Source organism: Salipiger sp. IMCC34102, assembly GCF_004145405.1.
Taxonomy (GTDB): domain Bacteria; phylum Pseudomonadota; class Alphaproteobacteria; order Rhodobacterales; family Rhodobacteraceae; genus Loktanella.
This window is the reverse complement of the sequence record NZ_SELQ01000004.1, coordinates 169,226-278,655: the sequence shown is the minus strand read 5'-3', so window position 1 is coordinate 278,655 and position 109,430 is coordinate 169,226. Positions and strand designations below refer to the sequence as shown.

The window sequence follows — 109,430 nt, the reverse complement described above, 5'->3', positions numbered from 1 at the left end:
CACGGCCAGCAGCCGGACGGGGGCGTCGAAGGCCGGCAGCGGCATCTGGTAGTGCGAGGGTCCGGCCATCATCCAATCTCCGAGATCTTGCGGGTGCCCGTGATCTCAAGCCCGTAGGCGTCGAGGCCCACGATCCTGGGGCGGGGCGAATTGCTCAACAACTCGATCCGGTGCAGGCCGAGCGAGGACAGGATCTGCGCGCCAAGGCCATACTGCCGCAAGGTGCGCGGCGAAACCTCGTCGTCGGCGTGCAACTGCATCTCGAGATCGCGCAGAAGCACCAGGACGCCGCGCCCTTCGGCGGCGATCAGCTCCATCGCGTCGCCGAACTCGTTGCGCCGTCCCGCAGGCCCTGCGCCCACGACGTCCAGCATGGGATCGAGCGCGTGCATCCGCACCAGCACCGGCGCGTCGGTAGTGACGTCGCCCTTCACCAGCGCGATATGCTCGGCGCCATGGGTCTCGTCGGTGTAGATCTTCAGCTGCCACTCTCCGCCGAACTCGGATTCGAACGTGCTGTCGCGGCGCAGCCGCACCAGGTTGTCGTGGCGACGGCGATAGGCGATCAGGTCGCTGATCGTGCCGATCTTCAACCCGTGCAACTGCGCGAAGGCCACGAGGTCCGGCAGGCGCGCCATCTCGCCGTCGTCCTTCATGATCTCGCAGATCACGCCGGAGGGATTCAGCCCCGCCAGGCGGCTGATGTCCACCGCGGCCTCGGTATGGCCCGCGCGCACCAGCACGCCGCCGTCGCGGGCGCGCAAGGGAAAGACGTGGCCCGGGGTCGCGATATCCGCAGGCCCCTTGGACGCGTCGATCGCCACCGACACGGTCCGCGCGCGGTCGTGTGCACTGATGCCGGTGGAGACCCCCTCGCGCGCCTCGATCGAGGTGGTGAAGGCGGTCTCATGCCGGGAGGAATTGTTGGTGGACATCAGCTGCAGCCCCAGCGCGTCGATCCGGTCGCCGGTCATCGACAGGCAGATCAACCCGCGCCCGTGGGTCGCCATGAAATTGATCGCATCGGGCGTCGCCATCTGCGCGGGGATCACCAGATCGCCCTCGTTCTCGCGGTCCTCGTGGTCCACCAGCAGGAACATGCGCCCGTTGCGCGCGTCCTCGATGATCTCCTCGATCGAGCTGATGGCGTCGCGCCAATCCATCTCGACCGGGCCGGGCTGTTCGAAAGCTGTCATGGGCGTCTTCCCTCTCGCGTCCGCGCTCACGTAGCCCAAGTGGCGCGCAAGGGAAAGGGAGCGGTGGGTGCGACGCGGTGTCGGACGGAATGCGTCGTGCCGGACCGGCGCGCGGGGTGGAGCCTGCGGGACGCCTCGCCGGCGGGGCGGATATTTTTCGCCAGAAGAAGCAGGGGACCGCTGCGCGGAGGGGTGGGCGCTTGGGGTGGAGGCCCCGTTTCAACGCATCGGAGGTCCCGGCTCCGCGAAAAGGGCCGGTGTGTTGACACCGGCCCCGCGTATTTCAGATGCGGAAGGCGACCCTCAGGACAGCGCCTTCGCTTCCTCGCGCGCGGCGGCGACCTTGGCGCGCTGGGTTTCGAGGAAGGCCCAGTCGGGCTGGCCCTTCGTCGCCTCGATCGCCTTGTCGTAGGCGGATTCGAGGACGCCGTCGCCGCGGGCGCATTCGGCCAGAATGCCGCTGTCGCCCGAGGAGATCGCATCGCGGATCTTCAGACCCTCGCGGTGCAGGGCGGCGGCGGTGGAGCCTTCGGGATCCACCTCGGCGCCGGTCGCGGCGAGCTTGGCGTGGATCTCGGCGTGGAAGGCCTTGCGGTCCTCCAGGCAGCGGGTGACGAAGGCAGCATGTTCGCCCTCCATCGCCTCGGCGGCCTGGGTCCAGCCGTCGACGGCATCGACGAGGCGGGTGTGGAGGGTCTGCAGGGCGTCGGTCTGGTCGGTCATCTTGGAACTCCTTGCGGTGTGTGTGGATATCAACCGCGACCGCCCGACCCGGGTTCCTTCGGGCCCCTTTCGTTTCAGCCCGCGTAATCCTGCAGGCGGGCGACGTAGCGGGCCATGGTGTCGATCTCGAGGTTGATGGCATCGCCTTCGCGCACCTCGCCCCAGGTCGTGACCGCCTGAGTATGCGGGATCACGTTGACGCCGAAGGTCGCGCCATCGACCTCGTTCACGGTGAGCGAGGTGCCGTTGAGCGCGACCGACCCCTTGGGCGCGATGAAGCGGGCCAGGGTGTCGGGCGCGCGAAACGTCATGCGGGTGCTGTCGCCTTCCGTACGCAAAGACAGAAGTTCGGCCACCCCGTCCACGTGGCCGGAGACGATGTGACCGCCCAGCTCGTCACCGACCTTCAGCGCGCGTTCGAGGTTCAGGCGCTTGCCCTCGCCCCAGGCGTTGCGGCCGATCGAGGTGGCGTCCACCGTCTCGCGGCTGATCTCGACCTCGAACCACGGCTCCGGATCGGTGCCGGTGGCGATCACCGTCAGGCAGACGCCTTCGCAGGCGATCGAGGCGCCGATGTCGATGGTCTTCACATCGTAGGCGGTGCCGATCCGCGCCCGCAGATCGCCGCGCTGGTCGAGCGACAGGACTTTTCCGACGTCCGTGACAATACCGGTGAACATGATCTGGCCTCTCGCCTCGTGTCTGCGGCGCCACAAGACCAGAGCCTGCGCCGCCCCGCAAGGGTCGCAGCATCGCACCGTCACCGCCTCAATTCCGCCCTGTGCCGTTCCTAGGCGATACGCTAGATCAAGAGGATGCCCGCCAGCCCGATGACCGATCCCGCCACCCGCCGCTTCCTGTTTTTGCAAGGACCACACGGCCCCTTCCTGTGGCGGCTGGCCCGGATGCTGCGCAATGCGGGGGCGCAGGTCTGGCGGGTCGGCTTCAACGCGGGCGACCGGGCGTTCTGGTTCCGGGGCGAGAACTACATCCCCTACCGCGGCACGCCCGGGGACTGGGGCGTGGCCTTTCGCGCGCTGGTCGCGGCGCACGGGATCACGGACATCGTGCTCTACGGCGACACCCGGCCCGTGCACGCCGAGGCGGTCGAGATCGCGCGCGAGATCGGCTTGCGCATCCACGTCTTCGAGGAAGGCTACATGCGCCCCTACTGGATCACCTACGAGCGCGGCGGCACCAATGGCAACTCGCGCCTGATGAGCCTCGAGGTGCCCCAGATGCAACGGGCGCTCGCCCGCTCCGACCTCGAGGTGCGCACCCCGCCCACGCATTGGGGCGAGATGAGCCACCACGTCTTCTACGGTGCGCTCTACCATTGGTTCGTCATGTTCCGGAACCGCGACTACCGCAACTTCGCCCGGCATCGCGAACTGCCCGTCACCACCGAGGCGCGGCTTTACACCAAGCGTCTGCTGCTGATGCCGTTCATCGCGCTCGACCGGCGGATCGCCACGCTGCGGATCCGGTACGGCGGATTCCCCTATCACCTGGTGCTGCTGCAGCTGGAGCACGACGCGAGCTTCCAGAAACATTCGCCCTTCACACGGATGGAGGAATTCCTAACCGTCGTGATGGAGGGCTTCGCGGGGTCGGTGCCGAAGCATCATCACCTGGTCTTCAAGGCCCATCCGCTGGACAACGAGCGCAGCCCCACCAAGCGGATCATCCGCCGTCTCGCACGGGACCTGGGCGTCACCGAGCGGGTGCACTTCGTGCGCGGCGGCAAGCTTGCGCGGCTGCTGGATCACGCCCGCACCGCCGTCACCGTGAACTCGACCGCCGGACAGCAGGTGCTGTGGCGCAGCATCCCGCTGAAGGTCTTCGGCACGGCCGTCTACGCCAAGCCGGAGTTCGTCTCGGACCAGCCGCTGCCGGACTTCTTCGCCAGCCCCGACCGGCCCGACAGCCGGGCCTACAAGGACTACCGCCGCTTCCTGCTGGAGACGAGCCAGGTGCCCGGCGGCTTTTATTCCGCGCGCGGACGGCGGCAGTTGATGCGGCAGGTGGTGGACATGATCCTGGCTGAAACCGATCCCTACGACAGCCTGGCCGCGGGCAAGAACCCGCCGCGACAGCCGCATCGATTGCGGACCTGAGCGGCTTCGGGCGCGGGCCCGAGAAGCGGGTCGAAGCGCGGGATGTTTCGCATGCGAAACATATTATGTCAATTTTAACAGTATCTTAACCGGATCGCGCGGTCGGGGTCCGGCGGCGTGCGGGCGCGCGCTCGCGGCCATTGCGCAACACCCCGCCCGGGCGAATCACCGGTTCCACGGCTCCGCCCTTTCGCCGTGGGGCGTTCTGACCTAACCCTGAAAGGAAAAAGTCCGAGGCAGAACAATAACAGGTCGAGGAGACCGAGCTGTGACATCCCTATCCCTACGCCTGTCCAAGGGCGTGGCCCTGATCATCACGCTGGGCCTCATGGCGGCCTGCGCCCTGCCCCGCGTGGGCCCCAACAAGAACGAGATCTACGCGGGCTCCGTCCTGCGCGAGGGGGATGCCTTCGTGCTGGTCGTCGACGACCGCGTGAACGCCATCGCCGCCGTCGCGCCCGCGCTGGGCTTCTCGGCGGGATTCGTGAACGCGGGCGTGCTGGGGTCGGACACGATCCGGGCCGGCGACACGCTGGGGCTGACGATCTTCGAGAACGTGGACGACGGCCTTCTGGTGCCCGCGGGCGGCAATTCCACCCAGTTGGAGGAGATCCAGGTCGACGGACAGGGCTTCATCTTCGTGCCCTACGCGGGCCGCATCCGCGCCGCCGGCAACACGCCCGAGGCGATCCGCCGCATCATCGCAGAGCGCCTGTCCGACCAGACCCCAGACCCGCAGGTCACCGTACGCCGCCTGGCGGGCGACGGGGCGACGGTGTCGGTGGCGGGGGCCGTGAACGCGCAGGGCGTCTATCCCATCGAGCGGCCCACCCGGACGCTGATCGCGATGCTGGCGCAGGCCGGTGGCGTGTCGATCGAGCCCGAGATCGCCCGCGTGACGATCCAGCGCGGCGGGCACACGGCGGAGGTCTTCTACGACGAGCTCTACGAGGATCCGCGCAACGACGTGGCCCTGCGGGACGGCGACAACATCATCGTGGAATCCGACAGCCGCACCTTCACCGCATTGGGGGCGACCGGATCGCAGGACCGCGTCACCTTCGACGCCAAGTCCCTCTCGGCGATCGAGGCGATCGCGACGGTAGGCGGGCTGTCGTCGCTCACCGCCGATCCCACGGGCGTCTTCGTGCTGCGCAACGAACCCGAGGCCATCGCCGAGCAACTGGTGGGCCAGGACCTGATCGGCACGCAGCGGGTCGTCTACGTGCTGGACCTCACCAAGCCGAACGGCCTGTTCATGGCCCGCGACTTCGCGGTCCGCGACGGCGACACGATCTACGTGACCGAAGCGCCCTTCGTGCAGTTCGACAAGACCGTGGCCGCGATCACCGGGTCGCTCTCGGCGACGACGGCGGTGGGCTCGGCCACCGGGCTGTAAGCCTTGGACCGCACCGACGACGCCGCCGCGGACGGGACTCCGCGGCGGCTTTTCGTCTACAACGGCGGGTTTCTGACGCAGAGCCGGGTGCGGCGGATCCTGACGCTGGCCGGCTGGGACATCCGGCTGGGCCTGCCCGGACCGGGCGACACGGTGGGCGTCTGGGGGCAATCGCCCACCGCTCACCGGGGGGAGGCCGTGGCGGGACGCCGCGCGGCGCCGGTGCTGCGGGTCGAGGACGCCTTCCTGCGGTCGGTGCGGACCGGGCGTGACGGGGACGCGCCGCTGGGGCTGACGGTCGACGGGCGCGGGATGCACTACGATCCCGCGCAGCCCTCCGACCTGGAGGTTCTGCTGCGCGATCACCCGCTGGACGACACCGCGCTGCTGTCCCGCGCGCGCGACGGCATCGCGCGCGTCAGACGGGCCCGCCTGTCGAAATACAACATGCACGATCCGGCACTGCCCCCGCCCCCGCCCGGCTACGTGCTGGTGATCGACCAGACCGCGGGCGACGCCGCGGTGCGCGCGAGCGGGGCGGATGCCAACACGTTCCGGGAAATGCTGACCTATGCGCAGACCGATCATCCGGGCGCGCGCATCGTCGTCAAGACCCACCCCGAGACGGTACAGGGCCACCGGGAGGGGTATTACGGCCCCGGGGACGCGACCGCGCGGATCACGCTCCTCGATCAGCCCGTCTGCCCACATACGCTGCTGGAGGGGGCCATCGCGGTCTATACCGTCTCCTCCCAGATGGGGTTCGAGGCGATCCTGGCGGGCCATCGTCCGGTGGTCTTCGGACAGCCCTTCTACGTCGGCTGGGGCCTGACGGAGGACCGCGCGCCGCTCGACCGGAGGCAGCGGCGGCTGACCCGCGCGCAGCTCTTCGCGGGGGCCATGCTGCTTTATCCGCTGTGGTACGACCCCTGCCGCGACCGGTTGTGCCGGTTCGAGGACAGCGTCGATGCGCTGGCCGCCCAGGCGCGGGCCTGGCGCGAGGACCGCCTGGGCTGGCGCGCGCACGGCATGTCGTCGTGGAAGCGAAGGCCCCTGCAGAAGGTCTTCGGCGCGGTGCGGCCCGTCACCTTCTCCGGCCCCGCGGGGGACCGGCGGGAGATGATCTGGGCGTCGAAGGCACCGGCCGAAACCGCCATGGTGCGGGTGGAGGACGGGTTCCTGCGTTCGCGCGGGCTGGGCGCGGAACTGGTGCCGCCGCTGAGCCTGGTGCTGGACGAGGTGGGGATCTACTACGACCCCGCGCGGCCCAGCGGGCTGGAGGCGCTTATCGAACGCGCCCCCGACCTGCCGGGCTTCGCGGTGGCCCGGGCGGAGCGATTGGTGCAGACGCTCACGGCGGCGGGCCTGTCGAAATACAACCTGGGCGGCGCGGCACTGCCGGACCTGCCCGAGGGGCGGCGGATCCTCGTGCCCGGCCAGGTGGCGGACGATGCCTCCGTCCGGCTGGGCGCGGCGGAGGTCGCGACGAACCGCGACCTGTTGCAGGCGGTGCACGCGGCGAACCCGGCGGCGGTGATCCTGTGGAAGCCGCATCCGGACGTGGTGGCGGGGCTGCGGGACGGGGCGGTGGCGGATTGGCAGAACTGGGCCGACGCGATGACGCTGGCCTCGGCGGATGCGGCGCTGGGTGCGGTGGACGAGGTCTGGACCATGACCTCGGGCATCGGGTTCGAGGCGCTCTTGCGGGGCAAGCGTGTCGTTTGCCTGGGCCAGCCGTTCTACGCGGGCTGGGGCCTGACGGAGGACCGTGCCATGCCGCTGGTGCGGCGCACGGCCCGCCCGTCGCTTTCGCAGATGGTGCATGCGACGCTGATCGACTATCCCCGCTACTTCGATCCCGTGAGCGGGCTCGCGTGCCCGGTCGAGGTGGTGGTCGAGCGTCTGCGGGACGGTCCCCTGCCCCGCCCCGGCTGGGGCAACCGGGCGCTGGCCAAGCTGCAGGGACGGTTTGCGAGCCACGCCTGGCTTTGGCGGGGAAAGAGGGGCCGGTAAGCCCGCCGCGCTCGGGCGGGCCCGTGCTTCAAGAAAACTCGGGGATCTCGCCGCGCCCGGCGGACCCGTGCGTCAGGCCGGAACCGCGCGCCGCGGGTGCCAGCGGGTCAGGGTGTCCTGGCCCAGGGTGCGGCTTTCGATCAGATCGAAGCGGGGGGCCGTCGACAGGTCGCGCACGCCCATGCCCGCAAGCGACGGCAGCCCGTCCGAGCCGATGGCGCAACCGGCCTGCATCAGGATGATCTCGTCCACCAGGTCGAAATGCAGGAGGGAGGCCGCGAGGTGCCCGCCGCCTTCGCAGAGGACGCGGGTCAGCCCGCGGGCGCCCATCTGCGCGAGGGCTGCGTGAAGGTCGACCTGGTGATCCTTCTGGGCGACCTCGATCAGGTCCACCTCGGTCCCCGACCAAGGCCGCGTCTGCGCGCCCGCGCAGTGAAACAGCCAGACCGGCTGCTGGGCCGCGGTCTTGGTCAGGCGGCTGTTGACCGGCAGGTTCAGATCGCGCGACAGGACGATGCGGACCGGCTGGCGCATCTCTCCCAGGTCGCGGACGTCGAGCGAGGGATCGTCGGCGCGCGCCGTGCCGCCGCCGATCATCACCGCGTCATGGCGCGCGCGCAGCCCGTGCACGACGCGGCGGGACTGCGGCCCGGTGATCCAGCGCGACTCCCCCGTGGTGGTGGCGATGCGCCCGTCGAGCGTGCTGGCCAGTTTCAGCGTGACCCAGGGCCGGCCCGTCGTGACCCGCTTGAGAAAGCCCGCGTGAAGGGCGCGCGCCTCGGCCTCCAGCGGGCCGGTGTCGACGGTGATCCCCGCATCGCGCAGGATCTGGATGCCAGCCCCCGCGACACGGGGGTCGGGATCGCCGGTGCCGATGACGACGCGGGCCACGCCCGCCTCGACCAGCGCCCGCGCGCAGGGCGGGGTCTGCCCGGTGTGGGCGCAAGGCTCCAGGGTGACGTAGGCGGTGGCCCCACGCGCCGCCTCCCCCGCCTGGTCGAGCGCCACCCGCTCGGCATGCGGGCGCCCGCCGCGCGCGGTGGTCCCGCGCCCGACGATGATCCCGTCCTTCACGAGCACGCAGCCCACCGACGGATTGGGCCAGGTCCGGCCAAGCCCGCGCGCCCCGAGCGAGATCGCAAGCGCCATGAAACGGGTGTCGGTCATGTATCGGGCACCGGGGCCGGGCGCAGGTCTTCCATGAATTTCTCGAAATCGTCGGCGGCCTGGAAGTTCTTGTAGACGGAGGCGAAGCGCACGTAGGCCACGGTGTCGATCCGGGCGAGGCTTTCCATCACGATCTCTCCGATGGTGCCGGAGGGGATGTCGGTCTCTCCCATCGATTCCAGCCGCCGGACGATGCCCGAGATCATCTGGTCCATGCGTTCGGGCTCCACAGGGCGCTTCTGCAGCGCGATGCGGATCGAGCGTTCGAGCTTCGGGCGGTCGAAATCCTCGCGGCGGCCGTTCGACTTGATGACGACGAGATCGCGCAACTGGACCCGTTCGTAGGTGGTGAAGCGGCCCCCGCAGGCCGGGCAGAAGCGGCGGCGGCGGATGGCGACGTGATCCTCGGCCGGGCGGCTGTCCTTGACCTGCGTGTCGACATTTCCGCAAAAGGGGCAACGCATGGGGCCTGTCCTTCCTGTCCGTTGGGGTGGACCCCCGGTTATCCACACCCCTTATAGGGAGGCCGCCAGAGCTCGGGTAGACCCTGTGGATAACCCGCTGCATGTTGGTGCATCGCTGCAACCCGTTGGCCGTCACGCCAGATGGGCGACGATCCGGCGGCTGTGCGGGGCGGTGCGATGCTCGAAGAGGTAGATCCCCTGCCAGGTGCCCAAGCCGAGCGCTCCCTCTGTCACCGGGATCGACAGGTGGGTCGGCAACAGGGCCGCCTTGATATGTCCCGGCATGTCGTCGGGGCCTTCGTAGGTATGCGTCAGATACGACATCGACGGATCGGTCGTGGGCGGCACCAGCCGCTGCAGCCAGGCAAGCAGGTCCGATTGCACCTCCGGATCGGCGTTTTCCTGGATCAGCAGGCTGGCCGAGGTGTGCTGCAGGAACAGCGTCAGCAGGCCCGTCGTGGCCTGGGCCTGCACCCAGTCGCGGACCGTGTCGGTGATCTCCGTCAGGCCTGGGCCTTTGGTCTGGAAGGTGAAGCGTGTCTGCATGGGGGACCTTTGCGGACGTCCGGGCGTTGAAGGGTGACCATAGGAGAGTGACGATGAGCGACAAGACACTATTCATCACCGGCGCATCGAGCGGCATCGGAGAGGCCACGGCCCGTGCTGCGGTGGCAAGCGGGTGGAACGTGGGCCTGTTTGCCCGCAGCGCGGACGAGCTCGACCGGATCGCGGGCGATCTGGGCGACAAGGCGCTGCCGTTGCCGGGCGATGCGACGGATTTCGCGGCCCAGGAAGACGCGGTGAAGAAACTCGCCGACGCCTTCGGCGGGGTCGACGCGGCCTTCGCCAACGCGGGCCGCGGCACGTCCCAGGGCGGCGCGGAAGGCGGCGATCTGGACGACTGGCAGGCGATGGTGGACCTCAACGTGATGGGGATGCTCAAGACGGTGAAGGCCGCCCTGCCCCACCTGAAACCGCGCAAGGGTCACATGGTGATGACCGGGTCCGCCGCGGGACGGCGCCATATCTCGGGCTCTGTCTACGGGGCGACGAAGTGGTTCGTGCACGGCTATGCCGGCAACCTGGCCGAGGAGATGAAGGAGTGGGGCGGGCGCTGCACGGTGATCGCGCCGGGCATGGTGAACACCGCCTTCTTCGACGAGGAGAAACCCGGCAAGCTGCAGCCGGACGACGTGGCCGAGGCCGTGATGCTGGCGCTGAACGCGGGCCCCCAGAACGACGTGCGCGAAGTATTCCTGATGCCGAGAGGGTGAGACCATGAGCAACATGCCAACCGACCGCCGCGGAACGACGCGCGACCCCGAGCAGGCCGACAAGGCCAAGCTGCCGGAAGATCCGAAGACGAAGGTGGACCTGGACGTGCCCGAGCCGAAGGAGGACGAACCCACCGGCCCCGGCACCATCCACGATCCGAACATGGCAGACCGGACGTGAAAAGGCCCCGGCGGTTTCCGCGATGAACCGTCGGGGCCGAGCGTTTCAGCGATAAGGGCCGGGGTCAGCCGTAGAGGCTGGCCCCCTGTTCGTCGATGACCTGACGGGCCTTCGCGATCGCGGCCTGTGACGCCTCTTGCGGATCGGTGAAGGTGTCGGCGCGGATCAGCGTATGGACCTTGCCGTCCCGCTCGATCCGGGCCGCCAGACGGTAGGTCTTTCCTTCTGCCTGCGGCGTGGGCGTGATGCGGTGACCCTTGTGCTCGACACTGGCCGCCTCTGCCGGGGCGCTGTCGCCGCGCTCGCTTTTGCCACCGCCGAAGAATTTGCCAAGCCAGGACATCGCTTACTGATCCAGGAAGCTGCGCAGCTTGCGCGAGCGGGAGGGGTGCTTGAGCTTGCGCAGGGCCTTCGCCTCGATCTGGCGGATGCGTTCGCGGGTGACGGAGAACTGCTGGCCGACCTCTTCGAGGGTGTGGTCGGTGTTCATGCCGATGCCGAAGCGCATGCGCAGCACGCGCTCTTCGCGCGGGGTGAGCGAGGCGAGGACGCGGGTCGTGGTTTCCTTCAGGTTTTCCTGAATGGCGGAATCGAGCGGCAGGATCGCGTTCTTGTCCTCGATGAAATCGCCGAGCTGGCTGTCTTCCTCGTCGCCGATGGGGGTTTCGAGAGAGATCGGCTCCTTGGCGATCTTCATCACCTTGCGGACTTTCTCGAGCGGCATCTGCAGCTTTTCGGCCAGCTCCTCGGGCGTCGGCTCGCGGCCGATCTCGTGCAGCATCTGGCGGCCGGTCCGCACCAGCTTGTTGATCGTCTCGATCATGTGGACGGGAATGCGGATCGTGCGGGCCTGATCGGCAATGGAACGGGTGATCGCCTGCCGGATCCACCAGGTCGCGTAGGTCGAGAACTTGTAGCCGCGGCGATACTCGAACTTGTCGACGGCCTTCATCAGGCCGATGTTGCCTTCCTGGATGAGGTCCAGGAACTGCAACCCGCGGTTGGTGTATTTCTTGGCGATGGAGATCACGAGGCGCAGGTTGGCCTCGACCATTTCCTTCTTGGCGGCGCGGGCCTCCTTCTCGCCCTTCTGGACCTGGGCCACGATGCGGCGGAATTCGGTGATATCGACGCCGACGTATTGGCCGACCTGGGCCATGTCGCCGCGCAGGTCCTCGATCTTGTCGGTGGAGCGTTCGATCAGCATCGACCAGCCGCGCCCGGGCTTCTGGGCGATGTCGTCGAGCCAGTTGGGGTCCAGCTCGCGGCCGCGGTAGGCGTCGATGAATTCGCGGCGGTTGATGCGGGCCTGGTCGGCCAGCTTCACCATCGCTGAATCAATCTGCATGATCCGGCGGTTGATGCCGTAAAGCTGGTCGATCAGCGCCTCGATCCGGTTGTTGTGCAGGTGCAGCGAGTTCACCATCTCGACGATCTCGGCGCGCAGGGCCTGGTAGGTTGTCTCCTGGCTTTCGGAGAAGCTGCTGTCCTCGTTGAGCGTCGCGTCCATCCGGGCGTCCTGCATGTCGGACAGCCGGGCGAAGTCGTTCGCGATCACGTCGAGCGTTTCCAGCACGCGCGGCTTCAGCGCGGCCTCCATCGCGGCGAGCGACATGTTGGCCTGGTCGTCGTCGTCCTCGTCGTCGTCCTTGGCGATGGGATTGCCGTCGGCGTCCAGTTCGGGCTTGTCCTCTTCCCTGCTGGTGTCGCCTTCGGTGCCGACGACGGGCGTGCCGCCCTCTTCTTCGTCGAGCTGGTTGCCGAAGGTGGTCTCCAGGTCGATGACGTCGCGCAACAGGATGTCTTCGCTGAGAAGTTCGTCGCGCCAGATCGTGATGGCCTGAAAGGTCAGCGGGCTTTCGCACAGCCCCAGGATCATCGTGTTGCGACCGGCCTCGATCCGCTTGGCGATGGCGATCTCGCCCTCGCGAGAGAGCAGCTCCACGCTGCCCATCTCGCGCAGGTACATGCGCACGGGATCGTCGGTGCGGTCGAGCTTCTCGGCCTCGGCCCCGCCCAGCGCCACGTCGCGGCTGCCCGCGACGGTGGCCACCTGGGTGCCGGCCTTGGTTTCCTCTGTCTCCTCGGATTCCTCTTCCTCGGTGACCTGGATGCCCATTTCCGAGAGCATCGACATCACGTCCTCGATCTGGTCGGAGGAGACCTGGTCGGGCGGCAGCACCGCGTTGAGCTGGTCGTAGGTGATGTAGCCACGCTCGCGCGCGTCCTGGATCATCTTCTTGACGGCGGCCTGCGACAGATCGAGAGAGAGGTCGTTGTCGGCGTCGTTCTTGCGATCGTCGTTGTCCTTGGCGGCCATCAAGCGGTCTCCCTCGTGCGTGCACCTGCGACCCAAGTGATTCGGGCGATTCGGTTTGAACGAATCAACGCGGTTCGCTGCCGATTCGCAACCGCGTCCCCGATCAATGCTGGGTGTTGTTGCATGAATTTCCTTAAATCAGGGGCGCATCGCCCGCCGGTTCAGGGGAGTCACTTAGGGTCTGATTTCGGCTTTGCAATCACAAGCCTGTCCCAAAGCGCCCGCGCGGCCCGCAACTCGTCGGAATCGAGCGCCGCCCCGTTGTCGGCCACGACCATCTCCGTCGCGGCGCCCTGCTTGATGATGCGCGCGCGTTCCGCGGCCGAGGTGGCCTGCGACAGCCGCCAGGTCAGGCTTTCGTCGCCCGCGTCGAGATCGGCCTCCGCCTCGGCGATCTCTCCGGGCAGGGCGCGGGCGGTGGTGAGCTTGGCGAAGGCCTCCGACAGGCAGGCGGTGGCGAAGTCCAGATCGCCCGGTTTGCGCAGGCCCGAGGACAGGCGGATGAGGGGCTGTGCTGCGATACGCTCCTGCGCGGGCGACAGGCCCGCCGCGGCGATCGCCGGGTTCGGATCGGCGCCCGGTTCGATCCGCAAGAGCACCGCGCGCAAGGCGGCGTGGTCGGAATCGGCGCAGTCCATCGCCTCGATCTGGGGCATGAAGGGGTCGATGGCGGCGGGGGTGGCGATGAGCGTGGCCAGGATCACCGCCTCGCGCAGGTGATCGTCGCGCGCGGCCCCCGTGGCCAGCGCGGAGCTGCGGTTGGAGGCGGAGGGCGCCATCTCCCGGTGCCAGGCATCCTGCGCGCGCTGGCCCTTCTGGAACGGACGGTTCTGGCGCCTGGGCTGGGGGCGCTTGCGAAAGAGCTGCCATTTCAGGTCCTTGAGCGCCTGGTCGTAATGACCGCGCAGGTCGGGGTCCTGGATCGGGGCGATCCGGTCGCGCAGGGCCTTGTCGAGCGCGGCACGGCGTTCGGGCGAATCGAAGGTCTTGCCCTCGGTCTCGCGCTGCCAGAGCAGCTGGACCATGGGCACGGCGGCATCGAGGATCCCCTGCATCGCCTCCTTGCCCTGCTGCTTGAGCACGTCGTCGGGGTCCTGGCCCGCGGGCATCAGGGCAAACCGCAGGGACTTGCCCGATTGCAGCAGCGGAAGGGCCACGTCCATGGTGCGCATCGCCGCGCGCAGGCCCGCGGTATCGCCGTCGAGCGCGATCACCGGCTCGTCCGAGATGCGCCACAAGAGCGCCAGGTGATGTTCGGTGACGGCCGTGCCCAGGGGGGCGACCGCCGCCTCGAACCCCGCCTGCGACAGGGCGATCACGTCCATGTAGCCTTCGGCCACCACCAGCGTCTGGCCCTTGCCCGCCGCGGTGCGCGCGGGCCCGATGTTATAGAGCGTGCGCGACTTGTCGAAGAGCGGGGTTTCGGGCGAGTTGAGGTATTTCGCCCGGGCATTCGGATCCATCGCCCGCCCGCCCAGCGCGATGGCGCGGCCCCGCGCGTTGCGGATCGGAAAGATGATGCGGCCCCGGAACCGGTCGTAAGGCGCTCCGCCCCGGTCCGATTCCGCGGCGAGCCCCGCCTCGATCACCTTGGCCTGCGGCACGCCCTTGTCGGTGAGCGCCTTCAGCGTGCCGCCGTGATCGGGGGCAAAGCCGATGTCCCAGTGTGCGCAGGCGGCCTCGTCCAGGCCCCGGCGGGCGAGGTAGGCGCGGGCCTCCGCCGCGGCGGCGGTGCGCAGGTTCAGCTTGAGGTGCTGGACGGCCTGTTCCATCACGTCGGCCAGTTCGGTGCGCGCGTCGGCCTTTTCCTGCGCGCGCCGATCGCGGGCGGGCATGGTCAGGCCCGCTTCGCCGGCGAGGATCTCCACCGCTTCCATGAAGCCCACGTTCTCGGTCTCGCGCACGAAGGAGATCGCGTCGCCCTTCGCGTGGCAGCCGAAGCAGTAGTAGAACCCCTTGCGGTCGTCGACGTGGAAGGAGGCGGACTTTTCCTGGTGGAACGGGCATGGCGCCCACATGTCGCCCTTGCCCGGGTTCGACTTGCGCGTGTCCCACATGACCTTGCGCCCGACCACGTCGGAGATCGACAGGCGCGTGCGCAGCTCATCAAGGAAACCGGGTGGCAGGGACATGGGGGCGAATATCGAATCTTGCGGCCCCGGAGTCGAGAGCCGTTCGAGCGCCCGGGCGGACCGGCGGGACGGCGGGCGGGGCGCCTTGCCTCGTCAGAGGCAACAGCGCCGCGCGGTGGTGCGCGCTTGCAAATATGCGCGATCCGGTCTTTTCTGCGCCGATGACCACGCCCGTTCTGGAAATCCGCGACCTGCACAAGGCCTACGGCACGCTCGAAGTGCTCAAGGGTGTCGATATCACCGCCCCCGCGGGGCATGTCGTATCGCTCATCGGCTCTTCGGGGTCGGGCAAGTCGACCCTGCTGCGCTGCGCCAACCTGCTGGAGGACAGCCAGCAGGGCGAGATCCTCTTCGCGGGCGAGCCGGTGGTCTGGAAGGGCGAGGGCCACGCCCGGCGCCCGGCGGATGCGAAACAGATCACCCGTATCCGCACGAACCTGTCGATGGTATTCCAATCCTTCAACCTGTGGGCGCACATGACGATCCTGCAGAACGTGATGGAAGCCCCCGTCACCGTGCTCAAGCGCGACCGGGCGGAGGTCGAGGCCGCGGCCCGCGGCTACCTCGCCAAGGTGGGCATCGGCGACAAGGCGGACGCCTACCCCGCACAGCTATCGGGCGGTCAGCAGCAGCGCGCCGCCATCGCCCGCGCGCTGTGCATGGAGCCGCGCGCGCTTCTCTTCGACGAGCCGACCAGCGCGCTCGACCCCGAGCTGGAGCAGGAGGTGGTGCGCGTTATCAAGGCCCTGGCCGAGGAAGGGCGCACCATGATCATCGTGACCCACGACATGCGCATGGCCCACGACGTGAGCGATCACGTGGTCTTCCTGCACCAGGGCCGGATCGAGGAGCAGGGCCCGCCCGGCGCGCTTTTCAACGCGCCGAAGACCGAGCGGCTGCGCGGTTTCCTGTCCTCGACCGGTGCGATGGTCTGAGGGCCCTGCCCCGCTTTTTCGGGACCCGCGCAACTTCGGGCGGGGCCGCCGCCGGGCAGGTGAGACGCTGACGCGGCGTCCCCGGGCCCGGGGGTTTCGCGCGGCGCGCCCATCCCGGCTTGCGTTCGGCCCGGTTTCGCCGCACCTTTCGGCGCAGTGCAAACCGGGATCAACCCGGTCCAACCAACGGGAGACGACCCATGAAGACCACCCTGATCGCAGGCGCCCTGGCGCTGACCGCCACCGCGGCATTCGCCCAGTCCGAGGACGGCACCGTCCGTTTGGGCACCGAGGGCGCCTATCCTCCGTACAACTTCCTCAACGACGCGGGCGAGGTCGACGGCTTCGAGCGCGCGCTGGGCGACGAGCTTTGCGCCCGGGCCGAGCTGACCTGCGAGTGGGTCACGAACGACTGGGACAGCATCATCCCCAACCTGGTGTCCGGCAACTACGACGCGATCATCGCGGGCATGTCGATCACCGACGAGCGCGACGAGGTCATCGACTTCTCCGATCCCTACACGCAGCCCGACCCCTCAGCCTTCGCGGCGATGAGCGACGTCGACATGAGCACCGGCGTGATCGCGGCGCAGACCGGCACGATCCAGGCGGCGCATGTCGCCTCCGAGATGGCCGACGCGACGCTTCTTGAGTTCGCGACCCCGGAAGAAGCCGTCACCGCCGTCAGCAACGGCGAGGCCGACGCGGTCATCGCCGACAAGGCCTACCTCGAGCCCATCGTGGAGGAAGGCGATCTGTCCTTCATCGGCGAGGACGTCCTGATCGGCGGCGGCATTGGCCTTGGCATCCGCGAAAGCGACGGCGAGCTGCGCGAGACCTTCAACACGGCGATCCAGTCGATGAAGGACGACGGGTCGCTCAACGCGCTGATCGAGGAATGGCTGCCCGGTTCGGCGACCTTCTGATCCCGCGCACCCGCGTTGCGCGATCACGGCAAGGGGCCGTCCGAAAGGGCGGCCCCTTCTGCATGGGGACCCTGATGAACGGGGCCCCTTCTGCATGAGGCTCCTGCTGCATGGGGGTCAGCCCTGCTCCAGCGGCACCGTCAGGTGCACCGCGAGGCCCGCGTCGCGCCAGTCGAAGGCGATCTCGGCCCCGATGGAGCGCAGGACGCCCCGCACGATGCGCGAGCCGGAGCCTGCGTTGGTGTCATCCGGCGCGCGGCTGGCGGGCCCGCCCGTCTCGACCCAGTGAAGCGTCAGAACGCCCTTCTCGCGCGTCCAGGACACGGTGACGACCCCGCCGGCGCGGCTGAGGGCGCCGTATTTCAGCGCGTTCGTGGCCAGTTCGTGAAGGGTCAGTCCCAGCGGCGTCACGGCGTGGCGCGGCACGGCCGTCAACTCGCCGTCGATGCGCATGCGCCGGTCCTCGCCCAGTTGGTAGGGTCTGAGCACGGTGGTGACCATTTCATGCAGATCGGCCGCCTGCCCGTCCGCGCCATCCGACAACGACGCGTCATGCGCGATGTCGAGCGCGTGCAGCCGCGCGGTGACCTTCTCGACCAGGGTGTCCACGTCGGTCTCGCCGCGGGCCGACAGGCGCAGGATCGACGTCATGACGGAAAAGAGATTGCGGGTGCGGTGGCGCAGTTCCTCGGCGACGTCGGCCTGCAACTCGAGGCGGCGGCGCTTCTGGACGGTATCGGTGATGTCCCATTGCGAGCCGTAGAAATGCGTGACGCGGCCATCGGCATCGAAGATCGGCCCGATGTGCAGCCCGTTCCAGAAGGGCGTGCCGTCCTTGCGGTAGTTCAGGATCTCGATCACGCGGACGTCGCGCGATGCCAAGCAGTCGCGGATCTCCTGGATCGAGGCGGGGTCGGTGTCGGGGCCCTGCAGGAACCGGCAGTTGCGGCCCACCGCCTCCTTGGTGTCGAAGCCCGTCAAGACCGAGAACGCCTGGTTGGCGAAGATGATCGGGTTGTCGGGGCGCGTGACGTCGGTGATCGTGATCGCCATCCGGGTCTGTTCGAGCGCCTGTTCGAAAAGCTGGCTCAGATCCAGCGCCATATCCCTCGGCGCAACGTTCGCCGCGGCGTCGGCGGTGTGCGGATCGAGCGCCCAGTCCTGCTGGTCGCCGTCCTGCGCGCCGTCGATGTCAGGCCTGTCGTCGATCATGGATCCCCTCCGGTGCGGTCCCGGCGCATCGCCGGGCGGACCCTTTCTAATGACTTTCCGGGGCCGCGTCACGAAAGATGTGCGCTTGTGCGGCAGATCACTGGTGCCGCGGGATTTTTTCTGCAATCCTGCCCGGCAGTGCGGACAAGGGACACGCGGACAGGGGACGATCGATCGGGATGTGCAGCGATCCGGAAACGCTCGACGGTCTGGCCTGGCTTGCCTGCTACCTTACGACCGGCAAGCATCTGAGCCTCTACTGGTCCTTCGGCACCGTCCTGCTCTTGCTGGCGATCACGGCCCCCACGGCACTGTTGTTCGGGTTCGGGGGCGCCTCGGCGGCGCGCAGCCGGGTGGCGCCGCTGCGCTGGCTGGGCAAGGGCTACATCGCGATCGTGCGCGGGGTGCCGGACATCGCCTTCTTCCTGTTCTTCGTGATCGCGCTCGACCAGGGGATCGAGTACCTGCGCCACGTCACGCTGTGCCCCGACTGGGACCAGCCGGTGCGTCAGGGCAACGATTTCGTCGTCTGCTCGGCCGCCAAGATGCCTCTGGGCAACGCGCCGCAGTGGCTGCACGAGGTCTATGGCGCGGGGCTTGCGGTGCTGACCTTCGCCATCGTCTTCGGGGCCTTCGCGGCCAACGTCCTTTACGGGGCGATGCGCGCGGTGCCGCGCGCGCAGCTGGAAACGGCGGAGGCTTACGGCATGACCCGCGCGCAGGTGACCCGCCGCGTGCTGATCCCGCAGATGTGGGTCTATGCGCTGCCGGGCCTGTCGAACCTGTGGATGGTGCTGATCAAGGCCACGCCCCTGCTGTTCCTGCTGGGGGTGGAGGACATCGTCTACTGGGCGCGCGAGCTGGGCGGCACCAAGACCGCGCGCTTCACCGACTATCCTCACGGCGACTGGCGCGTCTGGTACTTCGGGGTGCTGCTGGTGTTCTACCTGTGCTTCACGAAGGTGTCGGAGATGGTGCTGTCGCGGCTGATGGCGCGGCTGACCTACGGGCAGGCGACCTCTGGCGGCGAAGCGCAGAGGAAGGCGGCGTGATGTTCGCAAACGAGACAGCAGGTCGGGCAGCGCCTGCCTGGGCGGGCGCAGCGGGACCGATATTTGGCGCGAGACAGCGCAATATGCGTGACTTTCGGGATAAGTGTGACGGGGTAAAAGCGCCTGTCGGGGGGCAGGGCGATAACCGTCCCGGACGGCGTCCTGTGGACGGCGTCAGGCCGGAGCGGGCGGAGCCCCGGACGAGCGTGGCCCGGCCGGGGGCCGGGCGGGACGGTTGCGACTGGCGCGCGTCGAGGAGACACCCGTGAGTTGCGCGCAGACCATCGCCGATTACGCGTTCCGTAGCCTGGGCTACGGCGAGCGGCTGTTGCCGCGTTCGGATTTCACGCTGTGCCAGCAGGTGACGCTGATCGGATCGGGCATGATCTGGAACGTCTATTTCGGCGTGCTGGCCCTGCTGGCCGGGTTCTGCCTGGCCACGGTGCTGGCGCTGGGCAAGGCGTCGCCCGCGGCCCTTCTGCGCAAGCCCGCCGAGTGGTTCATCTTCGTCTTCCGGGGCTCGCCGCTCTTCATCCAGTTCTTCTTCGCCTATTTCGCCTTCCAGGCGCTGGCCTCGGAGGCGGCGGCCTTCGGAGCGTTGACCTCGGCGGCCTACGGGGCGCTTCTGGTGCTGTTCTTCAACACCTCCGCCTATTCGGCAGAGATCTTCTACGGCGCGCTGCAGTCGATCCCCAAGGGCGACACGGAAGCCGCCGACGCCTATGGGCTGACGGGCTGGGCGCGGTTCCGGCGGGTCGTCTGGCCCACGATGCTGCGGCTGGCCTGGCCCGCCTACACGAACGAGGCGATCTTCCTGTTCCACGCGACGACGCTGGTGTTCTTCTCGGGCTTTCCGGCGATCCAGCAGCGGGGCGACGCGCTTTATTACGCCAGCTACTTCGCGGACAAGACCTTCAACCCCTTCGTGCCCTACCCGATCCTGGCGCTCTATTTCATCGGCGTGTCGCTTTCGATCATCGCAGTCTTCGGGTTCGTGAACGCGCGGTTGAACCGGCACCTCTCGCCCGGCGCGCGGCCGCGCCTGCGCTACCGCCCGCAGCTTCTGCGTTGAACCTTGCCGGGGGCGGAGCCGCGGCGTAAGTCTGAAAAAACCTTGGAGATCCCCGATGAGCTGGCTCGACGACCACCCCGAAGTGCGCAACGTCCGCTGCGGTGCCGCCGACCTGAACGGACAGGCCCGCGGCAAGCGGGTGCCGATCCGCTTCGCCAAGAAGCTGGAGGTCGAGGGCACCCGCTTTCCGCTGTCGGTCCTGAATCTCGACATCTGGGGCGAGGACGTCGAGGACAGCCCGCTGGTGTTCGAGACGGGCGATCCCGACGGCGTGCTTCTGCCGACCGAACGGGGCTACGTGCCGATGCCCTGGCTGAACACGCCCAGCGCGCTCTTGCCCTTGTGGATGAGCTACGAGGACGGCACCCCCTTCCCAGGCGATCCCCGCCACGCCCTGCGCGCGGTTCTGGACCGCTACGCCGCGCGCGGCATGACCCCGGTGGTCGCCACCGAGATGGAGTTCTACCTGGTCGACGATTCGGGCGACGGGATCCGGCAGCCGCGCTCGCCGCGCTCGGGCAAGCGCCGCCCGGGGGCCGAGATCCTGTCCTTGCGCGCGCTGGATGCCTTCGACAACTTCTTCAACGACCTCTACGACGCCTGCGACGCGATGGACATTCCCGCCGAGGCCGCGATTTCCGAGGTCGGGATGGGCCAGTTCGAGGTCAACATCGAGCACGTGCCCGACGCGCTCAAGGCCGCGGACAACGCGTGGTTCTTCAAGATGCTGGTGCGCGGGATCGCGCGCAAGCACGGCATGGCGGCCAGTTTCATGGCGCGTCCCTACGAGGAATACGCAGGCTCTGGTCTGCACACGCATTTCAGCGTGATCGACGCGCAAGGCAACAACCTGATGGCCGACGGCAGCTTCGAGGGCACCCCCCTGCTGAAAAGCGCCATCGCGGGCTGCATGAAGGGCATCCCGGACCTGGCGTTGATCTTCGCGCCGCACGGCAACAGCTACGACCGGCTGGTGCCCGACAGCCACGCGCCCACTGGCGTATGCTGGGCCTACGACAACCGCACCGCCTCGATCCGGGTGCCGGGGGGCTCGCCCATGGCGCGCCGGGTCGAACACCGCGTGGCGGGCGGCGACGTGAACCCCTACCTGTTCCTGGCCGCGGTGCTGGGATCGGCGCTCATCGGGATCGAGGACGATCTGGACCCCGGCCCGCCGATCAGCGGCAATGCCTACGACCTGGACCTGCCGCAGATTCCCGACACCTGGGCCGCCGCGATCGAGCGTTTCGACAACTCCGCGCTGGCGCGCCGGATCTTCCCGGACCTGCTGGTCGACAACCTGGTGCTGACCAAGCGGCAGGAGGCGCGCTACTTCGAGGAGCTGACGCCCGAGCAGCAATTGGAGCTTTACCTCGACACCGTTTGACGGCGCCGACAGCGCTGCTAGGGTCGGCCCATATTCCGAAAGGCACACAATGAAGATCGGCATTCTGCAAACCGGGCACGCGCCCGATGCGATGCGGCCCGCGACCGGCGACTACTCCGACCTGTTCAAGCAACTCCTGGACGGCCAGGGTCTGACCTTCGAGACCTTCGACGTCGTCGACATGGAGTTTCCCGAAGACATCCGCGCCTGCGACGGCTGGCTCGTCACCGGATCGAAGCATGGCGCCTACGAGGACCATCCCTTCATCCCCCCGCTGGAGACCTTCATCCGCGACGTCTATGCCGCGGGGATGCCGATGGTGGGGATCTGCTTCGGCCACCAGATCATCGCCCAGGCCCTGGGCGGCCGGGTCGAGAAATACGCGGGCGGCTGGGCCGTGGGTCGCCAAACCTACGACTGGCAGGGCCGGACCGTGGCGTTGAATGCCTGGCACCAGGACCAGGTGGTCAAAAAGCCCGAAGGGGCGACCGTCATCGCCAGCAACGATTTCTGCGCCAACGCGGCACTGGTCTACGGCGACCGGATCTTCACCGTTCAGGCGCACCCCGAGTTCGAGACGGATTTCACCCTGCAACTGGCCGACGTGCGCGGCGAGGGCGTGGTCCCCGACGAATTGATCGCGGGCGCCCGCACCGCCTCCGCCTACCCGATCGACAATGCCGCCGTCGCTGTGCAGATGGCCGATTTCCTGAAGGCGCGCGCGACATGAGCTGGATGGACCAGATCCCCGAGGCCGCGCGCCTCTACCTCGAAACGAACCGCCTCGACGAGGTCGAATGCGTCATCGCCGATTTGCCCGGCATCGCCCGCGGCAAGGCGGTGCCGGCGCTAAAATGGGAAAAGCAGGTGCATTTCCACCTGCCCAACAGCATCTTCTTCCAGACCATCACCGGTGAATGGGGCGAGGCCGCCGGGCCGGACGGGTTCCTCGAACCCGACATGATCCTCAAGCCCGACTACTCTACCGCGACCGCCGCCCCCTGGGCCGCCGACGGGACGCTGCAGGTGATCCACGATGCCTTCGACCAGAAGGGCCGCCCGGTGCCCTGCGCGCCGCGCAACGTGCTCAAGCGGGTCGTGGCGCTTTACGAGGCCGAAGGCTGGACGCCCGTCGTGGCACCCGAGATGGAATTCTACCTCGTCGGGCGCAACGTCGATCCGGCCAAGCCCATCGCGCCGATGATGGGCCGCACGGGGCGGCCCGCGGCGGGGCGTCAGGCCTATTCGATGACGGCCGTGGACGATTACGGCCCCGTGATCGACGACATCTACGAGTACGCCGAGATCCAGGGGATCGAGATCGACGGCATCACCCAGGAAGGCGGATCGGGCCAGCTGGAGATCAACCTGCGCCACGGCGATCCGGTGAAGCTGGCCGACGAGGTCTTCTACTTCAAGCGCCTGCTGCGCGAGGCGGCGCTGAAACACGATTGCTTCGCCACCTTCATGGCCAAGCCGATCGAGGGCGAGCCGGGCTCTGCGATGCATGTCCACCACTCGGTGCTCGACCGGGCGGGGCGCAACATCTTCACCGGCCCGCAAGGCGGCGAGACGGACGATTTCTTCCATTTCATCGGCGGCCTGCAGGAACACATGCCCAGCGTGATCGCCGTGATCGCGCCTTACGTGAACAGTTTCCGGCGCTACGTGCGCGACCACGCCGCACCGATCAACCTGGAATGGGGACGCGACAACCGCACCACGGGAATCCGGGTGCCGATCAGTCCCCCGGAGGCGCGGCGCGTGGAAAACCGCCTCGCCGGAATGGATTGCAACCCTTATCTGTGCATCGCGGCGAGCCTCGCCTGCGGCTATCTAGGCCTGAAGAACGAGATCTGGCCCGACAAGCGGTTCCGGGGGGATGCCTACACCTCCGAGGACGAGATCCCGCAGGGGATCTACGCCGCGCTGGAGCTGTTCGACAACGCGCCCGAGGTGCAGGCCGTGCTGGGCGAGGAATTCGCGCGGGTCTATTCGATCGTGAAACACGCCGAGTATTCGGAGTTCCTGCAGGTGATCTCTCCGTGGGAGCGGGAGCACCTGCTGCTGAACGTGTGAAACGGACGGTCTGGATGCTGCTCGGTTTTGCCTTCTGCCTCTTTGCCCTCGGCATGGCGGTAGCAACCACATTGGGGGTCCTATGAGTCCGCTTTACCGCAACGACGCGCCGGGGGAATTTCCCGACAGCTGGTACGCCGCGACCGTCGATCTGCCGCCGCAACGCGCCGAGCTGCGGGGCGAGGAACGTGCGGACGTGGCGATCGTGGGGGCAGGCTTCACCGGGCTGACCGCGGCGCTGCGGCTGGCGCAGGCGGGCCGGAAGGTCATCGTCCTGGAGGCGCACCGCGCGGGCTTCGGCGCCTCCGGGCGCAACGGGGGACAGGTGTCCTCGGGCTACAACTGGCAGCAGCAGGACCTCGCGGCGAAACTCGGCTTCGATGCCGCGCGCCTGTTGTGGGAGGCCTCCGAGCAGGCCAAGCAGGACCTGCGCGATACCGTGGCGGCCCATGCCCCCGAGGCGCGCTACACGCCGGGCGTGGCCTACGGGGTCTATTCCGACAAGGCCCGCGACAAGGTCCATGCCGAGGCCGACTACCTGGCGCGGACCTACGGCTACGAGACCGAGAAGCTGGACCGCCCCGCCTTCTACGACATCGTGCGCGCCAAGCACTACACCGGCGGCGTGCTGGACATGGGCGCCGGTCACGTGCATCCGCTGCGCTACGTGCTGGGCCTTGCGCGAGCGGCGGAAGCGGCGGGCGTGGTGATCCACGAAGGCACGGAGGTCCACAGGATCACCCATGGCACGCCCGTGAAGGTCCAGACCGGCCACGGGCATGTGCTGGCCGATCACGTGATCCTCGCGGGCAACGGCTACCTGCCGGGGATCGAGCCCAAGGTCGCGGCCAAGGTCATGCCCATCAATTCCTTCATCGGGGCGACGGAGCCTCTGGGCGACCGCGCGGACGAGGTGCTGCGGCGCGACATCGCGGTGGCGGACGAGAAGTTCGTGGTCAACTACTTCCGTCTGTCCGAAGATCGGCGGCTGCTCTTCGGCGGGCGCGAAAGCTATTCCATCGGCTATCCCAAGGACATCGAGACGGCGCTGAAGGCGCGGATGCTGTCGCTGTTCCCGCAGCTCGAGGGTGTGAAGATGGACCACGTCTGGGGCGGGACGCTGGGGATCACCATGAGCCGCCTGCCCGCGATCCAGCGGGTGGCGGACAACGTCTATTCGGCGGCCGGATACTCGGGCCACGGCGTGGCGCTGTCGGGCTTCGCGGGGCGCGTGATGGCGGAGGCCGTGATCGGCCAGACCGACCGGTTCGACGTGATGGAGACGCTGCCGGTGCCCAGCTTCCCCGGCGGGACGGCCTTCCGGGCACCGCTGCTGGCGCTGGCGATGACCTGGTACGGGCTACGCGACCGGCTTGGACTTTGAGGATTCGTGCCTAGATAAAGCCTTCAGACGGAGGATATCATGGCCGGTGGATGGACCCGCGACGGCGCGGTGAACGAACAGATCGAAGCCTCGATCAACGATGAGTTGGCGCGCCTGAAGGCGCGGCAGAAAGCGCGCGGCGAAAGCCGGACCCATTGCGTCGACTGCGACGAACCGATCCCCGAGCGCAGGCGAGAGGCGATCCCCGGGGTGACGCTTTGCGTCGAATGCCAGCAGGACCGCGACGGGCGCACGCGCTACACCAGCGCGGGCTTCAACCGGCGCGGCTCCAAGGACAGTCAGCTGAAGTAGCCCAAGGGCCGCGGTTTCGGCCTACTTATCCATCTTCGACAGCTTTTCCTGCATGGCGGCGAGCTGGGCCTTCATCTCGTCGAGGTCGTCGGCCTTCTGCTCTGTCCGGGGACCGGTGCTGCCGGGCGTCATCATGCCGCCGGTCATGGCCTTGAAGAAGGCCTCCTGCTGGGCGCGCATCGCTTCGAACCCCGGCATGCGGCCCATCGGGCTCATCGAGGTCATGTTCTCCATCGCCTTGCTTTGCCCGTCGCGCAGCATCTCGAAGCTGGCGGTCAGGAACTGCGGGACGACGCTGGCGGCCTGGCTGGTATAGCTACGCACGAGATCGGTCAGCAGGTCCACGCCCAGCACGGATTCGCCGCGGCTTTCATGCTCGGAGATGATTTGCAGCAGGTATTGCCGCGTCAGGTCGTCGCCCGATTTGAGATCGACGATCTGCACTTCACGCCCGTCGCGGATGAAACCCGCGATATCGTCGAGCGTCACGTAATCGCTGGTTTCGGTGTTGTAGAGCCTGCGGCTGGCGTAGCGCTTGATCAGGAGCGGCTTGTCTGTGCTGGCCATGAGCGAACCTCTCGAAGGGCTGATCATGGAATGCTATGCCGCATCTGCACAAAAAGAAAGCGTTTCGATGCCGCAACGCAAAAGGCGCGCCCCTTTCGGGAACGCGCCTTTCGTGGGGTGACAGGACCCGCTTACTTCGCGTTGGCGGACTTCTTGGCCGCGTCGGTCATCTGGTCGGTCGCCTTCTTGGCGTTCGCGGTCATGTCCTCGGAAGCCTTCTGCGCGACCTTCGTCATGTCCTCGGACATGTCCTTGCCGGCGGCCATCATCAGTTCCAGCGTCTGGGTCTGGACCTTCTTGGCGATCTCGGCGAAGGCGGCCATGTGCTCGGCAGCGGATTCAGCCGAGGACGTGGCGAAGTCGGACATCGACTTGGCGTAATCGGCGGGTTCGTCCTTGGCCTTGGTCATGTCCTGCATCTTCTTGAGCGTCTCGTCGGCCCACTTGGCGGAGAGCTGGGCGGATTCCTGGGCGGCGCTCAGCGACACGTTCGACAGCTTTTCGGCCAGCGAGGTCTGCGTCTTGTAGGCATCTTCCATCGCCTTGGTGTCGACGGGGAAGCTGTTCATCATGTCCTTGAAGACGGTCGAGAAGTCTTGGGTATTGGCAGCCATGATAGCGTCCTTTCAGATTGCGGGGCGCGGGAATGCGCCGTGTCTCGTTCTGACGCAAAGATACGTGCTGCAGTGCGGCATTTCAAGGTTTTTCTGCGGTGCAGCATCAAGTTTTTCTGCGACTGCGAAGTAGCGGATAAATCTCGACGTCTCAGTGCTTTAGCTTCACCTGTGCCGTCACGTAGCCGCCCGGTGCGGGGGCCAGCGGGGGATAATCGGCGGATCCCGGCTTACGTTGGGGCACCTTCTGTCCGGCGCGGGGCGACAGCCAGTCGGCCCAGAGCGGCCACCAGCTGCCCTCGCGCTTTTCGGCCGCCTCCAGCCAGTCCTCCGGCGGGGGGGCGAGGTCGGTGTTGGCCCAGTGACCGTATTTCTTCTTGTGCGGCGGGTTGACGATGCCCGCGATGTGACCCGAGCCCGACAGGATGAACGTCTTGTCGGAGGATCCCATCTTCTGCACGCCGCGGTAGCTGCTCTTCCAGGCGGCGATGTGATCGGTCTCGCAGGCGATGGCGCAAAGCGGCACCTCGACGTCCGAGATCCGCACGCGGTGGCCCGCCACGTCGAAGCCCTCGCCCGCGAAGCGGTCGTCCTGGCACAACCCGCGCAGGTAGTCGCAGGCCATCGGTCCGGGCAGGTTCGTGGCGTCGCCGTTCCAGTAGAGCAAATCGAAGGCGGGCGGTGCCTTGCCCATCATGTAGCTCTTGATCGCGGGGCCGTAGATCAGGTCGTTCGAGCGCAGGTAGCTGAACGTCCGGCTCATGTAGTAGCTGTCGAGCACGCCGTGGGCCTGCGCCTCCCGCGCGATGCCGTCGACGAAATCGTCCTCGAGGAAGACGCCCACCTCGCCCCGGTCGGAAAAATCCGTGAGCGTGGTGAAGAAGGTGGCGGAGTTCACGGGATCCAGCCCACGCTGTTTCAGGACCGCCAGGGTCAGCGCGAGGGTCGTCCCGCCGATGCAGTAGCCGATGGCGTTGACCTTCGGGACGGCGCAGATCTCCTGCACGGCCTGGATCGCGCGCAGATACCCCCGTTCGACATAGTCGGTCATGGTGGTGTCCGAATAGCCCGCGTCTGGATTGACCCAGGACACGACGAAGACCGTAAGCCCCTGCCCCACCGCCCACTTGATGAAGCTGTTCTCGGGCTTGAGGTCGAGGATGTAGAACTTGTTGATCCAGGGCGGGAAGATCAGCAGCGGCACCTCGTGCACTGTCTCGGTCGTGGGGGCGTACTGGATCAGCTCGAACATCTCGTTGCGAAAGACGACCTCGCCTTCGGTGGTGGCGATGTTGCCGCCCACCTCGAAGGCGTCCTTGTCGGCCAGCGTGACGACGAGATCGCCGTCGTTCGCCTCGAGGTCGCGGACGAGGTTCTCCAGGCCCTTCACGAGGCTTTCGCCTTCGGTTTCGACCGCGAGGCTCAGCGCCTCCGGATTGGTCGCGAGGAAGTTCGTCGGCGCGAAGAGGTTCACGATCTGATCGGAGAAATAGCGCAGCCGCTTCTTGTCCGAGGGGCTGAGGTCGGTGACGTCCTCGACCGCCTGGGCGATGGCCTCGGCGTTGTGCTGGTACTGACGCTTGACGTAGTTGAAATAGGGATGCGTGCGCCACAGCTCGTGGCTGAAGCGGCGGTCGTCGGGGCCGGTGTCCTCCGGCGCTTCGAGCCGGCCGGTCGCCAGCGCCTGCTGGGCTTCGATGAAATGGGTGACCGACTTCGACCAGTAGGACATCTGGTGCTCGATCAGCTTGGCGGGGTTGTTGATCATCTCCGACCAATAGGCACCGGCGGCCTTGAGGTAGAGGTCCTGGCTTGGACCTTCGAGGGCCGGGGTGGGCGCGCGGCCACGGTTCAGCGCCGAGACGAGACGCTGGGTCAAATCGTCCACGCGGGACAGATTCTGCTGCAGGGTCTCCAAGTTTTTACGGGTTGTTACGTCGTCCGTCAGATCGTTGGTTGTCATAAGCAGTCCCCCCAACTACTTTGCAGGTGCAGCATTCGCTGACCGAAGGAGTTTCGCCGTGAAGTATATGATGACCTACGACTTGATGGAAAGCGTGCGGAACACCAACCAGTGGCTCGGCGCCACGGCGCGGGCCTTCGCGTCCTACCCGGCCATGGCGATGACGGCGAACCCGGCGATGGACTGGCTGCGCGCCTGGGGCGAGGTCACCGAACGCACCTTCGAGCGGATGGTCGCCAAGCCCGACTGGGATATCCCCGTGCAGACCGCGGAGGACGGCACCGACCTGATCGTCAGCGTCGAGAAAGTGCTCGAACGGCCCTTTGCCGACCTCATCCATTTCAACGTGGGCAACCGCGAACCCAAGCCGCGCCGCGTGCTGCTGATCGCGCCGATGTCGGGCCATTACGCGACGCTGGTGCGCAAGACCGTGGTCAGCCTGCTGCCCGACTGCGAGGTCTACGTGACCGACTGGCACAACGCGCGCGATATCCCGGTCAGCGCCGGCAAGTTCGATATCGAGGATTCGACGCTCTACCTCGTCGATTTCATGAAGGAGCTGGGGGCCGATCTGCACGTGATCGCGGTCTGCCAGCCCGCGCCGCTGACGCTGGCCGCCGTGGCCTACCTGGCCGAGGAGGACCCCAGCGCGCAGCCGCGGTCCATGACGCTGATCGGCGGGCCGATCGATCCCGACGCCAACCCGACCGAGGTCACGGATTTCGGCCATTCGGTCACCATGGGCCAGCTCGAACAGACGATGATCCAGCGGGTCGGCTTCAAGTACGCGGGCGTCGGACGCCGGGTCTATCCGGGGCTTTTGCAGCTGGCGTCCTTCATCTCGATGAACGGGCAGACCCATGCCAATGCCTTCCGCGACCAGATCATCGCCGTGGCCAAGGGCGAGGCGTCGGATCACGACAAGCACAACGAGTTCTACGACGAATACCTGGCCGTCATGGACATGCCGGCGGAATTCTACCTTTCGACGGTGGAGCGGATCTTCAAGAACCGCGACATCGCGCGCAACGATTTCCACGTCGCGGGCCGCAAGGTCGACATCGGCAAGATCACGACCGTGGCGGTGAAGATCGTCGAGGGGGAGAAGGACGACATCTCGGCGCCCGGCCAGTGCATCGCGGCGCTCGATCTGATGACCGGCCTGCCGGAGGACAAGAAGGCGGCCCACCTCGAACCGGGCGCGGGTCACTACGGGATCTTCGCGGGCGGCAAGTGGCGCAAGAACATCCGGCCCCTGGTGCTGGACTTCATCGACGCGAACTCTGACGCGCCCGACAAGAAACGGGCGGGGGCCGCGAAGGCGGGCGCGAAGCAGGCCGCGAACGACGACGCGCCCGTGGAGAAGGGCCCCCTTCCCGTCTGAGGGGCGGGGCGGCCTCAGCGGTGCGCGGGAAGCGCCCGTACCCGCGGGCGGTAGATTACCCAGACCGCAGCGATGCCGGCGGCGAAGATCGCGGCGGGCACCAGCGTCAGCGCGGTGCGCAGGGTGGACAGGGCCAGTTCCGTTTGCGGGATGACACCGCTGCTTGACGCGCGCCACCCCGCGGCGCCGAGGATCAGGCCGAGCGCCAGCGGCGCCAGCGCGTTGCCGACCTTCTGCCCGAAGAGCCAGACGGCGGAGAAGGCGCCCTCGATCGCGGCACCGGTCCGGTGCCGGGTCAGGTCCATGAGGTCGGGATACATCGCCCAGGGGATCTGCTGGTAGGCGCCGTTGGTCATGCCCGCCAGCAGGAACAGCCCGGCGAGCGGCCCCAGCGTCGGCGCGGGCAGCACCATGCGAATGCCCAGCAGCAAGGCGATGTAGAGGCCCATGCCCACCACGAGCGCGCTGGTCTTGCCGATCCGCGCCGACAGCCAGACCCAGAGCGGTTGCGAGACGATCGACCCCACCACGAAGAGCGCGAAGAGCGTCGAGAAGACGCCCAGCGCCCCCGCCAGCCCCGACACCGGGCTGCCGCCATCGTCGGCCACGAGGTAGAGGGCGGCCAGTTGCAGCCCCGCCGCGATCAGGGCGACGCCGAAGGTCAGCAGCCCGTAGAGCACCGTCAGCACGGCGAAGGCGCGGTTGGACAGGACCAGCCGAAGCACCGCGCGGAAGCTTTCGGTGGCGGGACGGGCGATGATCGGCGCGCGGCGGGTGGCCACGAGCATCCCCCAGATCGAAAGGATCACCACCGGCGCCACCAGCAGCGCCGCACGGGCGTAGCCTTCGCGCGTGCTGCCGGCGATCGCCGGGACCAGCGCCCCCGCCGTCAGCAACCCTGCGGAGGCGAAGGCCATGCGAAAGGCCGTCATGGTCGAGCGCTCGCGCGGATCCTGCGTCATCTCTCCGGCCATGGCGCCGTAGGGAATCGTAACACAGGTGAAGCCGAGGGAAGCCAGCGCGAAGAAGACGGTGACCCAGGCCGCGTTGGCCCGCCAGCCCCAGCCTTGCGGGACGGCGAACATCAGCGCGATCCCTGCCGCGAGGACGACCGCGCCGCAGGCGATCCAGGGCGCGCGCCTGCCCCAGCGGGAGGTGCTGCGATCCGACAGGTATCCCACGATCGGATCGGTCACCACGTCGAAGCCCAGCACCGCGAAGGTGACCCAGCCCGCGGCCCCGGGCGGCACGCCGAGGTAGGTCGTGAGGTAGGTGAAGACCAGCAGTTGCTTGACCACGACGAAGACGTTCACGCCCGCGTCGGCCAGCCCCCAGCCCGCCTTCTGTCCGAAGCTCAATGCCATGTGCGCCCCCCTGCCCCGAGGCTAGACCGACAGGCGCGGCCCGCCTAGCCCTGCCCGGCCTCGAGGACCTGCGCGATCGCGGTCTCGATCGTCGCGAGGCAGGTCGGATCGGAGAACCGGTGGTCCGCGCCCTTCACCAGCGTCAGGCGGATGTCGGGGCCGCTTGCGTGGTCAAGCAGGCGCAGGGCGACCGACATATCGACGTCGCGATCGGCGGTGCCCTGCAGGAACCGGGTCGGCATCGGCAGATCGAGCGGGGCGCGCAGGACGAGGTTCTCGCGTCCGTTCTCGATCAGGCGACGGGTGATGACGTAAGGCGCGCCGTAGTCCGATGGCAGCGCGATATGGCCCACCGTCTCGAGCGCATGGCGCTGGTCGGCGGTGGCGTTGGCCCACATGCTGTCCTCGGTGAAATCGGGGGCGGCCGCGATGGTCACGAGGCCCGCGACGCGGGCAGGGTCGGCGCGGGTCAGCAAAAGCGAGATCCAGCCCCCCATCGAGGAGCCGACGAGGACCACCGGTCCAGGCACCAGCGACAGGATCGACGCCGCATCCTCGGCCCAGTCACCGATGGCGCCCTCCTCGAAATCGCCGGAGCTTTCGCCGTGGCCCGAATAGTCGAACCGCAGGAAGGCGCGGCCCTGCGCGCGGGCCCAACCTTCGAGGTGGACCGCCTTGGTGCCCGCCATGTCGGACTTGAACCCGCCCAGGAAGACGATCGTCGGGCCGGTGCCTTCGTTCAGGTGATAGGCCAGGGTCCGGCCCTGGTCGGTGGTCATGGTCTGGTGGGTCATGGAAGGCTCCGTTTAAGGGACACGACACCACGCCCGCCCGGGACCTGCAAGGCCGCCTTGACACCCCTGCCCGCCCCGGCCATTCAGGCGCGACATTATCCCGCAACCGGGCGCACTCGTGGGCGCCAAACAGACGAGGAGCCGCATCATGGCCCAGATCACCCTTACCCTTCCCGACGGCAATCAGCGCAATTTCGAGGCCGGTGTCACCGGCCTGGAGGTCGCGCAGGACATCTCGACCTCGCTCGCCAAGAAGGCGATCAGCGCGACGGTGGACGGGCGGCACTATGACCTGGCCTGGCCGATCGAGGCGGATACCGACATCGCGATCCACACGATGAAGGACCCCGAGCAGGCGCTGGAACTGGTGCGCCACGACCTGGCCCATATCATGGCCCGCGCCGTGCAGGAAATCTGGCCCGAGACGCAGGTCACCATCGGGCCGGTGATCAAGGACGGCTGGTACTACGACTTCGACCGGGCGGAGCCCTTCACGCCGGACGATCTTGCCACCATCGAGGCGAAGATGAAGCAGATCATCAACGCCCGCGAGCCGGTCCGCACCGAGGTCTGGGACCGCGACCGCGCGATCCAGCACTACAAGGACCGCGGCGAGCCCTACAAGGTCGAGTTGATCGAAAGCATTCCGGGCGACGAGCCCTTGCGAATGTACTGGCACGGCGATTGGCAGGACCTCTGCCGGGGGCCGCATCTGCAGCACACCGGCCAGGTGCCGGGGGATTCCTGGCGGCTGATGTCCATCGCAGGCGCCTACTGGCGGGGCGACAGCAAGCGCGCGCAGTTGCAGCGCATCTACGGCGTGGCCTTCACCAACAAGGAGGACCTGCGCGCGCATCTCAACATGCTCGAAGAGGCCGCCAAGCGCGACCACCGCAAGCTGGGCCGCGAGATGGACCTGTTTCACATGCAGGAGGAAGCGCCGGGCCAGGTCTTCTGGCATCCCAACGGCTGGACGATCTACACCGAGTTGCAGGACTACATGCGCCGCAAGCAGCGCGCGGGCGGCTACCGCGAGATCAACACGCCGCAGGTGGTGGACCGCAAGCTGTGGGAGGCCTCCGGCCACTGGGACAAGTACCAGCACCACATGTTCATCGTCGAGGTGGACGAAAGCCGCGACGGCGAGGATGACGGCGCGGGCGTGCGCAACAAGGAACAGACTCGGATCAATGCGCTCAAACCCATGAACTGCCCCTGCCACGTGCAGGTCTACAACCAGGGGCTAAAGTCCTACCGCGACCTGCCCTTGCGACTGGCGGAGTTCGGGTCCTGCGCGCGGTTCGAGCCCTCGGGCGCGCTGCACGGGATCATGCGGGTGCGCGGCTTCACGCAGGACGACGCGCATATCTTCTGCACCGAAGCGCAGATCGAGGAGGAATGCGCGCGCTTCATCGAGTTCCTGGCGGATGTCTACACCGACCTCGGCTTTCCGACCTTCGAGATCAAGTTCGCCACGCGTCCCGAGAAGCGCGTCGGGACCGAGGAAAGCTGGGACTACGTGGAAAACGCCCTCGAAGAGGCGATCCGCAAGACCGGGCGCACCTACACGCTGGAGCCGGGCGACGGTGCCTTCTACGGGCCGAAGCTGGACTTCTACCTGACCGATGCGCTGGGCCGGGTCTGGCAATGCGGCACCTTCCAGGTGGACCCCAACCTGCCCGAGCGGCTGGACGCCAGCTACATCGGCCAGGACGGCGAGAAGCACCGGCCCTACATGCTGCACCGCGCGACGCTGGGCAGCTTCGAGCGGTTCATCGGCATCCTGATCGAGGATCACGCGGGCAAGCTGCCGTTCTGGCTGGCCCCGCGACAGGTGGTCGTCTCGACCATCGTTTCGGACGCGGACGATTACGCCCACGAGCTGGTCGCGGCCCTGCGCGCGGCGGGCGTGCGGGCGGAAGCGGACGTGCGCAACGAGAAGATCAACTACAAGGTCCGCGAGCACTCGGTCGGCAAGGTGCCGGTGATCCTGGCGCTGGGCGCGCGCGAGGTCGAGGAGCGGACCGCGACCGTGCGGCGGCTGGGCGAGAAGCAGACGGACGTGATGGGCTTCGACGAGATCGTCGAGAGCCTGCGCGCGGACGCCGTGCCGCCGGACCTGCGCAAGGGCTGAGACGTGGGAGGGGGGCTCTGCCCCCCGGCCTGCGGCCTCCCCCCGGGATATTTCCGGCCAGAAGAAGGCTGGATCAGTCGAGGTATTCGGACTGGGTCGCTGTCGACCAGCCGACGGTCCAGGTGCCGTCACGCTTGATGGCGGGGCGCTTGAGCAAGGTCGGATGGGCCGCGATGAGATCGGTCGTGCGGCCCGTGCGGGCGGTCTCGGGCAGTTGGCGCCAGGTGGTCGAGGCGCGGTTGAGGGCGGCCTCCCCCAGTTGGGACGAAAGTGCTTCAAGATCGTCCGGGGCAATGCCCTCCTGGCGGATATCGCGGACCTCGGGGTCGTGTCCGGCTGCGCGCAGCGCTTTCAGCGCCTTGCGGCAGGTGTCGCAATTTTTCAGGGCATAAACGCGCATGGCGACTCCATGAAATTGATCTAGCTTAGGATTGTGCGCATTTGCGGCGAAAGGTCGCTTGCAAAGCGGGTGGGGACGCTAGGCTTCATCGGGCAGCGCCCTCTTTGGGTCAAGATGCTTTGGAGACGACGATATGCCAACTGGCAAAGTGAAATGGTTCAACACGACCAAGGGGTTCGGTTTCATCGCCCCCGACGAGGGCGGCTCCGACGTCTTCGTGCACATCTCGGCGGTGGAACGGGCCGGGATGACGGGTCTCGCCGACGAGCAGCCCATCGGCTACGAGCTGATCGAAGGCCGTGACGGGCGCAAGATGGCGGGCGATCTCTACAAGCCCTGAGGCCGGGCGGAGAGGTATTCGCACAAGGTGCAGGCCGGCGCCGCCGACCGGATCGGTCGGCGCGAGACCTCGACCCAGTCGCGGTCGTCCAGGGCTGGGAAGAACGTGTCGGCGTCCGGCACCTGCAGGACCACCTGGGTGATGAGCAGGCGGTGGGCCAACGGCACGAGCGCGCGGTAGATACCGGCACCGCCGATGCCGTAGATCCGGGTGTAGCCGGCCGCCGTGGCCGCCGCGATGGCCGCGACGGGATCGGGATGGACGTGCTCCGCAAGCGACGTGTCGCGCGAGACGACGATGTTCAGCCGGTTCTTCAGCGGCTTGACCGGCAGGCTCTCCCAGGTGTGGCGTCCCATGACGAGCGCGCCGCCGGTGGTTTCGCGCTGGAACATGGCCAGATCCTCTGGCGCGTGCCAGGGGATATCCCCGTCCCGCCCGATGGCGCCATCCGCCGCGCGGGCGACGATCAGCGTCAGCATCAGACCGCCACCGGCGCGCGGATGCCCGGCGCGGGATCGTAGCCGTCGAAGGCGAAATCCTCGTAGCGGAAGTCGAAGATCGAGGAGACATCCCGCGTGATCCGCAGGCGCGGCAACGGCCGGGGGTCGCGGGCAAGCTGGGTGTCGACCTGCTCGAGATGGTTCAGGTAGATATGCGCATCCCCCATCGTGTGGATGAAATCGCCCGGCGCGTAGCCCGTCACATGCGCCAGCATATGTGCCAGCAGCGCGTAGGAGGCGATGTTGAACGGCACGCCCAAAAACATGTCGGCGGACCGCTGGTAGAGTTGCAGATGCAGTTTGCCGCCCGCGATGCGCACCTGCCAGAGCGTGTGGCAGGGCGGCAGGGCCATGGCGTCGACCTCCGCCGGGTTCCAGGCCGAGACGATGAGGCGCCGGCTGTCCGGGGTGGTCCGGATCGCCTCGACCAGCCGGGCGATCTGGTCGACCTCGCCCAGGAGGACGGTCCCGTCGTCGGCCCGCCGCGGATCGGGGAAGTGACGCCACTGGTGGCCGTAGACGGGGCCGAGGTCGCCGTTCTCGTCCGCCCATTCGTTCCAGATCGAGACGCCGTTGTCCTGCAGGTAGCGCACGTTGGTGTCGCCCGAGAGGAACCACAAAAGCTCGTGCACGATCGACTTGAGGTGCAGCTTCTTCGTCGTGACGAGCGGGAAGCCGTCGGTCAGGGGGTAGCGGCTTTGCAGACCGAAGTGGCTGATGGTGCCGGTACCGGTCCGGTCGGTCGACCGCAGACCGGTGTCGCGCACCAGGCGCAGGGCATCGAGATATTGGCGCACGGGGGACCTCCGGGTCGGGCGCGCGGGGCGCGGCGTTCGCGCCCAAGACGCCTCCGCGGGCGCGCGAAGTCAACCGTCGTTGTAAATAGGCACGCCCGGCACGGGATCTTTGCCGCCCGGCGCGCGGGAGAATTGACTTGGGCCCGGGCGGTTGCGGATACTGCGGGGCAACAAGAACCGGGCAGGCCCATGACGATGATCCGCATATTGACCACCGCCGCGCTATTGGCGAGCCTGACCGCCTGCGGCGACGGCCAGCCCATCATCGACGATCCCGAGGCACAGGGCCCGGACGCGGACCTGGACCTGCCGCCGGGCAGCGAGGCCGACGAGGTCAGCGCGAATTCGGACATCTTCCGGTTCGAGCCCCGTGACGATGAAGGCGGCGGGCTGGTCACCGACGTGTCCTACAACGCGGACAACGACACCTTCCGCGTCGACAACCTGGGCTTCGACGGGCCCAACGTCTATCGCCGCAAGGATGGCGACCTGGCCACCCTGGGCGGGGCACGGGTCTACCAGGCCCAGGCACGTACCCCCGATTTCCTGACGGGCGATCCGGTCGAACAGCTGACCCCCTACATCGCGCTCTATCGCGAAGGCGGGGGCCTGGTCGACGGCGAACCGCAGGTCAGCTTTGCCATCGTGCGCTCCGGCGGGTTTTCGAATTTCGGCGCCGGCGGCTATGTCTACGAACGCAACGGCGGTGTCGTCCTGCCCGATAGCGGACAGGCGACGTTCTCCGGTCCTTACGCCGGTTTGCGCATTTTCAGTCCGGGCCGGGCGGGGCTGGAATACGTCAGGGGCAACATGACCCTCGACATCGACTTCGAGGATTTCAACGCGAACGACGCGGTGAAGGGCCGTGTCACGGACCGTCGTTACTTCGACAAGAACGGCGACCGGGTTCGGGTCTTCGAGAACGGACCACCCGACCTGACCATCACCATCCAGGAAGGCATTCCATCGCTCAATGCCGACGGAGAGATCAACGTGCCGGTCGTCAACTACATCTTCCGGGAGGGGGAACGCGAGGTCTTCGAGGAAGGCACCTTCACGGGCATCATCGCGGGCGACACGACCCAGCGGCCCGGCGGCCGCGTCGTCGGCGTGGTCACGGTGACGGCGGAAGACCCGCGCGAGGAAGGGTCCACCATGAAGGAAACCGGCGGCGTGATCCTGACCCGATGAGCACCGCGTTACGTCGACTGACGCGCGCTATCGCCGTCGTGACCGCGCTTGGGACCTTTTCCACGGGACCTGCGCAGGCGCAGGACCTCACGCTGGAGGAGACCCGCGCGCTGGGCGCCGAGCTAATCGCCGCGGGCGCGCTGGAAGACGCCCGGCGGATCGTGGAGGCGCTGCTGATCCGCGACCCCGAGGACCCGGTGGCGTTGATCCTCGCCGCGCGGATCACCTTGGCCGAGGGCGACCTGCCCCAGACGGCGGAACTGGCCGGGCGGGCCTTTGCCGCGGCCGAGGATCCCGAAATCCGCTTCGTCGCGGCCCGGACCGCGGCGCGTGCCACCTTCGAGCTGGGCCGCTACACCCGGTCACAGGTCTGGCTGCGCCGCGCGCGCCAACTGGCCCCGGACGATGTCGAGGCCGAGGCTGTCGCCGAGGATTTCCGCGTGGTGCGGCAGTTGAACCCGCTTTCGCTGGATCTGCGGTTCGGGGTGCGGCCCTCGTCCAACATCAACAACGGATCGCAATCGGAGACCTCCTTCCTGCTGGGCCTGCCGTTCGAGCTGACGTTGTCGCGCGATGCGCAGGCGCTCTCGGGCCTCGCGTTCGAATTGGGCGGCACCGCCCGCTACCGCCTGTCGCAAAGCGAGGTCGCGACCACCTTCGCGGATGTCTCGCTGGATACCACGACCTATACCCTGTCGTCGGGCGCCCGCGACGACCTGGAGGAGGCCGCACGCGCGCAGGAGGCGAGAGGCGATTTCGACTCCGCCGCCGGTTTGCGCGATATTGACGGGTCGGATTACGCCTTCGTGCAACTGTCCTTCGGCCTGCGCCACCGCCGGATCCTGCGGGAGGGGCTTGCGCCGACCAGTTTCAACGCCCGGATCGGGCAGACTTGGTACGGCGGCAGTCCCTACACGCAGTTTCTTGATACCAGCGTCGGACAGTCGGTGCAGGTCGACGACCGGTCGCTGTTGCGCGTGTTCGCGGGTGCGCAGAAGACCTTTGCGGAGGATGATTTCGACGACGCGTTCAGTTTCCGCCTTGGCGGATCAGTCGACCGGGTCCTGCAGGGGGGCAATCTGCTCTCTTTGGGGTTGAGCGGACGGGTCAGCCGGTCGGACAGCCCCGAGCGGGAGTACGACTCCGTCACGGCCGGGGTCGACTACCTGCTGGACGCGCCGGTCTTGGGTCTGGGTCTGGCCTTCGGCGCATCGGTCGAGCGGCGCGACTTCACGTTCTCGTCGCTGACGGGAGGTCCCCGGACCGACGACACGCTGACCCTGACGGCGGAGGCCGAGATCGGGCAGGTCGAATACTACGGGTTCCGTCCCGTGGCCCAACTGGAAGCAAGCCGCACCCGGTCGGACATCGCGCTCTTCGATCGCGACTATATCAGCCTGGGCTTCGATCTGCGCTCCGCGTTCTGACCTTGGCCCCCGCCCGTCCCACGCTAGGTCGAGGGCGGACATATCAAGGAGGAACGGCGCATGCCCACCAAGTATCTGCACACGATGGTCCGCGTGAAGGATCTGGAGAAATCCATGGCCTTCTACGAACTGCTCGGCCTGCGCGAGATTCGCCGCAACGACGTCGAGGAAGGGCGGTTCTCGCTGATCTTCATGGCCGCCGAAGGCGACGAGGATTGCCCCGTCGAGCTGACGCACAACTGGGATGGCGACGACGCCCTGCCCGACGACAGCCGCCACTTCGGCCACCTGGCCTACAGCGTGCCCAACATCTACGAGATGTGCCAGCACCTGCAGGACAACGGCGTGACGATCAACCGCCCGCCCCGCGACGGTCGGATGGCCTTCGTGCGGTCGCCGGACAACATCTCGGTCGAGCTCTTGCAGGAAGGCGACGCGCTGCCCGCTCAGGAACCCTGGGCCAGCATGGAAAACACCGGAAGCTGGTGATGCGCTGGGGCTGGCTTGCAGGGCTGGCCCCCCTGGCCACCCCGGCGGAGGCCTGTCGCCTGGCGCTGGTCCTGGCCTTGGACGTGTCCTCTTCGGTGGATGCGCAGGAGGACGCGCTGCAGCGGCAGGGCCTTGCGGCGGCGCTGGTGGCAGAGGACGTGGCCGCGGCCTTCTTCGCCAGCCCCGACCCCGTCGCCGTGACGATCTTCGAATGGTCCGGGCGCTGGAACCAGGTGAGCCTGGCGCCCTGGACCGTCATCGAAGGGCCTGACGATCTGGCGGATCTGTCTGCCCGCGTGGCAGGCAGCCTGCGCAGCCGCGACGACTTGCCGACCGCCCTGGGCTATGCGCTGGGTCACGCGGCGGGCCTGTTGCAAAGCGGACCTTCCTGCCTGTTCTCGACCATCGACGTGGCGGGCGACGGGGTCAGCAACGAAGGCTTCGGCCCGGCGGAAGCCTATGCCGCCTTTCCCTTCGAGGGCGTGACGGTCAACGGCCTCGTGGTCAACGCCGCCGATTTCGAAGGAGAGGTCGACCTGATCCCCTTCTTCCGCGAGGAAGTGATCCGCGGTCCCGGGGCGTTCATCGAGGTTGCGAACAGCTTCGAGGATTACGAGGCGGCGATGCGGCGCAAGCTGATCCGCGAGCTGGGCACGCAGATGCTGGGCGGAGGGACGCGTGGGAACGCGGGCTGAGCGTCCATCCATCGCCCGGGGTGCCGGATTTACGCGGCGACGGTCTGACCGATGCGCGGGCCGCGCGGACCCTCCCCCCCGTCCGCGACACCCGAAGGAGTCTCTGCCCGGTCGCGGGGTTCGGTCGTCGACCGCTCGCCCAATTCATCGCGAAGCGTCTTCGCGACAAGCTCGAAGGCTTCCGCCAGGCCGGGGAAATTCAGCGCGCGGGCCTGTATCGCCGCGGCTTCCACGTAGCTTAATTCATCCTTGAGTTTCATGGTCGTTGCTCCGTTACCTGCTCGATCCGCCGCATTCGTTTGGGGGTCAGGTCCCCGCGATGCGGTTGATTTGACAATGCGGCGCGCTGGTAAACGAAGGGTAAATGGCGTCGAAGCAAGACCGCCGATTCAGTAGATGTAACGGATTTGTTCCGTCCAGTAGCGTTCCATCCGGCGCAGGGACGCATTGATGTCCTCGATCCCGGATTGGTCCATCACGCCGCGCGTCAGCAGACGATCGGAATGGGTGGAGAAGAGTTCCGCCACGATGTCGTGGATGTTGCGCCCTTTCGCGGTCAGGCGGACCCGGACCGACCGCCTGTCGATCTCGGATCGCTGGTGGTGCATGTAGCCGCTTTCGACCAGCTTCTTGAGATTGTAGCTGACGTTCGACCCCTGGTAGTAGCCGCGGGACTTCAACTCGCCGGCGGTCACTTCGTTGTCGCCCACGTTGAACAGAAGGAGCGCCTGGACGGCGTTGATCTCGAGGATGCCGATCCGTTCGAATTCATCCTTGATGACGTCGGCCAGAAGCCGGTGCAGACGTTCCACCAGGGTCAGGCTGTCGAGGAAACTGTCCATGAAGGCCGCCGAGGCCGGCGCCTTCAACGGCGCGGGCGTGGGCGCGCCGATCTTGCGGTGCAGGGTCATTGCGGTGCTCCATCCATGCGAACGGGTGCACATTGCGCGCAATTGTCAAAATTTCCGTTAAACCCCGCGCGGTGACGTAAGCCCCACCGCCAGCTTGGAAATCTGCCCGACGAGCGGCGCGAATTCGGCGGGCGGGACGTCCTGGCCCGACACCCACCGGTAGATGTCCAGATCGCTTTGGTCGAGCATCGCCTCGTAGGTGGCCAGTTCGGCGGCCGTCATCCGGGGCAGCTGCGCCTCGGCGAAGGCGGAGAGGATCAGGTCCATCTCCTTGATGCCGCGCCGCATGGAGCGCATGCGCAAGCGGCGGCGGGCCACCTCCACGGGATCGGCGGGATCGCTCACTCGGATTGTCCCAGCACAGAGCGCAGACGCCGTTCGATCCGTTCGAGCGTTTCGGTATCGCGGGCCATCGACAGGCGCAGGTCGCGCAGCTCTCGCACCAGGTCGGCGGCTTCGGGGGGCACGCCGGTGCTGTCGGTGGGGGCGGCGACGCCAACACCTTCGCCGGTCAGAAGCCACCGCAGGGACACGCCCAGCATGCCCGACATGGTGGCCAGGCGGTTGGCCCGCGGCTCCTTGAGGTCCTCTTCCCAGCTGCGCAGGGTGGCGGTCTTCACGCCGAGCCTGCGGGCGAGGTCGTCCTGGCTCAGCTCGGCGCCCTCGCGCGCGGCGGTCAGGCGATCACCGAAGGTCGCCGCTTCGTCGCTGTACCACTGGTCGTCGTCCATCAGCCTGTCTCCTTGGTGCTTGCAGTGCCTCGCGGGGTCATCCTATGTCATGAACACCCCTGAGATGCTACCGGAGCGGCCATGAAACTTCTGTCTGCGACGCTCGATCGCGTCAAACCCTCGCCCACTATCGCCGTCACGACCCGCGCGGCAGAGCTGCGCGCGCAGGGCCGCGACGTCATCGGCCTGGGCGCGGGGGAGCCCGATTTCGACACGCCCGCGCATATCGCCGAGGCGGGCATCGCGGCGATCCGGGCGGGCAAGACGAAATACACCGCCGTCGACGGCATCCCGGAGCTGAAGCAGGCGATCTGCGACAAGTTCCGCCGCGACAACGGGCTGGACTATACGCCCGCGCAGGTCAGCGTCGGCTCGGGCGGCAAGCAGGTGATCTACAACGCCTTCATGGCCACGCTGAACCCCGGCGACGAGGTGGTCATCCCCGCCCCCTACTGGGTCAGCTATCCCGACATGGTGAAGCTCGCGGGCGGTGAGCCTGTCTTCGTCGAGGGCGCGCTGGAGACCGGCTACAAGATCACCGCCGACCAGTTGGAGGCCGCGATCACCGAGCGGACCAAGTGGTTCCTGTTCAACTCGCCCAGCAATCCCACGGGCGCGGGATACAGCCACGACGAGTTGAAGGCGCTGACGGAGGTGCTGTTGCGCCACCCCCATGTCTGGGTGCTGACCGACGACATGTATGAACACCTTGCCTTCGACGACTACCGCTTCTGCACGCCCGCGCAGGTGGAACCGGCGCTTTACGACCGGACTCTGACGATGAACGGCGTCTCGAAGGCCTACGCGATGACCGGCTGGCGGATCGGCTACGCGGCGGGGCCGGTGGAGCTTATCGGGGCGATGCGCAAGGTGCAGTCGCAATCGACCTCCAACCCCTGCACGATCAGCCAATGGGCGGCGGTCGAGGCGCTGAACGGGCCCCATGATTTCATCGCGCCTAACAACGCGGTCTTCATGCGTCGCCGCAACCTCGTGGTCGAGGCGCTGAATGCCTGCCCCGGGATCGTCTGCCCGATGCCAGAGGGGGCGTTCTACGTCTACCCGTCGATCGCGAGCTGCATCGGCAAGGTCAGCGCGGGCGGCACCGTGATCGACAGCGACGAAGCCTTCGCCACGGCCCTTCTGGACGAGGCGGAGGTGGCCGTGGTCTTCGGCGCGGCCTTCGGGCTCAGCCCGCATTTCCGGGTCAGCTACGCGACCTCGGACGCCGCGCTGGAGGAAGCCTGCGCCCGGATCCGACGCTTCTGCGAAGGGTTGCAGGACGCCGGTTGATCGCGGCGTCCCGGCGGTTAGACTGACCCGGCAAGAGGTTACGGGTGCCATGAGTACGGATCTTCCAGACTATTACTTTCGCATCCGGGAGAACGGCGCGCTCGTGTTCCGCGTCGATACCGACAACCGCCAGCGCCGGATCGAGATGGACCAGCTGGCGACCGTCAACGTCCGCAACGGAGAGGTGAAACCCCAGGGCGACCGCCAGCTGTCGGACGACGACATCGCAGCGATCCAGGGCTGGCTGGACGAACGCGTGGCGCTTCTGGCCCGGCGCGACATCGACGACATCCACCGCGCGGTGGATCATCTGAACCTGACCACCCAATGGGCGCAGTCCAAGGCCAGCGATGCGCAGCTCGAGGAGGTCACCGACACGCTGCTGCTGGCGATGCACGACCTGCGCTCCACCCTGGTGCGCAAGAAGGCCGACCGGATGATGAAGGCCCGGGGCGCGGGCGAGGAGTGACTTCTCGCGCTACCGGCGCAGGAGCCGGGATCGCGCATGAGGCGAAACAATGGCCCTGGCAGGTCGATGACGCAGATCCCATACGTCCGGCAAAATCTTGCGCGATGATCCTCCGCGCCACGTACGTGCGAGGTTGGTCGGGCGGAACCAAGACAGGGCCTGCCGACATTCGAGGATCGAGTGATAGCCGAAGACTGGCGGTGCAGGATGAACGATAGACGGTCGACGAAGACGGACTACGGCACCTACCTCTGGCCCGTGGGACTGTGTCTGGCAGGCATATCGGCGGTGCTCGCCGGATCGTGGGGCGTGTTGTCCTATTGTGGGGCGACCTTCATCTCCGTCAGTCCGTATTGTTCCGAGGGCGTCGAATCCGCCTTCGTGGTGGTGATCCTCGCCGGCGTCGTGATCGCGCCGACGTCATTGTTCGTCCTGATCTGGCGACTTTTCCGCTCCTTACGCCGAAAGTGACGCGGCGCGCCCCGGAACAGCGCGTCGCGGGACCGTCGACAAGGATCAGGGGTCGCGGCGGCCCCGCAGAAGCTGGCGGGCGACGCGGAACAGGTACCAGCCGACGAGGGCCGCCAGCAGGATGTTGGTGACGGGATTGAGGAAGGCCGCGACCAGTTCGTAGTTGGCCGACAGGATGTAGCCCGCGCCGATCAGCGCGGCGTTCCAGATCGCGCTGCCGAGCGCCGTGTAGAGGAAGAACACCCCCTGCCCCATCCCGCTCAGCCCCGCAGGGACCGAGATCAGCGTCCGCACCCCCGGCACGAAGCGCCCGAAGAAGACCGCCGCCTTGTCGTGGCGGTCGAACCATTCGATGGCATTGGTGATGTCGTCGCGGGTCAGGGTCAGCCAGACGCCGTGGCGGTCGATGAACGCCTCGAGCCTGCGGCGCCCCAGCGTGCGGCCGACCAGGTACCACAGGTAGGCGCCCAAGACCGCGCCGATGGTGCCCATGACGAAGATGGCGATCAGCGACATCTCTCCGCGCGCGGCCTGGAAGCCTGCGAGCGGCATCACCAGTTCCGAGGGGATCGGCGGAAAGACGTTCTCGAGCAGCATCACGAGGCCGACGCCAAAGGCGCCGAAGCGGTCGATCAACTGGGTGATGAGATCAAACATGGGGGCCAACGGGCGCGGTTTCATTCGGTTCCAGCGGAAGCGCCGTCCGGGCGCGCATCAGGACGAAACGCCCGGTCATGCAGATCGCAGCGACGGCCAGCCCCAGGGTGAGGCCAAGCCACAGCCCCTGCGGGCCCAGCCCCAGCGGGAAGGCCATGACGTAGCTCAACGGGATCGCGAGCGCCCAGTAGCTGAGAACGGCGATGACCATCGGCACGGTCGTGTCCTGAACGCCGCGCAGCAGGCCCAGCGCCACGACCTGCGCCGCATCGACGACCTGGAACAGGGCCGCCAGCGCCAGCAACGACGCCCCGAGCGTCAGGATCTGCGGAAGGGCCGGATCGCCCGGCTCGACGAACAGCCCTACCAGCGTCTGCGGGATCAGCAGGAAGGCCAGGATGGTGACGCCGACGAAGGCGCCCGACAGGGCGAAGGCGGCGATGGCCCCGCGCCGCAGGCCGATCTCGTCCCGGCGGCCCAGCGCCCGCCCGGCCCGGACGGTGGCGGCCTGGCTGACGGCGATGTGGACCATGAACGCCAGCGAGGTGATCTGCATGGCGATCCCGTGGGAGGCCAGGGCGATCTCGGAAATCCAGCCCATCATGATGGAACTGACGGCGAAGAGCCCGCCTTCGGCCAGGGAGGTCAGCCCGATCGGCAGGCCAAGCCGGAACACGCGCGCCATGATCTGCGGATCGGGGCGCAGCGGATTGCGCAGCAGCTGATGTTCCGGCAGGCGGCGCAGGATGTAGACGATCAGCACCAGCACGGTGGCGCTCTGCATCGTGACGGAGGCGATGGCGGCCCCCCTGATGCCCAGTTCCGGCGCACCGAAATTGCCGAAGATCAGCACGTAGTTCAGGCCGATGTTCAGCACCGCCGCGATGATCGTGGACCACAGGATGAAGGCGGTCAGTTCGAGCGCGACCAGGAACGCCTTGAGCGTCATCACGATCAGCGCGGGCGCCATGCCCAGGACAGCGATGCGCAGGTAATCCGCCCCCAATGCGGCGACCGTGTCGGTCTGGCCGATGGCCAGCAGGATCCGCTCTGCCGCGAAGAAGGGAAGCGCCACGAGAACACCGAAGAGGATCGAGAGCCAGACGCCCATGCGGGTGACGCGGCGGATGGTGCGGGTGTCGCCGGCCTCGGAGGCTGCGGCGACGAGCGGCGTGACCGCCTGAGAGAAGCCCGCCCCCATCAGGAAGATGACGATGAAGATCGAGGTGGCGACCGTGGCCGCGGCCAGCGCCGTCACGTCGTACCACCCCAGCATCACGGTGTCGCTGATGTGGATCGCGAACTGCGCGAGGTTGCTCGCCACCAGCGGCGCGCCCAGCACCGAGAGCTTGCGCAGGTGGGTCAGGTAGGATTCGGCGTGGCGTCTCATGTATCTGCCTTATGCCCCCTGCCCTCCATCGTCCAGCGTGACGAACCAGGGCGCGCGCGGCATGCGCCCGGGTGCGGGATCGGGGACGGCACACTTGCTCGCGGCTGCGGGAAGGCAGGCGCAGGCGGTGCGGCGGCCCTTGTCCGACCGCGCGCCTTGGCGACCGCCAGCCGTGCTACGCCCGGCCCCGTGTCGCGCCAACCACGGGCCTGGTCCGGGCCTTCAGCCCCGGTCGGGAAAGATCTGCCGCATTTCGGCGTCGAACTGGGCCCAGGTGATGGTCGAGCGGTTGCCCGCGTGGCCATCGTAGTAGGACTTGCCGCTGGAGGTCGGCAGACCGGCCCAGATCCGCGCGAGGTTGTTCATGAAGCGGTGCCGCCCGATCTGGCCCGCGCGGATATCGTGCAGCCCGGCATCGGCTAGCAGGATATCGGCCAATTGATCCTGCACCGCCGGCGAGAAGATGTGATCGGTGCTCAGCCCCGCCTGCTGCACCAGCCGCCTCAGCGTGCTCGGGATGAACTGGTAGCGCCCGATGGCGTGGTTCTGGCCGGGCGTCTCGTCGATCCAGCGGAAGATCTCGCCGATGGTCAGGCGGGTCGGCAGGTCGGGCGGCGGTACGCGGGCCCCCCAGACCACCGCGTCGTAGCCGTCCTTGCGCGATTCCGCGTATGAGATGATCTGCCGGATGCGGTGGACGTCCGCCCCGCCGGTGGGGCCCGCCAGCATGATCCGCTGCGAAGGGGACACGAGCCCGCCCGCGCTTGCACGGCGGGTGGCGGGGGCGGCATCGGTGCGCGGCGCGACGGGCGCGAACAGGCTGCCCCCCGCCTGGCCCGCGAAAAGGCTCGCATGAGACATGGCCGCCTGCGGGCGCTGCGCGGGCGTGCGCGAAACGACGAGCGCGCCGCGCTTGGCCAGGAACGGCCGGGTTTCGGCCACCGGCGCGTCGGGCCAGAAGGTCGCGAGCGTGGCGATGGCCGCCAGACAGGCGGCGGCTGCATGTTTCAGGATCATGGCGTCCTCTTCCCCAACTGCTGTCGCGTGGGGAATGACGCCAAGATGTTGAGATTTCGTTCGGTTCAGGTTTCCAGATGGTTACGCCAGCTGTGCTTCGGATCGAAGCCGACCATGCGCTTGGCCTTGCCGTTGTCATAGAACGTCTCGTCCCGGCCCATCTCGCGGCGCTTGGGCACGCCCTGGTAGAAGCGGTCGATCACCTCGTCGGTGGTGATGTTCACGCTCATGTCGTCGTTGGAGACGTTGAAGACCTCGTGGCCGAGCCCGTCGGTCTTCAGGCAGCATTCGACCATGTGGGCGAGGTCGCGCACGTCGATATAGGCGAAGATATTGCGCCGCCGCAGGGCGGGGTCCTCCATGAAGGCGGGGAACAGCTCTTCGTATTCGTGGGGCTCGATCACGTTGTTGATCCGCAGGCCGTAGATGTCGGCCCCGGTGCGGGCCTGGAAGGACCGCGCGGTGGCCTCGTTCACGACCTTGGACATGGCGTAGCTGTCCTGCGGGATCGTGGGGTGTTCCTCGTCCACGGGGATGTACTCGGGCTTCTTCTCGCCGTCCCAGAAGCAGATGCCGTAGGTCGTCTCGGAGGAGGCATAGATGACCTTGGGGATACCCAGCTTGGCCGCGGCGTTCAGCACGTTGTAGGTGGCCATGACGTTGTTGTGGTAGGTCACGCCGTCGGGGACGATCATGATGCGCGGGACGGCGGCGAAATGGACCACCGCGTCATAGGCAGGCACGCCGGTGCCGGGGTCGAGTTCGTCGAAATCGGCGTAGTTGTGCATCGCGTCGATCACCTGGCCCGCGTCGGTCAGATCGACCTTGAGCGCCCGGCTTTCGGGATCGGCCGTGCTGTCGATGTTGGTGACCTGGTGGCCCGCGTCGCGCAGGTGCTGGACCGCGTATTTGCCGGCCTTGCCGCTGCCGCCGGTGAAGAAGATGCGCATGACGTGTCCTTTGCTGGTTCGGGCGTGATCTAGCCCGCGCGGCCTTCGCGCCAAGCCGCCGGCCTGCCCCGGCTTGTTGCCCCCGGCCCCCGCCCCGCTGTAGGATGGCCAAAACCAACAGCGAGCAGCCTTTCCATGACCGACCTTCTGTCCGACGCCGCCGGTGCACCTGCCTACGACGCCTCCTCGATCCAGGTGCTCGAGGACATGGAGCACGTCCGCCTGCGCCCCGGCATGTATATCGGCGGCAAGGACGAGCGCGCGCTGCACCATATGGTGGCGGAGATCGTCGACAACTCCATGGACGAGGCGGTCGCGGGCCACGCCACCTGGATCGAGATCGAGCTGCACGCCAACGGCCACGTCAGCGTGCGCGACAACGGGCGCGGCATCCCCACCGACCCGCACCCCAAGGATCCGTCGAAAAGCGCTTTGGAGATCATCTTCTGCACGCTGAACGCGGGCGGCAAGTTCTCGGGCGACAGCTACCAGACCAGCGGTGGCCTGCACGGCGTGGGGTCGTCCGTCGTGAACGCGCTGTCCGACCACCTGCGGGTGGAGGTCGCGCGCAACAAGGAGCTCTTTGCGATGGAGTTCGCCCGCGGCGTGCCGCAGGGCCAGCTTCAGAAGATCGGCGCCGCCCCCAACCGCCGCGGGACCGCCGTGACCTTCCACCCCGACGAGGAGATCTTCGGCACCCTCAAGCTCAAGCCCTCGCGCCTGTTCAAGATGGCGCGCTCCAAGGCCTACCTGTTCTCGGGCGTCGAGATTCGCTGGAAGACGGAGATCGACGACGGCGACACGCCGAAATCCGCCACCTTCAAGTTCCCTGGCGGCCTGGCCGATTACCTGGCCGAAACGCTGTCGGGTGCCACCACCTACGCCGAGCGCCCCTTCGCGGGCACCGTCGATTTCACCGAGAAGTTCGGCGTGCCGGGCAAGGTCGAATGGGCGATCAACTGGACGCCCGCGCGCGACGGCTTCATCCAGTCCTACTGCAACACCGTCCCCACCCCCGAGGGCGGAACGCACGAGGCAGGCTTCTGGGCCGCGATCCTCAAGGGCGTGAAGGCGTATGGAGAGCTGACCTCCAACCGCAAGGCCGCGACGATCACCCGCGAGGACCTGATCGCGGGCGGCTGCGCGCTGGTCAGCTGCTTCATCCGCGAGCCGGAATTCGTGGGCCAGACCAAGGACCGGCTGGCCACCGTGGACGCGCAGCGGATGGTGAACGCCGCCGTGTCCGACCACTTCGACAACTGGCTGGCGGCGGATACCAAATCGGCGGGGGCGATCCTGGATTTCCTGATCCTGCGGGCCGAGGAACGCCTGCGCCGCAAGCAGGAGAAGGAGACCTCGCGCAAGTCCGCCACCAAGAAGCTGCGCCTGCCCGGCAAGCTGACCGACTGCACCAGCAAGACCCGAGAGGGGACGGAGCTGTTCATCGTCGAGGGCGATTCGGCCGGCGGCTCCGGCAAGGGCGCGCGGTCACGCGAGACGCAGGCGCTGCTGCCGCTCAAGGGCAAGATCCTGAACGTGCTGGGCGCGGCCTCCGGCAAGCTGACGACCAATGCCGAGATCAACGACCTGTGCGAGGCGCTGGGCGTGGGCATGGGTTCGAAGTTCAAGCTGGACGACCTGCGCTACGACAAGGTCATCATCATGACCGACGCCGACGTGGACGGCGCGCATATCGCCTCGCTTCTGATGACCTTCTTCTTCACCCAGATGCGGCCCCTGATCGACAACGGGCACCTCTACCTCGCCTGCCCGCCGCTCTACCGCCTGACGCAGGGGGCAAAGCGGCTCTACGTCGCCTCCGACGCCGAGAAGGAGCGCGCGCTGGAGAAAGGCCTGGGCGGCAAGGGCAAGATCGACGTGCAGCGCTTCAAGGGTCTGGGCGAGATGGACGCCAAGGACCTGAAAGAGACCACCATGGACCCCGCCACCCGCAAGCTGATCCGCGTGGAAGTGGCCGACGACCTGCCCGGAGAAACCGGCGACCTGGTCGAGCGCCTGATGGGCAAGAAGCCGGAGTTGCGGTTCCAGTATATCCAGGAGAACGCGCGGTTCGTGGAGGAGTTGGATGTTTGAGTGAGTTTACGTCGAGATACAGACAGCTAATTTCCGAAGCAACTCAAGCAAATCTAGACTGTGTAATTTTAGACGGATTCTCTCGTCACCAGTTGATCGACAAGCAAATATCGGGAAACAGGCTCGGTTGGATATTGAACTCTCTCAGTGGGTCACTTCAAGCCGAGCTAGTCTCATTCTGCTTCCGACAATTGGAAACAAAACACTCCCCGAACGGTTTGCGACAACTGATGAAAGACTTTCGCGCAAAAAGAGCGGAAAAAATAACTCTTTTCGGAAATTCTGTTTTTTACCTTCGATTTGAGGATGAGCGACGTATCAAATTCGATGAACTATTATCCAAATTAGATAAGCTCTATAACGAAGATATTTACCAGCGCCTTTTTCTGCTCCGAAATGAGATCACCGGCCATTCCGCCTATCTTTTATCATCTGATCGAGAGAAGCGCTCAAAAGACGGCTGGATTGAACCAACCCAGAGCGAGATCATTCAAGCTGTAGGAGCCCTAACAAGCAGCGTTCGTGCGCTTCACCACATCCTCTTCCCCCTTTTAGGATTAGATCTGCTGCCCGATCGTGAAAAACGCTACTCAGAAGTAGAGAAATTCATTTCAGAATTTCCTTACCACCCAAAATAGTCTATTTCGGGCAATACACTTGGATTTGCAATTGATTGGTTCGTCCATATCTCGACACCTCCCCGTCGATGAGCCTCCCGGTGCCGTCGGTGTCGCCGGGCATGAACATTCATATGGATTTGCATGGTATCCGGTCTTCGGTGGCCAGAAAGTCTAGTCGGAAAAAATTCTGCTCCCCCAGCGCCCGACCCTGGGTGGGCGTGAAGCGCCCTCCCAGGGGGAGGGTCGGGCGCTGCCGTTGCCGGAGGCAACGGCGGGAGGGGCGCGACGGTCGGCACTCAGCCAACCCCGCCCCCGGCCTGACCCGGGGCCTCGCCGAAACCAAATGCAGCGCTCGCAAAAATAGGTCCCGGGTTACGCCCCGGGGGGGGGCCTTCCCTACTCCACCACCACCGCGCTCACTTCCGCTTCGATCAGGCTCTCGGTGCCGTCGCTGTCGCCGCTCACGGCCATGCCGATGAGCGATCCCGGCTCGCGGTCCCCGAAGGCGCGGGCGAAGTCGGCGATCAGGTCGACCGTGACGCTCTCGGACCCCGTATCGGCCTGCCGCAGGGGGATCGTCACGCCGGTTTCGGGGTTGCCGTAGGGCGAGGGGATCGGCTCTCCCACCGGGTTGTTGCCGCCCCAGACGTATTGCAGGATCCGCACGTCGTCGCGGCCGATCAGGCTGCGGATCTCGGCTTCTTCGAGTTCGGGCACCACGTCCTCGGGCACCCAGAGGAAATAGACCGCGATGTTGCGGTCGTCGCCGCCCTTCACGCTGAGGTCCGTGGGCGGCACGCTCTGGCGCACGGCCCAGTCCCAAGAGGCGGTGGTGGCGTCCGACAGGCTTTCCGGCAGGCGGGTCCACAGAAGGCTGATCGTGTTGTCCGAGACGAAGGTCAGCGTATCCTCGCCTTGGGTGTAATCGTTGGACGACAGAAGCTTGATGCGCTGCTCGGTCCAGTCGGTGAAGCCGATCTGTTCGGCCCCCGCCGTGGTCGCGGCGGTGGTGGCGGACAGGGTGGCGGCAATGGTCAAGGTACGAAACATGGATACTCCTCCGGGTTGGGAGGAGGTTAGCGCAGGCTGACGGTGGGTCACCCCTGCTCTGCGCGCCTCACGGGTTTGTCATGGCGTGCTGCGGCATCCGGGGGCTAAGTTGTGGTCATGCGTGTCCTTGCCCTTTGCCTCACCCTCTTGGCCCCTGCCGCCCAGGCGCAGGTCGAAACCTCGCTGGAGTTGGTGCTGCTGGCCGATGCCTCCGGCTCGATCGACACGGACGAACTGGCGTTCCAGCGGCAGGGCTATGCGGACGCACTGATGTCCGACGCGGTGCAGAACGCGATCGAGGCGACGTTGCACGGGTCCATCGCTGTCACCTACGTGGAATGGGCCACCAACCAGGTGCAGGTCGTGGACTGGATGCTGATCGACGGACCGGAGGCCGCGCGCGCCTTCGCCGACGCGCTGACCGTGGCGCCCCGCGCGGCCTACGGGCGCAACGCGATCGGCGCGGCCCTGCTGGAAGGCCAGCGGCTGATCGAGGACAACGACATCGACGGGTTCCGCCACGTGATCGACTTCTCGGGCGACAGCATGGGCAATTCCTCTGGCCCGCCGATCGTGCCCTCGCGCGACGCGGTGCTGGCGACGGGGACGACCATCAACGCCCTGCCGATCCTGCGCCCCGACAGCCCGCGACGGGCGGGCTACGATCTGGAACGGCTCTACGCCGAGAACATCATCGGCGGCCCCGGCGCCTTCATGGTGACGGCGGAGGGGCGCGAGAGTTTCGCGCAGGCCGTGCAGCGCAAACTGTTCCTGGAAATCGCGGGGCAGATGCCCGTGGATGTCGCCAGCCGCTAGCGCTGCAAGGTCTCGATGTAGTTCGACAGGGCCAGCAGCTCGGCGGGGATCGGCATCGGGTTGCCGTCCTCCTCGGTCATGATCATGGGGCCGAGGTCGCCGTCCCCGAAGCGCGGCATGGCGGCGCTGAAATGCGCGCCCCGGTTGTAGCCGTCGATGGCCGTCATGACGTGGTCCGCCGGGTAGGTCCCGCCGAAGCGCCGGGTCAGCGTGGTCAGGTCCGACGGCGCGGGCGACAGCCCCTCGGCCAGCGGTCCGTTGCCGCGCCCCAGCGCCCCGTGACAGCTTGCGCACTGCGCCTGGAAGGCTTGGGCGCCGTCGTAGGTCGGCGTCTCTGGCGCGCAGGCGGCGAGGCCGATGAGCGAGAGAAGGGCAAGGCGGGTCATGGGGGTCACTCCGGTAGCCGAGCCAAGGGGCGGCTCGCCTGCAGGGTGCGCCGGGGCGGCGGCCCCCGCAAGTGGTCGGGGGCGAGACGGGGCGCGGATGTGACGCAATCGCCGCGCTGCGGGGGTGGGGCTGCGGCGGCGGCGTCAGGTCCGCGCGATCAGCGTGCCGCCGTCGAGCCGCACCGCGCGGTCCATGCGCGCGGCGAGTTCGAGGTTGTGCGTCGCGATCACCGCCGCCAGCCCCGAGGTGCGGACCAGCGTCATCAGCGCATCGAAGACCCGATCGGACGTCTCGGGGTCGAGGTTGCCGGTCGGTTCGTCCGCCAGCAGAAGCTTGGGATCGTTGGCCAGCGCGCGGCAGAAGGCGACGCGCTGCTGTTCGCCCCCCGACAGGGCCGCGGGGCGGTGGTCCGCCCGGTGCGCGATGCCGACGCTGTCGAGAAGCCCCCGCGCGCGCTTACGGGCGGCGGTGTCGCCCACACCGTTGGCCAGCTGCGGCAGGACGATGTTCTCGAGCGCGGTGAACTCCGGCAGCAGGTGATGGAATTGGTAGATGAAACCCACGTCGCTGCGCCGGATCGCGGTGCGGCGGCGGTCGGAGAGGTTCGTCATGTCCTCGCCGCCGATATGCACGCGGCCCGCGTCGGGGGTATCGAGCAGCCCCGCGATATGCAGCAGGGTGGACTTGCCGGCGCCGGAGGGCGCGACGAGGGCCACGACCTCCCCCGGTTTGACGGCGAGGTCTGCGCCGTCGAGCACGCGGACCTCGGACGGCTGGCCGTGGTTGTAGCCCTTCTTCAGGCCGGTCAGGGTAAGGGCGTCATTCATAGCGCAGCGCCTCGACCGGGTTCATCCGGGCCGCGCGGCGGGCCGGGAAGATGGTGACGATCCAAGACAGCCCCAGGGACAGGACGACGGCGGACAGGACGTCGCCCAAATGCAGCTGGGCCGGCAGCGCGTAGATCCCCCGGATCTCGGGGTCCCAGACGCCGCCGCCGGCGACGTAGTTCACGAAGGCGAAGATCGGGTCGATCCAGAGCGCGAAGGCGCAGCCGAGGATGACGCCCAGTATCGTGCCCACCGTGCCGATCCCCGCCCCGCAGATGAAGAAGACCCGCAGGATGGAGCCTTCGGTCAGGCCCATCGTGCGCAGGATGCCGATGTCGCGGCCCTTGTTCTTCACCAGCATGATGAGGCCCGAGATGATGTTCATCGAGGAGATCAGCACGAGGATCGACAACAGGACGAACATCACGTTGTCCTCGACCGTGAGCGCGCGCAGGAAGGCGCCCGCGCTGTCGCGCCAGGTCCAGAGCAGCGCGTTCTCTCCGGCGGCGACGTAGACCGACGGCAGCAGTGCCTCGATGTTGTCGGGGTCGGCTGTCATAACCTCGATCTCGTCCACGACGCCGTCGCGGTTGAAGAAGGTCTGCGCCTCTTCGAGCGGCATGTAGACCCGCGTCCGGTCGATGTCGTAGCGCCCCGCGGTGAAGATGTAGGAGACGGGATAGACGCCGACGCGGGGGCTGGTGCCCATGGGCGTGCGCACCCCGTTGGGGGAAATGATCTTGAGCTGGTCGCCGATCCCCACCCCCAGCTCGCGCGCGACGCCAGAGCCGATGGCAAGGCCGGGGCCGAAATCGTCGAGGGAGCCCAGGCTCTCCTCGGGGTTCACGATGCGCGGGACGGTGCGCAGGTTCTCCTGGCTGATGCCGTAGACCTCCACGCCCGCGTTGGCGGCACCGCGGTTGGCCATGACCTGCTGGCGCACGATGGGTGCTGCGCGCAACACGCCTGGCACCGCGGCCAGGTCGGCCGCCAGCGTGTCGTAGTCCGAGATGATCCGCGTGACCTGGTCGGTGCCCGCGATCGGCGTCTGCTGGTAGACCGTCAGATGCGCGTTGGCGCCCAGGATGGTGTCCACGAACTCCGCCCGGAAGCCCGAGCGGATCGCCAGCGTGGCGATCAGCGCGAAGACCGCCAGGGTGATGCCGACGAGGCTGATCCAGGTCATGACGCTGACCCCGCCCTCGGCGCGCTTGGCGCGGATGTAGCGCCAGGCGATCATCCATTCGAAACGGGCGAAGGGGGCTGTGCTGGCCATGACGGCTCCGGTCGTTCGGGTCGGGCGGACCTTGATCGGGTTTCGGCGCAAAGGTCAATGCACCGGGTGGTGAGCTTCGGGTTGCGGGTGGTGGCGTGGGAGGGGGCCCTGCCCCCGCGCCTGGCGGCGCGCGCCCGGAGTATTTGTGAAAAAGCGAGGGGTAAGGCGGTGCGGGTCAGCGGGCCGCGGCGCGTTCGAGCGCCGGGTAGCGCAGGCCCAGGGTGACGCCCCGGGCGACGAAGCTAAGCAGGAGCGCCATCCACAGCCCGTGGTTGCCGAAGGCGGCGGTGAGCGGGATCACGGCGGCGAAGTAGACGAGCGTCGTGATGATCATCATGTTGCGCATGTCCCGGGTGCGGGTCGCGCCGATGAAGATCCCGTCGAGCATCCAGGCCGCGACGCCCAGCAGCGGGGCCGCCACCATGTAGGGCAGGAAGACCCGGGCCGCGGCACGGACCGGCTCCGCGGTGGTCATCACGTCGATGACCAAGGGCCCCGCCGCGAAGAAGCTGGAGGCCAGGCCCGCGCAGATGGCCGCCCCCCAGCCGCTCGTCAGCACCGCGGCACGGCGCAGGTGCGCGGGGTCGCGACGGCCCATAGCCTGGCCCACCAGCGTCTCGGCCGCGATGGCGAACCCGTCGAGCGCGAAGGCGGTGACCTCGAGGAACTGCAGCAGGATCTGGTTGGCGGCGAGCTGGACGTCGCCGAAATCGGCGCCCCAGAACAGGAAGCTGACGAAGACCGCCTGCAACAGGACCGAGCGGATCATGATGTCGGAATTGACGACCCCCATGTTGATCAGCCGGGCGCGGTCGAAGACGCGGGGCCAGTCTCTCCAGGCCGGGACCGCGAAGGCCGCCCGGCAGAGCCAGAGGCCGAACAGGAGACCGGACCATTCCGCGATGAAGGTGGCCCAGGCGACCCCGGGCACACCCCAGTCGAGACCCAGGACGAAGACGAGGTCGAGGAGGATGTTCGCCCCGTTCATCAGGACCTGCAGGCCGAGGACCGCCCCGGTGCGTTCCTGCGCGATCAGCCAGCCGGTGATGCCGTAAAGCGCGATGGCCGCGGGGGCGGACCAGACGCGGATGCCCATGTACTGGCGGGCGAGGGTCTCGACCTCCTGGCTGGCGGGGGAGATCCGGAAGGCACCGGCGAAGAGGAGCGGTTGCAGTAAGATGATCGCGACCCCGGCCATGAGGCCGATCATCAGCGCGCGCGACAGGAGGGCCGCGACCTCTGGCGTGTCCTCGGCCCCGATGGCCTGCGCGGTCAGGCCAGAGGTGCCCATGCGCAGGAAGCCGAAGACCCAGTAGATCGCCGTGAGGATGATCGCGCCGATGCCGACAGCGCCGATCGGGGCGGCCTCGCCCAGTTGGCCCACGACGCCGGTGTCGACGACGCCCAGGATCGGCACCGTAGCGTTCGACAGGACCACCGGCAGCGCGATATGCAGCACGCGCCGGTGGGTCAGTGGGTCAGCCATGCTGCGGCATCACGAAATGCCCGGTGGCCTGCGCGAAGGGGCGCTGGCGGTTGTCCTGCCAGCCCTCGACATGAACGCTGGCGTAGCGCCGCCCCGACCGGGTGATGCGCGCCCGCGCGTAGGCGTCCCGCGGCAAGCCCGAGCGCAGATAGTCGACCGTAAAGTCGATGGTCTTGGGCATCCGGTCGGTGGCCACGTCCTCGCCCGCCTCCACCGCGTCCCACTGGGTCGCCCAGCGCAGGGTGATGACCGAAGTCACCTCGAGGAACGCCGCCGTGACGCCGCCGTGCAGGGCGGGCAGCGTCGGGTTGCCGATCAGCATGTCATCGTAGGGCAGGATGCCGGTCAACTCGTCCCCGCGACGGTCGAAATGGATGCCGAGAAACCGGATGTAGGGCACGCCGTCGACCAACGCGCGCAGGGCCTCGTCGCGGCGCTGCTTGACGACCTGGACGGGATCGGGACGGCGGCTCATGACTTGGGCCTCGGACGTTCGAGGGTGAAGGCGCCGGTGGCGCAGGCCACCGGGTTGCCCGCGTCGTCGTCGTGGGCCGTGGCCCGCACGAAGGCCACCGACCGGGTGACGTGATAGCAGGTCGCCCGCGCGGTGATCCCCTGCCCCGGCGTCGCGGGGCGCATGTAGTCGATCCGCAAATCGATCGTCGCGGTCCCCAGCGCCTGCGTGGGATGGGCGATCACCGCCGCCCCGCAGCAGGTGTCCATCAGGGCCGAGACCGCCCCGCCCGCGATGACCCCCGTTTTCGGATCGCCGATCAGCCGGTCGTCGTAGGGCATGCTGACGGTCGCCGTGCCGGCGCCGACCTCGGTCACCGTCATGCCCAACGCGCGCGCGTGCGGGATCATGGCGATGAACTGCGCCGCGATTTTCTGCCGGCGCTCTGCGGTGCTGTCGTCCGGGGTGGTCGGGTCGGGGTCTGCGTCGATCATGGAACGGCCTTCGGCTTTGGCGGCAAACTTGTCACTTGATCGCCAATGCGCAACCCCCTATGTCCTTTATTGAGAATAATTCGCAACTAAGGGTCCTTCATGAGCACCGCGGAAATTTCCGTCCAAGACGAACCGACGCGGCTGGGCGGCCTGTTCCGGCCCAGGCGCCTGCTGGTGGCGCTGGTGTTCCTCGGCCTCGCGGTCGCGCCGGGCGAACTGGGCGCGCTGACCCGCAGCCTGATGACCGACGCCTTCGTCCAGGTCAGCGGCTTCGTCGCCGCGACCCTGTTGCTGTTCTACGGGGCCGAGCGGCTGTTCGACTTCAACATCGGGCAGGCGCTGAAGGGCGCGAAGCGGTGGCAGGTGCCGATGGCCGCACTTCTCGGGACCACCCCCGGATGCGGCGGGGCCGTGGTGGTCGTGGCCGCCTTCTCCTCGGGGAACGTCGGGTTCGGTGCGGTGGTGGCGACGCTCACCGCGACGATGGGCGACGCGGCCTTCCTGCTGATCGCCACCCGTCCCGACGCGGCCCTCGTGGTGCTGCCCCTGTCCTTCGTGGTGGGCATCCTGTCGGGCTGGATCGTGGACCGGCTGCCGGCGATCCGGATCACCCCGAACGCCACCAATGCCCACGACATGGTGCCTTTCATCGGCCACACCCGCTTCAAGGACTGGCTGTTCGCCGCCTTCGCCCTGCCCGGCCTGATCATCGGCATCACCCAGCTTTCAGTCGCGGACGTCGAGGCGATCTTCGGGCCGGTCCTGCCCATCGTGGGTGTGGGCGGCACCTTCGTGGGCCTGTTCATCTGGGCCACGTCGCGCCTGAAGGCGATGACCAACGTGGACGACACGCCGCTCACGCGCATGGCCGAGGAGACCTCGTTCATCTCCGTCTGGGTGATCGGGGCGTATCTGGCCTACGACTACCTCGTGGCCTTCGGCGGGTTCGACCTCGAGGCGCTCTTCAGTTCGGTCGCTCCGCTGCTGCCGTTGATGGGCGTGCTGGTGGGGCTCGTGCCGGGCTGCGGTCCGCAGGTGCTGGTCACGACGCTTTACGTCAACGGGCTTATCCCCTTCGCCGCCCTCATGGGCAACGCGATCAGCAACGACGGCGACGCGCTGTTTCCCGCCATCGCGCTCGACCCGAAGGCGGCGATCTGGGCCACGGTCTATTCCAGCGTGCCGGCGCTCGTGCTGGCCTACGGCTTTCACCTTCTTGCACCGGGCTTCATGAACTAGGCCCCGGGTTGCGGTCGGGCCGCGCCATGCTAGATTTTCGCGCGAGGAGACCGCAATGACCGACGACCGTTTATCCTTCAAGGAGATGTGCGCGAAGTTCGACGTGACCCCGCGCACGCTGCGCTACTACGAATACATCGAACTGCTCTCCCCCGACCGGGAGGGCCGGTCGCGGTTCTACACCGGGCGCGAACAGGCCCGGATGACGCTGATCATGCGCGGCCGCCGGTTCGGCTTCAGCCTCGAGGACATCCGCCAATGGCTGCAGATCTACGAACACGACGGCACGGAGGCACAGATGCGCACCTGGCTGGACCTGGCCGACCGCCAGATGGAGGAGTTGCGCGACCAGCGTCGGCACCTCGAGGAGACGATGCAGGAACTCCAGCGCCTGCGCGACGAGGTGGCCACTTCGCTGGAATGACGCGGCGCGCCGTGCCGGGCGATCCGCCCCTGGGGATCTGACGCGACGTTACCTTTACGTATACGTAAACCCCGGTGGAAATCGGCCGCCGCGTCCCGATATAGGAAGGGTACCACGCAAGAGGTTCCCATGTCCCAGACCCTGACGATCCGCCAGATGTGCGACACCTTCGGAGTGACGCCACGGACCCTGAGGTTCTACGAATCCAAGGAATTGCTGTTCCCGCAGCGCGAAGGCCAGAAGCGGCTTTTCACCCGCTCGGACCAGGCGCGGCTGAAACTGATCCTGCGCGGCAAGCGTTTCGGCTTCTCGCTGGAGGAGGTGCGCAAGCTCCTGGAACTCTACCAGATGAACGACGGACAGCAGACCCAGCTGAGTTGCACGCTCGAGGTCGCCCGCGGGCACCTGGCCGAAATGCAGGCCCAGCGCGCCGAGCTGGACGAGGCGATCGCCGAGCTCAAGGAGCAGATGAGCTGGGCCGAGACCACGCTGGCCGACATGGCTCGCAACGAGACCGACGCCGCCTGAACGGGCGGTACAGATTGACCGGAGGATCCCCATGACAAGCTACACCGCCCCGCACAAGGACCTGCAATTCGTCCTGCACGACCTGCTCAAGATCTCCGAGCAGGAGATGGAGGGCTTTGCCGACCTCGACCGCGATTTCACCGCCGCCGTGCTGGAGGAAGCCGGCAAGCTGTCTACGGACGTGCTGCACCCGCTCAACATGGTGGGGGACACGATGGGCTGCACGCTGGAGAACGGCGTCGTGCGCACGCCGGAGGGCTTCAAGGAGGCCTTCGACCAGGTGCGTGAAGGCGGCTGGACGGCGCTCGACGTGCCCGAGCAATACGGCGGCCAGGGCCTGCCTTACGTGCTGAACACGGCCGTGAACGAACCGATGGTCAGCGCCAACATGGCCTTCAACATGTACCAGGGCCTGACGCACGGTGCTCTTTCGGCGATCCTGGCCCACGGGTCGGAGGCGCAGAAGGACACCTTCGCGCCCAAGCTCGCGTCGTGCGAGTGGACCGGCACCATGAACCTGACCGAGCCGCATTGCGGCACCGATCTGGGCCTGATGCGCACCAAGGCGGTCCCGCAGGACGACGGCAGCTACAAGATCAGCGGTCAGAAGATCTTCATCTCGTCGGGCGATCACGACATGGCCGACAACATCATCCACCTCGTGCTGGCGAAGATCCCCGGCGGCCCCGAGGGCATCAAGGGCGTGTCGCTCTTCATCGTGCCGAAGTTCATCGTGAAGGACGACGGCAGCCTGGGCGAGCGCAACGGCGTCTCCGTCGGCAAGATCGAAGAGAAGATGGGGATCCACGGCAACTCCACCTGCGTCATGAACTACGACGAGGCGACGGGCTATTTGCTGGGGACCGAGCACAAGGGCATGCGCGCCATGTTCGTCATGATGAACGAGGCGCGGCTTGGCGTGGGCCTGCAGGGCTACGCCCAGGCCGAGGTCGCCTACCAGAACGCGGTGCTCTACGCCAACGACCGCCTGCAGGGGCGCGACGTGACCGGGGCGCAGAACCCCGACGGGCCCGCCGATCCGCTGATCGTGCACCCCGACATCCGTCGCAATCTGATGGATCAAAAAAGCTTCGTCGAAGGGGCGCGTGCCTTCACCTACTGGGGTGCGATGCTGATCGACCGGTCCCACCGGGCGGGCGACGACAAGGCCGAAGGGCTTGTGTCCCTGCTGACGCCGGTCATCAAGGGCTTCCTGACCGACAAGGGCTTCGAGTATGCTACCGCGGCGCAGCAGGTCTACGGCGGGCACGGCTACATCGAGGAATGGGGGATGTCCCAGTTTGCCCGCGACGCCCGGATCGCCATGATCTACGAAGGGGCCAACGGCGTGCAGGCGCTGGACCTCGTGGGCCGCAAGCTCGCGGTCGACGGCGGCAAGCACCTGATGGGCTTCTTCGACCAGATCAAGGCCTTCATCAAGGACAACGAAGGCAACGAGGCGCTGAAGGCCGACTTCCTCGATCCGCTGAAGGCGGCGAGCAAGGATATGCAGGCGGCGGCGATGTACTTCATGGGTGCCATGAAGAATCCCAACAACGCGCTGGCGGGATCCTACGACTTCATGCACCTGATGGGTCACGTCTGCCTGGGGTACATGTGGGCGCAGATGGCCAAGGCCGCGATGGAGGCGCTGGAGGGCGGCGCAAGCGACACCGCCTTCTACGAGACCAAGATCGCCACGGGGCGCTACTACATGGCGCGCCAGCTTCCGGCGACGGGCATGCACCTTGCGCGCATCAATTCGGGCGCGGAGCCCGTGATGGCGCTGGAGGCCGCGAACTTCTGAAGGTGGCGGCGGGAGCAATCCCGCCCTACCCTTCGCCCAAAGGAGCCGCTCGATGCCCAAACGCCTGCGCCTGACCCGCCGCTTTCCCGTCGCGATGACCGAGGACGGCTACCGCCGCCTGAAGAAGTTCGCGCGCGAGGCCGGTCTGGACGAAGGCGAGGCGCTGTCGTTCCTCTTCGAGAACTTCGACAGCGTGATCGACGACGACACCTTCGGGCACCGGCTGCGGCTGTTCAATTCGGAACTGGAGGCGCGCAAGAGGTGACGGGCACGCGGGCGAGCACCGTCGGAGCCTCCGGCGGGAGTTTATCTTGCCAGATGAAGGCGGATCGAGATCCACCCCGCCCCCCTTCCGGCTTGGCTGTCCGGTGCGGCGGGACGGGGCTTCACCTGGCGCTTGGCTCAGCTCTCCAGCCTGCCAAGTGTCATCAGCCGACACCAAAGAGGTTAACAGTCCGTAAAGCGCCACGATCCAGTTTCATCTGGCCAAATAAACTCAGACACGACGCCTGACACGGGCGCACCACCAAGGGGAGGCGAGACATGACGATCCAGCTGCACTGCTTCGGGGAAAGCGGGAACGCCTACAAGGCAGCTCTGACGATGACGCTCGCGGAGGTCGACTGGGCGCCTGTCTTCGTCGATTTCTTCAACGGGGCCACGCGGACGCCGGAGTTCCGCGCGCTCAACGTCATGGGCGAAGTTCCCGTCATGGTCGACGGCGACATGGTACTGACCCAGTCCGCCGTGATCCAGGATTACATCACCTCGAAGACCAGCAAGCTGGGCGGGCGCTCCGCCGACGAGCGGCGCGAGGTGCTGCGCTGGATGTTCTTCGACAACCACAAGGTCAGTGGGCTGGCCGGCCCCTTGCGGTTCAACGTCAACTTCCTGCCCGAGGAGAAGCGCAGTGCCGATGTGAACGCGTTCCTGCTGATGCGCCTGAAATCCGCGCTGAAGGTCATGGACGACCACCTCGACGGTCGCGACTGGCTGGCGACCGATCACCTGACCGTCGCGGATATCGCCTGCGCGGGATACCTCTACTACGAAGAGCCCTACGGGTTCGACCGAACCGACTTTCCGAAGGTGGACGCCTGGCTGACCAGGCTGGCGTCCACCGACGGCTGGAAACACCCTTACGATCTGATGCCGCGCGCCTTGCCCGCGGCCTGAAGGAGACCACGATGACAGATGCATATATCTACGACGCGATCCGCACGCCCCGCGGCAAGGGCCGCAAGGACGGCGCCCTGCACGAGGTGACCAGCGCGCGCCTTTCGGCCGGCGTGCTGAACGCGCTGAAGGAGCGCAACAATCTCGAAGGTCACGCCGTCGAGGACGTGATCTGGGGCAACGTCACGCAAGTGGGCGAGCAGGGCGGCTGCCTTGCGCGGACGGCCGTCCTGGCCTCGGACCTCGACCAGTCGATCCCGGGGCTTTCGATCAACCGCTTCTGCGCCTCCGGCATGGAGGCGGTGAACCTGGCTGCGAACCAGATCCAGGGCGGGGCCGGTCAGGCCTATATTGCAGGCGGGGTCGAGATGATGGGCCGCGTCGCCATGGGCTCCGACGGGGCCGCGATCGCGGTGGATCCCTCCATCGCGATGGAAACCTATTTCGTGCCGCAGGGCATCAGCGCCGACATCATCGCGACCGAGTACGGGTTCAGCCGGGACGACGCCGACGCGATGGCCGTCGAAAGCCAGAAGCGCGCCGCCGCCGCCTGGGAGGACGGGCGGTTCGACAAGTCGGTCGTGCCGGTGCGCGACGTCAACGGCCTGCCGATCCTGGAGCGCGACGAATACATGCGCCCCGGCACCGACATGCAGAGCCTCGGCGCGCTGAAGGCCTCCTTCAAGGAGATGGGCGAGGCGATGCCCGGCTTCGACAAGGTCGCGCTGATGAAGTACCCGCACCTCGAGCGGATCAACCACATCCATCACGCGGGCAATTCCTCGGGCATCGTCGACGGCTCCGCCGGCGTGCTGATCGGGTCGAAGGAATGGGGCGAGGCGATGGGCCTCAAGCCGCGCGCGCGCATCAAGGCGACCGCGAAGATCGGCACCGATCCCACGATCATGCTGACCGGCCCCGTGCCCGTGACCGAGAAGATCCTCGCGGACACCGGCATGGCGATCTCGGACCTCGACCTCTTCGAAGTTAACGAAGCATTTGCTTCTGTGGTCCTACGGTTCATGCAACGTTTCGACGTCGACCACGACCGCGTGAACGTCAACGGCGGAGCGATCGCCATGGGCCACCCCCTCGGGGCGACCGGCGCCATGATCATCGGCACGCTGCTCGACGAGCTGGAGCGGACCGGCAAGGGAACGGGGCTCGCGACCCTGTGCATCGCATCGGGAATGGGGGCCGCGACGATCATCGAACGAGTCTGACCCGAAGGAGGCGGCAGTGGAAGTAGGACTTTGCCAGAACTGGCTGGATCGGGTGGCGGATTGCGTGTTCGCCGATGACCTCGACACCTGGCTGGATCACTTTTCCCTGCCGCTTGCGATCTTGTCGGAATTCCAGGCCTCCCGGATCGAGACGGTCCAGGGGCTCACCGACAAGTTCGAGACCTGGAAACGGATGTTCGCCGCCAGCGGGGTGACCCAATTGGTCCGCACCGTGCGCCGCGTCATCCAGGCCGGGGACGACCGGATCGTGGCCCTCTACGACACCGACATGCTCTCGGACGGCAAGCGGACCAGGCCGCGCTTCGACTCGGTCCTGGTGCTGGAACTCCAGGGGAACCAATGGCGCTGCACCGAACTGGTGACCGGTCTCGGCGCGGCGGACAGCTATCTTGTACACGACAGGCAGACCCGGGGCATGTACGCGGCGGAGTGATCCGCGCGATCCCGGTCTTGGAAAGGACAACGACATGAGCGATTTCACGATGACCACGGACGCCGACGGCGTCGCATTGCTGACCTGGGACACCCAGGGTAAATCCATGAACGTGATGAACCAGCAGGGGTTCGCGGACCTCGACCGGCTGATCGACGAGGCCCTGGCCGACGACGCCGTGAAGGGGATCGTCATCACATCCGGCAAGGACGGCTCCTTCGCGGGCGGGATGGATCTGAACATCATCGCGCAGATGCGTGACGAAAGCGAGGATCCCGCCGCCGGCATCTTCGAAGGCATCCAGGAGATCCACCGCATCCTGCGCAAGATCGAGCGCGCGGGCATGGACGACAAGAACAAGGGCGGCAAGCCGATCGCCGCCGCCCTGCCCGGCACGGCGCTGGGCATCGGGCTGGAACTGCCGCTGTCCTGCCACCGGATCTTTGCCGCCGACAATCCCAAGGCCAAGATCGGCCTGCCGGAGATCATGGTCGGCATCTTCCCCGGCGCCGGCGGCACGACGCGCATCAGCCGCAAGCTGGGGGCCATGGCGGCCTCTCCGATCCTGCTGCAGGGCAAGCTGCAGGACCCCAAGGCCGCGATGAAGGCCGGGATCATCGACGAGGTCGTCCCCGCCGACGAGCTGGTCGCCAAGGCGAAGGAATGGGTGCTGTCCGGCCCCGCCATCGTGAAGCCCTGGGACGAAAAGGGCTGGAAGATGCCCGGGGGCGCACCCTATCACCCGGCGGGTTTCATGACCTTCGTGGGCGCCTCCGCCATGGTCAACGGCAACACGCAAGGCGTCTACCCGGCGGCCAAGGCGCTTTTGTCGGCGGTCTACGAAGGCGCGTTGGTGCCCTTCGACACGGCGCTGAAGATCGAGGCGCGGTGGTTCACCCACGTCCTGCTGAACCCTTCGTCCTCCGCCATGATCCGCTCTCTCTTCATCAACAAGGAAAAGCTCGAGAAAGGCGCCAACCGCCCCGACGTGGCCGACCAGAAGGTCGCCAAGGTCGGCGTGATCGGCGCGGGCATGATGGGCGCGGGGATCGCGCTGGTCTCGGCCCTGGCGGGGATCAAGGTCGTCCTCATCGATTCCGAGCAATCGGCGGCCGACAAGGGCAAGAGCTACACCGCCGACTACATGGACAAGGGCATCAGCCGCAAGAAGGCCACGCCCGAGAAGAAGGACCAGGTGCTGGGCCTGATCGACGCGACGACGGATTACGCCGCCCTCGAAGGCTGCGACCTGATCGTCGAGGCGGTCTTCGAGGACATGGGCGTGAAGGCCGACGTCACCCGCAAGGTGCAGGAGGTCGTGGGCCCCGATTGCATCTTCGCCACCAACACCTCCACCCTGCCGATCACCGAACTGGCCGAGGCGGCACAGGACGCCGAAAAGTTCATCGGCATCCACTTCTTCAGCCCGGTCGACAAGATGAACCTCGTCGAGATCATCAAGGGCAAGCAGACCGGTGACGTCGCCGTGGCCAAGGCGCTCGACTTCGTGCGCCAGATCCGCAAGACGCCGATCGTCGTCAACGACGCGCGTTTCTTCTACGCCAACCGCTGCATCATTCCCTACATCAACGAGGGGATCCGCATGGTGAAGGAAGGAGTGGAGCCCGCGCTGATCGAGAACGCGGCCAAGCTGGTGGGCATGCCTCTCGGACCGCTGCAACTGGTGGACGAGACCTCGATCGACCTCGGCGTCAAGATCGCCAAGGCGACCAAGGCCGCCATGGGCGAGGATTACCCCGACGAGGAGGTGGACGAGATCCTCTTCTCCATGGCCGACAAGGGCCGCCTGGGCCGCAAGTCGAAGGCCGGGTTCTACGCCTACGACGAGAAGGGCAAGCGGACCGGCCTGTGGGAGGAGCTCGCGACGGAATATCCCGTCTCGGACGAGCAGCCGGATCTGACCACCGTGCAGCACCGCCTGCTCTTCGCGCAGGTGCTGGAAGCGGTGCGCGCCCTGGAAGACGGCGTGCTGACGGACATTCGCGAAGGCGACGTGGGCGCCATCCTGGGCTGGGGCTTCGCCCCGTGGTCGGGCGGTCCGTTCAGCTGGCTCGACATCATCGGCGCGCCCTACGCGGCCGAACAATGCGACACCTTGACGGAACGCTTCGGGGACCGCTTCGCCTGCCCCGATCTGCTGCGCGAACTGGCCTCGTCGAACGGGACCTTCTACGGCCGCTTCGGCACCGGCGAGGACAGCAAGGCTGCCGCCTGACGGAAACGCCCCGCGCGGCGCGACGGATCACGCTATGCGAAAGGGGGGCCTCGGCCCCCCTTTTTGCATGTACGACCTTTGCCCGGAAGGCAGCGGTCGGTCGAGCCGCCTGCAGTGCAGGCGTCGGGCGCGCTGCCGGCACCTGCGCTGGCGAAATGTCAGGTCTCGCTGACCGGAAACGAAGGCGCGAAACTATATCCCGACCGCGCGATGTCGGCCGCGCAAAGCTCGCCCACCAGGGCGGCATCTGTATCCGAATAATAGCCCCGCCAATCGCGCGCACGCTTCGAGGTGTTTTCGCGCGGAAGCTCCAGCGAGAAGTCGAGGTGCCTCGCGACCGGTGCGAAGTCCTCCTCGAAGGCCTCGATCCGTACGAAGTGGGTGGGCGCCACCTCCCCCAGGCGGTCGCGCACATAGGCGGCATAGGGCTGGCGTCGCAGCCCCGCGACGGTTTGCGGATGGTTGAGAAAGTCCGTGAATTCAAGCCTCTGCGCCAGGCGGACGGCCGGGTGATCGAAGCGTTGAACCCCAAGCCAGTGGTAATAGCTGACCATGCGGTCCCAGGGATTGCGGACCAGGACCATCCGGCACAGGTCATCCGCCGGCACCAGCCCGTGAAGGTCCGCCAAGGTGCTGTGTTTCCAAAGCCGCCCCGCCACCGAAAGGTCCCTCTGCCGGCGCTGACGTTGCTGCGCCTTGGGCGTGTCGCCCACCAGGATGTCATCGGCCCGCGCGCGCGCCTCGTAGGCCCGCGCGAAGGACGTGCCGCCGGTCTTGGGGATATGGATGAACAGGAACCGGCGTCCGGGCGAATAGATCATGGCGGCAGTTTGCAGGGCCCTGCGGCGCACGCGCAAGGATTGTATTGCCCCGCGCGGGGTGCGAAGTTGCGGCCAGGCGATCGAAGAGGATTTCATGCCCTGCACGGTGGACGAAACGGATATGGACGGCGCGCGTCCGACCTGCGCCGCGCGGGCCCGGCCTGACCTATCCGCTGGCCTGACGTGGCGCTTCGACGCGGCGCACAGGGCGACGACGAACCGGCGTCGCGGTACCTCTACCCCGTTCCTGCGCACGGACACCGAATGAAGACGGCGCTGGACCGCTACGACCGGCTGGAAAGCCTCGGGCTCTGGCGCGAGACGGCGGACGCGCAGCGCCGCGAAGTGCTGGTCTCTTTCGGGTCGGCCACGCTGGTGGTCTCGGACACGGCGGAGCGGCCCCTGACCCATTGGTCGCTTCCCGCGGTGATGCGCCTCAATCCCGGCACGACGCCCGCGATCTTCTCGCCTGGGCCGGACAGCGTCGAACGGCTGGAGATCGACGATGCCGAGATGATCGAGGCCATCGAGGCGGTGCGCGGCGCCTTGGGACGCGCGCAGCCCCGCCCCGGTCGGCTGCGGACCCTCCTGACGCTCGCCCTGCTGGCGGCGGCGGGGATCGCCGCGGCGTCGCTCGGGCCTGACGCGCTGCGCTCGCAGGCGCGCGGGGCCACGCCCGCCGCACAGCGGGCGGAGTTGGGCGCGCGCATCCTGGGCCATATGCAGGCGCGAACGGGACCCGCGTGCCGCGAGGCGCGCGGCACGGCGGCGCTGGCGCGGCTGCGGTCTCGGCTGGGGACCACGGGGCAGGCCGTGGTGCTGCCCGCCGCCCTGCCCGGTCCCGTGGTCCTGCCGGGCGGCATCGCGGTGATCGGACAGGCCACGCTCGCGCGCTACGACGATCCCGCCGTGGCCGCCGGGGAACTTCTGTCGGCGCGTGCCTCGGTGGAGGATCCGCTCGATCCGCTTCTCAGGCAGGCCGGGCTTCGGGCCACGGTGACGCTTATGACGACCGGGGATCTGCCTGCGGAAAGCCTGCGCGACTACGCGGACAGGTTGCTCGACGGGCCGGTGCCGGTGCCGTCGGAGGCACGCCTGCTGGAGCGCTTCGCCCGCGCCCGCATCTCGCCCGCCGCCTATGCGCCGGTGCGGACCGAACGAGGTCAGGATGCGGCCCTGCTGCTCACGCAGACGCCGCCCGAAGGCGGCGCCGTGGTCTTGAGCGACGAGGATTGGATCCGGCTGCAGGGGATCTGCGACCTCTAGGTCAGCCGCGAGTGTAGGCGTCCGCAAAGCCCATCGACCGGACGATCCCCAGCGCGCGGTTCAGGTCCGCCGCACTGGCGAACGGCCCCGCCGCCACGACCTTGAGCCCGCCGGACCGGCCGGAGGCGACCGGAAGGCCCGCCGCCTGCAACCGCGCGATCAGGCGCGCTGCATTCTCGGGGACGCCGAAGCTGCCGACCTGCACGTAGCGATGGCCGCTGGCCGTGGCGCGCGGCACCGGGGTCGCGGCGGGCGCCACCGACCGGCTGGAGATCCGCGGCTGCGGGGCGACCGCATGCGCCGTCGCGGCAGGCAGCCCGCGCTGGCTGTTGATCCGGCCATCCTCCCAGACGCGGTCATAGCCTGCCAGGACCTGCGGGCGCGCCACTGCGGCCACCGCGTTCGAGGCGGGCACCGCCCTTGATGTAGGCACCTGCGCTCTTGCGGTAGGGGTCACGCTGCGCGTCGAGATGCTGGCCACAGCAGGGCCCGCGACACTGCGGGTGGTCAATCCCGACGGGGACAATGCCTGCGGTCCACAGCGCACGCCCGGAACCGATGCCAGGCGCGAGACCCCGCAGGCATTGGCGTTCGACGCCGGGATGTCGCGCGGCACCATGAGCGGGGCCTGCATGATCGGGGCCTGAGCGATCTGCACGGGCGCCTGGCTCGGGCAGGCGATGGGCGCGCCCGTCGTCGTCACAAGGTTCGCGCCGCCCGCGATCCGCGCGCAGGCTTGCTCCAGCGTCAGGCGCAGGGGCTGGGTGCCCTGATTTGTCACCTGCGGCGCGCTCACCACCGGTGCGGCACGCGCGGTGCGGACCGGGGCCGGGCCGCAATCGATCGGCCGGCCGGTGCTCTCGCTCACGAACCCGGGCTGCACTCCGAACCGTCCGCTGCAGGCCTCCGCCCGGGAGATCCGGCGCGGTGCGGGTGCCGTGGCCGGGGCCGCCGCGATCACGCGGGGGGTCGAGGCGCGCGGCGGTGCCGCAGCTGCGACGGTCGCAGCCGGGCGCGGTTCGCGGATCACCGGGGCCGCAGGCGGCGCGGGGGTGGGTGCGGGCGTCGCGGTGGCCGTGACGACCGGGGGGGTGGCCACCGGGGCTGTGGGTTCAGGCTCCGCCTCGGCGATCCGGGGAAGGCTCGGCTGGAAGTTGCACAACTGCCGGCGGGCGCGATCGACGCGCGGCACCCAGTTCACCCGCCCGTCCATTCCGGCACGGATGAAGGCGCAGCCTTCGCTGTCAACGTATTGCTGGCCTTCGTAGCTGCTGGGCGGAAATTCGGCCGGAATGTCCTGCGCCGCAACCGGCAGCGCGCCGAGAAGCCCGAACGTCAACGCAAGACCCGCCGTTTTGTCGAAATACCGCATGATGACACCCTCGTACCCGCAACTGGGTCCGAGAATCGCAAACAAAGCCCGTCAAGTAAAGCGAGGATGCGGCATTTGGGGGCTTATTTGGTGCCGAACATGCGGTCGCCCGCATCCCCTAGTCCGGGTACGATATACCCCTGATCGTTCAAACGGTCGTCCACGGCCGCCGTCACGATGGGCACATCCGGATGCGCCTCCTTCATACGGGCGATCCCTTCCGGGGCGGCCAGAAGGCACAGGAACCGCAGGTTCGTGGCCCCGGCCTGTTTCAGCAGGTCGATCGCCGCCGCCGAGGAATTGCCCGTCGCCAGCATCGGATCGACGGCGATCACCATGCGATCGTCGAGCGCCTGCGGCACCTTGAAGTAGTATTGCACCGGCTGCAGCGTCTCCTCGTCGCGGTAGAGCCCGACGAAGCCCACGCGGGCGGACGGTACCAGTTCGAGGATACCGTCGAGCAACCCGTTGCCCGCCCGAAGGATCGAGACCAGCGCCAGCTTCTTTCCGTCGAGCACGGGGGCGTCCATCGGCTGCAGCGGCGTGTCGATCCGGGCCGTGGTCATGGGCAGGCCGCGGGTGACCTCGTAGGCCAGAAGCTGGCTGATTTCGCGCAGAAGCTGGCGAAAGACGGCCGTCGAGGTATCGGTGCGGCGCATCAGCGTCAGCTTGTGCTGCACCAGCGGGTGCGTGACGTGGGTCAGGTGCCCGTCGGCGGTGGTATGGTCGATCATGCGGCGGGCTCCAGTTGCTTGAGGATCGCCTCCCGCGTGGCCTCGTCGCAGAAGGCGGCGCGGGCGGCGGTGACGTTGGTCGCGCGAAAATCGTCCTCGGTCCAGCCGAAGGTCCGGTCGAGGCCCTCGTATTCCGCCGTCATCGTGGTGTGGAAGAACGGCGGATCGTCGGTCGAGATCGTGACCGGCACGCCCGCGTCGCGCAGGCGGACGATGGGATGCGACTCCCAGCTTTCGACGGCGCGCAGCACCACGTTGGAGCCGGGGCAGACCTCCAGCGTGATGTTCTCGTCGGCGAGGCGCTGCGTCAGGGCCGCATCCTCGATCGCGCGGATGCCGTGGCCCAGGCGTTCGACCTTGAGCGCGTCCAGCGTCTCGCGGATGCGGCCGGGATCGCCCCATTCGCCCGCGTGGGCAGTGAGGCGCAGCCCCGCCTCGCGCGCCATGTCGAAGCTGTAGCTGAAATCGGCGGGGCGGCCTTCCAGCTCGGCCCCGGCAAGACCGAAGCCGGTCAGGAAGTCGCCGGCGGTCTCGGCCGCGCAATGGGCGGTCTTGCGGCAGGCGTCCTGCCCGTGGTGGCGCACGGCGGTCGCGATGCCCTTCAGGACGATGCCGTCCTCCTTCTGCGCATCCGCCGCCGCCTGCGCGATGGCGGCAAGGTAGTCCTTCCAGGCCGCGACATCGCCGCCGCCGCAGAAGTCGGGCGACAGGAACGTCTCGGTGTAGATGACGCCGTGAAAGGCGCTTTCGGCCAGCACCGCGCGGGTCAGGCGGTAGAACTCTTCCGGCCCGGTCAACACGGTGCAGGCCTCGTCGTAGACGGTCAGGAAATGTCCGAAGTCCTTGAACTTGTAGCCGCCGTCGGTATTGAAGATCGGCGACAGGTCCCGGCGCTTCTCGCCCGCGAGGGTGCGGATGAAATCGGGCGGTGCCATGCCTTCGAGGTGCGTGTGCAGTTCGACTTTGGGCTGGGTGCGATAGCTCATGTGACGGGCGTGCCTTTTCCGCTGTGGGGGATATCGAGGTGGGCCGCGATGGTGGCGGCGACGTCCTGGAACGCGATCTGGCCCAGCGCGCGCGCGCCGCGGCCGTGGATCAGCACCGGCACCCGTTCGCGGGTATGATCGGTGCCGACCCAGGTGGGGTCGTTGCCGTGATCGGCGGTTACGATCAGCAGATCGTCCGCCCGCAGGACCGGCAGCAACCTGGCCAGCTCCGCGTCGAACCATTCGAGGTGCGCGGCATAGCCCTCCGGGTCGCGGCGGTGGCCGTATTCGCTGTCGAATTCGACGAGGTTGGCGAAGACGAAGCTGCCCTCCTCCGCCTCGGTGGCCAGGTCATGGACGTGGTCCATCAGCCTGGCATCCGCGCCCTTGCGGACGTCCGTGATCCCGCGCATCGAGAAGATGTCGCCGATCTTGCCCACCGCGTGCACCGCGTGGCCCGCGGCGTGGACGTCGTCGCAGATCGTGGGGCTGGGCGGCGCGATGGCGAAGTCGCGGCGGTTCGGCGTGCGCTTGAAGCCTTCCTCCGCCGTGCCCAGGAAGGGCCGCGCGATGACCCGGCCGACCTTCATGGCGTGCACCCGGGGGGCCAGATCCTCGCAAAGCTTCAGAAGCCGATCGAGGCCGAAGTGGTCCTCGTGCGCCGCGATCTGCAGCACGCTGTCGGCGGAGGTATAGACGATGGGCCAGCCCGTCTCGATATGGCGGGGGCCTTCGTCTTCGATCACCTGCGTGCCCGAGGCGTGGCGGTTGCCGAGGATGCCGTCGGTGCCCGCCGCGTCGCAGATCGCGGCGGTCAGATCATCGGGAAGCGCGGGATCGGTGTCGGGGAAGTAGGTCCAGTCCCAGGGCACCGGCACGCCCGCGAGTTCCCAGTGACCCGAAGGCGTGTCCTTGCCGGGGCTGACTTCCGTCGCGGCGCCCCAGGCGCCGGTGGGCACGGCATCGAGGCCCGGCGCGTCCAGCCCGCTGGCCAGTTTCACCGCCCGCCCCAGGCCCAGCGCGTCCAGCGTCGGCACCCGCAGGGGGCCGCGCGGCAAACGCGCGCAGACTTCCGCGATATGACCCACAGTGTTTGCACCGGTGTCCGGGGTCGCGCCGTTGAAAAACCTGTCCGCATCCGGCGCACCGCCGATCCCGACGGAGTCGATGACGATCACGAAGGCTCGGCTCATGGGTCTATCCTGTCCAGTATCAAGGGCGTCGTATCGGCGGCCGTGCCCAGGGTGATCGCGGCGGACACCTGTGCCGCCGCGCGCTCTGCGGTGGCGGCGTCGCGGGCGTGCACCCAGGCCAGCGGATCGCCGGTCGCGACGCAATGCCCCAGGCCCGCCACCGCCGTCAAGCCGACGGCGGGGTCGATCCGGTCGCTTTCGCGCGCCCGTCCACCGCCCAGGCCAACGACGGCGAGGCCCAGCGCCTCACCGTCGATGGCCGCGACACGGCCGTCTGCCGGGGCCGGGACCGGCCGGCAGACCGGCGCCTTCGGCAAATGGGTGCGCCAATCCTCGGCCATGTCGGGCGGCCCGCCCAGGGCGTGGATCATCCGCGCGAAGCGCTCCAGCGCTGCACCCGAGGACAGCGCCGCCTCCAGCCGGGGGCGCGGATCGGACTGGCCCGCGAGGGTCAGAAGCCGTTCGCCCAGCGCCAGCGAAAGCTCGGTCAGGCGCGGGGCGGCGGGGGCGCCGGCCAGCACCTCCATGCAAAGCGCGACCTCCGTCGCGTTGCCCAGGCTGGGGGCGAGCGGCTGGTTCATGTCCGACAGAAGGGCCGCGGTCGGGCACCCGGCCCCGTTCGCCGTGTCCACCAGCGCGCGCGCCAGAACCCGCGCCTCGTCTTGTGTCTTCATGAAGGCGCCGGAGCCCACCTTCACGTCGAGCACCATCGCCCCCAATCCCGCCGAAAGCTTCTTGGACAGGATCGAGGCGGTGATCAGATCGACGCTCGCAACCGTGGCCGTCACGTCGCGCACCGCGTAAAGCCGTGCATCGGCGGGGGCGATGTTGCCCCCCGCGCCCACGATCGCGCAGCCCACGTCGCCCACGATGCGGCGGAACGCGGCGGCATCGGGTGTCACGTTCACGCCCGGGATCGCCTCCAGCTTGTCGAGCGTGCCGCCCGTGTGCCCCAGCCCCCGGCCAGAGATCATCGGCACGTAGACATCGCAGGCGGCAAGCAGGGGGGCCAGGATCAGCGAGACGCAATCCCCCACCCCGCCCGTCGAATGCTTGTCCACGACCGGGCCCGGCAAATCCCACTCCAGCGTGTCGCCGCTGTCGCGCATGCCCGTGGTCAGCGCCACGCGGCCTTCGTCCGACAGGCCCTTGAGGCAGACCGCCATGGCAAAGGCGCCGGCCTGCGCATCGCTGACCGATCCGTCCGCCAGCCCCGCGGCGAAGCCTTGCAGATCGGCGGCCTGCGGCACCTCGCCGTCGCGGATGCGGGCGATCAGGCTGCGGACATCCAAGGTCAGACCCGGCTCATCTGGTCTTGGTCGAAGGCCCCCGGCAGAAGCGCGCTGACGGTGGTGTCCAGCCGCGCGCCGTCGGTGGTGGTCAGCGTGACGGGCGTGTCGCCCTTGGCGAACTCGGCGATCTTCTGCCGGCAGCCACCGCAGGGGCTGACCGGATCGGGGCTGTCGGCGATCACCGCGATCTGGGCGATCTGCGTATCGCCGCCCGCGATCATCGCAGCGATGGCCCCCGCCTCGGCGCAGGTGCCTTCGGGGTAGGCCACGTTCTCGACGTTGCAGCCTGCGTAGACCGCGCCCGAGGCCGACCGTATGGCCGCGCCCACGTGAAAGCGGGAATAGGGAACGTAGGCGCGCAGGCGCACGGCGCGCGCCGCCTCGATCAGATCGTCTGTATCCGGCATGGGGGATCCTCGTTTTGGCGGGAAGTCTGCCGCCGGGGGGCCGCGGATGCAAGGCGGAACCCCGCCCCTGCCCGCGCGTTCATCCCCCAGCATAGGAGACCGCCATGATACCCCCCACCGCCAAACCCGTCGTCGCCGAAACAGAGGCGCAGACCGCGCAGAATCCCGATGATCCGATGACCTCCCAGCAGGCCGACATGTTGCGCGTGCTGTGCGAGGAAGCGGGCGAACCCTTCGACGCCAGCCTGACGCAGGCCCAGGCGATGGAGCGGATCGAGGTCCTGCGCGACCGGACCAACGACGAACAGAACCTCTGAAGGAGCCCAACCATGGCCACCATGTATGCCGACAACCACAAGATGAGCGGCGAACAGGCCGCGATCCTGCAGGACCTGTGCGAGAAGACCGGGCATCCGTTCGACGACCAGATGTCCGCGAACAAGGCCGACGAGCTGATCGAGGAACTCTCGACCAAGGTCGAAGGCACCGAACTGCCGGGCGAACGCTGAGCCTTTCGGCAAAGCGATGCTGCGGGCGGAACAGAATCGGGTTCTGGAACATTAACGGAACATCAACCCGTTGCAGGAGCATCAGATGACCGAAGACACGAGCCAACCCAAGACCGACGCCCCCGGCAACGCCGACAAGCCCGTGGACGATTGGGTCACCGGCGACGAGACGATGACCGGTGCGCAGGCCAGCTACCTCAAGACCCTGAGCGAGGAAGCGGGCGTGGAGTTCGACGAAAGCCTCTCCAAGGCCGAGGCCAGCAAGCGTATCGACGCCTTGCAGGACAAGACCGGGCGCGGCCAATAGGCCCCGGCGGGCGCTTTCCCCGGCGTCACGACCGCGTTAGGGTGCGGCAATCGAAGAAGAAGGCCGCACCCCCATGACCACCGAACCCAATGACACCGCCCGGCGCGCGGCGCTGGACTACCACCGCTTTCCGCGTCCCGGAAAATTGGAGGTGCGCGCCACCAAGCCGCTGGCCAACGGGCGCGACCTGGCCCGCGCCTATTCCCCGGGCGTGGCGGAGGCCTGCCTGGACATCAAGGCCGACCCCGACACCGCCCGCGACTATACCACCCGTGCCAACCTCGTGGGCGTGGTCACCAACGGGACGGCGGTGCTGGGCCTGGGCAACATCGGGGCGCTGGCCTCCAAGCCGGTGATGGAAGGCAAGGCGGTCCTGTTCAAGAAGTTCGCGGGCATCGACTGCTTCGACATCGAGCTGGACGAATCCGACCCGTACAAGCTGGCGGAACTTGTCTGCGCGCTGGAGCCGACCTTCGGCGCGATCAACCTCGAGGACATCAAGGCCCCCGACTGCTTCATCGTCGAGGAGATCTGCCGCGAACGGATGAACATCCCCGTCTTCCACGACGACCAGCACGGCACCGCCATCGTCGTGGCCGCCGGGATCAGCAACGCGCTGCGGATCGCGGGCAAGAGCTTTGCCGACATCAAGGTCGTCTCGACCGGCGGGGGTGCCGCCGGAATCGCCTGCCTGAACATGCTGCTGAAGCTGGGACTGAAGCGCGAGAACGTCTGGCTTTGCGACCTGCAGGGCCTGGTCCACGAGGGGCGCGAGACGGACATGACGCCGCAGAAGGCGGCTTACGCGCAGAACACGGATGCCCGCACCCTGGACGAGGTGATCGACGGCGCGGACGTGTTCCTCGGCCTGTCGGGCCCCGGCGTCCTCACGCCTCAGATGGTATCCCGCATGTCCTCCGCGCCGATCATCTTCGCGCTGGCCAATCCTCACCCCGAGATCGAGCCCGACGCCGCCCGCGCCGCGGCCCCCGACGCGATCATCGCCACCGGCCGCTCGGATTTTCCGAACCAGGTCAACAACGTGTTGTGCTTTCCCTTCATCTTCCGCGGTGCGCTGGATGCGGGTGCGACCACGATCAACGACGAGATGAAGATCGCCTGCATCGAAGGCATCGCCGCCATGGCGCGCGCCACCACCAGCGCCGAGGCCGCCGCCGCCTACCAGGGCGAGCAGCTGACCTTCGGGCGCGACTACCTGATCCCCAAGCCCTTCGATCCGCGCCTCATGGGGGTCGTCGCCACCGCCGTCGCCCGTGCCGCCGGCGAGACCGGCGTCGCCCGGCGCCCGATCGCGGATCTCGCCGCCTACAAGGCGGGGCTCGACGCCAGCGTCTTCAAGTCCGCCTTCATCATGCGCCCGGTATTCGAAGCCGCGCAGACCGCCACACGCCGGATCGTATTCGCGGAAGGAGAGGACGAGCGGGTCCTGCGCGCGGCCCAGGCAATCATGGAGGAAACCACCGAAGTCCCGATCCTGATCGGCCGCCCCGACGTGATCGCGGCCCGCTGCGAACGCGCCGGTCTCGACATCCGGCCCGAACGCGACTTCATGCTGGTCAACCCCGAGAACGATCCCCGCTACCGCGACTACTGGGGCACCTATCATCAGCTCATGGCCCGGCGCGGCGTGACGCCGGACCTGGCCAAGGCGATCATGCGGACCAACACCACCGCCATCGCCGCCGTCATGGTCCAGCGCAACGAGGCGGACAGCATGATCTGCGGCACCTTCGGCCAGTTCCTGTGGCACAAGAACTACATCGAGCAGGTGCTGGGAAGCGGCGGCCTGCACCCCGTGGCGGCGCTCAGCCTGATGATCCTGGAAAACGACAGCCTCTTCATCGCCGACACCCAGGTCCACGAGGAGCCGACACCGGCGCAGATCGCCGAGACGGTGACCTCCGCCGCGCGCCACATCCGGCGTTTCGGGATCGAGCCGCAGATCGCACTGTGCTCCCACAGCCAGTTCGGCAACCTCGACAGCGACTCGGGCCGCCGGATGCGCGCGGCGATGGAGATCCTGGATTCCGCCCCGCGCGACTTCGCCTACGACGGGGAGATGCACATCGACAGCGCGCTGGACCTCGAGACCCGCGAACGGATCTTCCCCGGAGGCCGCCTGCCGGGGGCCGCGAACTGCCTCGTCTTCGCCAACGCCGACGCGGCCAGCGCGGTGCGCAACATCCTCAAGACCCGCGCCGGCGGCCTCGAAGTCGGCCCGATCCTGATGGGCATGGGCAACCGGGCGCATATCGTGACGCCCTCGATCACCGCGCGGGGCCTTCTGAACATGTCCGCCATCGCCGGCACGCCGGTCGCGCATTACGGGTAAGGAACGGGGCTCAGCCCCCGCCGCGCCGGCGCGCGTCTTTGCGCGATACGTCCTCCGGGAGAAAGCCGCGCCCGGTCGGGAACGGCGCCCCCATTCTCTGTTCCCCAAATATCCCGGAGGTTTGGAGGCAGAGCCTCCAAGCCGCCTGCAGGGCGGACCCCTTGCCGTCAGCAAAGAAATTTACAGCCCCCTCCCCCTGACCCTTGGCCACGCTTGCCCGCTTCGCGTCCCCCGCCTATCCCTTTGCCCCGAGGGAGGACAGGACATGAGCTACGCAGAGGTTTACCAAAGCTGGAAGGACGACCCGGAGGCGTTCTGGATGGAGGCGGCAGGGGCCATCGACTGGGACACGCCCCCCAGCCGCGCGCTGGATGACGGCGCGGCCCCCTTCCACCGCTGGTTCACCGACGCGCGCGTCAACACCTGCTACAACGCCGTCGACCGGCATGTCGCCGCCGGTCATGGCGACCGCGTGGCGATCATCCACGACAGCCCGATGACCGGCTCGGTCTCGAAGATGACCTACGCCGAGTTGCAGAACCGCACCGCCCTTCTGGCCGCCGCCCTGACCGCGAAGGGCGTCGAGACGGGCGACCGGGTCATCATCTACATGCCCATGGTGCCCGAGGCGCTTGTCGCCATGCTGGCTTGCACGCGGATCGGCGCGATCCACTCGGTCGTCTTCGGCGGTTTCGCCGCGCATGAACTCGCCGTGCGGATCGACGACGCCAAGCCCCGTGCGATCCTCGCCGCGTCCTGCGGGTTGGAGCCGGGGCGCGTCGTGGCGTACAAGCCGCTGATCGACGGCGCGCTCGAACAGGCGGCCCACGCGGTCGACTTCACCATCATCCTTCAGCGCCCGCAGCACCCCTGCGCGTTGACCCCGGGCCGCGACTTGGACTGGAACGCCGTGCAGGAGGGCCTTGAACCCGCACCTTGCGTGCCGGTGCCCGGCGATCACCCTGCCTACATCCTCTATACCTCGGGCACGACCGGCGCGCCGAAGGGCGTCGTGCGCGATACCGCGGGGCACCTCGTGGCGCTGCACTGGACCATGCGGAACGTCTACAACGTCGCACCGGGGGAAGTCTTCTGGGCGGCCTCCGACGTGGGCTGGGTCGTGGGGCACAGCTACATCTGCTACGCGCCCCTGATCGCGGGCAACACCACGGTGGTCTTCGAAGGCAAGCCCGTGGGCACGCCCGACGCCGGCACCTTCTGGCGCGTGATCCAGGACCACGAGGTGCGCAGCTTCTTCACGGCACCCACCGCCTTCCGCGCGATCAAGCGCGAGGATCCCACCGGCGCGCTCATCAAGGACTACGACATCAGTTCCCTGCGCGCCCTCTACCTTGCCGGAGAGCGGGCCGACCCCGACACCGTCCACTGGGCGCAGCGCACCATGGGCGTGCCGGTCTATGACCACTGGTGGCAGACCGAAAGCGGCTGGCCCATGGTGGCCAATCCCGCGGGGATCGAGGCGCTGCCCGTCAAGGTCGGCAGCCCCACCAAGCCCATGCCCGGCTACGACATTCGCGTGCTGGGCGAGGATGGAACGGAATTGCCAGCCGGCACCCTCGGGGCCATCGCGGTCAAGCTTCCTTTGCCCCCCGGCACCCTGCCGACGCTCTGGCAAGCCGAGGAGCGGTTCCGCAAGAGCTACCTGTCCACCTTCCCCGGCTACTACGAGACCGGTGACGCGGGCCTGATCGACGAGGACGGCTATCTCTACATCATGGCGCGCACCGACGACGTCATCAACGTGGCGGGCCACAGGCTCTCCACCGGCGCGATGGAGGAAGTGCTGGCCAACCACCCCGACGTCGCCGAATGTGCCGTGATCGGCGTGACCGACCCGCTGAAGGGCCAGCTGCCCATGGGCTTCGTCTGCACCAACAAGGGCACCACCCGCCCGGAGGCGGAGATCGCCGCCGATTGCGTGAGGATGGTCCGCGACAGCATCGGCCCGGTGGCCGCCTTCAAGCTGGTCGCGGTGGTGAACCGATTGCCCAAGACGCGGTCGGGCAAGATCCTGCGCCGCACCATGGTCGCAATCGCCGACGGATCGGACTTCAGGATGCCCGCCACCATCGACGATCCCGCGATCCTGGACGAGATCCGCGACCGCATCCGACCCCTGGGCTACGGTGGAACGGCCTTGGAAGAGCCCGCCCCGCCCCGGACCTGATCCGGGGCCCCGGCCTTCTACATCTCGACGTCCTGCGGGCGCAGGTCGGGCATCTCCGCGTGGAAGGTCACTTCGGCGCGCCCATCCTCGATCACGGTACCGTCCTCCTGCCGGGTCAGCGACACGTAGGACCCGTCGCCCATGTCGTAGTAATAGGTGCACAGCGGCCCGAAGCTGTCGAAGACGCTTCGCATGGCCTCCGCAATCGCCTCGTCGGTCGCGGGGTCGATGCCGGACGAGGCCGTCAGGTTCTCGAAGCCGCAGATCGCGCCGTCGACCATGGTGCTCTCGTAAGTGACCTCGACCACGGCAGGCGATTCCGGCGCGAGCGAGAAGAAGCCTTTCGAGATCAGGCGATCACCGCTGAGCGCATAGGTCCCGATGGCGGTGCAGCTGTCGTTGATCTCAAGGTGATCGTTGCACTCGAAGGGCCTGTCCGCATTCGCGGCGAGAACGTCCTCGAACGCGACGAACTGGCTGTCGTCCTGCGCGAGGGCGGGCCCGGCGATCACGACTGCGGCAAGAGAGGCGGAAAGTCTGAGCATTGCGGACTCCTCTTGGGGTTTGGCGTTGCGTTTTGACCTAGCGCCCGTTGCAAGGTCGGAAAGCGAAGCTCTGGTCGCGCCCTGTACGTGGCCTAGATCGCCCGGGGCAGCAGACAGGAGCCCGCGATGCATCTGACCTTCGACGACACCACGACCTGGCGCTTCATCTCGGATCAGGTGATGGGCGGCGCGTCCGAAGGCGCCGCGGAGCTGCGCCACGAGGACGGACGCAGCTTTGCTGCCCTGCGGGGCGAGGTCAGCACCGACAACGGCGGCGGCTTCCTGCAGGTGCGCCGCGAGGTCGAGGGCCTGCCAAAGGAGACGCGCGCCCTCGCCTTCGACGTCCGCGGCAACGGCGAGATGTACGAGGTGCACCTGCGCACCGTGAACTCCGACCGGCCCTGGCATTATTACACCGCCCGGTTCACGGCGCCCGCGCACTGGGAGACGGTCACGCTGCCCCTGTCCGATTTCGAAAGCAACGGGCGCGGGCTGACGGCCGAGCTGCGCCCGCAGGACCTGCGCGGTATCGGCCTTGTGGCCTACGGGCGGGACTATACCGCAAGGCTCGACATGGCCCAGATAGAGACGGTGGACTGAACCATGGGAAAACTGCCCTCTCCCTGCATCGACGTGTGCAAGTACAAGCGCGCGGGCCACTGCATCGCCTGTTCGATGACCAAGCCCCAGAAGAAGGCCTTCAAGCAGATCAAGGTCGCCGAACAGCGCGCGGGCTTCGTGCAACTGGTCATGGCGCAACAGGCGGTGATGGGGAAATTCCCCGCCTGGCCAGAAGTCTATGCCAGAAAGTGCCGCAAGAAGGGCGTCGCGCCGCCTGACCTGCCGGAGGGCTGAGGCGCGGCAGCTTAGCCCTGACCCTAGACGAATTGCTCCTGCAGCAGGCGTTCCTCCAACCCGTGACCGGGATCGAAGAGGATACGGTGCCGGATGCTGGGCTCCGAACGGATCTCGACCGAGCGGACGTTGCGCACCGAATGGCCGTCGGCGTCGGCCATGACGGGGCGTTTCTGCGCGTCCAGCACGTCGATGCGCACCACGGCCTTTTCCGGCAGCAGGGCACCGCGCCAGCGCCGGGGGCGGAAGGCCGCCATCGCCGTCAGCGCCAACACGCCCGACCCGATGGGCAGGATCGGGCCGTGGGCCGAGTAATTGTAGGCGGTCGACCCCGCCGGTGTCGCCACCAGTGCCCCGTCGCAGACCAGTTCCGCCATCCGCACGCGTCCGTCGATGCTGATCTTCAGCTTGGCCGCCTGCGCCCCCGCGCGCAAAAGGCTCACCTCGTTGATCGCGAGTTCCCGGTGCATGGAGCCGTCGGCCGCAAGCGCCGTCATCTCCAGCGGATGGATGACTTCCTCCACCGCCGCATCGAGGCGCGCGATCAGATCGTCCTCGGCATATTCGTTCATCAAGAAGCCCACGGTGCCGCGGTTCATCCCGTAGACCGGGGCCGCGATCGCCTGGGTCTGGTGCAGGGTCTGCAGCATGAACCCGTCGCCGCCCAGCGCCACGATGACCTCCGCCTCCTCGACCGGAACCGCGTTGTAGCGGGCCGAGAGGATCCTTTCCGCCTCCTGTGCGCTGGGCGCGCGAGAGGCGAAGAAGGCGATGGGACGATCGGGCATGGCGGACCTGGGACACGGGGCAAGACGGGTTCGCGCGATCATGGGCATCCGCGCCGGGGCTTGGCAAGGCGCACAGCTGCCCGAAAGCGTCGATTTTGCGCCTTTTGAGCCCCCCCCGAATGGCGTATGAGGGCGGGGAACGCGCCCTTGCGCCCCCGCCCGAAGGATAGACCGATGAACGCATCCCACCGCGACGACGGCTTTTTCACCGAAACGCTGGAAACCCGCGACCCCGACTTGCACGCCGCGATGCGCGCCGAACTCGGCCGCCAGCGCAAGGAGATCGAGCTGATCGCCTCCGAGAACATCGTCAGCGCCGCCGTCATGGAAGCGCAGGGCAGCGTGATGACGAACAAGTATGCCGAAGGCTACCCCGGCAAACGCTACTACGGCGGCTGCGAGCATGTCGACGTGGCCGAGAACCTGGCCCGCGAACGCGCCAAGAAGCTCTTCAACTGCGGCTACGCCAACGTGCAGCCGAATTCCGGCAGCCAGGCGAACCAGGGGGTCTTCACCGCCCTGCTGCAGCCGGGCGACACGATCCTCGGCATGAGCCTCGACGCGGGCGGTCACCTGACCCACGGCGCACGGCCCAACCAGTCCGGCAAGTGGTTCAACGCCGTCCAGTACGGCGTGCGCCAGCAGGACCTGGAACTGGACTACGACCAGGTCGCCGAACTCGCCGCCGAGCACGAGCCGCGGATGATCATCGCCGGCGGCTCCGCCATTCCGCGGATCATCGACTTTAAGCGGATGCGCGACATCGCCGACAGCGTGGGCGCCTACCTGCTGGCGGACGTGGCGCATTTCGCGGGGCTCATCGCGGCGGGGATCTACCCTTCGCCCTTCCCCCATGCGCATGCGGCGACCACGACGACGCACAAGACCCTGCGCGGTCCGCGCGGCGGCATGATCCTGACCGACGACGCCGAGATCGCGAAGAAGGTGAACTCCGCCATCTTCCCCGGCATCCAGGGCGGGCCGCTGATGCACGTGATCGCAGGCAAGGCCGTGGCCTTCGGCGAGGCGCTGCGCCCCGGGTTCAAGGACTACCAGAAGCAGACCGTCGCCAACGCGCAGGCGCTGGCGGACGAGTTGATGAAGGGCGGCCTCGACATCGTCACGGGGGGCACCGACACGCACCTGATGCTGGTCGACCTGCGTCCCAAGGGCGTGAAGGGCAACGCCACCGAAGAGGCGCTGGGCCGCGCGCATATCACCTGCAACAAGAACGGCATTCCCTTCGATCCGGAAAAGCCCACGATCACCTCCGGCGTGCGCCTGGGCACCCCCGCGGGCACCACGCGCGGCTTCGCCGAGCCGGAGTTCCGCCAGATCGCCCAGTGGATCGTGCAGGTCGTCGACGGGCTGGCCGCCAACGGCGCCGACGGCAACGGCGAGGTCGAGGCCCGGGTCGCGAAGGAGGTCGAAGACCTTTGCGACCGCTTCCCGATCTACCCCAACCTGTAAGACGCGCGCGGGCCGACATGGCCCGCGTCCGCCCCGCCCTGTCGCCCGGTCGATGGTCTTTTCGTAATCGAACCGGTCGTCAGGTGCGCCCTGCCCTCTAGCCTGGCCGCCGAACTTCGCGCGACCGGCGCCTCCCTCAGGTGCGCCCCGTCGCCCACATCCACCAGACCAGAGCGATGAAGAGCGCGATCCCCAGCGCGGACCACTTCGCGAGGGTCCGCAACAGGCGGGTGATCCGCTCGGCCCCGGGATCGATCGTCTTGAGCGTCGCGCAGGCCAGCCGGGCGTGCCGGGCCAGCGCCGCCGCGTCCACCTGACGCGACAGCTTGGGATGGGTCAGGTGCAGTTCCGCCGTGCGCAGCGCCTCGAGGTCGCGGCGCAGATGCCCCGGCAGGGACCGGCGCGGGCCAAGCTTCGACAGTTGCGCATCCAGCGTCCGGCCCTTCAGGCCCAGCTGGCTTTCGACGAGGCGCGAAACCTCTTGGATGTGGCGTGTCGGCGTGCGCTGGGGCATAAGCCCTGATAGTGGGGCGGCAAACCGGGCTCAAGGGCCGCGCACCCCGGACAGGAGGCTTCATGCTCAATACGATCGTCCACGGCACGGCCACCGATGCGCCGCCCCTTCTGGTCGCTCACGGGCTTTACGGGTCGGCCCGCAACTGGGGCGTCATCGCCAAGCGGCTGGCCGACACGCGCCAGGTGATCGCGGTGGACATGCGCAACCACGGCGACAGCCCGCATACCGACACCCACCGCTACCCCGAGATGGCCGACGACCTGGCCGAGGTGATCGCGGCCTATGGCGGACAGATGGACGTGCTTGGCCACTCGATGGGCGGCAAGGCGGCGATGGCCCTGGCGTTGACCCACCCGGAGGCTGTCCGCCGGCTGATCGTCGCCGACATGGCGCCCATCGCCTATGACCGCGACCAGCACGGCCCACTGGAGGCGATGCGCGGCGTCGACCTTGCCTTAGTCGAGAGCCGCAAGGACGCCGGTGCCCAGATGGACGCCGACCCGGCACTCATCCCCTTCCTGCTGCAAAGCCTGGACCTGAAGGCGCGGCGCTGGCTCTTGAACCTCGACACCCTTTCGGCGGACATGGATTACATCATGGGCTGGCCGCAGATCGAGGGACGCTTCGATGGACCGACCCTGGTTCTGCGCGGCGAAACCTCCGACTACGTGCCCGACAGCGCCCTGCCCGTCATCGAGGGCTATTTTCCCGACGCGCGGGTCGAGACCGTGGCCGGGGCCGGTCACTGGGTCCACGCCGAGCAGCCCCGCGCGGTCGAAGCGGCCGTGCGCGCCTTCCTGGACTGAAAGCATCCGCGAAAGGGCGGCGTGGCAGGGATCGTCGGATCGCGAAATGCGCAAATCTCTGACCGCGGCAGATTGAAGCGGCGCCCGCGCGGGCTAGTGTCGCTGAATGATCACTTGCATACAGAAGGATATTCCGATGCGCCGTATCTCCATCATCGCCCTCTCCCTGCTGGCCCTGGCGGGCTGCAACACCGTCGCTGGCGCAGGCCAGGACCTGAGCAGCGCAGGCCAGACGATCACGCAGGAAACCCGCGAAGTGCAGTCCGACCTGTAACCGCTTTCCCGCCAGAGGACGTCTTATGATTCGCTGTTTTGTCGTCGCCATCCTCGCCGGGATCGTCGGAACGATCGCCAATTCGATCGCGATCAACATCATGGCCGGGGCCGAGGTGATGCCGCTGATCCTGTCCTTCGGGCGCAACGCGGTCGCGATCCTGATCGCCCTGCTGCTGATCCCGATCTTCGGGCGCAGGCCGGGCGTCGTCCCCTTCGTGCTGGGCGTGGCGGTGCTGACGCTGCTGCCGTCGCTGCTGGCCAAGTTCGTCTTCGGGGCAGAGGCCCCCTGGGGCTTCGTGCTCTGGGTGAACTTCATCTACGCGCTGGTCGCCACGATCATTTACGCCGCCTGCTATCGTAAAAAGCGTTAACCTTCGTTAAGACCTCTTCCGGACGGACCCGCGCGATCGCTCGCGCGGGTCCGGTCGCGTGAGAGGTTGGAGAGCAGATGACGAAGGCCACGGCAGAGCGCAGCGGGTTCGCCTCGATCGTGTCGCATCCCGCCTGGCGGTTCATCGTGCCGCTGGCCATCATGACCATCGCCCTGGGCGTGCTGCGCAACCTGAGCGCGGAAATCGATCCCGCGGAGCTGTCGGCTGCCATCAATCGCTATTCCCCGGGCGCGCTCGCCTTGTCGGCGGGGGCGATGCTGTTCAGCTATCTCGCCCTCGCGCTTTACGATCCGGTCATCCTCAAGGGCATGGCCACCCCGCAGATGCCGCGTTGGGTGCCGGTGCTGACGGGCGTGTCCTCTATGGCGGTCTCGAACATGCTGGGATTCTCCTGGCTGACGGGCGGCGCGATCCGCTACCGGATCTATGCCGCCTTCGGCGTCGACATCGCCGCCGTGGCCCGGCTGATCGCCACCTCCTGGATCGCCTTCGCACTGGGGCTGCTGACGCTGATCGGCGCGCTCTTCGCCTTCTATCCCGGCGGTCTGTCGGAGTTCGTGGCCTTGCCGCCGCCGGTGGAGACAGCCCTGGGCCTGCTGATCCTCTCGGGCGTTGCGGGCGTCTACGTCTGGACCTGGCCCGGTGGACGCGAGCTGCGGCTGGGCCGCCTCTCGACCCCGCTGCCCAAGGCGACCCGCGGGCTGACGCTGATGGGGATCGCCCTGCTGGACCTGGTGGCGACGGCACTGACGCTCTACGTGCTGATGCCCGCCGACCTTGCCGGGAACTTCGTCTATTTCTTCGTGATCTTCATCGGCGCGCTGGGACTGGGGTTCGTCAGCAACGCCCCCGGGGGCCTGGGCGTCTTCGAGGCCGCAATCGTCGCGGCGGTGGGCGGAACGGGTCGTCCGGATTTGCTGGCGGCTCTGCTGGCCTACCGGGTGATCTACACGCTCTTGCCGTTCACCGTGGCGGCCTTGGGTCTCGGCATCGCCTGGGCGCTGGCCAACCGCGCGACGGCGGGGGCCGCGGCCCAGGCGGTGCGCCGGGCGATGCGGCCCATCGTGCCGGTGCTCGCGGCCGTGGTGGCGCTGCTTTCGGGGTCCGCCCTGCTGCTGTCGGGCGATCTGCCGACGACCGCCGTGCGGATGGACACCTTGCGCGACGTGCTGCCGCTGGCGCTGGTCGAGACGTCGCACCTGATGTCCTCGGTGGCCGGGGTGCTTCTGCTGATCGTGGCACGCGGTCTCTACCGCCGGATGCGGCGGGCCTGGCTGATCGCCGTGGGTCTGCTTCTTGCGGGCCTGCTGGGATCGCTGCTGCGCGGGATCGAGTACGAGGCCATGATCGTCCTGGGTCTGGCCCTGCTGGTGCTGGGATCCTTCCGCGACGCGTTTCACCGCGTGGGGCTCGGCTCTGCCCTGCGGCTCAACCCGCGCTGGATGGCGACCGTGGTGTTGCTCTTCGCCGGGGTCACCTGGATCGGCTTCTTCGCCTATCGCAACGTGGCCTACAGCCAGGACCTGTGGTGGCAATTCGCCTGGTCCGCCGACGCGCCGCGATTCCTGCGGGCGACGCTGGTGGTGGCGGTGGTGCTGGCGGCGGTGTCGCTGAATTCGCTGATCAGCCGCGCCGCGACCCGCCTGCCCCCGCAGGAGATCCCGCAGGCCGTCCGGCGACTGGTGGCCGAGAGCACCAGCGCCGACGCGGGCATGGCGCTGACCGGCGACAAGCGGTTCCTGCTGGCCCCCGACGAAAGCGCGGTCCTTGCCTACGCCGACACGGGCCGCAGCCTGATCGCCAAGGGCGACCCGATCGGCTGCCGCGCCGCCGGCAAGGCGCTGATCTGGGACCTGCGCGACCAGGCGGACCGGATGGGGCGGACCTGCGCCTTCTACGCGGTGCAGACCGACTACCTGCCCGCTTACCTCGATCTGGGCCTGCACGTGGTCAAGATCGGCGAGATCGCGCGCGTGCCGCTTGAAGGCTTCTCGCTCGACGGGGCCAAGCGCAAGGACTGGCGGCACGCGAAGAGCCGGGCCGCGCGCGACGGCTACGTCTTCGAGGTCATCCCCGCGGGCGCGGCGGGCCCCCATATGGCGACGCTGCGGCAGGTCTCGGACGCCTGGCTTGCGCTGAAATCGGGGTCGGAGAAGAGCTTTGCGATGGGGGCCTTCGACGCGGACTTCCTGTCGCATTTCGACATCGCGGTGCTGCGCCATGCGCAGACGGGGCGGATCGCGTCCTTCGCCAACCTGCTGCGGACCGCCGATCGTTCGGAAATGGGGATCGACCTGATGCGCTACGATCCCGCGACCACGCCCGCGGCGATGGACGGGCTCTTTGCCGAGATGATGCTGCTGGCCCGCGACGAGGGCCATGCCTGGTTCAACCTCGGGGCCGCACCGCTGGCCGGCCTGGAAAGCCGGCGGCTCGCCCCGGCCTGGAACCGCGTGGGCGGCTTCATCTACACCCACGGCGCGCGGTTTTACCAGTTCGAGGGGCTGCGGGCCTTCAAGCAGAAGTTCGACCCGGTGTGGTCGCCGAACTACCTTGCCTCGCCGGGACAGTTGAGTGCGGCGCGGGTGCTTTACGAGGTGTCGCTGCTGATCTCGGGCGGATTGCGCGGGTTGCGACGGCGGTAGGGGGCTCTGCCCCCGGTCCGCTGACGCGGCCCTCCCCCGAAGTATTTCCGATCCAAAGAAGCCGGGGCGCGGGGCTTCTTTGGATTTGAAATACTTGCCCCGCCGGCGAGGCGTCCCGCAGGGGCCGCCGTCGCACCGGGCGGGGGGGGGCGCGGTCAGTCCCGCAGGCGCTTGAGCAGGCTGGAGGTGTCCCAGCGCCCGCCGCCCATCTTCTGCACGTCCTTGTAGAACTGGTCGACCAGCGCCGTGACGGGCAGGCTGGCGCCGATGTCGTTCGCGGTGGCGAGGCAGATACTCAGGTCCTTGCGCATCCAGTCGACCGCAAACCCGTGGTCGTAGTGGTCGTCCAGCATGGTTTTGGTGCGGTTGCTCATCTGCCACGACCCGGCGGCGCCTTGCGAGATCACCTCGACCACCGCCGCGCCGTCGAGGCCGGCCTTCTGGGCGAAGTGCAGCGCCTCGGACAGGCCCTGGACGAGCCCTGCGATGGCGATCTGGTTGCACATCTTGGTGGTCTGGCCCGCGCCGCTCTCGCCGATGCGGCGGCAGAGCTTGGCGTAGATCTGCATGACCGGCTCTGCCCGGTCGTAGGCGTCCTGGTCGCCGCCGCACATGATCGAGAGCTGCCCGTTCTCGGCCCCCGCCTGCCCGCCGCTGATCGGCGCGTCGACGAAGTTCAGCCCCTTGGCCTTGGCGGCGTCATAAAGCTCTCGCGTCACCCCCGCGCTGACGGTGGTGTGGTCAACGAAGAGCGCGCCGTCTGTCATGCCCGCGAAGGCCCCGTCCGGGCCGGTCGTCACGGCACGCAGGTCGTCGTCGTTGCCCACACAGGCGAGCACGATGTCAGCCCCCTCCGCGGCCTCGCGCGGGGTGGGCGCGTGGGCGCCGCCGTGCTCCTTCGCCCATCCTTCCGCCTTGGAGGCGGTGCGGTTGTAGACGGTGACGTCGTGGTGCTTGGCGAGATGGCCGGCCATGGGGTAGCCCATGACGCCGAGGCCGAGGAAGGTGAGGTTCATGGGCGGTCTCTCCTTTCTATTTAGATCAAATTTACTTGCAGCATCATCACACTGAGGTCAAAACACCGCAATTTTCAACTTATTTATCGCGTAAAGTATAGTTAAAAACGTAGGGGCGAACATTAGAACTATACCGATTGCCATGAGAATCATCACTACGTATCGAAGTAAAAATTTAGATCTATTCTTACATGCAAAGTGTATTGAATAGACATCATACCCCAAGTTGCTTACTCGCTGCACGATTAACGCGTTTCCCAATTCGTCGAATTTATCTAATGCAATTCGCACTGACTCCTCTTGAGTTCTATTCAGCCACCCTCGGCCAGGAGGGTTTAGCGTCGCCGCAAGATCAAAACCAAGTTTCGAAATTTCAGGTTGAGCGTCACCTTTAAATTCCGAAGATATCATTCCAACCCAAGACATCATTCGATGACAAAGACCGGTAGGAAAGTAAATAAAATTAGTTTCTCTTATTTCCCTTCGCGCCCTTATTCGCTTTTTCCCTCCGCCCATGAAATTCAGGTAGAACAGATAGACCTTTAAATTTCGATCTAGAACCTTCTCTAAATAATGGAGGCTTTGAATAATATCAAAACTGTTGCTGTTCTCAAGTCGAACGGAAGCAAATTCTTGCGCTGACCGATGTTTTTTTACAATGACCGGACAGGTAACATTGAATAGTATGATACATAGCCCGAACGTGATGACTCCTAAATACAGAATATCTAGCCTGCTATTCATGAAGTGGTCTAAACTCTCAAAGCCAGTCGATCCACCTTTCTGGAGTTGGAGAATCGGCTCGAGGTTCTGGTTGTACAAGACAAGAAAGCCTAAAATTGGAAGTAGAGTAGTGGCTTGGGCTACTCGTGAACCGCAGATAGAGCGAATCGTCGTCCACTTAAAAGATTCACTTAGCCAGAAGAGAGGGAGAGAAATCCATCTCATTGATTGGATATAGGTCAAAGCCAAATTTTGCCTAAACAAAAGCCACTTGCGCCTGATTTTCCGAGACTTCTCCATTTCCAATACTCCGGCAGCCAAAAAAGGTGCCTCTGACTTATTCACCCATCCATCTTCAGCGCCGAGATAAACGCCTCCTGCGGGATATCCACCTTACCGAACTGGCGCATCTTCTTTTTCCCCGCCTTCTGCTTGTCCAAGAGCTTGCGCTTGCGCGACGCGTCGCCGCCGTAGCACTTGGCGGTGACGTCCTTGCGCAGCGCGGACAGGGTTTCCCGCGCGATGACCTTGCCGCCGATGGCCGCCTGGATCGGGATCTTGAACATGTGGCGGGGGATCAGGTCCTTGAGCTTCTCGACCATGGCGCGGCCCCGCATCTCGGCCCGGTCGCGGTGGACCATCATCGACAGCGCGTCGACCGGCTCGTCGTTCACCAGCACCGACATCTTCACAAGGTTGTCCTCCTGATATCCCGTCAGCTGGTAGTCGAAGGACGCGTAGCCCTTGGTCACCGATTTCAGCCGGTCGTAGAAGTCGAAGACCACCTCGTTCAGCGGCAGGTCGTAGACCGTCATGGCGCGGGAGCCGGCGTAGGTCAGCTCCATCTGGTTGCCGCGGCGGTCCTGGCAGAGTTTCAGCACGTCGCCCAGGTATTCGTCGGGAACGAGGATCGTAGCCTTGATCCGCGGCTCCTCGATATGGTCGACGAGCGTCAGGTCGGGCATGTCGGCGGGGTTGTGCAGCTCGGTCATCTCTCCGTCCTTCATGTAGACGTGGTAGACGACGGAAGGCGCCGTGGTGATCAGCTCGATGTTGTACTCGCGCTCGATCCGGTCGCGGATGACCTCGAGGTGCAGCAGGCCAAGGAAGCCGCAGCGGAAGCCGAAGCCAAGCGCGGCGGAGGTCTCCATCTCGTAGCTGAAGCTGGCGTCGTTCAGGGCGAGCTTGTCGATGGCGCCGCGCAGGTCCTCGAATTCCGAGGAATCGACGGGGAAGAGGCCGCAGAAGACGACGGGCTGCGAGGGTTTGAAGCCCGGCAGCGGTTTGTCGGCGCCCTTCTTCTCGGTCGTGATGGTGTCGCCGACGCGGGTGTCGCGGACCTCCTTGATCTGTGCGGTGAAGAAGCCCAGCTCGCCGGGGCCCAGGCTGTCGACGGGCAGCATGCCGGGCTTGAAGACGCCCAGCCGGTCGATCAGGTGCAGGGTGCCGTTCTGCATGAAGCGCACCCGGTCCTTGACCTTCATCACCCCGTCGATGACCCGCACCAGCACGACCACGCCGAGGTAGGCGTCGTACCAGCTGTCGACCAGCATGGCCTTGAGCGGCGCGTCGCGGTCGCCGGTGGGGGCGGGCAGCCGGTGGACGATCGCCTCCAGCGTGTCCTCGATGCCGATGCCGGTCTTGGCGGAAACGCGGATCGCCTCGCTCGCGTCGATGCCGATCACGTCCTCGATCTGCTCGGCCACGCGGTCGCATTCGGCCGCCGGCAGGTCGATCTTGTTCAGGACCGGCACGATCTCGTGATCGGCGTCGATGGCGTGATAGACGTTGGCCAGCGTCTGCGCCTCGACGCCTTGCGTGCTGTCGACCACCAGCAGGGAGCCTTCGACGGCGCGCATCGACCGGCTGACCTCGTAGGAGAAATCGACGTGGCCGGGGGTGTCGATCAGGTTCAGCACGTAGGTCTCGCCGTTGCGCGCGGTGTAGTCGATGCGCACGGTCTGGGCCTTGATGGTGATGCCGCGCTCGCGCTCGATGTCCATGGAATCGAGCATCTGCGCCTTCATGTCCCGGTCGGCCACGGTGCCGGTGGACTGGATCAGCCGGTCGGCCAGCGTGGATTTCCCGTGGTCGATATGCGCGACGATCGAGAAGTTGCGGATATGCGAAAGATCGGTCATCGGGGCGGGTTCCGGCCTGCGAGAAAGGGTTGTGCGTCAATGCCGCGAGGGGGCCGCTTTTGCAAGGGTGCAAGGGGCCGGGCCCCGCGAATGAACGATTGCATCGCACCCCGGCGCGCGCCATAGTGGGTCTCAGGCAGTCGAACGTAGACACCGGGAAAATCCGGGCGCGTTCGGGGTAAACGACAGGCGACATCATGAAATACGCATTCCTTGCGCTCACGATTCTGGCTTTGAATTCCTGCGGCATCGGCGTCCGTGGCGAGGTCGGCAAGGCCTGCATGGCCTCCGGCCGGTCGGCGGCGAACCCGGCCTTGTGTTCCTGCGTGCAGCAGACCGCGAACCAGAACCTGTCACGCCGCGACCAGAAACTCGCCGCCTCCTTCTTCGAGGATCCGCAGAAGGCTCAGGACATCCGCCAGTCGGACAATCCCGGGAACGAGGCGTTCTGGCTGCGCTACAAGGAATTCTCCAACCGTGCGCAACGCGTTTGCCGGTAAACCGCCCCGCCCCGCTGGCGATCCTGCCTTCTTCTGGCTAGAAATATCCCGGAGGTCTGGAGGCAGAGCCTCCAGTCTGCGCGCGTCGCGCCGATCGGACAGGAGGGGCCATGACCGACATCGCCGCCATGGCAAAGGCTGTCCGCGCAGGCGACCGCCGCGCGCTGGCCCGCGCGATCACGCTTGTTGAGAGCGGCAAGCCCGCGCACCGCGACGCGGCGCTGGCGCTGCTGGACGCGCTGGGCGCCGACCGGCAAGCGCTGCGCATCGGCCTCTCCGGCACGCCGGGGGTGGGGAAATCGACCTTCATCGAAACCTTCGGGCTGATGCTGACGCAACGGGACCTCAAGGTCGCGGTTCTGGCGGTCGATCCCTCCTCGGCGCGGTCCGGGGGCTCCATCCTCGGCGACAAGACCCGGATGGAACGCCTCTCCCGCGACCCGCGCGCCTTCATCCGCCCCTCCCCCAGCCAGACGCATCTGGGCGGCGTGGCTCGCCGCACGCGCGAGGCGATCCGCCTGTGCGAGGCGGCGGGCTTCGACCTCGTACTGGTCGAGACCGTCGGCGTCGGCCAGTCAGAGACGGTCGTGGCCCGGATGACCGACCTCTTCGTCCTGCTGCTGGCCCCCGCGGGCGGGGACGAGCTGCAAGGCGTCAAGCGCGGGATCATGGAGATCGCGGACCTGATCCTTGTCAACAAGGCCGACGGCGACCTGCGGGCCCCCGCGATGCGGACCCGTTCGGACTACGCCGGCGCGCTGCGGCTCATGCGCAAGCGCGAGGGCGACGCCGAGGGCTTTCCCAAGGCGATCTGCGTCTCGGCCCTGGAAACCGAAGGCCTCGAGGCCGCCTGGGACGAGATGCGGACCCTCACCGCCTGGCGCCGCCGATCGGGTCATTTCGACGCCACCCGCGCCGCTCAGGCCCGCCACTGGTTCCGCGAGGAGCTGCGCGCCGAGATGATGGCCCTGCTCACCACCGATGCCGACCTGCGCGAACGGCTGACCGGGCTGGAAGACGACGTGAGTGCCGGGCGCATGACCCCGGCGGCGGCGGCCCGCGCGGCCCTCGCCCCCCTGGGCGGCGGATGACGCTCGCGATATAGCCCGGCCGCGCGCGCAGGGGTTGACGCGACGCGCGATTCCCCTTAGGCGCTGCGAACTGAATTCAGGCCTCCGCCTCCGGGGGCCGCTCCCCTCATCGCCGCACCGTCGGCCCCGGACCGGCCTGTCCCGCCTCGCGCGACCGGCCCTCGAAGAAGAAGGAAAACGCCCATGTCGCGTCGTTGCGATCTGACCGGAAAAGGCCCGATGTCGGGCAACAACGTCTCCCACGCGAACAACAAGACCCGTCGGCGCTTCCTGCCGAACCTGCAGGACGTCACGCTGATGTCCGACACGCTGGGTCGGTCGTTCAAGTTCCGCGTCTCCTCGGCCGCGCTGCGCACCGTGGACCACCGCGGCGGGCTGGACTCCTTCATGGCGAAAGCCAAGGACGCCGAGCTGTCGCCCGAGGCGCTGAAAGTGAAGAAAGAGATCGCCAAGGCCTCCGCATAAGCGCGGACCTTGCCGTGAGACCTGACCGCCCGGTTGCCAGCGCAGCCGGGCGTTTGCCTTTTCGCACCCCGGTCCGCGCGCCTGCGGGATGCGGCGTGGCAAGGGTCTGCGCCGGACCCCTCTCCGCCGAACGGTGCCTCTCGTGACCCCACTGCCCATCGACGCGGTGCTGCCGGATCTGACCCGGGCGCTGGCGCAGGCCGGCCGGGTCGTCCTGCAGGCCCCGCCCGGCGCGGGCAAGACCACCCGCGTCCCGCTGGCCCTGCTCGAAGCGGGGGCGATCCCCGGCACCATCGTGATGCTCGAACCGCGCCGCCTTGCGGTGCGGGCCGCCGCCGAACGGCTGGCCCAGCAGCTGGACGAGCCCGTGGGCGCGCGCGTGGGCTACCGGATGCGCGGCGAGGCCAAAGTCGGCCCGGACTGCCGCATCCTGATCGTGACCGAAGGCATCCTGACCCGGATGGTCCAGGACGACCCGGAGCTTGCGGGCATCGGCGCCGTGATCTTCGACGAGTTCCACGAACGTTCCCTCCAGGCCGACCTCGGCCTTGCCCTCGTCCAGGAGGTTCGGCAGGCCCTGCGTCCCGACCTGCAGCTGATCGTCATGTCCGCCACGCTCGATGCCGCTCCGGTTGCCGCCTTGCTGGACGATGCGCCGATCGTGACGGCGGAGGGGCGCAGCTACCCGGTGGAGGTCCGCTACCTCGACCGGCCCGTGCAGGGCCGCCTGCCGCAGGCCTGCGCCGATCTGCTGGCAGAAATCCTGCCGCGGACCACCGGCGGCGTGCTCGTCTTCCTGCCCGGCGCGGGAGAGATCCGCCAGGTCGCAGCGGCCCTTGAGGGCCGCGTGCCAGAGGACTGCGCGATCCGCCCGCTCTACGGCGCCCTGCCCTTCGCCGATCAGCGCGCGGCCATCGCGCCGGTGACCTCGGGCCGCAAGGTGGTGCTCTCGACCTCCATCGCCGAGACCTCGCTCACCATCGAGGACATCCGCGTGGTGGTGGACGCAGGCCTCGCGCGGCGGGCCCGCTTCGATCCCGGCTCGGGCATGGCGCGGCTGGTCTCCGAACGGGCCGCCCGCGCGGAATCCGAACAACGCGCGGGGCGCGCCGGTCGCGTGGCCGAAGGGCTGGCCTTCCGCATGTGGACCGCCGGAGAGCACGGCGCGCGCCCGTCGTACCCCCCGCCAGAGATCGCGGCGGCGGACCTGGCCGGTCTGGCGCTCGACCTTGCCCTCTGGGGCAGCGCCGATCTCGCCTTCCTGACACCCCCGCCGGAGGCCGCCCTGGCCGAAGCGCGGGCGCTCCTGCGCGATCTGGGCGCGCTCGATGCGGCGGATCGCATCACGCCGCACGGGCGCAGGCTGGCCGCGATGCCGCTGCACCCGCGTCTCGCGCATATGCTGGTCGTGGCGGGCGCGCAGGCGGCGGATCTTGCGGCCCTGCTGGACGCACGCGATCCACTGATCGGCGCGGGCGCGGATCTGGCCCCCCGCCTGGCCGCCCTGCGCGGCGGGCCGGTGCCCGCGCAGGTGAACCGCGCGGCGCTGTCGCAGATCAAGGCCGAGGCAAAGCGGCTGGGCAAGGGGGTGCCGCAGAAAGACCCGCTTGGCATCGCGCAGATGGCGGCCCTTGCCTATCCCGACCGGATCGCCCTGCACCGCGGCGGCGAGGCGCCGCGCTACCTGCTTTCGGGCGGCAAGGGCGCCGTGATGGAGGCAAGCGATCCCCTGGCGGGGCAACGGCTTCTCGTCGTCACCGACACCGACGGCCACCCGCGGGAGGCGAAGATCCGCACCGCGGCGGTGATCTCGGACGGCGATCTGCGGGACGTCCTCTCCGACCGGATCGGCTGGACCGAGGTCTGCGCCTGGTCGAAGCGCGAGGGCCGCGTGCTGGCTCGGCGGCAGGAACGCCTGGGCGCGCTGGTGCTGGACGACCGCCGCTGGAACGACGCCCCGCCCGAGGCCGTCTCCCGCGCCATGCTGGACGGCGTGCGTCAACTGGGACTGCGTCCCGGCAAGGGCGCCGCGCGCTTCCGGGCGCGGGTGGCGCTCGTCCGCGACGGCGGGGTGGACCTGCCGGACCTGTCGGACGACGCCCTGATGGAGACGCTGGAGGACTGGCTGCTGCCTTACCTCGATGGGGTGCGCAGCACGCAGGACTGGTCCGCCTTCGACCTGACGGTCCCCTGGCGCGCGATGCTGGACTGGGATCAGCTGCAGGCGCTCGACCGCGCGGCCCCGCCGGCCTTCACCACCCCGCTGGGACGCAAGATCCCCATCGACTACGACGGGGAGGTGCCCGCGATCGCGCTTCGGATACAGGAGATGTTCGGCCAGACGACCCATCCGATGGTCGGCCGCACGCCGCTGCGGGTGACCCTGCTCTCGCCCGGGCACAAGCCCGTTCAGGTGACGCAGGATCTGCCGGGCTTCTGGGACAGCTCCTACGCCGACGTGCGCCGCGACATGCGCGGGCGCTACCCGCGCCACCCCTGGCCCGAGGATCCGCGCGAGGCCGACCCGACGCTGCGCGCAAAACCGCGCAAGGGCTGATAACCCGTAAAAAGTTGCAAGACTGTGGATAAGCTTTAAGTATCGGGAAACATAATTACGCCACGCAGTATTCCGCAATGACAGTCAATCCAGATTTCGACGGTGCGATGCCGGTGACCGAAACCGTCTCCCAGGTTGCGGCCCTGTGCCATCGCAAGGGCAAGAAGGGGCGCGAGATCCTTCTCGTCACCTCGTCCCGGGGGCGCTGGATCCTGCCGAAAGGCTGGCCCATCGACGGGTTGACCGATGCCGAAGCCGCCTTGCAGGAAGCTTGGGAAGAAGCGGGCGTGCGCAAGGGCGCGGTGACGAAAAAGCCCATCACGACGTTCACGGGCGTGAAACGCTACGACGATGGCCGTCGTGCCCCGGCGCGGATCTCGGTCTACGGGATCAAGGTGGCCGAGATGCAGCGCAAGTTCCCGGAACACAAACGCCGCGACCGGCGCTGGGTCAGCCTGTCGAAGGCGGCCGACCTTCTCAAGGACAAGGGCTTTCGCAAGGCGCTGAAGGCCCTCTGAGGTTCCCCGGGGGTGCCCCTGCCCCCCGGGGTGATCGGGTTCAGCCTTGCAGACAATACTGCATGATCGCCTTCTGGGCGTGCAGACGGTTCTCTGCCTCGTCGAAGATCACCGAATGCGGACCGTCCATCACGCTCGATGTCGCCTCGTCGTCGCGGTGCGCGGGCAGGCAGTGCATGAAGAGCGCATCTGGCTTGGCGCGCGCCATCAGCGCATCGTTCACCTGGTAGCCGCGCAGCTGGTTGTGCCGCCGCTCGCGCGCGGATTGCGGGTCGTGCATCGACACCCAGGTGTCGGTCACCACCAGATCCGCGCCTTCCACCGCCTTGTCGGGGTCCCGCTCGGTCCGGTAGAGCCCGGCGAGCGCCGGTTCGGGGTCCAGCGGCTGCGGCCCGGTGAAGACCAGGTCGAAGTCGAACTGCCTGGCGGCATGGGCGAAGCTTGCGAAGACGTTGTTGCCGTCGCCCGACCAGACCACCTTGCGGCCCTTGATCGGGCCGCGGTGCTCTTCGAAGGTCATCACGTCGGCCATGATCTGGCAGGGATGCGTCCGGTTGGTCAGGCCGTTGATGACGGGTACGCTGGCGTGTTCGGCCATCTCCAGCAGGGTCGCCTCCTCGAAGGTGCGGATCATGATCAGGTCGACGTAGCGCGACAGGACGCGCGCGGTGTCGGCGATGGTCTCTCCATGCCCCAGCTGCATGTCGCTTCCCGACAGCACCAGCGTCGTCCCGCCCATCTGACGCACGCCCACGTCGAAACTGATGCGCGTGCGGGTCGAGGGTTTCTCGAAGATCAGCGCCACCACGTAGTCCTTCAGCGGCTGCGCGGCGTCCGGACGGCCCTTGGGGTGGCCGTTGCGCGCTTCCTTCATGGCGCGGGCATTGTCGATGATCGCCCGCAGGTCGCTGGCCGGCGTGGTGTGGAGATCGAGGAAATGGGGCATGTTCTGGTCTTTCGGTCAGGTCGGAGCCGGGGGATTTTGCATCCCCCGGACCCCCGGCAAAGTATTTTCAATCCAAAGAAGCCTGGATCCGCGTCGCGGCGACGTCGAGCCTGCGGGTGGCCTCGGCGATCTCCTCGTCGGTGATCGTGAGTGGCGGCAGCAGCCGGATCACGTTGTCGGCGGCGGGAACCGTGAGAAGATCCTGGTCGTAGCCTGCCTGAACGATGTCGGTGTTCACGGCCCGGCACTTGAGACCCAGCATGAGGCCCGCGCCGCGCACGCCATCGAAGACGTCCGGGTGTTCGGCCACGAGACCTTCGAGCTTCTGGCGCAGGAGCCCCGCCTTGCGGTTGACCTCTGCCAGGAACGCAGGGTCGGCCACGATCTTCATCACCGCGTTGCCCACGGCACAGCCCAGCGGGTTGCCGCCGTAGGTGGAGCCATGGGTGCCCGCGGTCATGGCGCGGGCGGCGCCTTCCGTGGCCAGCACGGCGCCCAGCGGAAAGCCTCCGCCGATGCCCTTGGCCACCATCATGATGTCGGGCGCGATCCCCGCCCATTCGTGGGCGAAGAGCTTGCCGGTCCGTCCCACGCCACATTGCACCTCGTCGAAGATCAGCAGCAGCCCGTGTTCGTCCGCCAGATCGCGCAGCCCCTTCAGGCACTGGTCCGGCACCGGGCGGATGCCGCCTTCGCCCTGCACCGGCTCGACCAGGATCGCGCAGGCGGTGGGGGAGGCCGCGGCCTCGGTCAGCGCTTCGTGATCCCCGAAGTCAAGGTGCACGAACCCGGGCAGAAGCGGGCCGAAGCCCTTGGTCATCTTCTCGGACCCCGCGGCGGCGATCCCGGCGGAGGAGCGTCCGTGGAAGCTGCCCGAGAAGGTGATGATGTCCACGCGCTCGGGCTGGCCTGCCTCGTGGAAGTGCTTGCGGGCCATCTTGACCGCCAGCTCGCAGGCCTCTGTCCCGGAGTTGGTGAAGAAGGCAGTGTCGGCGAAAGTCGCCTCGACCAGCCGGTCCGCCAGCTCTTTCTGGGCCGGGATCTGGTAAAGGTTGGAGGTATGCCAGACCGCGTTCGCCTGTGTGGTCAGCGCCTCGACCAGCGCGGGGTGGGCGTGGCCCAGCGCGTTGACCGCGATGCCCGCGCCCATGTCCAGGAACCTTCGCCCGTCCTCCGCGATCAGCCAGCTGCCCTCGCCTTTCGTGAAGGCCATGGGCGCGCGGTTGTAGGTCGGCAGGATGGACGGGATCATGGGATCGCTCCTGTAGGAAAGCCCGATTTGTGCCCAAGGGGCCGGGCGGGGTCAACAAATTTTGATGGAAAGACGGACGTGCGGACGCGGGCGAGGGGCTTAGCCTCGGCGTCGGATCTCGATGGGGGCACGTGTCGTCATGGCCCGATCTCTAGCCGGACCATGACGCAAGGGCAAGACCCTCAGGCCTTGAGGCGGTATCCGCGGTCCAGCCAGCGCCAGATCAGCGCCAGCACCAGGGTCACCGACACCAGCACGATCACCAGCCCCAGCCAGGGCGAGCTGTCCGACACGCCGATCATCCCGTAGCGCACGCCGTCGATGATGTAGAAGAACGGGTTCGCGTGGGAGGCGGCCTGAAGCGGGTCCGGCAGCGCCTCGATCGAGTAGAAGGTGCCCGACAGGAACGACAGCGGCGTGACCAGGAAGTTCGAGATCGCCGACAGCTGGTCGAACTTGTTGGCGTAGATCCCCGCGATCATGCCGAGGCCTCCCATGAAGATCGAGCCCAGCATGACGAAGGTCAGCACCCAGGCGACGTTCTGCACCGCGACGCCGAGGAAGATCCACGACCCCAGCGCGATCACGAAGGCCACGATCAGCCCGCGCGCCACCGCACCCGCAAGGTAGCCGATCAGAAGCTCCGCCGCGGAGAGGGGCGGCATCAGCGTGTCCACGATGTTGCCGCCCACCTTGGCCGAGGCGATGCTCGACGAGGTATTGGCGAAGGCGTTCTGGATCACCGTCATGATCAGGATGCCGGGGGCGAGGAAGGTCATGAAGGGCACGCCCATGACCTCTCCACGCTGGGGACCGATGGCGATGGTGAAGATCATCAGCAAAAGCCCCGCGTTGATCAGCGGCGCCATGACGGTCTGCGACCAGACGTTCATGAAACGGCGGATCTCGCGCTCGGCCAGGGTGCGGGTCCCCTCGACGTTCCAGCGCCCGAAGCGGCGGACGCCCATCCCTGCGTGTTGCTCTGCCATGTCGTCATCCTTCGATCTGTTGCGCGCAGACATACCAAGGCCTGCCGGAATGGCCAGAGCGCGGTTGTATCCGCCGCGCCCATGCTTAGTATAAGGGCCTTACCTGATGCAGGCGGGCGGATGCCCCCTGCCCCGACGAAGATAGGAACTGCCATGTCCTGGACGGATGATCGTGTCGAGACGCTCAAGCGGATGTGGGGCGAAGGCCAGTCCGCCAGCGTCATCGCCAAGGAATTGGGCGGCGTGACCCGCAACGCGGTGATCGGCAAGGTCCACCGGCTGGGCCTGTCGAACCGTGCCGGCGCGGCCCCCGCGCCGGAGAAGGAGGCCGAACCCGTCGCCGCACCCGAAGCGCCCGAGGCGGAAGTACCCGAAACCAAGATGCGCACCTTCTCCGCCTCGCCCATGAAGGCCGAGACCGCGGAAGAGGTCGAGGAGCTGGACGAGAACGGCATCCCGATCAGCGCCGCGCGCCGGGCGATCATCCCCGCGGGCCAGCCCTTGCCGCCGCAGCCCTCCGCCAACGAGATCAGCCCCGAGGCGCTGGCCAAGGTCAACGAGGTCGAGAAGACCGCGCGCAAGATCGGCCTGATGGACCTGACGGAGAAGACCTGCAAATGGCCCGTGGGCGATCCCGCGACCGACGACTTCTGGTTCTGCGGCCTGCCCTCCCAGCCGGGCAAACCCTATTGCGAGGCGCACGTGGGCGTGGCGTTCCAGCCCATGTCCTCGCGCCGCGACCGCCGCCGGTAGGCGTAGCGGACACGGTGCGTTCTCGTGTGAAGCCGTCCGCGACCGCCGGGCGGCTTCGCTGCTTTTGAAGGAGGTATCTTCATGTCCAACCTTGCCCTCGTGACCGGCGCGTCCTCCGGCATCGGCCGCGCCCTGGCGCAGCTTCACGCCGCGAAGAAAGGCGACCTGATCCTCGTGGCCCGCTCCGGCGACACGCTGGCGGCCCTGGCCGAAGAGCTGCGGCGCGACCACGGCGTGCGGGTCGAGGTCGTTGCGGCGGACCTCGGCGATACGGCGGGCGTCGAGAAGGTGATGGCGGCCGTGCGCGACGAACCCGTCGAGATCCTGATCAACAACGCGGGCTTCGGCGGCCACGGCGCGCACCTCGACCGGGCGCTGGAGGACGAGATCGCCATGGTCGATCTGAACGTGAAGGCGCTGATGACCCTGACCCACGCCGTGGGCGGCCAGATGGCCGCGTCGGGCCGCGGGCGGATCCTGAACGTGGGCTCGACCGCGGGCATGATGCCGGGACCGATGCAGGCGGTCTACTTCGCGACCAAGGCCTTCGTACGCAGCTACTCGCTCGCCCTGTCCGAAGAGTTGCGGCCCAGGGGCGTCACGGTCACGGTGCTGGCCCCCGGCTACGTCGGAACCGGGTTCGCCGACCGCGCCGATCTGCACGGCACGCAGCTGACGAAGGGCAGCGGCGCCACGCCCGAAAGCGTGGCAAAGGTGGGCTACGAGGCGATGATGGATGGCAAGCTGCACGTGGTCAACGAACGCGCGCTTGGCTTCGCGCTGAACTGGATCATCCCGCTTCTGCCGCACCGGCTTGCCCTCGGGTTGATCCGCCGCCTGCAGTCGAAGGGCTGACGCACGACCGGGTGGGCGCCCGGCCAAGCGCGGCTCAGGCGTCGTCTTCCCAGTGGCTGCCGATCGCCTCCCGCCCGCTGTTGCGCTCTCGGTCGATCATCTCCTCGACCTCCTCCAATTCTTCCGCGCAAGGCTCGTCGGGCAGCGAATCGGAGGCGTCGTGCGGCGTCAGCAGCAGCTTGAAATACATCGGGAAGTGGTCAGAGCCTATGTCCGCCAACCGCTTCATCTCGACCAGCCGGAAGACCGGGTCGTGGAACAAATGGTCCAGCGGCCAGCGCATCAGTGGCATCCGTGCCGAGAAGGTGTTGTAGAACCCACGCCCCACGCGCGGGTCCAGCAGGCCCGAAACGTTCTGGAATCGCTTCGTCGTCACCGACCAGGCGACGTCGTTCAGATCGCCCGTCACGATCGCAGGCAACGGATCGTCATGGGCCTCTATCCCGATGGCGCCCAGCTCGGCGTCCCGGCCCTCGGTGCTGAGGTAGGGCACCGGTGGCTCCGGATGCACGACGTATAGACGGAACTGCCGTCCCCCGGGCAAGGTGACGCGGGCGCGCAACGAGGGCACCTTCTCCACCACCACGTCGCGGAAGGCGGCGGCTTCGAGCGGATAGCGGCTGTAGACCGCCATGCCGTAGCCGTTGTCGTGTGGCCGGGTCATGACGTGCGGATAGATCTCGTGCAGCGGTTTCAGTCCGTCCAGCCACGCCTGGTCGGTCTCCAGCGCGGTCACGATGTCGGCATCTACCGCGCGAGCGACCTCGACCAGCTTGCCGAAATCACGGTTCGACTTCTTCACGTTGGCCGCGATGATACTGACGGTATGGGCAGGCTCGACCGCCTCGTCCGCGCCGGGCCTGACCGATTGGCTGTGCCAGATCGGCAGGTAACGCCCGATGTAGAACGCATGGAGCACGACGCAGGCCGCCAGCACCCCGACCATCCACCCCCATCCCTCGGGCCGCAGCCAGAGCGCCCCGCAGATCAAGGCGATGGCCAGCGCCAGAAGTTGCTGCCGCGGAAAATCGGCGGACCGCACGAAGCCGTGGGACAGCCGCGACTGCGGCAGGACGGTGGCGAAGGCGGTCAGGCCGGTCACGACCCACAGGCCGATGTCGTAGATAGTCATGGTCGCCCTTGCATTGTTTCGTGACACCATCGCCGCCAGCGCGGGAAAGCACCAGCCGAACCGGGCTTTCGCGGGTCTTTCCGCCGGGCCCTGTGAAGGGTATAGCGCGCGAATGACACAAAACCCGCCCGACCTGCGTCCAGACCTCGCCCCCCGTGCCCGGATGACCGACGTGGCCCGCCCCGGCCAGCCGGTGATCGGCATGGTCTCCCTCGGCTGTCCCAAGGCGCTCGTCGACTCAGAGCGGATCCTGACCCGCCTGCGCGCGGAAGGCTACGCGATCTCGCCCGATTACGCGGGCGCGCAGGCGGTGATCGTGAACACCTGCGGCTTCCTCGACAGTGCCAAGGCCGAAAGCCTGGATGCCATCGGCGAGGCGCTGACCCAGAACGGCCGGGTCATCGTCACCGGCTGCCTCGGCGCGGAACCCGACTACATCCGCGAACATCACCCCAAGATCCTCGCCGTGACCGGCCCGCACCAGTACGAACAGGTGCTCGACGCCGTGCACGGCGCCGTGCCGCCCGACCCCGATCCCTTCATCGACCTTCTGCCCGCCCGCGGCGTGTCGCTGACGCCCCGGCATTTCAGCTACCTGAAGATCTCGGAAGGCTGCAATCACAAGTGCAAGTTCTGCATCATCCCCGACATGCGCGGGCGGCTGGCGTCCCGCCCGGCCAACGCCGTGCTGCGCGAAGCGGAGCGGCTGGTGGACGCGGGCGTGAAGGAACTGCTGGTCATCAGCCAGGACACCAGCGCCTACGGGCTCGACCGGCGCTACGACGCGCACCCTTGGCGCGACCGCGAGGTCCGCAGCCACATCACCGACCTCGCGCGCGAACTGGGCACGCTGGGCGCCTGGGTCCGGCTGCACTACGTCTACCCCTACCCCCATGTGCGCGAGCTCATTCCGCTGATGGCGGACCAAGGGTCCGGCGTGCTGCCCTATCTCGACATCCCCTTCCAGCATTCCCACCCGGACGTGCTGCGCCGCATGGCCCGCCCCGCCGCGGGCTCCAAGACGCTGGAAGAGATCGCCGCCTGGCGCGACATCTGCCCCGACATCACCCTGCGCTCGACCTTCATCGTGGGCTATCCCGGAGAGACGGAAGCCGAGTTCCAACACCTGCTGGACTGGCTGGACGAGGCGCAACTCGACCGGGTCGGCTGCTTTCAGTACGAAAACGTCGCCGGTGCCCGCTCGAACGCGCTCCCGGATCACGTCGCGCCGGAACTCAAGCAGGAGCGCTGGGACCGTTTCATGGAGAAGGCGCAGGCGATCTCCGCAGCCAAGCTGCAGGCCAAGGTCGGAACCGTCCAGGAGGTGCTGGTGGACGACATCGACGCCGAGGGCATCGCCACCTGCCGCACCAGAGCCGACGCGCCCGAGATCGATGGCAACCTCTTCATCGACGAAGGCACGGAGGGCCTGTCGGTCGGCGACATGGTCCGGGTCGAGGTCGACGAGGCCAGCGAATACGACCTTTGGGGCCGCCGCCTGCCTTGACTTACGGGATTAACCGTCTGTTAACAAACAGAAACCTTATCCGCGGATAAGGTCGCCCCACCTCAAGCCGCGATGAAATCCAGCGCGATGCCGTTCAGGCAGTGCCGCTTGCCTGTAGGCTCCGGCCCGTCGTCGAAGATATGGCCCAGGTGGCCACCGCAGCGGGCGCAATGCACCTCGGTGCGCGGCAGGACGAGCTTGTAGTCCGTCTTGGTGCCCACGGCGCCGTCGATGTTGTCGGTGAAGCTGGGCCAGCCGGTGCCGGACATGAATTTCGTCTCGGAGCGGTAGACCTCGTTCTCGCAGCCGGCGCAGACGAAGGTGCCGTCGCGCTTCTCCTCGTTCAGCGGGCTGGAGAAGGCGGGCTCCGTCGCCTCGTTGCGCAGCACGTCGAATTCTTCCGCCGTGAGACGCGCGCGCCATTCCTCCTCGGTGAGGGAAATCGGATAGTCCTGCGCCTCTGCGGTATTGCCGCCCAAGGTAAGAGCGGCGGCGCCGCCTGCCACGACGACGGCGGTGCCGCCCAGAAGAAACTTGCGTCGATTGGTCATGTGACCTCCCGGTACTGATTGAATGCGCGGAAAAACGCGCAGCTCATGGGCCAAGTTCCGGTTTCGCCCTACACGGCCCCGCGAGCGGTCCGGTGCCGACAGCGCTCCACGACTGGCCCGGCGCCCTTCCGCGCCCGCACCACCGACCGCGCGGCAGACGGGGTCCGGCTGGAACAGACACACTCCCCCCGTCCTGCATCGCGACGATCGCGCCGTCACCCGCGACCAGGTTTGCCCAGGTCGTCGAGGTAGAGCCGCACCGCGTCCTGTACCCTTCGGAACCGGTCGCCGCCCAGCTTGGTGCCGCCGAACCAGCGGGTGACGACGACGATGTGCCCGGTGAGGTCCTCGCGTTCGAGCATCCGCAGGATGACCATGCCGGCCCCCGCCTCCCCGTCGTCGTTCTTCAGCGGGCCGTCGGGCAGCAGAACCGCCCAGGTGTTATGCGTGGCCTTGGCGAATTTCTTGGCGCGGCACAGGACCTTGACGAAGGCCTTGGCCTCCTCCGCCGAGCCCACCGGCCCGCCCGAGACGGCATAGGTCGAGCCGCGATCGCTCAAGGCCTTGTCGATGATCTTCATGAGGGCCATCATAGCCCGTCGTGACGCTGCGTGACACCGGGTAATTTTCCGCCGCCCAAAGCACGGCGGGACTGAAATCGGACCGGATCAGGGCTATCTTCGCGGCATGGAGTTCATCGACGTCTATCCCGCCTACGCCAGGTCCGAACGTATCGCCGACGGGGTGATGCACGCGCTGGGGATCGCCTTCGCCCTGGCGGGGTCTGCCGGCCTGCTGGTCTGGGCCGCGATGCACGCGGGCCCGGGCCAGATGACGGCACTGGCAGTCTATGCCTTCGGGCTGATGGCGACTTTCCTGGCCTCCGGTCTTTATCACATGACGCCCTGGGTGCGGATCAGGCCGGTGCTGCGCCGCATCGACCACGCGGCGATCTACGTGATGATCGCGGGCACCCTGACGCCGCTCGCGGTCCTGGCGGACACCGGTCTGGCCTACGGCGTGCTTGCCTGCGTCTGGGCGCTGGCGGCCCTGGGGGTGGCGCGCAAGCTCTTCTTCTGGGCGGTGCCGGGCCGGCTGGGACCGCTCACCTACCTTGCCATGGGCCTGACGGGCCTGGTCCTGTTGCGCGACCTCTGGGGCGTCCTGCCCGCGGGAGCGATCTGGCTGATGGGTGCTGGCGGCGCGCTCTACGTCACGGGGATCGCCTTCTACAGCGCCGAGCGGCTGAAGTTCTCCACCGCGATCTGGCACGGCTTCGTGGTCGCGGCCTCGGTCTGCTTTTACGCAGCGATTGCCCTGGGCGCCGCCACCACAGCCTGAGACGGGCCGCGGAGGGGGCCTCAGCCCTTGCGGATGACCTTCGAGAAGCCCGCGAAGATATCGCTGTTGGCCACCAGTACGGCCCCCGTGTCCAGCGGATCGCTGTCGGCCTTGATTCCCTCGACGATCGCACCCGCCTCGCGGCAGATGACGAGGCCCGCGGCGATGTCCCAAGGCTGCACGCCGCGCTCCCAGTAGCCTTCGTAGCGGCCCGCCGCCACGTAGGCGAGGTCGAGCGCGGCCGCGCCGAACCGCCGCACGCCCGCGCAGGCCGGCATGATCCGCGCAAGGTCCTGCAAGGTCGCGGGCAGGTCCGGACGACCGCCGAAGGGCACGCCGGTGGCGAAGATCGATTCGATCATCCGGTGCCGGGCCGATACGCGGATCCGCGCTTCGTTGACGAAGGCGCCGCCCCCCTTCTCGGCGTAGAACATCTCGTCCTTGACGGGGTCGTAGATCACGCCGGCGACGATCTGGCCCTTGTGCTCGAGTGCGATGGACACCGCCCAATGCGGCAGCCCGTGCAGGAAGTTCGTCGTCCCGTCGAGCGGGTCCACGATCCAACGGCGTGTCGGGTCGGCACCTTCGATTTCCTTGCCCTCTTCGCCCAGGAACCCGTAGGAGGGGCGCGCGTGCATCAGGTCCTCGCGGATGGTCTCCTCGGCCTGCCGGTCGGCGCGGGTCACGAAGTCGCCCGGCCCCTTGGTCGAGACCTGAAGTTGCTCGACCTCGCCGAAGTCCTTGAGCAATCCGCGCCCCGCCTTGCGGGCGGTCTTCATCATCACGTTGAGGTTCGCGCTGCCAGCCATGGTCCATCTCCGTCCGGGGTCAGGGGCGGCGTATAGGCGCGGCGTGCCGCGCGCACAAGGTCAGGCGCGCTGCAAGCGCACCGCCTCGCGCCCTGCAAGCCGGATCACGTGGGACATGAAGGGCAGATCGCCGTCCGCGTCCCGGGTCGCGGCGTAAAGCCGCTTGGTGATCCCATCGGCGGTCAGCGGGCGGGTGATGTAATCGGCATTGTAGCGCACCTGCCGCACCACCCAGTCGGGCAGCACCGCCACCCCGCGCCCCGACGCCACGAGCAGCAGGATCATCGCCGTCAACTCCACCTGCCGGACCGCGGCGGGTTCCACCCGCGCGGGCGTCAGCAGCGCGTTGAAGACGTCCAGCCGGTGGCGGTCCACCGGGTAGGTGATGAGCGTCTGATCGGCCAGATCCGCGGCCTCGACATGAGGCTTGCCCGCCAGCGGATGGCCCGCGGGGGCGACGAAGATCGGCTCGTAATCGAAGATCGGGGTAAAGCTGACGCCCGGCAGATCCTCGGGGTCGGACGAGATCACGAGGTCCACCTCTTCCCGCACGAGGGCGGGCAGCGCGTCGAAGGCCAGGCCCGGACGGATGTCCACGTCGACCTCCGGCCAAGCCTTGCGGAACTGGTCGAGCACCGGCATCAGCCACTCGAAACAGGCGTGACACTCGATCGCGATATGCAGCCGCCCCGCCTTGCCGGAGACGAGGCCCTCGAACTCCGCCTCCAGCGCCGCCACCTGCGGCAGGATGCGCTCGGCGGCGGCCAGCAGCTTCAGGCCGGCCGCCGACAGGCGCAGCGGCTTGGTGCGCCGCACGAAGAGATCGACCCCCGCCTGATCCTCGATTCCCTTGATCTGATGGCTCAGCGCGCTTTGCGTGATCCCGAGGGTCTCCGCCGCGCGGCCAAGGCCCCCGGTGTCGTGGATCGCCTTGATCGTACGCAGGTGCCGAAATTCGATGTGCACAACGGACCTCATGATCTTCGTGAGAGTTATGAATTTGCTTCATATCGCGAAACGGCCCATCTAAGGCAAGACCCACACAGGATGATGACCATGACCCGCCCCGCCCTTTCCTTCGAATTCTTTCCGCCCAAGTCGCTCGCCGGGTCGTTCCGCCTGTGGGACAGCGTCCACGCGCTGGCCCCGCTCGGGCCCGAGTTCGTCTCGGTCACTTATGGCGCGGGCGGCACGACGCGCCAGCTCACGCACGAGGCGGTGACGACGATCGACAAGACGACCGGCCTGAAGGTCGCGGCGCATCTGACCTGCGTCGACGCCAGCCGCGCAGAGACGCTGGAGATCGCCGACAGCTACGCCCGCGCCGGGATCACCGACATCGTGGCCCTGCGCGGCGACGCCCCCAAGGGCGACGCGGCCTTCACGCCCCACACCGACGGGTTCGCGAACTCGGTCGAGCTGATCGAGGCGCTGGCCGAAACCGGCAACTTCACCCTGCGCGTCGGCGCCTACCCCGAAAAGCACCCCGAGGCGGCGGATGCCGACGCCGACGTGGCCTACCTCAAGCGCAAGATCGACGCAGGCGCTGCCGCCGCGATCACCCAGTTCTTCTTCGAGGCGGACACCTTCTTCCGCTTCCGCGACCGCTGCGTGGCCGCCGGTATCGACGCGCCGATCATCCCCGGCGTCCTGCCGGTCGAGAACTGGAAAGGCGCGTCCAAGTTCGCCAAGGCCACCGGCACCTCGATCCCCGCCGAGATCTCCCAGGGCTTCGAGAACGCGCAGACCGAGGCGGATCACGATCTGCTCGCCACGGCGCTCGCCAGCGAGCTGTGCGACGACCTGCTGCGCGGCGGGGTGGAGCATCTGCACTTCTACACGCTCAACAAGCCGGACCTGACCCAGAACGTCTGCCGCGCGCTGGGGATCGCCCCGCGTCCGCGCCTGCAAGAGGTGGCCTGAAAGCAAGGGTCGACACCTCCGACGCGCGACACCTGGCCAACGGGCTTACCGTGACCGATCCTTTCGCGCGTTCGGTTCTGGCAGGCTGTTGCGTCGGTCCTCCACGCTGGAATGCAGCGCCTCGCTTGGGCCCGTCAGGATCTCGCGGTCCGCGC

The 109,430-nt window shown here is 67.5% G+C and carries 115 protein-coding genes (2 of these 115 running past the window's edge); 59 read left to right on the top strand and 56 right to left on the bottom strand.

Features of this window, described 5'->3' with window-relative positions; translation table 11 throughout:
- From EU805_RS10920 to EU805_RS10905, 4 genes are all read right to left on the bottom strand, one after another.
- Nucleotides 1–72: the beginning of a 6,7-dimethyl-8-ribityllumazine synthase gene (locus EU805_RS10920; protein WP_370318196.1), read on the bottom strand. It extends 453 nt beyond the left edge of the window; 72 of the gene's 525 nt are visible here — the first part of the coding sequence; it begins with the start codon at nucleotides 70–72; the stop codon falls past the left edge of the window.
- Nucleotides 69–1,196: a 3,4-dihydroxy-2-butanone-4-phosphate synthase gene (gene ribB, locus EU805_RS10915; protein ID WP_129764008.1), complete on the bottom strand. Its 1,128-nt coding sequence runs from the start codon at nucleotides 1,194–1,196 to the stop codon at nucleotides 69–71. Before ribB ends, EU805_RS10920 begins: the two co-directional genes overlap by 4 nt.
- A gap of 303 nt (nucleotides 1,197–1,499) precedes the next feature.
- A complete protein-coding gene (locus EU805_RS10910; RefSeq protein ID WP_129764007.1) occupies nucleotides 1,500–1,919 on the bottom strand; it encodes a PA2169 family four-helix-bundle protein in 420 nt (139 codons plus the stop codon).
- A 74-nt stretch (nucleotides 1,920–1,993) separates the two neighbouring features.
- A complete protein-coding gene (locus tag EU805_RS10905; RefSeq protein WP_129764006.1) occupies nucleotides 1,994–2,599 on the bottom strand; it encodes a riboflavin synthase in 606 nt (201 codons plus the stop codon).
- Between the two features lie 150 nt (nucleotides 2,600–2,749).
- On the opposite strand from EU805_RS10905, the gene EU805_RS10900 reads away from it, so the two are divergent.
- The 3 genes from EU805_RS10900 (at nucleotide 2,750) to EU805_RS10890 (ending at nucleotide 7,448) form a co-directional block, all read left to right on the top strand.
- Nucleotides 2,750–4,036, top strand: coding sequence for a capsule biosynthesis protein (locus EU805_RS10900; protein WP_129764005.1), 1,287 nt, complete (start codon nucleotides 2,750–2,752; stop codon nucleotides 4,034–4,036).
- 268 nt (nucleotides 4,037–4,304) lie between these two features.
- A complete protein-coding gene (locus EU805_RS10895) occupies nucleotides 4,305–5,435 on the top strand; it encodes a polysaccharide biosynthesis/export family protein (protein ID WP_242494125.1) in 1,131 nt (376 codons plus the stop codon).
- Between the two features lie 3 nt (nucleotides 5,436–5,438).
- On the top strand, nucleotides 5,439–7,448 hold the full coding sequence (locus EU805_RS10890; RefSeq protein ID WP_129764004.1) for a capsular polysaccharide biosynthesis protein: 2,010 nt from the start codon (nucleotides 5,439–5,441) through the stop codon (nucleotides 7,446–7,448).
- Between the two features lie 72 nt (nucleotides 7,449–7,520).
- On the opposite strand, the gene ribD is transcribed toward EU805_RS10890, so the two are convergent.
- The 3 genes from ribD to EU805_RS10875 all read right to left on the bottom strand — a co-directional run bounded on the left by ribD (nucleotide 7,521) and on the right by EU805_RS10875 (nucleotide 9,625).
- A complete protein-coding gene (ribD, locus tag EU805_RS10885) occupies nucleotides 7,521–8,615 on the bottom strand; it encodes a bifunctional diaminohydroxyphosphoribosylaminopyrimidine deaminase/5-amino-6-(5-phosphoribosylamino)uracil reductase RibD (RefSeq protein ID WP_129764003.1) in 1,095 nt (364 codons plus the stop codon).
- Complete coding sequence (gene nrdR, locus EU805_RS10880) at nucleotides 8,612–9,079, bottom strand: transcriptional regulator NrdR (protein WP_129764002.1); 468 nt, start codon at nucleotides 9,077–9,079, stop codon at nucleotides 8,612–8,614. The genes ribD and nrdR overlap by 4 nt, the downstream gene beginning before the upstream one ends.
- Before the next feature lie 132 nt (nucleotides 9,080–9,211).
- Nucleotides 9,212–9,625: a secondary thiamine-phosphate synthase enzyme YjbQ gene (locus EU805_RS10875; RefSeq protein ID WP_129764001.1), complete on the bottom strand. Its 414-nt coding sequence runs from the start codon at nucleotides 9,623–9,625 to the stop codon at nucleotides 9,212–9,214.
- Between the two features lie 53 nt (nucleotides 9,626–9,678).
- Here EU805_RS10875 and EU805_RS10870 point away from each other — a divergent pair, with 53 nt between their 5' ends.
- The gene (locus EU805_RS10870) at nucleotides 9,679–10,353 is read left to right on the top strand and encodes an SDR family oxidoreductase (protein WP_129764000.1); all 675 of its coding nucleotides are present in this window, start codon (nucleotides 9,679–9,681) and stop codon (nucleotides 10,351–10,353) included.
- A gap of 4 nt (nucleotides 10,354–10,357) precedes the next feature.
- On the top strand, nucleotides 10,358–10,534 hold the full coding sequence (locus tag EU805_RS17445) for a hypothetical protein (RefSeq protein ID WP_165351930.1): 177 nt from the start codon (nucleotides 10,358–10,360) through the stop codon (nucleotides 10,532–10,534).
- A 64-nt stretch (nucleotides 10,535–10,598) separates the two neighbouring features.
- Here EU805_RS17445 and EU805_RS10865 read toward each other — a convergent pair whose 3' ends face one another.
- The 3 genes from EU805_RS10865 to dnaG all read right to left on the bottom strand — a co-directional run bounded on the left by EU805_RS10865 (nucleotide 10,599) and on the right by dnaG (nucleotide 14,986).
- Entirely contained in the window at nucleotides 10,599–10,877 is a 279-nt protein-coding gene (locus EU805_RS10865; protein ID WP_129763999.1) for an HlyU family transcriptional regulator, read from the bottom strand.
- A 3-nt stretch (nucleotides 10,878–10,880) separates the two neighbouring features.
- The gene (rpoD, locus tag EU805_RS10860) at nucleotides 10,881–12,854 is read right to left on the bottom strand and encodes an RNA polymerase sigma factor RpoD (protein ID WP_129763998.1); all 1,974 of its coding nucleotides are present in this window, start codon (nucleotides 12,852–12,854) and stop codon (nucleotides 10,881–10,883) included.
- A 170-nt stretch (nucleotides 12,855–13,024) separates the two neighbouring features.
- Entirely contained in the window at nucleotides 13,025–14,986 is a 1,962-nt protein-coding gene (dnaG, locus tag EU805_RS10855; protein ID WP_129763997.1) for a DNA primase, read from the bottom strand.
- Between the two features lie 161 nt (nucleotides 14,987–15,147).
- Between dnaG and EU805_RS10850 the strand changes: the two genes are divergently transcribed.
- Complete coding sequence (locus EU805_RS10850) at nucleotides 15,148–15,921, top strand: ABC transporter ATP-binding protein (protein WP_165351929.1); 774 nt, start codon at nucleotides 15,148–15,150, stop codon at nucleotides 15,919–15,921.
- A gap of 200 nt (nucleotides 15,922–16,121) precedes the next feature.
- Nucleotides 16,122–16,847 carry a transporter substrate-binding domain-containing protein gene (locus EU805_RS10845; RefSeq protein WP_129763995.1) on the top strand — a complete coding sequence of 242 codons (726 nt, stop codon included), beginning with the start codon at nucleotides 16,122–16,124 and terminating at the stop codon, nucleotides 16,845–16,847.
- Nucleotides 16,848–16,964: 117 nt separating this feature from the next.
- Here the strand turns inward: EU805_RS10845 and EU805_RS10840 are convergent, their stop codons facing one another.
- Entirely contained in the window at nucleotides 16,965–18,059 is a 1,095-nt protein-coding gene (locus EU805_RS10840; protein ID WP_129763994.1) for a PAS domain-containing protein, read from the bottom strand.
- A gap of 179 nt (nucleotides 18,060–18,238) precedes the next feature.
- Between EU805_RS10840 and EU805_RS10835 the strand changes: the two genes are divergently transcribed.
- The 7 genes from EU805_RS10835 (at nucleotide 18,239) to EU805_RS10805 (ending at nucleotide 25,345) form a co-directional block, all read left to right on the top strand.
- Complete coding sequence (locus EU805_RS10835) at nucleotides 18,239–19,111, top strand: ABC transporter permease (protein WP_129763993.1); 873 nt, start codon at nucleotides 18,239–18,241, stop codon at nucleotides 19,109–19,111.
- 265 nt (nucleotides 19,112–19,376) lie between these two features.
- Nucleotides 19,377–20,183 (top strand): ABC transporter permease subunit, encoded by an 807-nt coding sequence (locus EU805_RS10830; RefSeq protein ID WP_129763992.1) that lies wholly within the window; start codon nucleotides 19,377–19,379, stop codon nucleotides 20,181–20,183.
- A gap of 55 nt (nucleotides 20,184–20,238) precedes the next feature.
- On the top strand, nucleotides 20,239–21,570 hold the full coding sequence (locus EU805_RS10825; protein WP_129763991.1) for a glutamine synthetase family protein: 1,332 nt from the start codon (nucleotides 20,239–20,241) through the stop codon (nucleotides 21,568–21,570).
- 49 nt (nucleotides 21,571–21,619) lie between these two features.
- A complete protein-coding gene (locus tag EU805_RS10820) occupies nucleotides 21,620–22,300 on the top strand; it encodes a type 1 glutamine amidotransferase (RefSeq protein WP_129763990.1) in 681 nt (226 codons plus the stop codon).
- Complete coding sequence (locus EU805_RS10815; RefSeq protein ID WP_129763989.1) at nucleotides 22,297–23,649, top strand: glutamine synthetase family protein; 1,353 nt, start codon at nucleotides 22,297–22,299, stop codon at nucleotides 23,647–23,649. The genes EU805_RS10820 and EU805_RS10815 overlap by 4 nt, the downstream gene beginning before the upstream one ends.
- Before the next feature lie 82 nt (nucleotides 23,650–23,731).
- Complete coding sequence (locus EU805_RS10810) at nucleotides 23,732–25,033, top strand: FAD-binding oxidoreductase (RefSeq protein ID WP_129763988.1); 1,302 nt, start codon at nucleotides 23,732–23,734, stop codon at nucleotides 25,031–25,033.
- 39 nt (nucleotides 25,034–25,072) lie between these two features.
- Nucleotides 25,073–25,345: a DksA/TraR family C4-type zinc finger protein gene (locus EU805_RS10805; RefSeq protein WP_129763987.1), complete on the top strand. Its 273-nt coding sequence runs from the start codon at nucleotides 25,073–25,075 to the stop codon at nucleotides 25,343–25,345.
- Between the two features lie 21 nt (nucleotides 25,346–25,366).
- Here EU805_RS10805 and phaR read toward each other — a convergent pair whose 3' ends face one another.
- From phaR to EU805_RS10790, 3 genes are all read right to left on the bottom strand, one after another.
- Nucleotides 25,367–25,912: a polyhydroxyalkanoate synthesis repressor PhaR gene (gene phaR, locus EU805_RS10800; RefSeq protein WP_129763986.1), complete on the bottom strand. Its 546-nt coding sequence runs from the start codon at nucleotides 25,910–25,912 to the stop codon at nucleotides 25,367–25,369.
- A 131-nt stretch (nucleotides 25,913–26,043) separates the two neighbouring features.
- Nucleotides 26,044–26,526, bottom strand: coding sequence for a phasin family protein (locus EU805_RS10795; protein ID WP_129763985.1), 483 nt, complete (start codon nucleotides 26,524–26,526; stop codon nucleotides 26,044–26,046).
- 151 nt (nucleotides 26,527–26,677) lie between these two features.
- The gene (locus EU805_RS10790; protein ID WP_129763984.1) at nucleotides 26,678–28,489 is read right to left on the bottom strand and encodes an alpha/beta hydrolase; all 1,812 of its coding nucleotides are present in this window, start codon (nucleotides 28,487–28,489) and stop codon (nucleotides 26,678–26,680) included.
- A gap of 58 nt (nucleotides 28,490–28,547) precedes the next feature.
- On the opposite strand from EU805_RS10790, the gene phaZ reads away from it, so the two are divergent.
- The gene (gene phaZ / locus EU805_RS10785) at nucleotides 28,548–29,873 is read left to right on the top strand and encodes a polyhydroxyalkanoate depolymerase (RefSeq protein ID WP_129763983.1); all 1,326 of its coding nucleotides are present in this window, start codon (nucleotides 28,548–28,550) and stop codon (nucleotides 29,871–29,873) included.
- A 14-nt stretch (nucleotides 29,874–29,887) separates the two neighbouring features.
- Here the strand turns inward: phaZ and EU805_RS10780 are convergent, their stop codons facing one another.
- Both EU805_RS10780 and EU805_RS10775 read right to left on the bottom strand, forming a co-directional pair.
- The gene (locus tag EU805_RS10780; protein WP_129763982.1) at nucleotides 29,888–31,237 is read right to left on the bottom strand and encodes an MFS transporter; all 1,350 of its coding nucleotides are present in this window, start codon (nucleotides 31,235–31,237) and stop codon (nucleotides 29,888–29,890) included.
- A gap of 44 nt (nucleotides 31,238–31,281) precedes the next feature.
- A complete protein-coding gene (locus tag EU805_RS10775; protein WP_129763981.1) occupies nucleotides 31,282–32,031 on the bottom strand; it encodes an alpha/beta fold hydrolase in 750 nt (249 codons plus the stop codon).
- Between the two features lie 148 nt (nucleotides 32,032–32,179).
- Between EU805_RS10775 and thrS the strand changes: the two genes are divergently transcribed.
- Nucleotides 32,180–34,165: a threonine--tRNA ligase gene (gene thrS, locus EU805_RS10770; protein WP_129763980.1), complete on the top strand. Its 1,986-nt coding sequence runs from the start codon at nucleotides 32,180–32,182 to the stop codon at nucleotides 34,163–34,165.
- A 73-nt stretch (nucleotides 34,166–34,238) separates the two neighbouring features.
- On the opposite strand, the gene EU805_RS10765 is transcribed toward thrS, so the two are convergent.
- Nucleotides 34,239–34,565 carry an arsenate reductase family protein gene (locus tag EU805_RS10765; RefSeq protein WP_129763979.1) on the bottom strand — a complete coding sequence of 109 codons (327 nt, stop codon included), beginning with the start codon at nucleotides 34,563–34,565 and terminating at the stop codon, nucleotides 34,239–34,241.
- 133 nt (nucleotides 34,566–34,698) lie between these two features.
- On the opposite strand from EU805_RS10765, the gene EU805_RS10760 reads away from it, so the two are divergent.
- On the top strand, nucleotides 34,699–34,905 hold the full coding sequence (locus tag EU805_RS10760) for a cold-shock protein (RefSeq protein ID WP_129763978.1): 207 nt from the start codon (nucleotides 34,699–34,701) through the stop codon (nucleotides 34,903–34,905).
- Here the strand turns inward: EU805_RS10760 and EU805_RS10755 are convergent.
- Together EU805_RS10755 and EU805_RS10750 are read right to left on the bottom strand one after the other, a co-directional pair.
- Nucleotides 34,893–35,384 carry a dihydrofolate reductase gene (locus EU805_RS10755; RefSeq protein WP_129763977.1) on the bottom strand — a complete coding sequence of 164 codons (492 nt, stop codon included), beginning with the start codon at nucleotides 35,382–35,384 and terminating at the stop codon, nucleotides 34,893–34,895. The genes EU805_RS10760 and EU805_RS10755 overlap by 13 nt on opposite strands.
- Complete coding sequence (locus EU805_RS10750) at nucleotides 35,384–36,202, bottom strand: thymidylate synthase (RefSeq protein WP_129763976.1); 819 nt, start codon at nucleotides 36,200–36,202, stop codon at nucleotides 35,384–35,386. The genes EU805_RS10755 and EU805_RS10750 overlap by 1 nt, the downstream gene beginning before the upstream one ends.
- 195 nt (nucleotides 36,203–36,397) lie before the next feature.
- On the opposite strand from EU805_RS10750, the gene EU805_RS10745 reads away from it, so the two are divergent.
- The 4 genes from EU805_RS10745 to EU805_RS10730 are packed head-to-tail and all read left to right on the top strand — an operon-like array spanning nucleotide 36,398 to nucleotide 40,004.
- A complete protein-coding gene (locus tag EU805_RS10745; protein ID WP_129763975.1) occupies nucleotides 36,398–37,393 on the top strand; it encodes a hypothetical protein in 996 nt (331 codons plus the stop codon).
- The gene (locus tag EU805_RS10740) at nucleotides 37,390–38,820 is read left to right on the top strand and encodes a M48 family metallopeptidase (RefSeq protein ID WP_129763974.1); all 1,431 of its coding nucleotides are present in this window, start codon (nucleotides 37,390–37,392) and stop codon (nucleotides 38,818–38,820) included. The genes EU805_RS10745 and EU805_RS10740 overlap by 4 nt, the downstream gene beginning before the upstream one ends.
- Before the next feature lie 60 nt (nucleotides 38,821–38,880).
- The gene (locus EU805_RS10735) at nucleotides 38,881–39,309 is read left to right on the top strand and encodes a VOC family protein (RefSeq protein ID WP_129763973.1); all 429 of its coding nucleotides are present in this window, start codon (nucleotides 38,881–38,883) and stop codon (nucleotides 39,307–39,309) included.
- Nucleotides 39,309–40,004, top strand: a complete 696-nt coding sequence (locus EU805_RS10730; protein ID WP_207208099.1) for a DUF1194 domain-containing protein — start codon at nucleotides 39,309–39,311, stop codon at nucleotides 40,002–40,004. The genes EU805_RS10735 and EU805_RS10730 overlap by 1 nt, the downstream gene beginning before the upstream one ends.
- 29 nt (nucleotides 40,005–40,033) lie before the next feature.
- Here EU805_RS10730 and EU805_RS10725 read toward each other — a convergent pair whose 3' ends face one another.
- From EU805_RS10725 to EU805_RS10710, 4 genes are all read right to left on the bottom strand, one after another.
- Nucleotides 40,034–40,264 (bottom strand): hypothetical protein, encoded by a 231-nt coding sequence (locus tag EU805_RS10725; protein WP_129763971.1) that lies wholly within the window; start codon nucleotides 40,262–40,264, stop codon nucleotides 40,034–40,036.
- A 129-nt stretch (nucleotides 40,265–40,393) separates the two neighbouring features.
- Nucleotides 40,394–40,915, bottom strand: coding sequence for a MarR family winged helix-turn-helix transcriptional regulator (locus tag EU805_RS10720; protein ID WP_129763970.1), 522 nt, complete (start codon nucleotides 40,913–40,915; stop codon nucleotides 40,394–40,396).
- Nucleotides 40,916–40,972: 57 nt separating this feature from the next.
- Nucleotides 40,973–41,260: a succinate dehydrogenase assembly factor 2 gene (locus tag EU805_RS10715; protein ID WP_242494124.1), complete on the bottom strand. Its 288-nt coding sequence runs from the start codon at nucleotides 41,258–41,260 to the stop codon at nucleotides 40,973–40,975.
- Entirely contained in the window at nucleotides 41,257–41,646 is a 390-nt protein-coding gene (locus EU805_RS10710; protein WP_129763969.1) for a helix-turn-helix domain-containing protein, read from the bottom strand. The genes EU805_RS10715 and EU805_RS10710 overlap by 4 nt, the downstream gene beginning before the upstream one ends.
- 81 nt (nucleotides 41,647–41,727) lie before the next feature.
- On the opposite strand from EU805_RS10710, the gene EU805_RS10705 reads away from it, so the two are divergent.
- From EU805_RS10705 to EU805_RS10695, 3 genes are all read left to right on the top strand, one after another.
- Nucleotides 41,728–42,939, top strand: coding sequence for a pyridoxal phosphate-dependent aminotransferase (locus EU805_RS10705; RefSeq protein WP_129763968.1), 1,212 nt, complete (start codon nucleotides 41,728–41,730; stop codon nucleotides 42,937–42,939).
- Between the two features lie 49 nt (nucleotides 42,940–42,988).
- Entirely contained in the window at nucleotides 42,989–43,408 is a 420-nt protein-coding gene (locus EU805_RS10700) for a hypothetical protein (RefSeq protein ID WP_129763967.1), read from the top strand.
- Nucleotides 43,409–43,615: 207 nt separating this feature from the next.
- Nucleotides 43,616–43,879 carry a hypothetical protein gene (locus EU805_RS10695; RefSeq protein ID WP_129763966.1) on the top strand — a complete coding sequence of 88 codons (264 nt, stop codon included), beginning with the start codon at nucleotides 43,616–43,618 and terminating at the stop codon, nucleotides 43,877–43,879.
- Nucleotides 43,880–43,924: 45 nt separating this feature from the next.
- On the opposite strand, the gene EU805_RS10690 is transcribed toward EU805_RS10695, so the two are convergent.
- From EU805_RS10690 to EU805_RS10675, 4 genes are all read right to left on the bottom strand, one after another.
- A complete protein-coding gene (locus tag EU805_RS10690) occupies nucleotides 43,925–44,536 on the bottom strand; it encodes a DedA family protein (RefSeq protein WP_129763965.1) in 612 nt (203 codons plus the stop codon).
- Nucleotides 44,529–45,926, bottom strand: a complete 1,398-nt coding sequence (locus tag EU805_RS10685; RefSeq protein ID WP_129763964.1) for an MATE family efflux transporter — start codon at nucleotides 45,924–45,926, stop codon at nucleotides 44,529–44,531. Before EU805_RS10685 ends, EU805_RS10690 begins: the two co-directional genes overlap by 8 nt.
- Nucleotides 45,927–46,148: 222 nt before the next feature.
- Entirely contained in the window at nucleotides 46,149–46,943 is a 795-nt protein-coding gene (locus EU805_RS10680) for a hypothetical protein (protein WP_242494123.1), read from the bottom strand.
- Between the two features lie 65 nt (nucleotides 46,944–47,008).
- Nucleotides 47,009–47,893, bottom strand: coding sequence for an NAD(P)-dependent oxidoreductase (locus EU805_RS10675; protein WP_129763963.1), 885 nt, complete (start codon nucleotides 47,891–47,893; stop codon nucleotides 47,009–47,011).
- A 135-nt stretch (nucleotides 47,894–48,028) separates the two neighbouring features.
- Between EU805_RS10675 and parE the strand changes: the two genes are divergently transcribed.
- Nucleotides 48,029–49,987 carry a DNA topoisomerase IV subunit B gene (parE, locus tag EU805_RS10670; protein WP_129763962.1) on the top strand — a complete coding sequence of 653 codons (1,959 nt, stop codon included), beginning with the start codon at nucleotides 48,029–48,031 and terminating at the stop codon, nucleotides 49,985–49,987.
- Between the two features lie 230 nt (nucleotides 49,988–50,217).
- A complete protein-coding gene (locus EU805_RS10665; protein ID WP_129763961.1) occupies nucleotides 50,218–50,625 on the top strand; it encodes a hypothetical protein in 408 nt (135 codons plus the stop codon).
- A 378-nt stretch (nucleotides 50,626–51,003) separates the two neighbouring features.
- Here EU805_RS10665 and EU805_RS10660 read toward each other — a convergent pair whose 3' ends face one another.
- The gene (locus EU805_RS10660) at nucleotides 51,004–51,657 is read right to left on the bottom strand and encodes a DUF3047 domain-containing protein (protein ID WP_129763960.1); all 654 of its coding nucleotides are present in this window, start codon (nucleotides 51,655–51,657) and stop codon (nucleotides 51,004–51,006) included.
- A gap of 117 nt (nucleotides 51,658–51,774) precedes the next feature.
- Here EU805_RS10660 and EU805_RS10655 point away from each other — a divergent pair, with 117 nt between their 5' ends.
- The gene (locus EU805_RS10655; RefSeq protein ID WP_129763959.1) at nucleotides 51,775–52,473 is read left to right on the top strand and encodes a DUF1194 domain-containing protein; all 699 of its coding nucleotides are present in this window, start codon (nucleotides 51,775–51,777) and stop codon (nucleotides 52,471–52,473) included.
- Here the strand turns inward: EU805_RS10655 and EU805_RS10650 are convergent.
- From EU805_RS10650 to EU805_RS10625, 6 genes are all read right to left on the bottom strand, one after another.
- A complete protein-coding gene (locus tag EU805_RS10650; RefSeq protein ID WP_129763958.1) occupies nucleotides 52,470–52,859 on the bottom strand; it encodes a cytochrome c in 390 nt (129 codons plus the stop codon). The two genes, EU805_RS10655 and EU805_RS10650, sit on opposite strands and share 4 nt — an antisense overlap.
- A 144-nt stretch (nucleotides 52,860–53,003) precedes the next feature.
- Complete coding sequence (locus tag EU805_RS10645) at nucleotides 53,004–53,687, bottom strand: ABC transporter ATP-binding protein (RefSeq protein WP_129763957.1); 684 nt, start codon at nucleotides 53,685–53,687, stop codon at nucleotides 53,004–53,006.
- Nucleotides 53,680–54,963, bottom strand: coding sequence for a lipoprotein-releasing ABC transporter permease subunit (locus tag EU805_RS10640; RefSeq protein ID WP_129763956.1), 1,284 nt, complete (start codon nucleotides 54,961–54,963; stop codon nucleotides 53,680–53,682). The genes EU805_RS10645 and EU805_RS10640 overlap by 8 nt, the downstream gene beginning before the upstream one ends.
- 175 nt (nucleotides 54,964–55,138) lie before the next feature.
- Nucleotides 55,139–56,449 (bottom strand): MATE family efflux transporter, encoded by a 1,311-nt coding sequence (locus EU805_RS10635; RefSeq protein ID WP_129763955.1) that lies wholly within the window; start codon nucleotides 56,447–56,449, stop codon nucleotides 55,139–55,141.
- Nucleotides 56,442–56,924 (bottom strand): PaaI family thioesterase, encoded by a 483-nt coding sequence (locus tag EU805_RS10630; RefSeq protein ID WP_129763954.1) that lies wholly within the window; start codon nucleotides 56,922–56,924, stop codon nucleotides 56,442–56,444. The genes EU805_RS10635 and EU805_RS10630 overlap by 8 nt, the downstream gene beginning before the upstream one ends.
- Nucleotides 56,921–57,397, bottom strand: a complete 477-nt coding sequence (locus tag EU805_RS10625; protein ID WP_129763953.1) for a PaaI family thioesterase — start codon at nucleotides 57,395–57,397, stop codon at nucleotides 56,921–56,923. Before EU805_RS10625 ends, EU805_RS10630 begins: the two co-directional genes overlap by 4 nt.
- A 99-nt stretch (nucleotides 57,398–57,496) precedes the next feature.
- Between EU805_RS10625 and EU805_RS10620 the strand changes: the two genes are divergently transcribed.
- The 9 genes from EU805_RS10620 (at nucleotide 57,497) to EU805_RS10580 (ending at nucleotide 66,484) form a co-directional block, all read left to right on the top strand.
- A complete protein-coding gene (locus EU805_RS10620) occupies nucleotides 57,497–58,636 on the top strand; it encodes a putative manganese transporter (RefSeq protein ID WP_129763952.1) in 1,140 nt (379 codons plus the stop codon).
- Nucleotides 58,637–58,691: 55 nt separating this feature from the next.
- Nucleotides 58,692–59,060, top strand: a complete 369-nt coding sequence (locus EU805_RS10615; RefSeq protein ID WP_129763951.1) for a MerR family DNA-binding transcriptional regulator — start codon at nucleotides 58,692–58,694, stop codon at nucleotides 59,058–59,060.
- Nucleotides 59,061–59,189: 129 nt separating this feature from the next.
- Nucleotides 59,190–59,588, top strand: coding sequence for a MerR family DNA-binding transcriptional regulator (locus tag EU805_RS10610; protein WP_129763950.1), 399 nt, complete (start codon nucleotides 59,190–59,192; stop codon nucleotides 59,586–59,588).
- 31 nt (nucleotides 59,589–59,619) lie between these two features.
- Complete coding sequence (locus EU805_RS10605) at nucleotides 59,620–61,395, top strand: acyl-CoA dehydrogenase C-terminal domain-containing protein (protein ID WP_129763949.1); 1,776 nt, start codon at nucleotides 59,620–59,622, stop codon at nucleotides 61,393–61,395.
- Nucleotides 61,396–61,447: 52 nt separating this feature from the next.
- Complete coding sequence (locus tag EU805_RS10600; protein ID WP_129763948.1) at nucleotides 61,448–61,660, top strand: hypothetical protein; 213 nt, start codon at nucleotides 61,448–61,450, stop codon at nucleotides 61,658–61,660.
- Between the two features lie 278 nt (nucleotides 61,661–61,938).
- A complete protein-coding gene (locus EU805_RS10595) occupies nucleotides 61,939–62,571 on the top strand; it encodes a glutathione S-transferase family protein (RefSeq protein ID WP_129763947.1) in 633 nt (210 codons plus the stop codon).
- Between the two features lie 11 nt (nucleotides 62,572–62,582).
- Nucleotides 62,583–63,794 carry an acetyl-CoA C-acetyltransferase gene (locus tag EU805_RS10590; RefSeq protein WP_129763946.1) on the top strand — a complete coding sequence of 404 codons (1,212 nt, stop codon included), beginning with the start codon at nucleotides 62,583–62,585 and terminating at the stop codon, nucleotides 63,792–63,794.
- A gap of 16 nt (nucleotides 63,795–63,810) precedes the next feature.
- The gene (locus EU805_RS10585; RefSeq protein WP_129763945.1) at nucleotides 63,811–64,248 is read left to right on the top strand and encodes a hypothetical protein; all 438 of its coding nucleotides are present in this window, start codon (nucleotides 63,811–63,813) and stop codon (nucleotides 64,246–64,248) included.
- Nucleotides 64,249–64,282: 34 nt separating this feature from the next.
- The gene (locus EU805_RS10580; protein WP_129763944.1) at nucleotides 64,283–66,484 is read left to right on the top strand and encodes a 3-hydroxyacyl-CoA dehydrogenase NAD-binding domain-containing protein; all 2,202 of its coding nucleotides are present in this window, start codon (nucleotides 64,283–64,285) and stop codon (nucleotides 66,482–66,484) included.
- Between the two features lie 158 nt (nucleotides 66,485–66,642).
- On the opposite strand, the gene EU805_RS10575 is transcribed toward EU805_RS10580, so the two are convergent.
- The gene (locus EU805_RS10575; RefSeq protein WP_129763943.1) at nucleotides 66,643–67,305 is read right to left on the bottom strand and encodes a sulfotransferase family 2 domain-containing protein; all 663 of its coding nucleotides are present in this window, start codon (nucleotides 67,303–67,305) and stop codon (nucleotides 66,643–66,645) included.
- A gap of 264 nt (nucleotides 67,306–67,569) precedes the next feature.
- Between EU805_RS10575 and EU805_RS10570 the strand changes: the two genes are divergently transcribed.
- The gene (locus EU805_RS10570) at nucleotides 67,570–68,571 is read left to right on the top strand and encodes a hypothetical protein (RefSeq protein WP_242494122.1); all 1,002 of its coding nucleotides are present in this window, start codon (nucleotides 67,570–67,572) and stop codon (nucleotides 68,569–68,571) included.
- A 1-nt stretch (nucleotide 68,572) separates the two neighbouring features.
- On the opposite strand, the gene EU805_RS10565 is transcribed toward EU805_RS10570, so the two are convergent.
- From EU805_RS10565 to EU805_RS10540, 6 genes are all read right to left on the bottom strand, one after another.
- Nucleotides 68,573–69,943, bottom strand: a complete 1,371-nt coding sequence (locus tag EU805_RS10565) for an SPOR domain-containing protein (RefSeq protein ID WP_129763942.1) — start codon at nucleotides 69,941–69,943, stop codon at nucleotides 68,573–68,575.
- 83 nt (nucleotides 69,944–70,026) lie between these two features.
- The gene (gene upp / locus EU805_RS10560; protein ID WP_129763941.1) at nucleotides 70,027–70,677 is read right to left on the bottom strand and encodes a uracil phosphoribosyltransferase; all 651 of its coding nucleotides are present in this window, start codon (nucleotides 70,675–70,677) and stop codon (nucleotides 70,027–70,029) included.
- On the bottom strand, nucleotides 70,674–71,663 hold the full coding sequence (locus tag EU805_RS10555; RefSeq protein WP_129763940.1) for an adenosine deaminase: 990 nt from the start codon (nucleotides 71,661–71,663) through the stop codon (nucleotides 70,674–70,676). The genes upp and EU805_RS10555 overlap by 4 nt, the downstream gene beginning before the upstream one ends.
- Nucleotides 71,660–72,856: a phosphopentomutase gene (locus EU805_RS10550; protein WP_129763939.1), complete on the bottom strand. Its 1,197-nt coding sequence runs from the start codon at nucleotides 72,854–72,856 to the stop codon at nucleotides 71,660–71,662. The genes EU805_RS10555 and EU805_RS10550 overlap by 4 nt, the downstream gene beginning before the upstream one ends.
- The gene (locus EU805_RS10545) at nucleotides 72,853–74,148 is read right to left on the bottom strand and encodes a thymidine phosphorylase (protein WP_129763938.1); all 1,296 of its coding nucleotides are present in this window, start codon (nucleotides 74,146–74,148) and stop codon (nucleotides 72,853–72,855) included. Before EU805_RS10545 ends, EU805_RS10550 begins: the two co-directional genes overlap by 4 nt.
- A 2-nt stretch (nucleotides 74,149–74,150) precedes the next feature.
- Entirely contained in the window at nucleotides 74,151–74,555 is a 405-nt protein-coding gene (locus EU805_RS10540; protein WP_129763937.1) for a cytidine deaminase, read from the bottom strand.
- A 104-nt stretch (nucleotides 74,556–74,659) separates the two neighbouring features.
- Here EU805_RS10540 and EU805_RS10535 point away from each other — a divergent pair, with 104 nt between their 5' ends.
- The 5 genes from EU805_RS10535 (at nucleotide 74,660) to EU805_RS10515 (ending at nucleotide 79,912) form a co-directional block, all read left to right on the top strand.
- Nucleotides 74,660–74,872 (top strand): DUF3072 domain-containing protein, encoded by a 213-nt coding sequence (locus EU805_RS10535; protein WP_129763936.1) that lies wholly within the window; start codon nucleotides 74,660–74,662, stop codon nucleotides 74,870–74,872.
- A gap of 12 nt (nucleotides 74,873–74,884) precedes the next feature.
- A complete protein-coding gene (locus tag EU805_RS10530) occupies nucleotides 74,885–75,064 on the top strand; it encodes a hypothetical protein (RefSeq protein WP_129763935.1) in 180 nt (59 codons plus the stop codon).
- 85 nt (nucleotides 75,065–75,149) lie between these two features.
- On the top strand, nucleotides 75,150–75,371 hold the full coding sequence (locus EU805_RS10525) for a DUF3072 domain-containing protein (protein WP_129763934.1): 222 nt from the start codon (nucleotides 75,150–75,152) through the stop codon (nucleotides 75,369–75,371).
- A 73-nt stretch (nucleotides 75,372–75,444) separates the two neighbouring features.
- Nucleotides 75,445–77,724 carry an NADP-dependent malic enzyme gene (locus EU805_RS10520; protein ID WP_129763933.1) on the top strand — a complete coding sequence of 760 codons (2,280 nt, stop codon included), beginning with the start codon at nucleotides 75,445–75,447 and terminating at the stop codon, nucleotides 77,722–77,724.
- 265 nt (nucleotides 77,725–77,989) lie between these two features.
- A complete protein-coding gene (locus tag EU805_RS10515) occupies nucleotides 77,990–79,912 on the top strand; it encodes a propionyl-CoA synthetase (protein WP_129763932.1) in 1,923 nt (640 codons plus the stop codon).
- A gap of 17 nt (nucleotides 79,913–79,929) precedes the next feature.
- On the opposite strand, the gene EU805_RS10510 is transcribed toward EU805_RS10515, so the two are convergent.
- Nucleotides 79,930–80,457, bottom strand: coding sequence for a hypothetical protein (locus EU805_RS10510; protein ID WP_129763931.1), 528 nt, complete (start codon nucleotides 80,455–80,457; stop codon nucleotides 79,930–79,932).
- A 126-nt stretch (nucleotides 80,458–80,583) separates the two neighbouring features.
- Here EU805_RS10510 and EU805_RS10505 point away from each other — a divergent pair, with 126 nt between their 5' ends.
- Nucleotides 80,584–81,057, top strand: a complete 474-nt coding sequence (locus EU805_RS10505; RefSeq protein WP_129763930.1) for a CIA30 family protein — start codon at nucleotides 80,584–80,586, stop codon at nucleotides 81,055–81,057.
- Between the two features lie 3 nt (nucleotides 81,058–81,060).
- Nucleotides 81,061–81,312: a DUF1289 domain-containing protein gene (locus EU805_RS10500; protein WP_129763929.1), complete on the top strand. Its 252-nt coding sequence runs from the start codon at nucleotides 81,061–81,063 to the stop codon at nucleotides 81,310–81,312.
- A gap of 23 nt (nucleotides 81,313–81,335) precedes the next feature.
- Here EU805_RS10500 and EU805_RS10495 read toward each other — a convergent pair whose 3' ends face one another.
- On the bottom strand, nucleotides 81,336–82,100 hold the full coding sequence (locus EU805_RS10495; protein ID WP_129763928.1) for an NAD kinase: 765 nt from the start codon (nucleotides 82,098–82,100) through the stop codon (nucleotides 81,336–81,338).
- Between the two features lie 174 nt (nucleotides 82,101–82,274).
- On the opposite strand from EU805_RS10495, the gene glyA reads away from it, so the two are divergent.
- Entirely contained in the window at nucleotides 82,275–83,570 is a 1,296-nt protein-coding gene (gene glyA, locus EU805_RS10490; protein ID WP_129763927.1) for a serine hydroxymethyltransferase, read from the top strand.
- 136 nt (nucleotides 83,571–83,706) lie between these two features.
- Here the strand turns inward: glyA and EU805_RS10485 are convergent, their stop codons facing one another.
- A complete protein-coding gene (locus EU805_RS10485) occupies nucleotides 83,707–84,084 on the bottom strand; it encodes a hypothetical protein (RefSeq protein ID WP_129763926.1) in 378 nt (125 codons plus the stop codon).
- 62 nt (nucleotides 84,085–84,146) lie between these two features.
- Between EU805_RS10485 and EU805_RS10480 the strand changes: the two genes are divergently transcribed.
- The 4 genes from EU805_RS10480 to mprF all read left to right on the top strand — a co-directional run bounded on the left by EU805_RS10480 (nucleotide 84,147) and on the right by mprF (nucleotide 88,206).
- On the top strand, nucleotides 84,147–84,893 hold the full coding sequence (locus tag EU805_RS10480) for an alpha/beta fold hydrolase (protein WP_129763925.1): 747 nt from the start codon (nucleotides 84,147–84,149) through the stop codon (nucleotides 84,891–84,893).
- A 136-nt stretch (nucleotides 84,894–85,029) separates the two neighbouring features.
- A complete protein-coding gene (locus EU805_RS10475; protein WP_129763924.1) occupies nucleotides 85,030–85,167 on the top strand; it encodes an entericidin A/B family lipoprotein in 138 nt (45 codons plus the stop codon).
- 25 nt (nucleotides 85,168–85,192) lie between these two features.
- Nucleotides 85,193–85,540 carry a hypothetical protein gene (locus EU805_RS10470; RefSeq protein ID WP_129763923.1) on the top strand — a complete coding sequence of 116 codons (348 nt, stop codon included), beginning with the start codon at nucleotides 85,193–85,195 and terminating at the stop codon, nucleotides 85,538–85,540.
- 77 nt (nucleotides 85,541–85,617) lie between these two features.
- The gene (mprF, locus tag EU805_RS10465) at nucleotides 85,618–88,206 is read left to right on the top strand and encodes a bifunctional lysylphosphatidylglycerol flippase/synthetase MprF (RefSeq protein ID WP_129763922.1); all 2,589 of its coding nucleotides are present in this window, start codon (nucleotides 85,618–85,620) and stop codon (nucleotides 88,204–88,206) included.
- Nucleotides 88,207–88,361: 155 nt separating this feature from the next.
- On the opposite strand, the gene EU805_RS10460 is transcribed toward mprF, so the two are convergent.
- From EU805_RS10460 to lepA, 3 genes are read right to left on the bottom strand one after another with little or no spacing between them, the layout of a single operon-like run.
- Nucleotides 88,362–89,222 carry an NAD(P)-dependent oxidoreductase gene (locus tag EU805_RS10460; protein WP_129763921.1) on the bottom strand — a complete coding sequence of 287 codons (861 nt, stop codon included), beginning with the start codon at nucleotides 89,220–89,222 and terminating at the stop codon, nucleotides 88,362–88,364.
- Nucleotides 89,223–89,279: 57 nt separating this feature from the next.
- On the bottom strand, nucleotides 89,280–90,290 hold the full coding sequence (locus EU805_RS10455; RefSeq protein ID WP_129763920.1) for a hypothetical protein: 1,011 nt from the start codon (nucleotides 90,288–90,290) through the stop codon (nucleotides 89,280–89,282).
- Nucleotides 90,287–92,086, bottom strand: a complete 1,800-nt coding sequence (lepA, locus tag EU805_RS10450; RefSeq protein WP_129763919.1) for a translation elongation factor 4 — start codon at nucleotides 92,084–92,086, stop codon at nucleotides 90,287–90,289. Before lepA ends, EU805_RS10455 begins: the two co-directional genes overlap by 4 nt.
- 197 nt (nucleotides 92,087–92,283) lie before the next feature.
- Between lepA and EU805_RS10445 the strand changes: the two genes are divergently transcribed.
- The 5 genes from EU805_RS10445 (at nucleotide 92,284) to EU805_RS10425 (ending at nucleotide 97,217) form a co-directional block, all read left to right on the top strand.
- Entirely contained in the window at nucleotides 92,284–92,586 is a 303-nt protein-coding gene (locus tag EU805_RS10445) for an arginine transporter (protein WP_129763918.1), read from the top strand.
- Nucleotides 92,587–92,696: 110 nt separating this feature from the next.
- Nucleotides 92,697–93,677 (top strand): methylmalonyl Co-A mutase-associated GTPase MeaB, encoded by a 981-nt coding sequence (gene meaB / locus EU805_RS10440; protein ID WP_129763917.1) that lies wholly within the window; start codon nucleotides 92,697–92,699, stop codon nucleotides 93,675–93,677.
- A gap of 183 nt (nucleotides 93,678–93,860) precedes the next feature.
- The gene (gene rpmB / locus EU805_RS10435) at nucleotides 93,861–94,142 is read left to right on the top strand and encodes a 50S ribosomal protein L28 (RefSeq protein WP_129763916.1); all 282 of its coding nucleotides are present in this window, start codon (nucleotides 93,861–93,863) and stop codon (nucleotides 94,140–94,142) included.
- A 142-nt stretch (nucleotides 94,143–94,284) separates the two neighbouring features.
- Nucleotides 94,285–96,699, top strand: coding sequence for an ATP-dependent helicase HrpB (gene hrpB, locus EU805_RS10430; protein ID WP_129763915.1), 2,415 nt, complete (start codon nucleotides 94,285–94,287; stop codon nucleotides 96,697–96,699).
- Between the two features lie 77 nt (nucleotides 96,700–96,776).
- Nucleotides 96,777–97,217, top strand: a complete 441-nt coding sequence (locus EU805_RS10425) for an NUDIX hydrolase (RefSeq protein WP_129763914.1) — start codon at nucleotides 96,777–96,779, stop codon at nucleotides 97,215–97,217.
- Between the two features lie 40 nt (nucleotides 97,218–97,257).
- On the opposite strand, the gene argF is transcribed toward EU805_RS10425, so the two are convergent.
- From argF to EU805_RS10410, 3 genes are all read right to left on the bottom strand, one after another.
- Complete coding sequence (argF, locus tag EU805_RS10420) at nucleotides 97,258–98,163, bottom strand: ornithine carbamoyltransferase (RefSeq protein ID WP_129763913.1); 906 nt, start codon at nucleotides 98,161–98,163, stop codon at nucleotides 97,258–97,260.
- 67 nt (nucleotides 98,164–98,230) lie between these two features.
- Nucleotides 98,231–99,415, bottom strand: coding sequence for an aspartate aminotransferase family protein (locus EU805_RS10415; RefSeq protein ID WP_129763912.1), 1,185 nt, complete (start codon nucleotides 99,413–99,415; stop codon nucleotides 98,231–98,233).
- A gap of 182 nt (nucleotides 99,416–99,597) precedes the next feature.
- Complete coding sequence (locus tag EU805_RS10410) at nucleotides 99,598–100,404, bottom strand: ABC transporter permease (RefSeq protein WP_242494121.1); 807 nt, start codon at nucleotides 100,402–100,404, stop codon at nucleotides 99,598–99,600.
- Nucleotides 100,405–100,557: 153 nt separating this feature from the next.
- Between EU805_RS10410 and EU805_RS10405 the strand changes: the two genes are divergently transcribed.
- Both EU805_RS10405 and EU805_RS10400 read left to right on the top strand, forming a co-directional pair.
- Nucleotides 100,558–101,157, top strand: a complete 600-nt coding sequence (locus EU805_RS10405) for a GcrA family cell cycle regulator (protein WP_129763911.1) — start codon at nucleotides 100,558–100,560, stop codon at nucleotides 101,155–101,157.
- Nucleotides 101,158–101,238: 81 nt separating this feature from the next.
- Complete coding sequence (locus tag EU805_RS10400; RefSeq protein WP_129763910.1) at nucleotides 101,239–102,012, top strand: SDR family oxidoreductase; 774 nt, start codon at nucleotides 101,239–101,241, stop codon at nucleotides 102,010–102,012.
- A gap of 34 nt (nucleotides 102,013–102,046) precedes the next feature.
- On the opposite strand, the gene EU805_RS10395 is transcribed toward EU805_RS10400, so the two are convergent.
- The gene (locus tag EU805_RS10395; RefSeq protein WP_129763909.1) at nucleotides 102,047–103,144 is read right to left on the bottom strand and encodes an endonuclease/exonuclease/phosphatase family protein; all 1,098 of its coding nucleotides are present in this window, start codon (nucleotides 103,142–103,144) and stop codon (nucleotides 102,047–102,049) included.
- 112 nt (nucleotides 103,145–103,256) lie between these two features.
- On the opposite strand from EU805_RS10395, the gene rimO reads away from it, so the two are divergent.
- Nucleotides 103,257–104,651, top strand: a complete 1,395-nt coding sequence (gene rimO, locus EU805_RS10390) for a 30S ribosomal protein S12 methylthiotransferase RimO (protein WP_129763908.1) — start codon at nucleotides 103,257–103,259, stop codon at nucleotides 104,649–104,651.
- A 62-nt stretch (nucleotides 104,652–104,713) separates the two neighbouring features.
- On the opposite strand, the gene msrB is transcribed toward rimO, so the two are convergent.
- Together msrB and EU805_RS10380 are read right to left on the bottom strand one after the other, a co-directional pair.
- Nucleotides 104,714–105,202 carry a peptide-methionine (R)-S-oxide reductase MsrB gene (gene msrB, locus EU805_RS10385; protein WP_129763907.1) on the bottom strand — a complete coding sequence of 163 codons (489 nt, stop codon included), beginning with the start codon at nucleotides 105,200–105,202 and terminating at the stop codon, nucleotides 104,714–104,716.
- Between the two features lie 215 nt (nucleotides 105,203–105,417).
- Nucleotides 105,418–105,783, bottom strand: coding sequence for a YigZ family protein (locus tag EU805_RS10380; protein ID WP_129763906.1), 366 nt, complete (start codon nucleotides 105,781–105,783; stop codon nucleotides 105,418–105,420).
- A gap of 106 nt (nucleotides 105,784–105,889) precedes the next feature.
- On the opposite strand from EU805_RS10380, the gene EU805_RS10375 reads away from it, so the two are divergent.
- Nucleotides 105,890–106,543 carry a hemolysin III family protein gene (locus EU805_RS10375; RefSeq protein WP_129763905.1) on the top strand — a complete coding sequence of 218 codons (654 nt, stop codon included), beginning with the start codon at nucleotides 105,890–105,892 and terminating at the stop codon, nucleotides 106,541–106,543.
- A gap of 20 nt (nucleotides 106,544–106,563) precedes the next feature.
- Here the strand turns inward: EU805_RS10375 and EU805_RS10370 are convergent, their stop codons facing one another.
- Nucleotides 106,564–107,352 (bottom strand): inositol monophosphatase family protein, encoded by a 789-nt coding sequence (locus tag EU805_RS10370; RefSeq protein WP_129763904.1) that lies wholly within the window; start codon nucleotides 107,350–107,352, stop codon nucleotides 106,564–106,566.
- Between the two features lie 60 nt (nucleotides 107,353–107,412).
- Nucleotides 107,413–108,318 carry a LysR family transcriptional regulator gene (locus EU805_RS10365; RefSeq protein ID WP_165351928.1) on the bottom strand — a complete coding sequence of 302 codons (906 nt, stop codon included), beginning with the start codon at nucleotides 108,316–108,318 and terminating at the stop codon, nucleotides 107,413–107,415.
- A gap of 90 nt (nucleotides 108,319–108,408) precedes the next feature.
- Here EU805_RS10365 and metF point away from each other — a divergent pair, with 90 nt between their 5' ends.
- The gene (gene metF / locus EU805_RS10360) at nucleotides 108,409–109,275 is read left to right on the top strand and encodes a methylenetetrahydrofolate reductase [NAD(P)H] (protein ID WP_129763902.1); all 867 of its coding nucleotides are present in this window, start codon (nucleotides 108,409–108,411) and stop codon (nucleotides 109,273–109,275) included.
- 45 nt (nucleotides 109,276–109,320) lie between these two features.
- On the opposite strand, the gene EU805_RS10355 is transcribed toward metF, so the two are convergent.
- Nucleotides 109,321–109,430: the 3' end of a DUF2235 domain-containing protein gene (locus tag EU805_RS10355; protein ID WP_129763901.1), read on the bottom strand. Its footprint extends 955 nt past the window's final position; only the last 110 of its 1,065 coding nucleotides appear in the window; the start codon falls outside the window, past its right edge; it ends in the stop codon at nucleotides 109,321–109,323.

Bases quoted from the DNA above. Each gene is read 5' to 3' on its own strand.
- ribB (WP_129764008.1), bottom strand. From the start codon at position 1,196: ATGACAGCTTTCGAACAGCCCGGCCCGGTCGAGATGGATTGGCGCGAC.
- EU805_RS10910 (WP_129764007.1), bottom strand. From the start codon at position 1,919: ATGACCGACCAGACCGACGCCCTGCAGACCCTCCACACCCGCCTCGTC.
- EU805_RS10905 (WP_129764006.1), bottom strand. From the start codon at position 2,599: ATGTTCACCGGTATTGTCACGGACGTCGGAAAAGTCCTGTCGCTCGAC.
- EU805_RS10900 (WP_129764005.1), top strand. From the start codon at position 2,750: ATGACCGATCCCGCCACCCGCCGCTTCCTGTTTTTGCAAGGACCACAC.
- ribD (WP_129764003.1), bottom strand. From the start codon at position 8,615: ATGACCGACACCCGTTTCATGGCGCTTGCGATCTCGCTCGGGGCGCGC.
- nrdR (WP_129764002.1), bottom strand. From the start codon at position 9,079: ATGCGTTGCCCCTTTTGCGGAAATGTCGACACGCAGGTCAAGGACAGC.
- EU805_RS10875 (WP_129764001.1), bottom strand. From the start codon at position 9,625: ATGCAGACACGCTTCACCTTCCAGACCAAAGGCCCAGGCCTGACGGAG.
- EU805_RS10870 (WP_129764000.1), top strand. From the start codon at position 9,679: ATGAGCGACAAGACACTATTCATCACCGGCGCATCGAGCGGCATCGGA.
- EU805_RS17445 (WP_165351930.1), top strand. From the start codon at position 10,358: ATGAGCAACATGCCAACCGACCGCCGCGGAACGACGCGCGACCCCGAG.
- EU805_RS10865 (WP_129763999.1), bottom strand. From the start codon at position 10,877: ATGTCCTGGCTTGGCAAATTCTTCGGCGGTGGCAAAAGCGAGCGCGGC.
- rpoD (WP_129763998.1), bottom strand. From the start codon at position 12,854: ATGGCCGCCAAGGACAACGACGATCGCAAGAACGACGCCGACAACGAC.
- dnaG (WP_129763997.1), bottom strand. From the start codon at position 14,986: ATGTCCCTGCCACCCGGTTTCCTTGATGAGCTGCGCACGCGCCTGTCG.
- EU805_RS10850 (WP_165351929.1), top strand. From the start codon at position 15,148: ATGACCACGCCCGTTCTGGAAATCCGCGACCTGCACAAGGCCTACGGC.
- EU805_RS10845 (WP_129763995.1), top strand. From the start codon at position 16,122: ATGAAGACCACCCTGATCGCAGGCGCCCTGGCGCTGACCGCCACCGCG.
- EU805_RS10840 (WP_129763994.1), bottom strand. From the start codon at position 18,059: ATGATCGACGACAGGCCTGACATCGACGGCGCGCAGGACGGCGACCAG.
- EU805_RS10835 (WP_129763993.1), top strand. From the start codon at position 18,239: ATGTGCAGCGATCCGGAAACGCTCGACGGTCTGGCCTGGCTTGCCTGC.
- EU805_RS10825 (WP_129763991.1), top strand. From the start codon at position 20,239: ATGAGCTGGCTCGACGACCACCCCGAAGTGCGCAACGTCCGCTGCGGT.
- EU805_RS10820 (WP_129763990.1), top strand. From the start codon at position 21,620: ATGAAGATCGGCATTCTGCAAACCGGGCACGCGCCCGATGCGATGCGG.
- EU805_RS10815 (WP_129763989.1), top strand. From the start codon at position 22,297: ATGAGCTGGATGGACCAGATCCCCGAGGCCGCGCGCCTCTACCTCGAA.
- EU805_RS10810 (WP_129763988.1), top strand. From the start codon at position 23,732: ATGAGTCCGCTTTACCGCAACGACGCGCCGGGGGAATTTCCCGACAGC.
- EU805_RS10805 (WP_129763987.1), top strand. From the start codon at position 25,073: ATGGCCGGTGGATGGACCCGCGACGGCGCGGTGAACGAACAGATCGAA.
- phaR (WP_129763986.1), bottom strand. From the start codon at position 25,912: ATGGCCAGCACAGACAAGCCGCTCCTGATCAAGCGCTACGCCAGCCGC.
- EU805_RS10795 (WP_129763985.1), bottom strand. From the start codon at position 26,526: ATGGCTGCCAATACCCAAGACTTCTCGACCGTCTTCAAGGACATGATG.
- EU805_RS10790 (WP_129763984.1), bottom strand. From the start codon at position 28,489: ATGACAACCAACGATCTGACGGACGACGTAACAACCCGTAAAAACTTG.
- EU805_RS10780 (WP_129763982.1), bottom strand. From the start codon at position 31,237: ATGGCATTGAGCTTCGGACAGAAGGCGGGCTGGGGGCTGGCCGACGCG.
- EU805_RS10775 (WP_129763981.1), bottom strand. From the start codon at position 32,031: ATGACCCACCAGACCATGACCACCGACCAGGGCCGGACCCTGGCCTAT.
- thrS (WP_129763980.1), top strand. From the start codon at position 32,180: ATGGCCCAGATCACCCTTACCCTTCCCGACGGCAATCAGCGCAATTTC.
- EU805_RS10765 (WP_129763979.1), bottom strand. From the start codon at position 34,565: ATGCGCGTTTATGCCCTGAAAAATTGCGACACCTGCCGCAAGGCGCTG.
- EU805_RS10760 (WP_129763978.1), top strand. From the start codon at position 34,699: ATGCCAACTGGCAAAGTGAAATGGTTCAACACGACCAAGGGGTTCGGT.
- EU805_RS10755 (WP_129763977.1), bottom strand. From the start codon at position 35,384: ATGCTGACGCTGATCGTCGCCCGCGCGGCGGATGGCGCCATCGGGCGG.
- EU805_RS10745 (WP_129763975.1), top strand. From the start codon at position 36,398: ATGATCCGCATATTGACCACCGCCGCGCTATTGGCGAGCCTGACCGCC.
- EU805_RS10740 (WP_129763974.1), top strand. From the start codon at position 37,390: ATGAGCACCGCGTTACGTCGACTGACGCGCGCTATCGCCGTCGTGACC.
- EU805_RS10735 (WP_129763973.1), top strand. From the start codon at position 38,881: ATGCCCACCAAGTATCTGCACACGATGGTCCGCGTGAAGGATCTGGAG.
- EU805_RS10730 (WP_207208099.1), top strand. From the start codon at position 39,309: ATGCGCTGGGGCTGGCTTGCAGGGCTGGCCCCCCTGGCCACCCCGGCG.
- EU805_RS10725 (WP_129763971.1), bottom strand. From the start codon at position 40,264: ATGAAACTCAAGGATGAATTAAGCTACGTGGAAGCCGCGGCGATACAG.
- EU805_RS10720 (WP_129763970.1), bottom strand. From the start codon at position 40,915: ATGACCCTGCACCGCAAGATCGGCGCGCCCACGCCCGCGCCGTTGAAG.
- EU805_RS10710 (WP_129763969.1), bottom strand. From the start codon at position 41,646: ATGGACGACGACCAGTGGTACAGCGACGAAGCGGCGACCTTCGGTGAT.
- EU805_RS10705 (WP_129763968.1), top strand. From the start codon at position 41,728: ATGAAACTTCTGTCTGCGACGCTCGATCGCGTCAAACCCTCGCCCACT.
- EU805_RS10700 (WP_129763967.1), top strand. From the start codon at position 42,989: ATGAGTACGGATCTTCCAGACTATTACTTTCGCATCCGGGAGAACGGC.
- EU805_RS10695 (WP_129763966.1), top strand. From the start codon at position 43,616: ATGAACGATAGACGGTCGACGAAGACGGACTACGGCACCTACCTCTGG.
- EU805_RS10690 (WP_129763965.1), bottom strand. From the start codon at position 44,536: ATGTTTGATCTCATCACCCAGTTGATCGACCGCTTCGGCGCCTTTGGC.
- EU805_RS10685 (WP_129763964.1), bottom strand. From the start codon at position 45,926: ATGAGACGCCACGCCGAATCCTACCTGACCCACCTGCGCAAGCTCTCG.
- EU805_RS10680 (WP_242494123.1), bottom strand. From the start codon at position 46,943: ATGATCCTGAAACATGCAGCCGCCGCCTGTCTGGCGGCCATCGCCACG.
- EU805_RS10675 (WP_129763963.1), bottom strand. From the start codon at position 47,893: ATGCGCATCTTCTTCACCGGCGGCAGCGGCAAGGCCGGCAAATACGCG.
- parE (WP_129763962.1), top strand. From the start codon at position 48,029: ATGACCGACCTTCTGTCCGACGCCGCCGGTGCACCTGCCTACGACGCC.
- EU805_RS10665 (WP_129763961.1), top strand. From the start codon at position 50,218: ATGAAAGACTTTCGCGCAAAAAGAGCGGAAAAAATAACTCTTTTCGGA.
- EU805_RS10660 (WP_129763960.1), bottom strand. From the start codon at position 51,657: ATGTTTCGTACCTTGACCATTGCCGCCACCCTGTCCGCCACCACCGCC.
- EU805_RS10655 (WP_129763959.1), top strand. From the start codon at position 51,775: ATGCGTGTCCTTGCCCTTTGCCTCACCCTCTTGGCCCCTGCCGCCCAG.
- EU805_RS10650 (WP_129763958.1), bottom strand. From the start codon at position 52,859: ATGACCCGCCTTGCCCTTCTCTCGCTCATCGGCCTCGCCGCCTGCGCG.
- EU805_RS10645 (WP_129763957.1), bottom strand. From the start codon at position 53,687: ATGAATGACGCCCTTACCCTGACCGGCCTGAAGAAGGGCTACAACCAC.
- EU805_RS10640 (WP_129763956.1), bottom strand. From the start codon at position 54,963: ATGGCCAGCACAGCCCCCTTCGCCCGTTTCGAATGGATGATCGCCTGG.
- EU805_RS10635 (WP_129763955.1), bottom strand. From the start codon at position 56,449: ATGGCTGACCCACTGACCCACCGGCGCGTGCTGCATATCGCGCTGCCG.
- EU805_RS10630 (WP_129763954.1), bottom strand. From the start codon at position 56,924: ATGAGCCGCCGTCCCGATCCCGTCCAGGTCGTCAAGCAGCGCCGCGAC.
- EU805_RS10625 (WP_129763953.1), bottom strand. From the start codon at position 57,397: ATGATCGACGCAGACCCCGACCCGACCACCCCGGACGACAGCACCGCA.
- EU805_RS10620 (WP_129763952.1), top strand. From the start codon at position 57,497: ATGAGCACCGCGGAAATTTCCGTCCAAGACGAACCGACGCGGCTGGGC.
- EU805_RS10615 (WP_129763951.1), top strand. From the start codon at position 58,692: ATGACCGACGACCGTTTATCCTTCAAGGAGATGTGCGCGAAGTTCGAC.
- EU805_RS10610 (WP_129763950.1), top strand. From the start codon at position 59,190: ATGTCCCAGACCCTGACGATCCGCCAGATGTGCGACACCTTCGGAGTG.
- EU805_RS10605 (WP_129763949.1), top strand. From the start codon at position 59,620: ATGACAAGCTACACCGCCCCGCACAAGGACCTGCAATTCGTCCTGCAC.
- EU805_RS10600 (WP_129763948.1), top strand. From the start codon at position 61,448: ATGCCCAAACGCCTGCGCCTGACCCGCCGCTTTCCCGTCGCGATGACC.
- EU805_RS10595 (WP_129763947.1), top strand. From the start codon at position 61,939: ATGACGATCCAGCTGCACTGCTTCGGGGAAAGCGGGAACGCCTACAAG.
- EU805_RS10590 (WP_129763946.1), top strand. From the start codon at position 62,583: ATGACAGATGCATATATCTACGACGCGATCCGCACGCCCCGCGGCAAG.
- EU805_RS10580 (WP_129763944.1), top strand. From the start codon at position 64,283: ATGAGCGATTTCACGATGACCACGGACGCCGACGGCGTCGCATTGCTG.
- EU805_RS10575 (WP_129763943.1), bottom strand. From the start codon at position 67,305: ATGATCTATTCGCCCGGACGCCGGTTCCTGTTCATCCATATCCCCAAG.
- EU805_RS10570 (WP_242494122.1), top strand. From the start codon at position 67,570: ATGAAGACGGCGCTGGACCGCTACGACCGGCTGGAAAGCCTCGGGCTC.
- EU805_RS10565 (WP_129763942.1), bottom strand. From the start codon at position 69,943: ATGCGGTATTTCGACAAAACGGCGGGTCTTGCGTTGACGTTCGGGCTT.
- upp (WP_129763941.1), bottom strand. From the start codon at position 70,677: ATGATCGACCATACCACCGCCGACGGGCACCTGACCCACGTCACGCAC.
- EU805_RS10555 (WP_129763940.1), bottom strand. From the start codon at position 71,663: ATGAGCTATCGCACCCAGCCCAAAGTCGAACTGCACACGCACCTCGAA.
- EU805_RS10550 (WP_129763939.1), bottom strand. From the start codon at position 72,856: ATGAGCCGAGCCTTCGTGATCGTCATCGACTCCGTCGGGATCGGCGGT.
- EU805_RS10540 (WP_129763937.1), bottom strand. From the start codon at position 74,555: ATGCCGGATACAGACGATCTGATCGAGGCGGCGCGCGCCGTGCGCCTG.
- EU805_RS10535 (WP_129763936.1), top strand. From the start codon at position 74,660: ATGATACCCCCCACCGCCAAACCCGTCGTCGCCGAAACAGAGGCGCAG.
- EU805_RS10530 (WP_129763935.1), top strand. From the start codon at position 74,885: ATGGCCACCATGTATGCCGACAACCACAAGATGAGCGGCGAACAGGCC.
- EU805_RS10525 (WP_129763934.1), top strand. From the start codon at position 75,150: ATGACCGAAGACACGAGCCAACCCAAGACCGACGCCCCCGGCAACGCC.
- EU805_RS10520 (WP_129763933.1), top strand. From the start codon at position 75,445: ATGACCACCGAACCCAATGACACCGCCCGGCGCGCGGCGCTGGACTAC.
- EU805_RS10515 (WP_129763932.1), top strand. From the start codon at position 77,990: ATGAGCTACGCAGAGGTTTACCAAAGCTGGAAGGACGACCCGGAGGCG.
- EU805_RS10510 (WP_129763931.1), bottom strand. From the start codon at position 80,457: ATGCTCAGACTTTCCGCCTCTCTTGCCGCAGTCGTGATCGCCGGGCCC.
- EU805_RS10505 (WP_129763930.1), top strand. From the start codon at position 80,584: ATGCATCTGACCTTCGACGACACCACGACCTGGCGCTTCATCTCGGAT.
- EU805_RS10500 (WP_129763929.1), top strand. From the start codon at position 81,061: ATGGGAAAACTGCCCTCTCCCTGCATCGACGTGTGCAAGTACAAGCGC.
- EU805_RS10495 (WP_129763928.1), bottom strand. From the start codon at position 82,100: ATGCCCGATCGTCCCATCGCCTTCTTCGCCTCTCGCGCGCCCAGCGCA.
- glyA (WP_129763927.1), top strand. From the start codon at position 82,275: ATGAACGCATCCCACCGCGACGACGGCTTTTTCACCGAAACGCTGGAA.
- EU805_RS10485 (WP_129763926.1), bottom strand. From the start codon at position 84,084: ATGCCCCAGCGCACGCCGACACGCCACATCCAAGAGGTTTCGCGCCTC.
- EU805_RS10480 (WP_129763925.1), top strand. From the start codon at position 84,147: ATGCTCAATACGATCGTCCACGGCACGGCCACCGATGCGCCGCCCCTT.
- EU805_RS10475 (WP_129763924.1), top strand. From the start codon at position 85,030: ATGCGCCGTATCTCCATCATCGCCCTCTCCCTGCTGGCCCTGGCGGGC.
- EU805_RS10470 (WP_129763923.1), top strand. From the start codon at position 85,193: ATGATTCGCTGTTTTGTCGTCGCCATCCTCGCCGGGATCGTCGGAACG.
- mprF (WP_129763922.1), top strand. From the start codon at position 85,618: ATGACGAAGGCCACGGCAGAGCGCAGCGGGTTCGCCTCGATCGTGTCG.
- EU805_RS10460 (WP_129763921.1), bottom strand. From the start codon at position 89,222: ATGAACCTCACCTTCCTCGGCCTCGGCGTCATGGGCTACCCCATGGCC.
- lepA (WP_129763919.1), bottom strand. From the start codon at position 92,086: ATGACCGATCTTTCGCATATCCGCAACTTCTCGATCGTCGCGCATATC.
- EU805_RS10445 (WP_129763918.1), top strand. From the start codon at position 92,284: ATGAAATACGCATTCCTTGCGCTCACGATTCTGGCTTTGAATTCCTGC.
- meaB (WP_129763917.1), top strand. From the start codon at position 92,697: ATGACCGACATCGCCGCCATGGCAAAGGCTGTCCGCGCAGGCGACCGC.
- rpmB (WP_129763916.1), top strand. From the start codon at position 93,861: ATGTCGCGTCGTTGCGATCTGACCGGAAAAGGCCCGATGTCGGGCAAC.
- EU805_RS10425 (WP_129763914.1), top strand. From the start codon at position 96,777: ATGACAGTCAATCCAGATTTCGACGGTGCGATGCCGGTGACCGAAACC.
- argF (WP_129763913.1), bottom strand. From the start codon at position 98,163: ATGCCCCATTTCCTCGATCTCCACACCACGCCGGCCAGCGACCTGCGG.
- EU805_RS10415 (WP_129763912.1), bottom strand. From the start codon at position 99,415: ATGATCCCGTCCATCCTGCCGACCTACAACCGCGCGCCCATGGCCTTC.
- EU805_RS10410 (WP_242494121.1), bottom strand. From the start codon at position 100,404: ATGGCAGAGCAACACGCAGGGATGGGCGTCCGCCGCTTCGGGCGCTGG.
- EU805_RS10405 (WP_129763911.1), top strand. From the start codon at position 100,558: ATGTCCTGGACGGATGATCGTGTCGAGACGCTCAAGCGGATGTGGGGC.
- EU805_RS10400 (WP_129763910.1), top strand. From the start codon at position 101,239: ATGTCCAACCTTGCCCTCGTGACCGGCGCGTCCTCCGGCATCGGCCGC.
- EU805_RS10395 (WP_129763909.1), bottom strand. From the start codon at position 103,144: ATGACTATCTACGACATCGGCCTGTGGGTCGTGACCGGCCTGACCGCC.
- rimO (WP_129763908.1), top strand. From the start codon at position 103,257: ATGACACAAAACCCGCCCGACCTGCGTCCAGACCTCGCCCCCCGTGCC.
- msrB (WP_129763907.1), bottom strand. From the start codon at position 105,202: ATGACCAATCGACGCAAGTTTCTTCTGGGCGGCACCGCCGTCGTCGTG.
- EU805_RS10380 (WP_129763906.1), bottom strand. From the start codon at position 105,783: ATGAAGATCATCGACAAGGCCTTGAGCGATCGCGGCTCGACCTATGCC.
- EU805_RS10375 (WP_129763905.1), top strand. From the start codon at position 105,890: ATGGAGTTCATCGACGTCTATCCCGCCTACGCCAGGTCCGAACGTATC.
- EU805_RS10370 (WP_129763904.1), bottom strand. From the start codon at position 107,352: ATGGCTGGCAGCGCGAACCTCAACGTGATGATGAAGACCGCCCGCAAG.
- metF (WP_129763902.1), top strand. From the start codon at position 108,409: ATGACCCGCCCCGCCCTTTCCTTCGAATTCTTTCCGCCCAAGTCGCTC.